The following is an 87,652-nucleotide window of genomic DNA, read 5'->3' as shown; positions in this document are numbered from 1 at the left end:
ACCATCCCATTAACAACGCCGAAACAACGCACAACGACCACATCAAAGCAGGATGATGGAGCCCCCCCTAAAACATATCAAGAAGGGTCTGAAATTAATATCGAAGAAAGCACATACCACTAAAGGTAGTATAAGCAAGACACCGGATTGAGGCCGGTGTCAAGTAATAACTAGCGCTGTACAATGTTAACGATATCACCACTTTCGAAGTAAAAAAGAAATCAAGCTATGACCGTTTACCAATGATTTATTATTTTATCAAAAATAGGATTTGTGATTCTACTGAGCATGTTTAATCTTACCTGCTCTAAAGTTATGAATCTACCGAGCTCCTCAATAGAGGTAAATTTATAAGGCTGGAGTGATTTTGGATAAAAGCTCTCGCCAAATATATCACTAAAAGAACATTCATTAGGATAAGTCAACCGCCTTTCGGCATCTAACCACAGCATCATTTCTAGATAAAGCCCAATATCTGAACGCCCTGATATCTCTATTGCATCATTCGTATGGTTTTTAATCCACTCATGAAACATGTAAGTAAAAATAAGCTGATTAAACTTATTACAGATAGGATGTTTACGCACATTCATAGAATTAAATGGGAAGTATAATTCAGGTGCCCCCTCGAATAAAACTGAAGACCTCTCTTGACAACCATTAATAAACCAACCCCGTAGCCTATCAGAGAGATACTCCATTGCTGAGTTTATATTCACCATGTTTATAGATATCGTTTCAAGTAAATCATCAAGACTTATTGGACTCATTAGTTCAACATTTACAACACCTGTAAGCAGGGATGTATTATGCTCTATATTGTAGAGCATTCCTTTACGCAAAACTGTATCCACGACAGTTTTGACACCAATATAATACACGCCTCCCGCGATAGTTTCATCGTAGTCATGAAATGCAATAATTGTTTTATCATTGAGACTTGCAGACCAAGCATTAAAATCACTCAACGTATCGATCAGTCTGTGACCACCATCTATAAGCAAAAAATCTATTGGAACATCCCATCCAGACGCTATAGAAGCAGATGTGCCGTTTAAAAAGCAAATATTCTTACCATGAAGTTTACTTTTTGTTTCCATAACATCTTGATTTATATCAATTGAGTATATTTTTGTAGAGCCATGCACGTTATTATAAATTAGATTGGCAGTCCCTCCCAAAAATGTACCAACCTCAACAACAGTACTATTTTCACTTAAATTACGACATATTTCAATTATTTTATTAACCTCATAATGAGAATGTAAGCTTGGTGCAGGCTCATATATCATGTAACAACCTCCATAGAGCGAAATACAATAAAAACATTAGATACTTAATAGGTAAGCATTTCTGATTAACTCCCACGCAGGAGAGTGAACATCATGCAATGGATATAAATTAAGAGATTTCATTTTACCAATAAGACTCTTTTGTATATCGGCACCAGAAAATTCCGCAGCAATTAGAACATCAACTTCATTCATTTCACACAAAACATCCGGGTGTATTACGTCCCACTTATCTTTTATTTTACAACCAGATATAGCCTTATCGACGAAAACAATATCATAATTACCATAATTCATGGCATTAGCATGCAAAAAATCTATGATTTTTCCAGCCAAAACACCACGGGCACCATAAATGAATAGTCTTTTACTTTTACAATGCAGAAGAGACAAACGAAAGAGATTAATTGATGAGTCAGAACAGAATATGGTTTCTTTAGCCGTTGGATTGTAAAGATTTCCTCCATATATTATTGCCTCTCTCTTTCCTATAATACCCAATGCATTATCAACAGCTGGTACAGCCCGCCATTCCAATATAGGTGAAAGTAAACTACTAAGCCATGAGTCCAAGATATCCAAACCACGGCATAATATCGCCACGCCAAATGGAACAAAATCCAAGCGATAAAATTTCCACCCTTCACAATAAAAATCACTCGCTAATTCTTCAACCGCAGAATACAGATCAAAAGTCCCTGCATCATGAAAATAGACTAACGAAGATTCATTAAGAAATTTTTTTATCCCTATAAAGTCCTTCTTTAACTGCTCTGGATTGTGAAGTCCATCAACGATACAACAATCATATCTTTGTTCTAAATCTCTGCGACAATGAGGAATATCTTCAGGAGAGAACCCTTTAAATAAACTCAATTTATTGAAATGCTTATCAGCAATTGCCTTGGTAATTAAAGACCCTATTTCATTCTCAGCGCCCTCAATTTCAGCATCAATTACATCTATAACAGACTCATCAAATATTGCAGCCATATTAAGAGCACTATAACCAAACGCATTACCAATAATATACATACTACTGGGGGTCCAGATACTCTTTAAAAAAACCCAAAATGAAATATCTTCTACACACATCCCCCCACCAACATCCAACACATTACCTTCAGCGTCTATGATCTTAGCAGAAAAACTCATATTATTTCCAATGTGGACTTTATATCCTAATTCATTGTATGCATTTACAACTTTAGGGTGCATAAAATTTATCTCCACAATTAATAAAGGTAAAGGCTAGATATCATTAACATAAATCATTAATATCATGTAATTCAGTAAAGTATTTTAACGATAAAATCACAAAGATAGAATATATTACGAAGATGAAATTATAGGTAGGGTGGCATCATTTTTGCCATACTTATTTATTACATGAAGAACATCAAATTGTATCTGCTCTCCTGGCATATACATACGAATTACGCTGATATCCGCCCTAATTTTAAAGTACTGTTCATATATTAAATGACCAGATGATTCTGCAGCTATACACACAATTTTCACAGAAGCCATATCAATAATAGAGTTATCGTAGATATAATGCTCACCAACATATCTTCCTGCCAACCTGTTATCAATAGGATAAATCACCACGTTGGGCAGATAGATAGATGAGAAGTTTAACAAAGAACGACCTAAGTCACCACCAACTCCATATATTGCAACTTTTTCTCCTTTATTTAACTTAGACAAGCCTCTTAAGTTATCAAATAGCCTTCTCCGTATTTGCATAGGTTTATTTACAAACACTCCATTTTTTTTTATCTTATATTCAATAGGATAATGTATAGAACAATCATTCATTATATCTGCCGATGATGAAATCATGAAATAATCATAATTTATGCCTCGAGGAAAAACTAGGCCATCAATAAAATATGAATTATTGTTTTTGTCAGTGAACATATATCGATGTAGTGGCATAGAAACATCACCTAATAAACCACTGGGAAAATCACCATAATTACTTACAAACTCACAGGCCAATTCTCCATTTCCATCAGAATAATGAAGTGGATTATCCTGAAATTCGGAAAAATCAAATAACACACCAAAATTATTTATCTTGTCAGGTTTAGCAGTCGCGCATATAAGCCCACTATCTATACATACGGTGGCTGAGTCTACCATTGAATTAACTGTTACAAAATCAACCGCAGGATTTTTATCAAAAAAGTTCTTAATATTTTCTAACAAAATCTTAAACGACCAATCAGATTGAACACATAAATTATAAACTCTATCTATATTTATGGCATCATTAGTCTGAAAGCCAATATTTACAAGAAACTGGTGTAGTCGATTTTGTACAGTGTGTTCCAAAAGTTTATTTTCTTTAATCTCATATTTATAATTATTCTTCTGGAGAAGATATAATAGTTTTTCCAAAAAATCATGTTTATTATTAAAATAAATAACAGTACTCTGTTCCCCAAGACATTGGTATAGTTCTGGATTATAATTCGTCAGTTGCCTACCACCTGTTCCAAATACCTCAAAATGGCGCAGCTTAACCTGAGGCTCTATACTCTCAGGAGCCCATCCTGGATTAAAAACAACCTTTGCATTACCATATACACTACTGAATTCATCTAGGTTTAATGGGCCACGAGAGAACATCCCTAATATAGGATGTTCAGTCCATCCATAGCCATATATTGCGAAATCAAGATTCTCTACTTTTGCCAATTCAGCACAAATACACAACAACTCATCCCTTAGAAGACCATCCTCACAGTTAGTCCCACTCTCTTTTGATAACTTATTTTTTCCAACAAAGACAATGTCGTGACCGCAATCAGGATTTGGCGGTGATATAAATTTCTCATTAAATCCCCATGGCATATAATAAATGTTTTCATATCCCTTGTTGATTCTAAACTGATAAGCCTTAGCTGAATGAGTATAAATGTTAGTGTAGTGATGATCGTAGTTGCTTATATTAAGATTCATCCATATGCCAGGCTCATCATCAGGGTAAAAGGCAGATACAGCCACTCTATTTTTAAGTTGAATCCAAAATGATTCAGAAAAGATATCTTTTATCCAATCATGATAAACATACACATGGCTTATTTTGCCATTCACAACAATATCTATAATGTATTTTTCTAATTCATAACGGCCTAAGTAGTAAGAAAGAGGCAATGCATTAAGAGTAATGCAAGAATCGCCTAATATATCTTTAAAAGGAGCCCTACAACTACTATGTATATACTCAATATTGAATGCGCCTATTACCAATATTATGCTCATATCAAATTACATTCCCATCAATGCTAAACATAATAGATGGCAATGAGCCAAGCGCCATTATTTTACGGACCTCATCATAACCAACCCCATCAGAGTTAGAGCAAGGGGCAATAATCATTGTGCTGTCGCTCAACAAGCGACAAAAAGAAGCATGAAGTTTCTCAAAGTCAAAATGTTTTACATTATTGAAAACTGAGATATGTTCACCATTCATCACTTCCAACAAATCCTCCATGAAACGCTCATGCGTAAATACTTTTACATTCCAACCAGAGCTATTTAGCTCTTTAATTAAATGCTTGGTGAAATATATGTTTGCACATTGTAGAACAATAATGTCTGAATCCTTGCTAATGTTTCTAGAAAGGAGTTCATTATTTAATTTTTTTCCATATGCACACTTACTAAATATTTTATTCTGCTTTGATATGTTAAATCTACGATAGGCTTCACTTATATAAAACTCTAGCTGTTCACCTGTAAAATTTTCTGTTCTAGATACAGCTTTTGTAGATCCGACATAATCCTCCCAATTTTCACTCTGCAACCATCCAGCCTCTTTATACATTTCGTACATACGAGTACCAGGGTAAGGTGTCGCAATGGAGAACTGTACAGTGTCACAAGGAAGTTCACATGCGAGATCAATTGTTTTCTCAATAGTCTCTATCGTGTCACCAGGTAAACCAAAGGTAAACGTCAAATGGACTTTGATACCACGATCTGCAGTCTTTTGAATACCGCTAATAACTTTATTGATATCTATATATTTTTCTGAGGCATCCAGAATTGATTGCTCAGCAGATTCAACACCGTACTTGATACTATAAAGCCCAGCATCTACGAGTGCATCTAATTGTTCATCATCAATTCTATCCGCGCGCCCCATGGTCGCCCATGGAATTGTATTTAACCCAGCTTCAGTGATCGCTTTAGCCAAAGCAATTACACTCGCTTTACTCATATTGAAGGTATCATCATCAATATAGAAGCTCTTGTACGGAATTTTTTGCAGATTTGCCTTAATTTCACCGACAACATCTTGTGGAGTACGCTTACGATACTTCCCGCTTTTATAGAACATTTGTGGCCAAACACAAAATATACATCCGTAAGGGCAACCACGCGTCGACATGAGTTGTAATTGTGGGCGGGGCAACCCACATACACCATCAAAATAGTTTAGTGCAGGTAATCCATCTTCTCTCTCTGCCCACGGCAATGAATCAAGACCTACCAATTCACCAAACTCAGTTTTAACAACACCAAGCAGCTCACTTCTGAAAAGAATACCTGGTATCTCACTCAGGAGACGGTCGCTAACACCATCACGGATAACCTCAAGCAGCTTCATCACACTGGCTTCATATTCGCCATACGCAATATAGTCAATAATTGGTGTACGTTCTAGAAATGACTTATCCTCTAATTCAATATGTAATCCGGTGAATACGATAATACACAATGGATGTGAGTTTTTAATTTTATTTGCTATCGCAATATCATGCTTCAGTGTAGCAGAGGCCGTTTCGATAACGATCACATCAGCATTATATGAATTCACAAAATCATAGAAATTATCATAAGTCTCACCCAGAGCAATCGAATCCCTGACATATGCTTCAAAACCTCTCTGCTTTGCAAGTGCACCAGCCGTTGCCAACCAGAATGGAAATGGCAGATAACCGCCGAGCAGACCAGGAAGAACGCCATCTTTTTCGCAGGCATTATCAACAGTAAAAGTGTGTGGCCAGCGTGAACCAGCTCTTACACCACGCCAGCCTTCACGACCATCTTCAGGAAGCTTATACCAAGGCATATTAAGGAAAAGTACACGCATTATGTTCACCTTCATCATTTATAGTTAATTTGATGACATCAAATGATATGAAAATCTGGATTGCTATCAGAAAACTTCATATCCAAACCATTAATCCAAACCACATCACTAATTGCAGTTATAGTATGTATTTCATTTTTTTCAATAATGAACTTTGCTCCTTCAGATAACTCTCCATCAAACAAAATCTCATTTTTCAGTGTAGTTACTTTTAAGTGTAATCGACCTGACAATACAATAAAAAATTCGTTTGTACTCTTGTGGTAATGATTACCCCTTGCATGGCCAGCTAAGGTTATAATCATATTTATTTCAGCAAGAGGAAATTCTCTAAATATACCAGTAACCTCACCCCTTGCATCTATACGATTCATATATGACTCAATGATCTTCATCCTATACTCCACATATCAAGAAGCGAACGGCTAAGTTGCGGCGTTGTCATACCCAATAAATTCCATGAGGCTGTCGAATCTAGAGAAAGATCGTAAATATCATTCGATGAAAGACTACATGAAACGTCAACTAAAGAAGGTGAAACACCTGCAACATTAGCTAGTTTCTGGGCAAATTCTACTCTCGAACATCGTTCACCACCAAGATGCACAGTACCTAAATGAACTTTGTCTATGATGGCAGCAAGTCCATCATAAAAACATGGAAGATATAACGGACTATAAAACACGTCACTAAAACAGCTTACAACTTTGTTGTCAGACCAAGCACTTAATAACATCGCAGGAAATGCTGCATATCGGTCAAATACCGCTGACGTTCTAACTATGGTTGCCTTTTTACTATATAGCCTCAGATATCGCTCTGCTAAATACTTACTTTTTCCATATATAGTATTAGGATTTGGTCGGTGACTCTCTCTGTAAAACCCTTGTACTCCATCAAAAACATGATCAGTGCTAATGAATATAAAATGAGCAAAAGGAACTAAACGACAAAGATTCACTACCATTTCAGCATTATCTGTTCGCGCCTGTTTTTTATTTGACTCTAACCACTTAACATTCTTATTCCCTGCACAATGTATAATAATGTCTGGGATACCATTGCTTGTAATTAATTGACATACAAAACTATTAGATGTTAAGTCCCCGGACCAATTAAGTTGGCTGGAGCGACCACCGATCGGTATAACATGAAAGCCTTTACTGTTAGAAAAAGCATCAACTAGATACCTACCAATATAACCAGAGGCACCAGTTACCCATATTGTTCTGCTCATTTAAATGAACCCCAAGCAGGGAAGAAAGGATCATAGAGAGGTAAGAGTTTCACACTTTTATCTAGTGATACACATTTTTCCATAATTTCTGGTCCAGAAATAGCTGCACAAATGAGTACAATCATGTCTTTTGTAGAGGAAATATCATCATGGCCATATATATCGCCTATCGGAAGACAACTTCCCCTAAGAGCATTATCAACAAGAATCAGCGAATCTATTCCTTTTGACGTTTTCAGATACGAAATTGCTGACTCAGCCAGATCACCTCTAACACCATACACAATTAGTTTCTTTTTTTCATATATGCAACGTTCTGATACACGATCAAGAAGCCAATATAAAGGATTGACTGTATTTACCCCAAATTCACCACACAACCATGAGTCAAACCTCATAATCAGCATCGTATTCAAGCTACTCCTATTACCTAAAGAAGCTAGCTTAATATTTAATGCATGAATACTGTCAGTATCACAGATACATTCCAACAATGTTTCGCGGTGAATCAAACTGGTATGGAGTGGCATTTTAAGTGACTGGCTTAATTCACCACCAATAATTCTCATTAAACCAGGAGTAATATTTCCTACAAACTCGCCTTTTGATACGTGGCAAGCATATATTTCTTCCCTGCGAGGCTGTACAGGATCTCGTAGCTTGCTATACCCATAGGAAAATAGCTCGCAGTCGACTATCTCTGGCCTCTCCACAACAGCGTGCGATGCCGGCACGTTGGGAATACGAACGTCAGTTCCTTTCGGACAGATATAAATATATTCAGCCGTTGATGCCTCAAGGTTCTCTGTTAAAAGCTCAATGTTTTCATTAAAAGCTATTTTTTCAATCTTGTTAACGTTATTATAGACTGGCGTGGTCACTTTACAGCTATTCATTAAATCACGAAGTCGACTATCAATTGTGTGTTGTTTAAAAGCTTTATTCTTAGCTAAATTTGCAAGACTGGCACACTTTTGCGGTTTATCTAACCAATATTTTATCTTTTCAACTAAGTCAGCAGCTTTATCATAGAATACTATTTCCTTATTCTCCTCAAAAAGAGTACCAAGCTCGGCATTCTCATTAGTCAGCTGTATTGCATATCCGTTAGCTGCAACTTCAAAATGGCGTAGTTTTACTTGAGGCTTTAATGACTGACCATCCCACGCATAACCAGGATTGAAGGCTATGCGTGACGATGCCAGTACTTTTTGATATTCATCATCCGAAATCTGGCGAGCATACCAAGGAGCCAAGGTTGGGTGGTTTTCCCACCCAAAGCCAAAAATCGCAAATCGCCATCCATGATGTTTAGCCGCATTGGCAATTGCCTGTAATAATTGGTCCCGGATTGCACCATCTTCTCTATATAAGCCGCTCCCTAGCGAATCTTTGTTACGGCCAATAAATATCACATCATAATTGTACTGATGCTTATCTTCGCTCATGTCATATTTTATGATGCGAGGATTAAATCCCCAAGGAAGATAATAGCATTCCTGTTCAGGAAACTGCTCCTTTCTTTTTTCGATAGCTGAAGCGGAATGCGTAGCTATATATGAATAATGATGATCAAAGCGAACATTCCTTTGAAACCATACTGGTGGCTCATCGTCGGCGTAGAATGTAATAACTTTAGTGGTTTCTTTTATTTCCGAAAAGAAACTATCACTCAGATCTGCAAAGATGAGATCATGATAGAAAAAAACATATCGCACTTCAAATTCTTTAATTATCTTCTTTAGATATTTTTCAACATCTTCTGTAGATAAAATAGAAAGCAATACGTTAACATCAACTGATATGAGATTTTCGTTAGATATTATACTTAATGGCTCAAGCCAATGATTATTTATGTAAGGATAGTCAAATGCGCCAACAACAAGTATTGGGTGGCTCACTTTATAAATTCTCCATCCAAATTTACACCTGCTATTATCTTCCCTGTTGCAACGAGAGCCATTTTCTCTACCTCAGCATAACCTGAACCGAACCGGTGACTATAGGGAATTAATGCACCACAAAAGTGACCACTAAGATTTTCACAGAGGTCTTTTAATTGTATAAAGTCAAAGTTGCTCGATTTAGAGAATGAATGTAACTGGCTATCCTTAATGAGAGCTCTAAATTCATCACAGAAGCGCTCATGGCATAATACATGTACATTGTGGCCAAGGTTTAACAAGGTAGTCAGAAGTGCTTTGGTAAATGACACACGAGCAGACTGAAATAATAATATGGGACGTCCATCATTACCAATAACCGCCAGGCGCTCTTTTAAATTAACAATAAATTTATCATCCGTCACTTTACGCCGTGCATCTGCCTCTGCGTAGAGTGACATTGCGAGCTTTTGATAATGCTCCAAATCCTCAGGTGTCAACGTATCCGTCTTACTAACCGCCTTGGTTGAACCTACATAGTCAGACCATTTGTCAGACACTAACCAGTCCTTATCCTTATATATGTCATACATACTGGTTCCTGGATAAGGTGTCGCTATGGAAAACTGTACTGACTCACAAGGTAGCGAACATGCAAGGTCAATTGTCTGATTTATTGTATCATGCGTGTCATTTGGAAGTCCGATGGTAAAAGTTAGATGAACCTTTATACCTGCATTATGAGTCAACTCAATGCCACGAATCACTTTATTAATATCAATGTGCTTACCAGAACTATTCAATACGGTTTGATCTGCTGATTCCACACCGTATTTTACACTATATAACCCGGCTTCCTTCAATGCGTCGACCTGGACTTGGTCAATCAAATCGGCCCGTCCCATCGCACCCCACGGATAATTATTCAACCCTCTCTTCTTGATTTCTTGGGAAAGCTCAATAACAAATCTGCTGTTTATATTGAATGTGTCATCATCCAGATAAAAGCTTGCATAGTGGCCCGTTTTCATGTTGTGCTCAATTTCATCGACCACATCTTCAACGGTACGTTTTCTATACTTACCGCTGCGATAGAACATCTGCGGCCAAATGCAAAATATACAACCATATGGACAACCACGGGTAGCCATGATCTGCAGTTGTGGCATTGGGAGGCCACTTGCGGTGTCATTATAGGCAAGGGCGACCACGGGATCCCGATAAGGCCAAGGGAAATCAGCCACTGATTTTCCTACGCTAAATGAATTTTTTATAACAGAACCATCATCATTTCGATATAATAAACCAGGAACGTCCGAAAGTGTTTTTTTATCTCTTAATGCCTCAAGAAGGCTAACTAATGATAGCTCATATTCACCATAAACGATGTAATCAATGCTTACGTGTTTTTTTAAAAAATCTGGAGAGTCCAGCTCAATATGCAAACCGGTCAAAACTACGGTTAAATCAGAGTTAAATTCCCTGAGCTGCGCGATGACCTCTAGGTCGTGATCCAATGTTGCTGATGCAGTCTCCAAGACAAGAATATCTGGATGAGATGCACAAAATGCATCATAGAATGCCGTGTAGCTTTCTGACAGAGCGATCGAGTCTCTTAATTCGACCTCAAAACCGGGTAGTTCATTCAACATACTGGTCGCTGTTGCCAACCAGAATGGAAATGGTTTGTAGCTATTTCGCAGTTCAGAAATAGTGCCGTTTTCATCTGTATGCGAATAGTACGGAAATGTATGAGGCCAACGAGAACCTGCGCGCACACCATGCCAACCAGGTGCTTCCGTAGTCGGTTTATGATACCAAGGAGGATTGCTCAGAAAGATTTTCATGATTTAGTCCAGTGTCGTTGTTTGCAAGAGTAGTGTCTGCTTAGCTTCAATGAGATCGTGCTCAATCATTTCATCCACCATCTCTTCAAAAGTTATTGATGGCTCCCAACCTAACTCTTTGCGAGCTTTTGATGCATCCCCCAACAATGTTTCAACTTCTGTCGGTCTAAAATAAAATGGGTCAACTTCTACAATGCACCGACCATTCTGATCATAACCTTTTTCATCAACACCTTGCCCACGCCATTCGATATTCATTCCGAGTTTTTTGGCGCAGCGTACAACAAACTCTCTGACACTGTGTTGCTGTCCTGTGGCTATTACATAGTCCTCTGGCTTGTCTTGCTGCAACATAAGCCATTGCATTTCGACATAATCTTTGGCATGTCCCCAGTCTCTTAGAGAATCAAGATTGCCAAGATATAATCTTTCATCCAATCCTACTTTAATTCGAGATAAACCACGGGTTATTTTTCTGGTTACGAAGGTTTCACCACGCCGACTAGATTCATGATTAAACAATATACCATTACATGCATAGATGCCATATGCCTCACGATAGTTTATCGTAATCCAGTATGCATATAGCTTTGCCACACCATAAGGAGACCGGGGATAAAAAGGTGTGTTCTCATTTTGCGGAATAGTTTGAACCAATCCATATAGTTCTGATGTGGAGGCTTGATAAAACCTTGTTTTATTCTGCAGCCCTAAAATTCGGATAGCCTCAAGAATACGCAAAGGCCCCAAGGCGTCGACATTCGCCGTATATTCAGGTTGTTCGAAAGACACCGCAACATGACTCTGAGCAGCCAAATTATAGATTTCATCCGGCTGAATTTGCTGGATCAAACGCAACATATTGCTGGAGTCGGTAATATCACCATGATGGAGATGAAACTGTCTGTCTCGAACATGGATATCCTGATACAGGTGTTCAATTCTTCCAGTGTTAAACATCGAGGTACGGCGTTTGACGCCATGAACAATATACCCCTTACCGATCAAAAACTCGGCAAGGTATGAGCCATCTTGACCAGTCACACCAATAATCAAAGCGGTCTTCATTTATTATCCTCTATCGAAAATCCTGAATTTTTCCAAACTATTAGTGACAATATCGTCCATATCAAAGTACTTGTATTCAGCTAATCTACCAAGGAGAAATAAATTTTTAATTTTCTCTAGGGTATCTTTATATAGTAGATATCGATTCACCGTGGAGTCTTGTAGCACGGGATAATAAGGCTCCAGACCATATTCAGAAAGATAATCACATGGATACTCAGTAACAATACTGGTATCTGGTTTCATCTGTCCAGTCAGATATTTAAACTCGGTAATACGCGTAAACAGCTCTTCATTGGGATAGTTGACCGTCGCCACCGGTTGGAATTGTGCTTGCTTAATATGCTGATGCTCAAAACGTAATGAGCGATATGGTAGTGGCTCGGGATTGTCCGGAATAAGTGCATCAATCATACCGGTATAAATGACTGGACCGTTAAAAACATGCCCATCCAACAAAATTACTTTCTTCTCCCAATCCAACGAGACACGCTGCGCCATGGGGGTCGACAGCCGCACGTCAATCAGCGGGTGTGCGAGCATGCGCTCAAACATGGAGGTATAACCTTCAGTCGGCACCGCCTGCCAGGGGTCGGTGAAGTAGCGATCATCCCGACTGACCACCACGGGAACCCGCGCCGTCACCTCGGGGGAGATCTGGTCAGGTGCAACTCCCCACTGTTTGCTGGTGTAGTTGACGAAAGCCTTCTGATAAATGAAATCCGCCAGTTCACCCAGCAGGGGATCCTGCTCCTTGCGCAGCTCCAGAATAGGTACTCTGGCACCATCCCCGAACCGGGTGCGCAGGGCATCGATCATGGCAGCGGCTTTGTCTGCTGGGAAACAACGCTCGATGCTGGTCAGGTTGAACGGTATGGGCACCAGTTGCCCATCGATACGTGACAGCACCCGATGCTCGTAAGGCAGCCACTCGGTGAACTGCGACAGGTAATCCCAGACCTCCTTGTTGTCGGTATGGAAGAGGTGCGGTCCATAGCGATGGATCAGCACTCCATGCTCGTCATACTCGTCGAAGCAGTTGCCCCCGATATGAGCGCGCTGTTCCAATACCAGCACCTTCCAGCCAAGCTGACTGGCCATGCGTTCAGCCATGACGGCGCCCGAAAGCCCAGCGCCAATGACGATTGCCTGATAACTCACACCGCGTCTCCAAACAGTTGTTGCATGACCCGGGCGGGATGGGCCCGCTGCTCCCACGCCAGTTGATGCCGCTCGTCGAAAAACCAACCAGGCGCCAGCTCTACTACCTCTGCCGCCGACTGCTCGATGAGCTGCGTGAAGCGTACGACATCATCCTGCCGCAAAAAATAGAGCGCAGCGGAGTAGTAGTGATGAGAACGACCTTGCGCAACTATCACGGGATCCGCGCCGAACACAGCGGCATTGTCACAGGCACGCAGCAGATCGTGCAGCGACTGTTCACGACGCTCTGCCGATTTGCGGGTTTGCCCGCCAAAGCTTTGGGTATGGAAGCGATAACGCCCCAGTAGCTCGGGGATAAAATCCAACGTCCCCGGATTGAGGGAGAGATTCAGGATATGCCATGGGTAATCGAGAATGATCTTGCACTCTTCATCGATGGCATTTGTCATCCCCTCATAACGGCGGAACATGATAGAGCTGGCATTGACGAATACCCCGAAGCGGATAAGCGCTTCTCGCGTCATCACGGCTTCGAGATGGCGAGCACTGTAATAATCGCGGGTGAAGAGTTTGATGCGCGCATCGGTCTCATCATCAAACATCTCCGCTTCGTGGTAGCAAAGGGTGCAACCGGGGTGCGCGTCCAGATAATCGGCCTGACGCTGCAGCTTGCCCGGCAGAGCAAGATCATCCCCGTCGACATAGGCGATATATTCGCCGTTCGCCTCTCTCAACAAGCGTTTCTGGGTTTTGGCCAGCCCCATATTTTGCGCGTTTTGTAGTGCCCGTAGCCGAGGCCACTGTGACACCAACCGCTGCATAATGGCCCAGGAGTCATCGCTCGAGCCGTCATCAATGGCGATCACCTCGAATTCGAAATCCGTTTTTTGTTCCAGCAGGCTAAGCAGGCAAGGTTCAATGAAGCGCCCGAGGTTGTATACCGGCACCAGTACGCTGATTTTCATAAGGAAACCCAGAGTTTGAGTAAAAAAGAAGCAAAACGGAGAAAATGGACAAGGCTACCGCACGGTCTCTGTCAACCCTTCCTGCCCTTCATCACAATAATTACTGCAAGAGCTGTGCCTGACCAAGCTAATTGATTGATATGACTTGATTTATGTGACCTGGAATCCACTATTCAATACGGGCAAGCCGACGGCTACAGGCGGCTAGCATATCGATACCGTCCCAGAGCCATTCGAATGCCAGCGCTTGTCCCGGACTTGCCACCCGATCAATACGACAACCTGGCGATACCAGGAGCGCATGCTCAAGCCGCGTTTTATCTGGGCCAACCCAGACACAGGTCTGCATATCCCAAGGCTGTAACAGCAACTCATCAAGGTTATCGGCAATAAACTCGGCGACTGTACCTCCTCCGATGTGTGCAAGTCGCAGAGAGGTGGTAGGAGTCAATAAAGCGACGCCAGTAAAGCTATCCAACTGGATTCCGTCATCATTAGCGGCATTTTGTTGACTATTGATAAATCGCTCCATCATCAGCGCAGGATCTTGGGCGAAGGGAGTGAAGATAGCTTCGAGCAAACTGCGCCGTACCGCTGCATCGGGCGTCCCCAGCCAACAGATGGTGGTAGGCGAGGCGCAGGCTTGCTGATTGAAGCGAGTAAAGTCCTGCTGCAAAGCCCCGACAGTTTGTAGCCATTTGGCAGCATCCAGGCTAGCCAACCATTGGCTGTCAAATACCGCCATGGAGCGGCGATCCGGAAACACCAACTCCTGGGCATGAGGAGAAAGCGGAATAGCCCGTACCCGACCGATGGTTTCATCCCCCCCCCAGATAATGCGAAGACGGCACCGGGCAGACAACCAAGCGGTAACGTGCTCGTCATGGTCATAGCGGATGAAGCGGGTACGCGAGGCGATCTCTTGCCACTCAGGCAGAGAGAAGAGGTCGTTGAGGATGGCCAGCATGGCCTCTTGCACCGGGTCGATGCGCGATGACAGCCTTACTACCGATGGATTGCCCATCAGCAGCGCCATGATCCAGGAGTAGAAGGCAACGGTCGGCACGTTGGAGGGTACCAGATGAAAAACCATTCCCAGAGGTGCACGCCCTGCCATACGAATTTTCTGCTGCCCAAGCTGACGTGGGCGCAACCAAAAACCAAATGCAGCCAGATCCGGGTTCTCTCGCCCCTCCTGCTGCAAACGAGCAGAAAGCACAGCAACAAAGTCACAGATGACGGGTGCAAAGCTGGGCAGCGAACAAGTGACAAAACCTTGCCAGCCGCTGACGGGAGCGACGAAAGCGACCTCGGGCCTCGCTTGCCACATGGCATCTTCTGAATCTGACCGGATCACTGGAAAGTGTCGCTGCATCCCCTCACCTCGGCGCCTTGCTGACGTCCTGATACATGAAAATAACGGCCACGACGACCGCAGGGACAATCATCCTCACCCAGTAGCACACCAAGATCTTCGCTGAGCAAACTGTGGCCGGGATAACTTTGGGGAATGGCCGAGATCACCTGCAACAGACCGGGCTGACCGATACCAAGCGGCTGATGGGTCAGCGGATCGCGCACCAGCAGATCGGCAAAGAGAGGCGCATGCAGATGGCCCTGTTCGCACTCGACAAACACCGACCCCACTTGCTCCACCATGCCATAGAAGTTGTGGACCCGACTCAGCCCCAGCTGTTCATGGCAGCGATGCTTGAAGGCAGGATTATCCACCGCGAGGTGTTGCAGCTTCTTCCAGCCACCGCTGTGAAAAAGCGTGCCCTGCGTCAGCGGCAGTTGCAGACCACGCTCACGCAGCGGTTCCAGCAAACATTGCCACACCATGAAGGTAAAGCCGAACAGCAGGACCGGCTGGCCCGCATATTTGTCACAAAACGCCTCGATGACCGGCCAGTTGGGCCGCATCTGTTCATCAAGAGCATAGGTATGGTCACGGCCAAGGAAGGAGAGCCCCAGCGCACCGGCTCCCCGAGCCGAAAAGCCGCTGCGGTTTTGAATAAGGGCGGGTTGCTCCACCAGCAGCATGGGCAGCCGTTGCTTACCGATAAACTCTTGCAGGATCTTCACCAGCACCTTGCTCTGCAACGCGGCCGTATCCCGATCCAGCACAATGCGTGACGGCGTTCCGGTAGTGCCAGAGGAGGTGAGCACCTTGAACACCTCCTCTGGCGGCACACTCTGCCATTGGGCCAATTTGAACAGGCGAGCGGCCAGATAGGGGAGCTCTTGATAGGTCGAGGCCTGACCCCAGCCAAACGCCGACAGAATATTGGCAAAGGCAGGGCAACCCTGTGCATGGCGCTGCGTCAATTCATTCAGGCGAGCAAGGAGCAGCCCACTTTTTTCATATTGGGGCAGCCCAAAAACCGGCGCATCAAACAGCCTGTTCATAGCTGCTCCAGCGCTGTTAACAGGGCCGGATAATCAACCTTCATATTGCTGCGCCGTGGCAAATGATGCAGGTAGATGCGCACACTTGATGGCGGCACCATCAGCCAGCGGGCCAGCTCTAGCTGTAGTGCGTCACAAGGGCACGCGTCTGCCTCGATGGCCACCAGCAGGCGATCATCGCGGCCGGTCGCGGCGCAGGAATAGCCCCGCGCCTGCAACCAGGTTTCCACTTCTGCCAAGCTCACCCGTTTGCCAAACAGCTTCAGGAAACGGTTGATCCGCCCGGTCAGATAGAAGCGGCCCGCCTCATCACAGCGAGCCAGATCACCGGTAAACAGCGCATCCATCTCACGCCCCCGAACCAAATCTTCAGTCTGCTCGGCATAACCAAACATCACATTGGGCCCTTCGTAGACCAACTCCCCTTCCCCATCGGGAAATCCGGGCTCATGACGCAGAGAGAGGCGACCACCCGGTACGGCACGGCCGATAGCATCCGGGGCAATCATCACTTCATCGTGCGCCAACCAGGCTATGCGCGGCGCCGCTTCGGTCTGACCATACATCACGAAAAAACGGCGTCCTAGTGCTGCTGCCTGCTCGGCAAACTGTTTGGCCAGTGCCGGCTCAAGCCGTCCTCCGGCCTGGGTCAGTGTCATCAGGCTGGGATAACGGGCCCAGTCAAAACGCAAGCGGTTAAGCATCTGAAAGGTAAACGGCACCCCCGCCACACTGGTGACCTGATGGCGATTTACCTCATCCCAGAAGTGGCGCTCAAGGGGACTGGCAGTGCATGAAACCAGCGAGGCGCCAACCAAAAGATGGCTGTTGAGCACCGACATGCCGAAGGAGTAAAAAAGTGGCAACGAGGTGATGGCTCGCTCGCCCCCATTCAGCACCAGATATTCGGCGATGGCCGCAGCATTGGCATCCAGATTGGCGCGCGACAATCGCACCCATTTGCACGACCCCGTGCTGCCCGACGTGGGTAGCAGCATGGCCAGCTCAGGGTGAAGCGAGGGCGCATCGCCAAGATGCGCAACTGCCCCATCTTCCAATACCCGCAGACTGACACCAAAGCGCTGGCACTGTTCACGGTGCAACTGGGCATCCTGTGCAGGATCGGCCAGCATGATGGCGTGGCCATCACGCAGGGCCAGCAAGTAGTGCAGCAGATGCCGGGTTGACGTCACAAATGGCAGGTAGACCAAATGGCGACCAGCAGGATAGGTAGTGGCCAACTGCGCCACACGCCGAGCCAGCTCACCATAACTGAGCCACCCCTCTTGCGGATCTCGCCAAGCGAGTTCGGTGTTGCCTTCAACCAGATGTGTCAACAAATCAGGCTGGCTCAAATCACCATCCCCCCATCGACCCCGATCACCTGACCGGTCACATAGCTCGACAAGTCGGATGCAAGAAACAGGGCTACTTTGGCCACTTCATCTGGTGTGCCAATCCGTCCCATGGCGATGCTGGCCACCCGCTCGGCAAACTTATCTTGCGTGATGGCATGCGCCATATCGGTATCGATAAAACCCGGGGCAATGGCATTGACCCGGATCTGGCTGGCGGCCAGCTCCTTGGCCAGTGACTGGGTAATGCCGATCACCGCAGCTTTGCTGCCAGCATAGCTGCTGAGCCCGGCAGCCCCCACTTGCCCCATCAGGGAGGCGAGATTGATGATGCTGCCGCCACCGCTGCGCTGCATCATGCGTGCGGCATACTGGCTGCAGTAGATCACGCTAAAGGTATTATTGCTGAATGTCTTTTGCAGATGGGTCTGGTTCGCCATCCCCAATAACGCCTCTTCCAGCATGCCGGCATTGTTGACCAGCACGTCCAGCGATCTGGTCTGGGCAAACAGCTGCTGAAAGGCCTGCTTGACCGCCGATGGCTCAGCCACATCAAAACAGAGGGGCTGGCAGGGCACGCCAAATTCTGAACCAATCGCGGTCGCCAGCTGGCTCATCGCCACCTCATCACGGCCGCCCAGCCAAAGCTCGGCGCCTTGGGCTGCAAACTGACGCGCAATAGCAAGGCCTATCCCCCGTCCGGCACCGGTGATCAGCACCCGTTTGCCTTGCAGCAACCCCGTCATCAGAACGCTATCCCGTACTTGGTCAGGATTTCTCTCGCCTTGGCGACCGAGCTCATGTCGATGATGTCATCGGTGTCGAGCAACACGCCGTAGTGATCCTCCAACTGGGCAATCAACCCCATATGAGCAACAGAGTCCCACTGAGGGATGCTGTTATACGCCAGGGCGTCATTGACCGAACCGACATCAATACCCAGCGCCTCGGCAAAAACCTGTTCCAACTTAGTTGTCATCTGAAAAATCTCCGTAGCCGCTCACGGGCTGCATAGTAGTCGGCAGGTTGTAACTCGAGAGCGAGAAAGCCGCCCTCGGTGCCATATTGGCGATATCCAAGCTGTTCATTCAAACGCAGTGCCGAGCGATTATCCTCTCGAACCAAGGTACGAATACAACCAAGATTGAAACGGTCAAATCCCTGATCCAGTTGTGAAAGTGCCGCAGCAATGGCCAACATGGGATGACGCACGGCAGAGTTACCCAGATAGAGACCGGCATCAGCAACCATCTGATTTTGCAGCGGTGCACTGCGTTCGCCTTTCAGATTGACATAACCGGCACGGATACCCCGGCAGCGCAGCACCCAATGCTGTTGATCTGCTCGCTCACAGAGCGAAACAAACCATTGCCGCTGCTGGCGAGGGGAGATCAGGGTTTGATCCACCATCTGCAACCGTATCTCGTCCTGATTGCGCCAACGCCTCAGCGTTGGTAAATCCCATGCCTGGATCGGGCACAGCTCGACACCATAACTCATCTCGAATACACCCACTGTCCATCACTTGCCCATGGTATCGACCGTCAGGGCTCAAGTCCGTAGTAAAAATTGATAATACAAGATGGAAAGTCAGTATAATATCAAAAATAATCAAAGAGTTGTCAGCACATACCCTGCCAACATCGCAACTGTTAGATTCCGTAGAGAGAGTCCGTCATGGCCATCGCCATCATCCCTGCCCGGGGTGGCAGCAAACGCATTCCCCGCAAGAATATCCGGCCATTTTGCGGTCAGCCCATGCTTGCCTACGCCATTCAAGCCGCCTTGAAAGCAGGCTGCTTTAGCCGGATTGTCGTCTCAACAGATGATCTAGAGGTGGCGGATATCGCACGCCAACTGGGTGCCGATGTGCCATTTTTGCGACAAACGACGCTGGCCGATGACCATACCGGCACCACGCCAGTCGTGATTGATGCCATCCAGCGACTCGAGGCACTAGGCATCGAGGCAGAACGCTATTGCTGCATCTATGCCACTGTTCCGCTTATCCAGGCCGATGACCTGAAAGCCGCCTATCAGCGGCTGCTCGCAAGCCAAGCCCCCTTTGTTTATACGGTGGCGGAATTTGACTTTCCCATCCAGCGCGCAGTCCGGATGGACGAACAGAGCCGAGTCACCCCCTTCTGGCCGGAACAGATGGCAAAACGTTCTCAGGATCTGGAACCTGCCTATCAGGATGCAGGCCAGTTCTATTGGGGGACGCGGGCCGCTTGGCTGGGCGGGATCAGCCCCGTCGGGGGGGAAGGGATCGGTCATATTCTGCCAAGACACAGAGTGGTCGATATCGATACACCGGAAGATTGGCATCTGGCCGAACTGCTTTATAAGGTACTGGCCCAAGATGGCGTTTAAGGTTGCCTTCCGACTCGATGCCGGAGCCGATATCGGCCTGGGTCATCTGATGCGCTGCCTGGCCATTGCCGATCGGCTGAAAACCGCTGGCGCCGAGTGCCACTTTCTCTGCCATGCGCTCCCCAAACAGCTACTTCCCATGTTACAGCGGCATCATCACCATTCGCTGTTGGCGCTGGATGATGAAGGCCCCCTCCCTGACCTGCAGCCTGACTGGCTGGTGTTTGACCACTATCAAATTGATCGGGAAATTGAAAAGAGACTGGCTGTTCACTGTGATCAGGTACTGGTCATCGACGATCTGGCCGATCGCCCCCACCACTGCCAACTACTGCTGGATCAAGGCCCGTTGCGTTCAACCAGTGATTACCAGAATCTGATCCCAAAAGATTGCCATCTGTTGCTTGGTACTGACTATGCGCTGTTGCGTCCAGCTTTTCGCCAATTAGCTCGCCAAGTGACGCTCCCATGGCTGCGGGGATTGATCTGTTTCGGGGGTGCAGATCCGGCAGGAGCTTGTCTCACCACTCTCAACAGCCTGAACCGGCTGCCATGGGCTCGCCCCATCCAATGGACCCTGGTGACCGGTGGTGCCAACGCGTTCTGGCCCGAGCTGCAACAATGGGTTGCCAAACACACCGATCTCCAAATTGTGCTCTTGCGCCAAAGCGACCAGATGGCGCAACTGATGCAACAACATGATTTCACTATCGGCGCCGCTGGCGGTATGACCTGGGAGCGAGCCTGCCTCGGTCTGCCGACGCTGGCAGTGCCCATCGTCGACAACCAGCAGTTCAACGACGAGGTGATCGCCCGCTTCCAATTGGCAGAGCGGCTGACCCTGCGCGAGCTGGCTGAGCCTGAGCGGCTACTGCAGGCCCTGCAGCGCCTTGAGCAACAAGCCGACGACTACCGCCGCCGCGGCCAACTGCAGGTGGATGGGCTGGGGCTGGATCGCCTCACCGCCTGGCTGTTGCCGCAGGCGGAGTACCGACTCTGTCCGGCAGATCAACACTGGCAGTTCCTGCATACCGAACGATTGCTGTTAACCCTGAACCTGAGCGGCCAGCGGCTGGACTGGCATGCAGATCAACTACTTGAACGACAAGATTGGCAAGAACTGGCGCGTAGCTTGCTTGCTATTTTCTCTCACTTCCCACTCTATCTTGCCGAACCACCGCAAATTGAACCTGTTGCCCCCTGGCAAGCTGTACCACAGGGCTGGCAACTGGACAAAGGAGCATAACCACAGATGCAGATCGCTGATCGCCCAATCAATCAGGAACAGAGCCCCTATGTGATTGCCGAACTGTCGGCCAACCACAACGGCAACCTGGAGCGTGCACTGGCCATCATGACCGCCGCCAAGGAGGCTGGGGCCAGTGCGGTCAAGCTGCAGACCTACCGGCCCGACACCATCACCCTCAACAGTGATCGGCCGGAATTTCAGATCCACGGCGGTTTGTGGGATGGCCACAACCTCTATGACCTTTATGAGTGGGCGCACACCCCGTGGGAGTGGCACCAAGCGCTGTTTGCCAAGGGTCGCGAGCTGGGGCTGACGGTCTTCAGCAGCCCGTTCGATTTCAGCGCGGTGGATCTGCTGGAATCCCTCGATTGCCCGGCCTACAAGATCGCCTCTTTCGAGTTGGTGGACCTTCCCCTCATTCGCTACGCCGCCCAGACCGGCAAGCCGCTGGTCATGTCCACCGGCATGGCCAATGAGGCTGAAATCAATGCCGCGGTCGAGATGGCGCTCAAGCACGGCAACAGCCAGCTGGCCCTGCTGCACTGCGTCAGCGGCTATCCGGCGCCCGCAGCCGAGTACAACCTGCGCACCATCCCCATGTTGCGCCAGCGCTTCGGGGTCGAGGTGGGGCTCTCCGATCACACTCTGGGATCGGCCACGGCCATCGCCGCCACTGCACTCGGGGCCACCCTCATCGAGAAGCACTTCACCCTGGCCCGCGCCGACGGCGGGCCGGATTGCGCCTTCTCCATGGAACCGGCCGAACTCACCGAGCTGGTAGCCTCGGTCAATACCGCCCATGCCGCCCTCGGGGTGGCTGACTACCAGCTCACCGCCAGTGAACAGGGTAACCGTGCGTTTCGCCGCTCCCTCTATCTGGTCAAGGGGATGGCAGCCGGCGAGGAGCTCACCGCAGCGCACATCAAATCGGTGCGCCCCGCCCTCGGCCTGCCTCCCGCCGATTACGATCGGCTCATCGGCAAACGGGTCAACCGTGATCTGGACGCCAATCAACCGCTGAGCTGGGAGTGGATAGATAACGATGAGTGATGATCTCTTCAACCAGCACGGCAGGCTCATCAGCCAGCGCTGGCCCGCCCTCTGGCCCCGCCTGCTGGCACAGGACGTGGAAAGCATCCAGACCGAGCTGACAGAAGGGCTCGGCTCCACCCTCAGCATCGATGGCATCCAGCTCACCAGCCGACACGATCGGGTGAAGGAGGCCGAGCTACAGGCCACCAGCCTGCCCGAGCAACCGGTGCTGCACCTCTACGGTACCGGGCTCGGCGATCTGCCGCGCGCCCTGCAGGGGCGCAGCAGCCTCAAACGGCTGGAAGTGAAGATCATGAATGGCGCCCTGTTTGCCCTGGTGCTGCGGCTGCTGGATCAGCAGGACTGGCTGACGGACCCCAGGGTCGAGCTGATGATGGCTGGCGACGAGGGGGAGATACGCCTGCCCTTCTTCGCCCTGCCGCCCGAGTTGCTGCTGGTGGAAGATGCCGCCGCCCGCATCCGCGACCGGCTGGTAAGTGAAATAGACTTGCCGTTCGCCCGGGCCAGGTTCGATGCCGAGCACCCCGACGTCACCCGACGGCTGGCCGAAAATCGCGATCTGCTGGCCAGCGACGGCGATGTGGCGTCCCTGTTCGGTCTGGCTCAGGGCAAGCAGGCCCTGATCGTGGCGAGCGGCCCGACCCTGCAGCACAACCTGGCCACCCTGCAGGCCCAGTTGCAGCGCCGTCGGCAGGACTACCTGCTGATCAGCGTCGATACCGCGCTGGCGTTTTTGCTTGGCCACGGCATCCAGCCCGACATCGTCGTCACCATAGATGACGCCATCGACGGCAACCGGCTGCCAGCCGCCCAGTCGGCTCAGACCACCCTGGTTTATTACCCTACGGTCCCTACGGCAGCCCTGCTGGCCTGGCAGGGGCCGCGCAAGACCGCCTACTCCCGCAGCCCCATGTATCAGCAGTTGCGGCAGACGCTCCCCAAGGGCGTGCTGCACTCGGGCGGCAGCGTCATCCATCCCGCCGTGGATCTCGCCGTGCAGATGGGTTGCCGCCAGGTCATCCTGCTGGGCACCGACTTCGCCTTTCCCGGCGAGCTCACCCACTCGGGCTGGGCCGACGGTGCCCTCGGCCCCAGCGCCGCGCTAGCACTCAGCTGGGCCCTTGACGGCCATGGCAGGCGGGTCAAGACCAATCCGAACTTTTCCGCCTACCGCACCGAGCTCGAGCGCTACATAGCGCGCCACCCCGAGGTGCAGTTCTGGAACTGCAGCCGGGAAGGCGCGGAGATCGCCGGCTGCCGCTATCACCCGGAGTACGTGCAATGAAAAACGGCCAGATCACCCGCATAACCGCCCTGGCGCACCAGTTTCGGCTGGGGCAGTCAGTCGCCGCCAGTCAGGCATTACCGGAACTGCTGCAAGAGGTGCTCACCGAACAGGGCAACCTGCCACCCGGACTGGTAGCCGCCCTGCTGCAGAGCCAGGAACGCCAGGACTGGCTGGGACTGGCCGACTACCTCGAATATGAAGTGGTGCACTGCCTGTCGACCCCGACCGACACCACCACAGGAAACCACTGATGATCAAGGCCATTTCCAACGCCTCCGATGAGGAGCTGTCTCGCCGTCAGACCTTCAGCGAGTTGCTGCACGCAAGCCCGCTGTCAAGCTGGTGATTCCAGCCTATCTGGTGATCGAGTAGTCTGGTTGCGGGCTGAGACGACGCAGCAGCCCGGCATCCAGCAACATCCGCGCCAGCGGCTCCACCCGCCAGAACGGCGCACCTATGGTCTCGGCGATCTCGAACAGGGTCAGCTTGCCGTCGCTGTAGGCCAGCAGATTCATCATCTCCCGCACCTGCCAACCCGAATAGCGGGTCGACAAATCCGGGTAGAGCCCCCGCTTGCCGAGCTGGGGCTCGCCCAGCACGGTGACCTCGCAGCGCTCGTCCAGCTCCAGACACTCGATGGCCCGGCGCAGCGCCATGAAGCCGCCGGCCAGCCCGGCCGGCGTCACCAGCGAGAGGTCATCGAGGGAGGTGTGGTACTCGGCATAACAACCGTATCGGCTGCGCATCATCGAGGTGACCGGCAGATCGATGCCGGGCGCGCACAGCTGCCGCTCGTTGGAGCCCCGCTCCAGAAAGCTGTAAGCCTGGTAGCCCGGTGCCAGATGACCCAGCACATGCCGACCGATGCGATCCGCCAGCGTGTTGCCCTGGCGGGAAGGCAGGAAGGAGTAGCCGCGGTCATCGCCAAGGCAGGTCAGATTGAACCCGGCCAGGGTGCGCTGCTTGAGCAGGTCCAGATGGCGGGAGAGATAGACGATGGCCCCCAGAGTTTCAGGCACCAGCATCAGCCGGTAGCTGTAGCGGCGTGTTGGCAGTGACGCCAGCCAGGCCATCAGGAAGACGCCGACGCAGGGGCCGGAGAGCTCGTTGTTGGCCATGGAGGGGTGGCAGGTGTAGCTCGACAGCAGGATCTCCTGCTCGCTCTCCCCCGGCAGCACCCAGTCGCCATAGGTGAGCGAACCCGGGGCCAGGGTGGCATCGATCACCACCTGATATTGCCCCTCCGGCAGCGCCTCACGCAGCCGATGGGGCAGACAGAAGCCCCAGCGACGTTTGTAGTAGGAGGTCACATAGGGAATGGCGTCCGGCAGCTCGGGCAGAGAGTGAAGATGGGGTTGCAGCTCGGCCAGCGAGAGGGTGCAGCGCACCGACTCCGAGTAGCCGACCAGATGCAGGTTGTGATCCTGGAAATCCACCACCCTGCGTCCATCCGGCCCAATTATGTAGGCCTCCCGCACGTTCCACTCGTCAGGCACGGTCCAGTCGAAACACTCGGTGCCGCTGGCCACTTCATGGATCTGCAGCTCGGGCAGGCAGTGTTCGCGCCACAGGGCCAGCGACTGCCTAACCCCATCCCCGGTCAAGCTGCGGTTGAGTGGAAACTGCAGGGTAAGCAACCGATACAGCTGTTCACCGATCTGTGCCTGGTCGTCCCAATCGGTGGGCAAATAGCCGCTCTTGGGTAGAAAACTCATGCTGTGGATACCTCAACCAACTCGACAATATGGCCAAGCGGGCTTAGGAAAAATTGAACCTGTGCGCCACCAAAGGCAACAGCTGGCAAGCTGGGGCCCAGTGGCAGGTGACGCTGAGAGCGTAGTTGCTCGGCTGCCTGAACCATATCCTCAACGCTGTAGGCCAGATGGTTAAGCAGGTTGTGCCGACTGCGCAATACCTGGCTGACGGGGCTGTCATCGGTCGCGGGAGCAATCAACTCGTAGCAAATCCCCTCATCATCATAAGCAAATCTGATATGTACTCGCTGCAAGGGGTCGTGGACTGGCTCACTGAACCGGGTTATGCCGAGCGTGTCGCGGCAGTAGACCAGCCCCATCTCCAAATCGGCCACCACCAGACCGATGTGATGCAGTTTCATGCCCCCTCCCGGATTAAGGCATATGGGTATGTGGCCAACAGGGTTGCCGCTACTGCAGCAAAATCGGCGCAGCGTACCGCCCAGACGGGCAGGCGACCAAGCAGCACCTCGTGCCACTTCCCCTGAACCTTGAGCTCGGCAACCAGACGAGTGAGATCAATCTCACTGGCCAAATCAAGTCGGCGCACATAATAGTCACAAAACCAAGGCTGTAGCTCGCCCATCTCCACCACTTGCCCCTCGAAACGCTTGAGAAAGCGATAACTCACTCCGAGTTGTTGCTCTACATAATGGGTAAAGGTGATGCGATCCGGATGGCAAGCTAGCCCGACTATCCAACCATCATGCTCCGCCAGCCAGGCGAAGGCACTGTCTGGACCAAAGCTGTTGTGGCAAGCCCGGGTAGTCAACGCATCACGCCCCTCTCCCCATACCGCTACGCTGAATATGGGATCACGGGTACGAGATACCTCTGGCAAGTTACGAAAAACCTCGCTCATCAAACCAACCTGGCTCGGTGTCTGTTCGCGATCAAAACACTCCTGCCGGGTAAGGCTGTAGCTAAAGGTCGGCACCAGCAAGGTACCATGGCGGCCTACATGTTCCTGAATGCCATACCAGAAAGAACGCATGCCCGAAACGTTGCCCTGCCCTGCGAACTGAGCAACCACCATCGCATCCGAGTGAACCATCAGTGCGCTACCACGTTCAATACCGAGCGCCGCAAGGGCAGATCCGATCTCGCTGATCACAGTACAACGCCACGGCGCGACAAGGCTTCCCGGATATCTTGTAACCGCTTCATGACAGCCAATTCATCAGGATCAAAACGCACTGAGAAGCTCTGCTCAACCAGCAGCAGAAAGTTGAAATGACCGAGGGAGTCCCACTCGGGGAATGCGCCGAGTCCCAGCTGATAGTCGCCATGGGAAATAGTTGCTGTGGGAAACTGCTGTGCCAGCAGGGTAAACAGATCAGTCATGGTGATAAAACTCCACAAAAGGCAAATTCAAAGCATTGAGCACCAGAGAATGGTAATGCTCATGAGAAAAACGCGCAGGATCGGGGTTGTCACAAGGAACAAGCGGCAACGTGGCCAACCATGCCAAGGCGGGCTCGTTACGTTCGCAACGAGTAGAGCCGATAATGAGATGCTGGATCCCCATTTTCTGCAACCTGGCAGAAACCTGTTGCAATAACCAATATTCCAACCCCCGCGATAATACTCTGCAACTCAGAGTCAACGTATCAATAAAGGCGGTGGTTGGATTCACAGACTGCACCAGCACAAACCCAACCAATCCATGATCAGCAAAACAATCCTGTAGAGAAACCAGCCAACCCCATCCATTTTCGGTTAGTTGACTGACCGTGTGCGCATCATGGCGCAGGCAGGAGAGATTAAACTGGTTGGTTTTTTTTACAAGTTGCTCGGCACGAGCGATGTTGTCGGGCGCCAATGGATGCAACCTCGCCTGCAAGAAAAGATGCTGCAAATATTCCGTTTCACTACCGGCTTGTTCACGCAACTGCGCACCTTGTGCCAAAGCACGATACGATGCTTGGCGTAAGCTATCATCCTTGGTCTGCACCTGGGCAAAACCGCGATATGTCAGGAGAGTATCAGGCCAGTCCCAGATTTCGACGGGGGGCTCAATAACCTCTACTTGTGGTAACGCCGAGCGAACTTCCGTTCGTTCCAAAGGAGAGTCATCCCACAACACCAAGGCATCCACCCCCAAATTGAGCGAGTGCGCAATTTGGCGTAAACCATCTGACTTACGTCCCCAACCAATTGCCGCTGCGGCGATATGCTCTCTTGATAGCCGCATGCCACCATGTTGCTCAAATACCATCCAGACATCCTCAGGACGGTTCTTGGAACAAATAGCCAATACCACCCCCCGATGGTACCAGTAGAGAACTGCGTCCTGAAAAGCAGGGTACAGTTTACCAATCCCATCCTGTCCCAACAGCAAGCCACTGAGTCCATCTTCTCCAATAACGCCGCCCCAGAGCGTGTTGTCACAATCAAGCACCAGTACTTTACGCTTTGGCTCATGCTCATTTAACCAACGCTCGGCAATCCACGTAGCAAGCGAACGGATACCGGGAGCAGACAGTGGACAAGAGAGTAAAAACTGGTTTCGCCGGTCAAAGCAGTGAAGAGCCCCCTCCCTCCTTAGCCAACGTGACAAATCCAGATTGAGGAAATTTAGCTCAGCCAGTTTCATGGCGAAACGCTCTTCAAGACTCCTCACCCAGGGATAGAGATCTCCACAAACAGCGGGCTGGGTAACAAAACAGGCTCCGATATAGACCTGTTGATTAGTATTTTTCTTCAGCGGAACGAACAGGAGATCCAGCAATGTGTCGATCTCTGCATCAAGCGATGCCCCATCCAGACTTGACCATCGAACACAAATATCTTTGTTCAATAGCTGTTCCCAAAACCAGATAACAATATGTGCATCACAGGATGCATCTATTTTCCACTGACCTTGTTGTTGAAAGTGGAGCCCTGCCAACCTTGTCAAAGGGGACCAAGAAACGTTACCAGGCAAGAGAAAAGCTGTTGATGCCAAAGAGAAGGAAGCCATGAAAGCACCTGATGAAATGAATATATTCACATCATACTGTCACCAAACAGGCGTGAACAGAGGCGCCTGTTTGGTGATTCATTTATTGTTTGAAGACATCAAGGCCAACGAAGTAGGTCGAATCATGTCGTTCAAACACATCGGCATAGATTATCTCGGCATCCGCAAAGAACTGGTCAAGGATGCCAATAGCGCACTCCAGTTGTGCAACAAAATAGTCCTCATCCTTTGCCATCAGCGCCATCATCAAGGTAATAATATTGGCATAAAAATAGTTTATGGAACCAATCAGCACTCTATATAAATGACCTTCCGAGCCCATCAGGAGATAAAGCAAATAATCATGATGACGCTGCATCATGGCCTGCACTGAATTGCGATCACGGCTAATTTCACGCCAATCTGTACGAAACTTATCGACCAACTGATTAAACAACCGCACATTGAGCGCCGATTGAAAATCTATGGATGTCAAATCAAACGGCTGGAAGCATTTATCCATAAGCCCATCAACTACACGAACCTTGTCTATTGCACACCAATTTGGATCAAGAGACTCGACATGACGAGGAATAGCGCCATCAATGTAAGCACCATCACTGCTATTGACACAATACAACCCTGTATTATCGTGCAGCACTCTGCTCATGTTGTGAATTGACAACCCAAACAGATGATTAATCAGCACATTACCACCAAAATTACCAGGTGCAGGGAATGTATCATTCAGGTCTTGATGATATTTTGCCTCCTGCTTGTCATTATAATAAAGACTAAGGCTGGAATGATGTTTATCGGCACTTTTATAACCATTGTCAATCCCGAAAAGATATACATCTTTGAAACCCAACAATGCTGCATAATTTAACCCGGTATTGCCAACAAATGGATTTGAATAGTCAATGGTGTCAAATTCGAATCGAGTACCCAAGTGATTAGCTAACAACTTATACATGGGTTCATTAGGCTTAAACGTAAGCCCTGTCTTGCGGAAAAAAACTTTACACTCTGGGTGAATAACATCCACGCTGAGAAATACGCAGTCTTTTAGGAAATCATTCGCGTTCAATATACGTAAAAAATCAGCAGAACTTTTAGTTCTCTCCACAGCGACATAAATATCAGGTTTTATCCCAGCTTTATAGAGCGCACTCACAGCAGTCCCACACGCAATGATAATCGCCTGATGCTGATGCGATTTAATAAAATCGATTGCTTGATCGAGTGAAGGACCATTACCAACAACAAATACCGGCACATCTGCGGATATCGCAGTATCCCTCTGACGCTTTAGAAAGACAGTCCCTTCTTGCAGATGAGTGTGACTGTGAGCCAGAGCATACACATTATCATCAAAAAAACCCCATCCAGTTCTGAGAAGATAAAATTCCTGTTCAACCCGTTCAATCAACCTTTCTATTTTTGGAGAATGGTAATGGTAGAATGAAAAATAAGATGCGGACCAAAATGCACCTTTCCGATGCAATGCCTCCATCATATCAGCTGCAAGTAACTGCTCATCGACCCCAATAAAAAGATGTAAGCTAAGCGACTCCTGATCCATATATTCGAATAATGAACCCCAATCGAAACAGAATAATGAAGCATAAAACATGTCCAGATCGGGTTCAAAAGCAAATAAATTTCTTATCTTACATCGTTCATAAAGATAACCTAACTGGTAACCAAGGCCAATGCCATACATCAGCGACAATGGGATATCCATATCAAGCATATTTTTCAGCAACAAACCTTCAGTATCTGAACGCTTTTTTAGATTGGATATTTCATTGTTGTATTTTATATGGATCTGACCATCAATATACCATTGTGATTCAAAATCAACACACTGCAGAACACTCTCATCAATCACACTATCAATCTGAGCTTGTGCTTCAGAATAAGGATCCTCACCATAAAGCGAAACCACATCATCAAGCCACAATATGTTAGGTATACCATTTTCATTGCAGAAAAAGCGAAATGGTCTAACCGGTTTGTATTCTTTAAAATAATCATGAATATCAGGCATTCGCTCAGCGAACGCCTTCATATTTAAATCATATCGAACAGGTAACACTTCCAGCATGGCAGCTTCCTGGATTTTTTGCTGCTCCAGGCGAGAAAGTTCACTTTCAACATTGGTAATTTTTTTATAGATATCCATCTACACCTAACCTGCATTCAGCTTGTAAAGATCAGAAACTCGACTGGCTTTAGAAAGTTGCCATAATTCACTTTCTGTCTCACATTTTGCATTCGCAACCCACTCATAGATAGTTTGAAATTGCTGCAATGCCCGCCGATGCTCAATGTCTAGTTCAGTTTCAGATGATATCAGCCGAAATACATCATCAAGTAAATTCAGGTAATGTTCGGCCAGTTTATCTGCGGTGCGCATGTCTCCTTTAGCCAGCAAGATCAATAACTGGCGACCGACTTCAACTAGGTCAGATAAATGGCTATCAGTCATTCTGCCCTACCTGTTTTTTGCTGGGCCAAGGCTTTATCACGCTCTTCGACTGGAATTGCATCCCAGCCGCTTTTTACGGTCAGCATCAGATTCATGACCTCATCGACTGCAGCAATATCCATATCACGGCTGGCGTCCATCAGCCGAGTTTTCATATAGTCATAAAGAGCAAAAAGATCTTCGGGAACTTTCCCATAAGAGAGATCAAGTGAATCTTGCAATCCGTTGATAATGGCCATCGTTTTGGAAATAGCCTGAGATTTTTGCTCGAAATCACGACGCTCAATCGCCCCGCGCGCCTGGGCAAGACGTTCAAGACATCCCTGCATCAGCAGTTGTATAACACGATAAGGATCAGCAACTGCCAGCTCGGATTGCAAATTTTGGGTGGTATAGGCTTTAATATTTTTCCGGTACATGTGAGGCACCACTCCTGACTACAGATTAATTATTTTTGGTGTTGAGGAGATTCAAATACGAGGCCGATTTATTCATCTTGGCCAACATGGCATCCAGACTCCCGTAGCGAGCACGCAAAGTCTCTTGATACTTGGTGAGTTGAGCTGCCACATCAGACTGCTTGCGGTTAACATCCCGTAAATCCGAATTCAGACTATCTTCTCGCTTGGCAAGCACACCACCCGTTTTGGAATAGGTTTCAAGTTGTCCAGCCAACTTACCTGCAACCCCATCCTTACCACCAAATACTGCAACGACTTGGTCGAAGTTCTTGTCAATTGCTTCACTAAACTTAGTATCATCAATGGACAACACACCCTTGTTATCCATCTTTACACCGAGTTGAAAAATCGTTGAATAGGTCGAGGAGTTACTAGATGGCTCAGTAATCGCACCATTCATCATATTGATCACAGATTTCGTCGTCGCATCACCGGCCAAGGCTCCACCATCATTCTGACTAACCCCTGCGACAATAGAGTTACGTTTGCCAAGCTCATTGCTCTTCTTCACCAAGGCGTTATAACCATCGATGAAACTCTTGACCATATCCTTGATGCCAGCTTTATCGGTAGTTACATCAACCTTATTGGATTTGTAAGTCTTAGTTCCATCTGTGGCTGTCGTACTGTCGGACTCTCTTAAAACGGTCATTTTTAGGCCGACAATCGTGCCATCAAATGTATTTGTTGGACTGGTAAGAGTGTTTCCATCAACCTTTATTTGAGCATCTTGTGCCGATTGGGTCTGTGTTAGCTTGGTCGTGAAATTATTGGTCAGCTCAGTGGTGTTGCCGGTGATCTGCAGATCCTTTCCGGAACCACTCACACCAGAGTCAATAACGAGTTTGGATTTACCGTCAGAGGTATTCATGATGTTGACGTTAAGGCCAAAATTATCACCATCATTATTGATACGTTTGCGAATTGACTGCAGAGAGTCCCCCGCCTTTACATCCACATCGAAGGTTTTGTCGCCAGCTTTGAACGTCAGGGTGCCATCTTGGGTGATCATGGGCGTAGTCGAAGAGTCAAAACTGCCTTCAAACTTGCTAGTTTTCGCCAATTTTTCGACGGTTATATCATATTGTCCATTTGAAGAGCCGGTTTTGCTCTCCACCTTCAGCACAGGATTGTCCTTGTCCTGAGTGATGTTTATGGCTCGTTTGTTAAACGCATCATCCTTGGACATTGCCTGGAGAGAGGTCACAAAAGAGGCAATTGCAGACTTAAGTTGTCCTACGCCGGAGAGAGTGATCTGGGTATTGGTCTTCTTGGTGGTGATAGGTTGCATCAGTTGTGCCTTTTTGGCATCAACACTGGCAGCTATAATCGACTCTAAATCCAGCCCCGAGCCCGCACCTGCAGATGTAATTGTGGCCATTATCTCTCTCCTCTGAACTTTACATACTTAGATCTCGTTATCGAGTAATAACCCAACTCGCGATCCACCACCTGTCGCATCAACCTCACGCAGATCCTTGATCCGTTTGCTGATGGCTAGCAACTCTTCACTAGGGATCTGCCGAATCATCGACTTGGTGTCAGCATCCATCACCTTTATCACAACCTGCTCGAGATCCTTTTCAACGCTGAAATTGACTGTCCATCCTTGCAACTTACTGAACTCTTGCAAGTTTTGGACCTCTTTTTCAAAATCAATCGAAGAAACATCAAGCTTACTGGCTTTTTCTTGGCCCTTATCCTCTTGCTGCTTTTTGACATCCTGCCCCGTCACCCGCTGCTCTTCAGTCATGCCAGATAGCACTTGAGCGGCCGATTGGCCGCTCTTGCTACTTGACGGAAGAGAAGAAGGAGTGACCGATGAGGTTATTCCAATTTCATTGGCCATATCGTCGCTCCTTTTTCTATCTCACTACGCCTGTTAGCCCAACAGGGACAGTGCAGACTGCGGTCTTTGGTTGGCTTGCGCCAGAATGCTGGAAGCCGCCTGTTGCAGAATATTCTGCTTGGTCAGGTTGGCTGTTTCAGTCGCAAAATCAGCATCACGGATACGAGAGCGTGCAGAACTCAGGTTCTCGGATACGTTTGACTGGTTGCGAATGGTTGAGTCAAAACGGTTTTGCACCGCACCCAACTCAGCCCGTTTGCTATCAACCGCCTTGATCATAAAATCAAGGTTTGCCATCGCCAATTGTGCAGAGCTGGCAGCTTTAATGCTACTGACACTGGTAGAGGTCACCGCAGTGGTGCCTTTAGTCACTGTATAGGGCTCACCAGTCGCGTTGGTTGCAACAGTTGCACTTCCCTTGGTCGATGACGCGATACCACTGATAGTAAAGGCTGATGTCATCTTGAAGGTAATGGTTTGGCTGGCATCCGCACCGACCTGGAAGGATCCCTTGTATTTACCATCCAGTAATTTTTGACCACCGAAAGTCGTATCACTAGAGATACGGTTGATCTCTGTGGTCAACTGGTCATATTCCTGCTGCAACGCAGTGCGGTCATCCGTGTTATTGGATCCATTGGATGACTGCTGAGCCAGTGTACGCATCCGTTGCAACATATTGGTGACTTCATCCATTGCACCTTCCGCGGTCTGCGCAACAGAGATGCCATCGTTGGCGTTACGGTTACCCTGATCAAGGCCATTGATCTGAGAGGTCAAACGGTTGGAGATCTGCAAACCTGCAGCATCATCCTTGGCAGTGTTGATACGAAGCCCTGATGCCAACCTGGTGTAGGAGGTATCCAAAGACTTGTTGGTATTCATCAGGTTACGCTGGGCGTTCAGTGATGAAATATTGGTGTTAATGTACATGGCCATAAAATATTCTCCCGAAGAACATGCGACTGCAGGTTGCGTCGTTTAGACCACACGACGTCCCACCGTTTGAAGAACAGGTTGAACATTCCTGTATCTTCTGGCGGGTGTCTGTTTGAACGGACAGCCACCCGCAGTAGTGCAAACGTTGGATTCCGAACACCCCTCGATTGCTTCATCTAGGTTAACGGCGGCGCAGAGACAAGCTTTAGGAAAATTGTTGCCTAAAGCGGCAAGTTTTCTCCGGTTGACGGCAAAACGTGGGTGTAGGGCGACTGCCGCAGGACGCGGACATCAGGCGCGGACGCATGTTACAAAAGGAAGTACTTTGGCATGGTTCATGCTTAAAGCAGATAGAGTGACGCCAATTTGGCGACACAATAAAAAGAGGCCGGTAAACCGGCCTAAAAGTGAGCATATGCTCAGGAGAATATGACCAAGCGTGACAGAACTGAACAACTGGACAACACTTGGCATTACTAGTAGAGAATTATATCTCTCCCGATAGAACAGAGTGCGACCCGAACACCCCTTTGTTCCATCTCTTGACCAGGGCGGCCTGAACAACCGCCCTGTTTTCTTTTATCAGCCCTGCAGCAGGGAGAGTGCTGACTGCGGACGCTGGTTTGCCTGAGACAGTATGGTCGAGGCTGCCTGTTGCAGAATGTTCTGCTTGGTCAGGTTGGCCGTTTCAGTTGCGAAGTCCGCGTCACGGATCCGTGAGCGAGCTGCGCTGACGTTTTCAGATACGTTGGCCTGGTTGCGAATGGTTGAATCGAAGCGGTTTTGTACCGCGCCCAATTCAGCCCGCTTACTGTCAACAACCTTAATCATGAAATCCAGGTTAGCCATCGCCAACTGTGCTGAGCTGGCAGCTTTGATACTGCTGACGCTGGCTGATGTAACCGCCGTCGTATTCTTGGTTACGGTATAGGGTTCACCAGTAGCGTTTGTGGCTACGGTTGCACTGCCTTTAGTTGCTGACGCCATTCCAGAGATGCTAAATGCGGTCGTCATTTTAAAGGTAATGGTCTGTGCTGCATCAGCACCCACCTGGAATGCCCCTGTATAGCCACCATTCAACAATTGCTGACCGCCGAATGTAGTATCTTTTGATACCCGGTTAATTTCAGTCATCAGTTGGTCGTATTCTTGTTGCAGAGCAGTACGGTCATCCGTGTTGTTGGAACCGTTGGCCGATTGTTGTGCCAAGGTACGCATCCGCTGCAGCATGGAGGTGACTTCATCCATTGCACCTTCAGCTGTTTGCGCCACTGAAATACCATCGTTGGCATTACGGTTACCTTGATCCAATCCGTTTACCTGAGAGGTCAAACGGTTGGCGATTTGCAAGCCAGCGGCATCATCTTTGGCGCTATTGATACGCAGGCCTGAGGCCAAACGGGTATAGGATGTATCCAGTGATTTGGTCGTATTCATCAGGTTACGCTGGGCGTTGAGTGATGAAACGTTTGTGTTGATATAAAGGCCCATGACTATTCTCCTAAGCTATTAAATTTACTCTTCTATTTGCTCAGGCTTTATTATTTTCTGTGCCCGATGCGTCTTATTTAACGGCTCGTTTTTCGATGTCTTTAGCATTTTTTTCAACGCTTCATCGCATTAACGCCGCTTACCTTATATATCGGCGGGTCAGGGGGAAACTTAAGGGAAAAATCGCTCGCAAAACCATGACTGGAGCACGCCACGGAAACCCGCCAACGGCGGGGGCTGGCGGGCACACACGAGGCTCTCCCGGTTCTTTCCGTTAGAAAAAATCAGTGCCGACTCTCAATTTTGTCGAGCACAGTTGGCGATTGAGCTCTTCAGCCCCTAAAATCGCGACCCCATCAACAATTTGGCGTGAGTTGTTCTCCATGCAGACACTGGTTGAGCAGATTGTTTACATCAGCGACATGTTTGGTACTGCGGTATTCGCGTTTTCAGGGGTATTGGTGGCAGGCCGACTCAGAATGGACGGGTTTGGCGTCATGGTTTTGGCTGCGGTCACGGCCATTGGCGGTGGAACCATCCGTGACATGATCCTGGGGGCTGCCCCCGTGTTCTGGGTACGTGACCCGCTCTATATCTGGGTTGTCATTGCAACGGCATTGATCGGTATGTGGATGGTCAAGCTGCCCCGCCGCATGCCTTGGTATGTGTTGCCTGTGGCGGATGCGTTCGGTCTTGCCCTCTTTACCGTGATCGGCGCCCAGAAAGCCCTGAACTTTGGCACGTCGGGTCTCATCGCTGTCCTCATGGGCACTATGACCGGCGTTGCGGGCGGTATGATCCGCGATGTGCTAGCACGAGAAGTCCCCATGGTGCTGCAAAAGGAGATCTATGCCACCGCCTGTATCCTGGGCGGGATCCTCTATACCTTGGCACTGGAGGCAAACATGGATCGGGTAACGGCCATGCTTATCTGTATGACCGCCGTGTTTGGTCTGCGGGTCGCCGCTATCTATTGGCACCTGTCACTGCCCACCTTCTCGCTGCAACGCAATTGAACAAGGACCCACAGCACCATCAGGTCGCTGTGGGTCCTGCGTTGAACCAAATTGGCTTTTCTGTTGTCATAGAAGAAGTCGTTGTTAGCCGGAACTTTTCATGCGCAAAATCGGTATGCTTACCACTCTCCTCCTGGCGAACGTGACAGTAGCCCACGCCGAAGCTCAGGTGGTGTTTGGACGACTGGCCTCGGCGCCAGTGCAGCAGTTCAACCAACAGATACGTCAAGCCAGTGATGAACAACAACGCTGGGTCAATGACTACCGTGAAGTAGCGCTGCGTTTTGTGGGGCATAGTGACGTACCCAACCGCATTCATGCCCAGCAGTTGGACAATGATCTGGTGCTCTCGGTCGCCCTTGATGGCAGCAAGAGCGACATGATCTACATCCTGACCCTCTATCGCAGCAACAACCTGTGGCAGATGCGGGAGGCGGAAATGGGCTGGCGTTGCCAGGGGCAAGACTCCTTCACACCGGTCCCCTGCCCCTGATCGCCATTACTGACATGTGAAATAAAAAAATCCGGCACATTGGCCGGATATTTTATTGGCAGTACCCCCTCCGATTACGGGCGGTACACCTTGACGTTGGCAAAGCCCTTCTCCTTCAGATAGAGGGCCTGCAGCTTGCTCATCACACCGCGATCGCAGTAGAGCAGGTAGGTCTTCTCCTTGGGCAGATCGCCAAAGGCGGTGGCCAGTTTGAAGAAAGGAATATGCAGCACTTCACGCCCTTCAACGACCAGCGGCTTGTCGTCATGCTCGTCCATGGAACGGATATCGAGGATCACTTCGTTGTCACCGCTTTCTGCGGTGGTCTCAACTTCCTGCACCTCGGCAGCAGTCTCTTCACCGATACGACGGATATCGAGGTAACGGGCCTCGGCCACGACCTTGTCCAGAATGGCGAAATCGAAGTTGCCCTCTTCCTCTTCAATGCGCGCCAGATCGGCCTTCACAGTCGGCTTCTTGGAGATGACACCGCAGTACTCCGGCATGGTCTCGGCGAACTCCAGGGTGCCGATGCGACGGGCTTCACTGATGATATCCGGCTTGTCCCAAGTGATGAGCGGACGCAGGATCACCTTGTCAGTCACCCGGTCGATGACGTTCAGGTTGGTCAGGGTCTGGCTGGAGACCTGGCCCACACACTCGCCGGTCACCAGAGCCGGGATCTGGAACTCGTCAGCCACTTTGGCGGCAGCACGCATCATCATGCGCTTGAGCACCACGCCCATCTGGCCGTTATCGATCTTCTCGAGGATTTCGGCCACCACCGGCTCGAAGTCCACCGCGGTGAAACGCACCCGGTGAGAAGAGCCGAAACGGCTCCACAGGTGGTAAGCCACCTGCTTGACACCGATCTCGTGAGCGGCGCCGCCCAGATTGAAGAAACAGTAGTGCACGCGGCAGCCACGCTTGATGAACTGAAACGAAGCAACACCGGAGTCAAAACCGCCAGAGAGGAGGCTCAGCACATCCTCCTGGGTGGCGATAGGCATACCGTTCAGGCCTTGATGGATAGCGCTGACGATGAAGAGCTCTTCGCCATCGATCTCGAGGTTAATCTTCACATCCGGGTTCTTGAGGCGCACACCGTTGCTTGCGCAGTGCTGGTTCAGACCACCGCCCACGTAGCGCTCGACTTCGAGGGAGGAGAATTCGTGCTTGCCGTGGCGCTTGGCACGCACGCAGAAGGTTTTCCCCTCGAGTTGGTCACCCCATACGGCTTTCACCTGCTCGAAGATATCGTGCAGGTCGGTAAACTTGCTGGCCTGTACCTCGAGGAACGCCTGAATGCCGGGAATGCAGGCCAGGGCTTCGATGGCCTGTTCACGGAACTGGTCATTACGGGAGCTCACGATCAGCTTGTCCCAATCCATCCGCACCCGGGCATCGTCGTCGAAGCGGCGCAGGACGTTGCGGATATTGCCCTGCAGGATCTTGATAAAGCGCTGGCGAACCGACTTGCTCTTGATGGTGATTTCCGGGAACAGCTTGATAATGAACTTCATGGTAATGACTCGGGTGACCTTGATTTAAGGGCGCGGATTATACCAGAACTTTATGGTCAACGCCTACTGGATGAGCATTTGCTCACATTCCCCCACGCAATGTTTGCCGCACCAAGGCAATGTTGCGTATATTCCCGAACCTGCGCCCGGCAACATTCCTGACCACAGACCCATTCGATGAAGACCTATATCTATTATCCCGGCATGGAGGTACGCGACGAGCTCTGGCTCAAGTTCGCCCTGCTCTATCTGGAGCGACTCGCCTTCGTCTTCACCGTCAGTGAGAAGAGCGGCCTCACCACCCTGCTGCACACGCTCGAGCAGGAGACCGATCTCTTGACCGAGCGGCCCGATGCCACTTTCTTTTCTGCCATCACGCCCCAATTGGAGAGCCAGATCAGCGGCCTTATTGCCCCTGACTTTGTCCGCCACAAGGTATTTGGCAACAAGGAGCTGATCACTCGCTGGCGCCAACGCGCCAACCACGACTGCTTCTGCCCGACCCAGGCAGGGCTGGAGCAGTTGCACAGCTTTTGTCTGACCCACGGCTTTGCCAGCCGGGACGAGGGAGGGATCAGGATGGCACGCCGCTTTGCCAATCTGCTCTCGATGCGTCTCGCCCGTGAGTGGGCGCTCGCCAATGAGGGGGCCCTTATCACCGATCACGACTATCTGGACCGGCTACTCCATCTGCTCGAATCCCGCTACCACAACCGGGGTGGCCAGGATTGTTTCCACCTCGAGATCCCGCTGCAAGTGCCCACTCACTTGGCCGACATCCCGTTTGCAGAGCTGATCGCCCTGCGCGCCCGCAGCGGCTTTCGCCAGCAGTTGGCCGAGTTTCATCAAGCCCTCGATGAACTGCTTGCCATGCTGGGCAGCGGCTACGCCGAGCCCGCCGCCCTGACCCGCTTTGAGCAGGCCCAGCAGGGGCTCAATCAGCTGCTAGGGCCACAAACCCAGAGCCTGCCACTCACCACCCTGGTGAGTACCGGGCTACCCGCTATGGCGATGATCCACCGCCTCAAGGCGAGCCATCCGGAGAGCAACCTCATCTTCCATCCCATCAAGAAGAGCCACTTCCACCAACGCAAAAGTCAGCACTTCTTCACCCGTCTGGGTCAAGTCAAGCCCTGAGGCCGTCGGTAACCACAGAGGGCGTTGACATATTGACGGTATCGCTGCTCCACCACCGTCAATATTCTGGCGAAAGCAGTGTGCAACGGCCCCTCGCTCAGGAGGGATTCTCCAAGCGAAACTCGATGCGATCGCTGTTGCCCGCCTCATCCACCACCACCAGCTGATAACGACCCGCCACACTCAGCACCTGATCGCCATCCCAACGCAGCCGCTGGCCGTTGAGAAACCAGGCCGGCTTGCCGACACCGCCGAGCACCTTGGGCTGCAGCCGATAGCGCTGGCTGCGGATAAGGTTGCCCTCCCCCAGCGCCACGATGCGAATGGGAGCCTGCAGCTCGGCGCTCTGCCCCTCCCCTGCACAACCGCTGGCCAGCAGCGCCTGCCGTCGCTCGCCGGGGGACCGCCACGGCTCCAGCGACAATGGCCAGAGGGCCCGAAAACCGGATTGCGCCGCATCGGGGCAACGGGTCAGAGTCGGCTTGCCCGCGGCAGTGAGCGCAACTTGACGCAGCGGCGAGGGCCAGTCCATGGGATCCGGCAAGGTGGGGGGATCGCGCTCTTCCAGCAACCAGGCGCTCTGACGCTGCAAGCAGGCCTCAGGCAGGGTCGAGCTCATTTTGCGCCCCAGCGGCCAGCAGATCTCGGCTTCGCTCACCGTATTGGGCTGTGCCGGCAGGGGGCTGTTGTCAGCCAGCCGCGAGTAGACAGAGAGCAGCAGCGGCACCGCCGCGCTCTGGCCGTAAAAACCAGGCATGGGGGTACCGTCGGGGCGCCCAAGCCAGACGCCGATGGTCCAGCGACCTGAGACCCCCATGGCCCAGCTGTCGCGATAGCCGTAGCTGGTACCGGTCTTCCAGGCCAGCCGGTTGACCCGGCCGGTCGCCTCGCTGGCAAAGGGTTGGTCCGCCCGTCCCTGCGCGCTCAATATTTGCCAGATGATCCAGGCCGCCCCCGGACTCAGCAAGGGGCGCGACACCGCCTGCTGCCCCGCCAGCCAGACCGGCATCGCCACCTGCCCCTCCCGGGTCAGCGCACTGTAGAGCGCCACCAGCTGCTCGAGCCGAATGCCCGCCGCCCCCAGCGCGATGGCCGGATTGGGTTTGTCGGAGAGCGCCAGTCTCACCCCGGCGTTGTCGAAGCGGCTGACCAGTTTGTCCGGCCCGAGCGCCTCCAGCACCTGCACCGCCGGCACGTTGAGGGATTGCTGCAGCGCCTGCGCAAGGGTCACCGGCCCCTGAAAGGCACCGGAAAAGTTGGAGGGGCGATAATCAGACCCCAGTCTCGGCGCATCGGAGAGCAGGGAGGCCGAGTGCACCAACCCTTCATCCATGGCCAGACCGTAGATGAAGGGCTTGAGGGTAGAGCCGGGGGAGCGGATCGCCTGCACCATGTCGAGGTAACCGTGGCGGCGCAAATTGCCATACTCGGCGCTGCCCACGTAGGCGCGCACCGCCATGGTTTTGTTATCTACCAAGAGCAACGCCGCTGAGGTCTGCTCGGGGAAGCGACGGATATAGCTGGCCACCCGCCCCTCCAGCCAACGCTGCAGATCGCCGTCGATGGTGGTGTGCACCAGCGCCCCGGCCTGATTGTCGGCGGCGAGACGGGCAAACAGCGGCGCCTCCATCGGCGTGAAGTGACCGCGAGCCAGCACCGGCTCGATGCGCCCCTCCAGCCATGCCTGTTCGGGCCAGACACCCTGTGCCACCAGCCGCTGCATCACCTTGTCGCGGGCGGTGCGGGCCCGCTCGGGGTGGCGATCCGGCCGGTTGCGGCTGGGAGCCTGCGGCAGCACCGCCAACAGCGCAGCCTCGGCATAAGTCAGCTTGGCGGCGCTCTTGCCAAGGTAGGCAAAACTTGCCGCCTGCACCCCCTCCAGATTGCCGCCAAACGGTGCCCGGTTGAGGTAGACGGTGAGCAGGGTGCGCTTGTCGTAGTGCCACTCCAGCTGCAGCGCGCGGGCCATCTGGCGCAGCTTGCCGGGCACGCTCCTGTGGTAGGGCTCGATGAGGCGCGCCACCTGCATGGTGAGAGTGGATCCGCCCGAGACGGCGCGCCCATAGCGCAGCCACTGCCAGACACCCCGCACCATGGCCACCGGATTGACCCCGGGATGACGCCAGAAGTAGCGGTCCTCGTAGCCCAGCAGCGCCTCGATATAGCGGGGGGAGACCTGCTCCAGGGTCACGGGGTAGCGCCACACGCCGCTGGTATCGGCAAAGGCGCGCAGCGGCCTCCCCTTCATGTCGAGCACCACCCGCGCGTAGGCAGGGTCGAGTGGCGGCGGCGGGAAGAGTCGATCCAGCGCCAGCAATAACAGGAGCAGTGCTACAACTCCCAGCACCGAGAAACGCAGCCAGCGTGGCAGGCGACCAAGCCAGCGCCAGCCAGCGCGGCCACTGCGACCTAATTTCAGCCAGCCACGCTGCCAAAAAGTGAGCGGGCGAACCCGCTCCAGGGAGGGAACGTTACTCAGAGATACGCACCTCGTGGATATCCTCACCCACAGCCCGCAGCTCGGGCCGGTACATATCCTCCACCTGGGTCGGCGGCACCTGATAGCGACCCGGCGTCACCGCCCGCATCAGGTAGACCAGCTGCTGGTTGCTCCCCTCGCTCAGATCCAGCGCCGCCGTGTAGCGGTCATCGCGAAACTCCTGATGCTTGAGATAGTCGTTCCATTCGCTCTGCCACGCCGGTTTCCCCTCGATGGAGAGCTCTTCGAGCTTGATGCTGTTGCCAAGGGCCGGGTTCTCCAGCTCGAAGCCGGCGGGCACCATCTCTACCAGCAGGGCATCGGGCACCGCCGATTCACTGCTGACGTTGAGCCGCACCACCACCAGATCGCCCACCTTCACCTTGGCGGGATCAAACGGCTGACCGTCGCTATTGAACCAGCTGCGGGTCACACTCATCCCCTTACTGACCCGTAACGGTGCCTGTTCGGGGTAGCCGACCAGAGTGCGCTGCACATAGAGGGATCCCTTGCCCTCGTTAGTAACGGTGCTCGCGGCCAGTGCCTCGGGGACGCCCTGCTGCAGCGGGGCCGAACCGCTCAGGGATCCACTGCCAAGAGAGGAAGTCACCTTGGCCTGCCAGTCGACGGCCGGATCGAAGCGGGCGAGTCGCAGCAGAGCGAGCCGCTCCTGAGTGCTGAGCCACTGACGGTGGGCCAGGGTATCGGCCACCTTGGCGCTGAGGGCTGGCCAGCGATCCATCGCCAGCTTGTGTTGGCGCAGCAAGGAGAGCTCGAGGGCTTCATCGCGTAGCGGCGAACCGTAATCCCCCAGATAGTCGTCACCACGCTCGGTCCCTAACGCCCGGCTGAGGGCCTTGGCGGCATTCTGCTCATCCCCCATGGCCGAGAGCGCCAAGGAGAGGTGGAGCAGCGGCAAACCGGATCTGGCGTGATCGGCCTGCTGCTCCCAGATAAGGCGCAGGGTAGCGAGCGGCGCCTTGCCCACCCGGGCCAGCACATAGGCGCTGTAGGCCTGATAGGCCAATCGGCTGTGCTCGGGGGCACTGCTCCAGCGCTCGCCGTACTGGCTGTCGGTGAGATAGCTTTGCAGCCGATTCAGCGCCTGATTGAGCATCGCCTCCGGCACGGCGTCGCCCGCCTCCTTGCGCGCCAGCAGGTAGTCGGCGGCATAGGCGGTGAGCCACTGCTCCTCGTCGGAGCGACCATCCCATAGACCAAAGCCGCCGCTTGGCAGTTGCAACCGCTGCAGCCGCTGCAGCAGGGCGCGTTGCACGTCCGCCTCGCTCGCCGCGTTCTTGCCCGCTGCGGGTTTGCTCCATGCGATGCGCTCATCCACCGTGGTCAGCAGATAGGGCCAGGCACGGGACAAGGTCTGCTCCAGACAGGCATAGGGGTAGTCGGCCAGCGCCTGCCACTGGGCTGCAGGATCCCAGGGCGGGGTGCCGGAGAGGCTGAGCAACCCGTGCAGGTTGGCACGCTCCAGCCCGGCCAGCTCAGCTGGCGCAAAGCTCATCTGCTGGCCGGGGGCCAGCATCTGATAGCGTTGACGAGTCTCGGCAGGCCAGGGGGAGCGCAGCGGCAGAGTCCAGTCGCGGCTGATGGCAAAATCCTTGCCGCTGGCCGCCAACTGCAGGCTCGCTACGCCGCTCGCCCCGGTCACGGTGAGCGGCAGGGTCAGCCACTGCTCTTCGCCGTTCTTGAGGGACAGCGTGCCGGGCAACTCGCCGTTTGCCTTTAGCCCACCATTGAGGGTCCAGGCAAGGGAGAGGGTCTGATCCTCGCCACTCATGTTGCGCAGTTGCACCAGCGCCCGGGTCTCATCCCCTCTGGCGCCAAAGCGCGGCCAGCCGATCTCGGCCACCAAGGGCGCCACCACCTTGACGGCGCGCTCGGCCTCACCGACTTGCTGTTCGTTCCAGGCCAGCGCCATCAGCGCCAGCTCGCCGTTGAAGTTGGGCAAATCGAGTGGGATCACCGCCTTGCCCTGCTCATCAAAACTCACCTCGCCACTCCAGAGCGCGGCGATCTCGACCCGGCTCTCCAGCGCACCGCCCTTTTTCAGCGGCGCCCGATCGCCCCCATAGTTGAGGCGGGCCAGCTTGCCATCCTGCGGCGGGATCACCTGGCCGTAGTTATCGAACAAATCTTGGGCGAAGCGCTTGCGACCAAAGAAGATCTCGAACGGGTCGAGGGGTTGATAATCGCTGATATTGAGCACGCCCCGATCCACCGCGGCCAGCACCACGCGGCCCTGACTGTTGGGGGTGGAGGTGGCTGTTACCTCCAGTCGGGTAAGCGGCACCGCTTTATCAGGCGCGCTCAGAGTGAGCGGCAGACGGCGCGCTTCCCGATCCAGGGTGAGCGGCACCAGACCGACCGAGCGCAGGCTCTGCCCCTGTTGCTTGCCGACCGGTTTGGAGGCACTGTCTGACCCGGCGATCTGGGCCGAGATATGCAGGTCATGACGCTGCCACTCGGGACTGACCGGGATCTCGAACTCGCCGCGGGCATCCTTGGCCTCGCCACCGCCCCCCTTGAGCTCGATACGCTGCCACCAGCGCAGGCCGTCGCCATCTTCCACCAGCAGCAACCCCTTGCCGGGGCGCGGCGCCACCAGCGTCACTTTGGCCTTGTCACCCGCCAGATAGGCGCGCTTATCGAGGGTGATGGCAATCTTGTCAGGCCGCGCCTGCTCGCCACCACCGCCCCAGGCGTAACTGCCTATTTCCACCCGCAGGCTGGATTGATGGCCCTGACTGTTCTCCACTTCCAATCGATACCAGCCCGCCGCCAGTTGTAGCGTGAGCGGGGTCGGCCCCTTGCCATCCAGCTGCAGGGTCTGCTCCTGCTCCAGATAGGGCTGGCTGTTGAATTCGTACTTCCACCCCTCGCCATCGGCGTAGTGCCAGTAGTAGTCGCGGTACTCGTTGATGAGGCGCACCTTCACCGCCCCCGCCACCGGCTGGCCCTTGTCATCGAGGTTGAGGATCTGGAAGGGCAGCGGCTTGCCCCCTTCCACCCGATCCGTCACGAAATCGGCCTTGAGCGCGGGCCACTGGCTACCCGCGGGCCAGCCATACTGGGTGCGGCTGCGATTGACGGCGCGGCCACCGGGCTCTGAGAGCGACACCCGATAGGCCACCTCCAGCGGCCCGAGAGCGCGCACTCCATCGAGCTCATCAGCAAGCGAAACAGTCCCCTGCCCCTGCGCATCGAGGGTGAGATTGAGGGGCTCGAGATCCTTGGCCTGCTCGGCGAGCAGCACGTCACCCAGAGTGAACTCCTGCCACTGAGTAAAAGGCATGGTAGCGCGGCTGATCTTTACCTCCGCCTTGGCCTTGGTGGCACTCGCCGGCGCGCCGTAGAGATAGTCCCCTTGCAGCGGCAAAGTCAGGGCGGCGTCCAGATCAGTCACTTCCCCATCCGGCCCCTTGCCAAGCTGCAGTTTCAACCGTTCCGGCAAAAACTCCTCCACCAAAAAGGGCCACTCGAAGCGGCTACCGGCGGCGGTCTTGAGGTTGATGGTCCAGCGCCCCAGCGGTGCATCGTCCGGCAGACGCAGGCCGTAGTGGGCGGCACCAAGATTATCCGGCAGCAGTCTTTTTTGTTCGAGCAGCTGACCATCCGGCTGTTTCACCTCCAGCTCAACCGCCATACCCGGCAGCAGTTGGCCATCTTGGCCCTTGAGCAGGATCTCGCTGTCGAGCCGCTCGCCGGGACGATAGAGATCGCGCCCGCTGAACAGATAAAGCTGCTGGGCCTGCCAGGGCTGGGTGCCGAGATCAAAGGTAGAGAGATCGAGCGCCGCCCCGTCGAGGCGCAGCACTGCCAGATGGTTGCCCTGCTCGGCCAATAGCAGGCGAGCACCCTGCACCTGATCGAAGCGGCGATGGCCCTGCGGATCGGTGTTTTGCACCTGCAGTCGGTTGCCCTTCTCATCGAGCAGGGAGAGCTGCACATCCTTGAGCGGGTCGGCGCTGGCCAGGGAGCTCACGAACACCTCCAGCTGATCGCGGTAACGGCGGGCACTGAGCCCCATGTCGCTCACCGCGAAATAGGTGGTCTCCTTGCGCCAGTCGTAGTTGCCAAGGGGCGACATCACCGCAAAGTAGACGCCAGCCTCCGCCAACTGCGGCTCCTTCACATTGATAAGGCGGGTCTCGCGCCGGTTGGCATCGAGTTCCAGCGCATAGCGGCCGCTGAATACCCGCTTGGCCCGCTTGGTGATCTGCTCAAGCTCCCAGTTGCCCATGCCGGAACCGGGGCGATACTCGGCCAGAAAACGGGGCAGGTATTCCGCATCGACCCGGAAGAAGTCGATATTGACCTCGTCCACATTGACCGCGCTGATGGGCAGGCGCAGCTCGTCGCGCAGCGGCAATACCATGCCGCTGGCGGTAAAGGAGGCTCCCGCCTCCAGCGGGCGGGTCTTGAGGGTCCAGCTCTGGGGGGATGGACCCAGCCCTGCTTTAAGACTCACCTCATAGCTTTTATCGGGCTGGACGTTCGGGAAATAGAGGGTGCGACCATCGTCGGCCAGGATCCACTCCCCCTGCACCTGCTTGCTCCCCTCACTGACCGAAAGCCAGCTCTGCCAATTGGCCTTGGGTGCCAATGGACCGGAGAAGACCAATGCCAGCGCCGGGGCATCACGATATTGACGGGTATTGGCTTGCACTACCGAGCTAGGCGCCCCCGCCTCCTGCTGCGCAGTGGATTCGGTGGTCGGTACTTGGCTGGCCGACTTGTCAGGGCCGCAACCAACCAGTAGCAAACCGGCCAAACAGGAGAGCAACAGGGCTGACCAGCGGCTACGAGTCAGGGTGACAGGCACATGAGCGGCACAACGGTGGGAAACCGGACGAGCGTGAAAGGGGCGCATAGATTCCATCCTGGATTGGATTCGCTGCCATCGCAGCGTGACAGGCAACAGGATAAGACATCTCGCTTGTTAGACACAAAGCGCATTATCTGAATGGCGGCAATTCATCGGCCAGATCCCCTGCCTCACCACAGAGATGTGGCAAGGGCTGTCGCCTAGTCGTGGGTGATCTCGCTTTTCGGCCCGCCTTTGAACCAGCGAACAAGGATCGCCATGACGGCCGCCAAAAACAGCACCAGCGAGGTGATCAGCAGGGCACGGGTCAACAGCTCACTGTGATGAGTAAAGAAGGGGGTAGACATCGCCACCTTGCCGAGCAAACTGACCGAGAGAGCCCACAAAAAAGCGCTGGCAAAACTGGCGACGCTCATACGTACCACACTCAGACGACCAATGCCCATCAGCATGGGGGTAAGCACCCGCACGAACGGAATGAAACGGGAGGAGAACATTGCGAGAAAACCATACTTTTGCAGCAAGCGGGTCGCTTTGGGCAGACTATCTGGCGGCAACATCCGCTCTATATGGTCCATAAAGCGGGTGCGCTGCAGCGCCCTTCCCTGCAAATAAGCGACCACCGAGCCAAGGCCCGCAGCCAGCGGTAGATAGATGAGGGTGACCTCCGGGCCAAACACTCCCATACCGACCAGCCCGCCAGCCAACAGCACCAGACTGTCCCCCGGCAGTGGCAGAAAGACAAATGCGGACTCCAGCAGCAGCACCAGCATCAGACAACAGACCAGCAGTGGTACCGCCTGCATCTGGATCAGGGCATCAAAGTCCTGATGCCAAATGGCCATCAACATATCCAGCATCTATTACTCCCTACCACAGCATTCATAGCGGATCAGGCAGGCGTTATAGCACTATCACCATGAACAAAACGTTAATTTTGTCCCGCAGGAAGAAAAAAGTGTGTCGAAATGTTGCTACGGTCGATGGGGCTGTCGTTCGATAACGACAGCCCCAGACAGGGTGCTCACTCAGAAGACAGGATGTGGCTCCTCGATAGCAGCCATAGTACTCCGTTGTCTGATCTCTCGTACCAACATGATAGAGATGATCGAACCAGCAAAAGCAAAACAAGCCATGATGCCAAACACGACCTGATAACCCAGCAGACCGCTGTATTTATCAAGCAAATTGCCATAAAGGCTGAAGCAGAACATGGCCGGAGCATAACCAATGAAGCTCCCCATCGCCATCGCAGAACCTATGTGCTCTTCCTTGATTTTTGCCTCCCCGATAGGGGCGAAAAAGACCGCTCGCTGGGTAAACACCACGGCACCAAAGCTCAGAGTACAAGCCATCCCCAGATAGACAGGCATCTGTTCGTGAGGCAACACGATCAGCAGAACCAAGACCAGCGTGCTGACGATAAAGCTGTAGCAGAGATAACGGCTGGGAGATTTCAACACTTTATCGGCAATGATCCCACCGATGGGTCCCCCAACCATCTTCAAGCAATATTGGTTGATGATGCCATAGGCCCCCACCAGCGCCACCGGCAGGGCATAGACCTTGCTCAAAAAGGGAATGAAGAAAGTAAGACCGCAATAGACGGAATAAACACAGAAGATGTTCAGCGCGATCAACCACACCAGCTTGTTCTTCAGCACTGAAGAGATCCCGGAGGTATTGTCCTTCACTTTGTTCTCGTCCCGGACCCGCTCCTCATCATTCATTAACAAGAAGATGCCGATACCAACCACAATCACCACGATGGAGTAGAACAGAATCCCGGCCCGAAAACCGGCCATAGTGCTGCCAAAATAGGTGAACACACCCAGAGCGCCAAAAGCGATGATGGTATCTACCAATCCGCGGCCAGTTTCAAAGAAACCGAACAACCTGCCCTGTTGGGTATTATCACCCAACGTGCTGACCGACTTGAGCAGAACAGGCCAGTTCAACATGTCACAGGTGACGCCGAACAATGCCCACACCAACAAAATACTCCAGTAACCAGGCATGGTCGATAAATACAAACCAAGCAGGCCAGTGGCCGTCAATGAAAATGACATGGTATATTTCTTTGGCAATTTATCAGCAAAATAAATAGAAAAGAAAAAGCCTATTGTCGCTACCATCGAGTTCACCGACATGGCATTACCAATTTGTCCATTGGTTAGATGGAAATATTCCTGCATTGGAATATAAAAAGCGTCTTTTAACGAAGGTAACTTATATATTGTGCCACCGCACAGTGTGAGCAGGCTAAAAATAGCCCATCTCTTTTTAGTGAGCATAATAGAATCTCTTGGCTGATGTTAAAACAACTGCAATGGGGTTTTTATTTACTAAGAATCTCTTTGGCCTGTGCAACCAGCTTGTTCAAAATGGCCCTGACATATTCAATCTGTTTGAGGGCATCCTGCTTTTCTTGTGCTAAACGCTGGGATAATTGTTCCGGTGCTGGCAAGGGAGTTTCACTCATCTCTCGCCATGGGATCCAGGGGTCATTACCCTCATCACTAAAACGGAAGGCTGGAGCATAATAATCTACCTCCTCCTCCATCCCATAGGCGACTACCTGTGGCTTCTCATCCCCCAGACAAATCTGCTGTTTTAGCATCTCCTCAAACGGCATGTCTCCGGAACCCGATGCACAGGCTATATGCCCCAATCCTGTCCCTTCCTGAACTATCTTGGCATCTTTGATGTGCACATGGGTGATCAGTGGGGCCATGATATCCAACGCCTCCAGCGGTTGCTCATTGGCATTGATCATGTTACCAAAGTCAAACAACAGGGAGAGAGATGCAATACCACTCTCCCTGACCAATTGCACCAGTTCACCAGACTTCAAGTCCTCGTGCTGTTCGATGGTGAAAGTCAGTTGACGATGGCCGTGCTGCTGACGAAGATGAGCCAAATCTTCCCGGATCCTCGCCAACACAACCGACAGATGCCCCTCATAACGGGGGTAGAAGCGCAACGAGGTGGCTCCTATTTTTTCCGCAACAGCCACTGCTTCATCGATCTCTGCAGGGGCTGAAGAGCTGATCTCCAGATTAATATCCAGCCCAAGTTGCTCAGCCTTGTGGCGAAACGCGGCCAACTCATCGTCACTCATCTGTTGCAGAGAACGGCTCTCCCCATCAAGAATATGTATTTTAACGCCGTGCAAGTGCTGCTGATGGGCAATATCCAGTAAATCAGCAGGTAATATCTGCTCCATGCGCATGTTCATATGATAAGAATAGGCATGTAGATAAAGTGGCAACCGCGCATGCCGTTCGATAATTTTTTTAGCCTGATTTATATTCATTTCAATCCCTCATAAATTAATCACAAAATCCACAGTCTCAAATCGCCAATATTCAATATCGATATGTACAACCACATCGTTCGCATTGGCTCGGTGTTTTTCCACGAGGATAGCGGGGGAGCCTGGCGCACATCCCAAATGTTTGCAAACATCACCATTCATTCTGATTGGACGAAATGTCAGATGCTTTGTTTTCACGTTTTGTGCAAAACGTGTCAACCATAATGATTGCAAAGACTCATTTCCAATGTATTCGATAAAATCAGGTGCATACGCTGGGTTGATATATGTTTCATGATAAAACACTTTATGATCATCCAGTGCCCCCCATCCGGTTATCTGATAAACAGCTTCGCTCTCACCGTTAAAAAAAATATCAGCAAGTCGCTCATCATATTCATAGAGTTGCGTCTTTGCCAAATAGCCCCAACTGGGCACCCGCCCCTGCTCCTCGGCTGAAATGCGAAAACTGGAAGAGGAGTTTGGGTTGTATATAAATCTGGCTGGAGTCATAAACCAGCCCCGACGATCTTTTCTAAAAATGCATGAGTCTGACTCAAGGCTCAATAAAGCCTGTCTCAGCGTCATTCTCTTTACCTTGAGCACATCACATAACTCGCGCTCGGATGGCAACTTGCATCCGGGTTTCAGCCTGTTTTCTGCAATCCACTTATCCAGGGCAACTTTGGCTGCCTCGACGGTGTGTATGGGGTCTGACATCGAGCCTTCTTTATTGGTTTAAACCAGATTGGAAAGCACCTTACTATCTCGCCCCCTTAACCAGCAACCGCAGACTGAACTCATGATGCCAAAGTGTGATTTCACTCCCAGAGAAAATGCATTTTTCGACGTACCGAGCAAAAAATTGCAACTTTAATTGAACGTGAGGAGATGTGTTAATGTGCAAAAAAAGGTGTGGATAATCTCAAGGCAGGCTTCTATCAACACCAGTAGACGTTCGATTGGCTATCCATCATGACAAGATAACATCCATCTAAATCGGGGCTTATGGACGTTATCGTCTCATTTCAACAGGCGGGGATTCATATCAGACAGGATTTAATATTGAGGCAATAAACCAGCCCTCACATAGCTAACCTTATGGAAGGGCTGGTAAAAAATGCAAAAAAAGTTACTCCAAGGTAGCCATCTGCCAGGTTTTAAAACCGCCGGAGAGGTTCTTCACTTTAAAGCCGTGCTGACTGAGCAAGCGGCAGGCAACATGACCACGCAGCCCGACCTGACAGCTGATGAGTAGCTCTTTATCCTTGGGTAACTCGTGCAGACGACCACGCAGCTCGTCGAGGGGAATATGGATGGCACCCGGAATGCGGCCCAGCTTGTCGAGCTCGGGGCCATTGCGCACATCCACCACCTGCTGATGGGGATTACGAGCCTGCACCTCGGCCACATGGCAGAGCAGAGTATCGCCTTTCAGGTGGTTGCTCGCCACGAACCCGGCCATGTTGATCACGTCCTTGGCCGAGCCAAAGGGCGGTGCATAGGTGAGCTCCAGATCCTGCAGATCAAACACGGTGAGACCGGCACGCTGGGCCACTGCCAGCACGTCGATGCGCTTGTCGATGCCATCTTTGCCGATGGCCTGCGCGCCGTAAATCTTGCCATCAGGGGCAAACAGCAGCTTGAGGCTGACCGGATGAGCGCCGGGGTAGTAACCGGCATGACTGCCCGGATGGACATAGACCTTCTCGAACGGCAGCCCCAGTTGCACCAGCCGCTTCTCGTTGAGGCCGGTGCTGGCCACTGCCAGATCGAACAGCTTGCAAATGGCGGTGCCCTGGGTCTTCTTGTAGGTCTCGCTGCGGCCCAGCATGTTGTCGGCGGCGATGCGTCCCTGCCGGTTGGCCGGGCCTGCTAACGGGATCAACACAGATTCGCCGGTGATAAAGTCAATCTCTTCGACCGCATCCCCCACTGCATAGATGAAGGGATCCGAGGTACGCATGCCAGCATCCACCTTGATGCCACCGCGCGGACCCAGCTCCAGCCCCGCCTTGGCGGCGAGCAGGGTTTCGGGCTTGACGCCGATGGCGAGGATCAAGAGACCAGTATCGAGGTGAGTGCCGTCATTAAGGGTCAGGCGCAAGCCACCGCTGTTGGCGGTAGCCACTGCGGCGGTTTTCTCGGCGGGCAGATCCAGACTCTCGATGGCGGAGAGGCCGGTGCGCAGGCGCAGGTCGATCCCCTCGTCACGAATGCGGGCATGGAGCATGTTGGCCATCTCCCTGTCCACCGGCGCCATCACCTGCTCGGATAGTTCCAGCAGGGTGACCTCCAGCTTGCGCTGGTGCAGCGCTTCCATCATCTCCAGCCCGATAAAGCCACCGCCTACCACGGTGACATGGCGCGGCTGATCGTGATGGAGAGAGGCCAGAATCCGGTCCATGTCGGGGATGTTGCGCAGGGTATGTACCCGGGGGCTATCGATACCGGGGAAAGGAGGGCGGATCGGCGCAGCCCCCGGGCTCAGCAGCAGCACATCGTAATGCTCGCGCTGCTCTTCACCGGTTTGCAGGTTGCGCACCAGCAATGTCTTGCCCGCCTTGTCTATCTCGATCACATCGTGGAAGACCCGCACATCTACGTTGAAGCGACGCTTGAAGCTCTGGGGAGTCTGCAGCAGCAAGGCATCCCGATTGGGGATATCGCCCCCGATGTGGTAGGGCAAACCGCAGTTGGCAAAGCTGACAAACTCGCCCCGCTCGAACATCACGATCTCGGCCTCTTCACTCAAACGACGAGCACGAGCCGCTGCCGATGCGCCTCCCGCAACCCCCCCGATAATCAGGATCCGTTTCATCCACAAGACTCCTTATACATGTTAATTGCCAATAAATTAGACCTTTCTAATTTAGACTTCAATGAAATTTTGTTTCACACCGTTTTGCAGTATTCTGGCAACCTCGACGGTTGCTTAACAGGATGTTGTTCGTTCATGTCGTCTACCGCACTCAGTCATCTTCCCCCTGCCCTCCAGACGCCGCTCTTTTTCCGTCTGGATCTGCGCAGCCAACGGCTGGTCGCCCTGACCGACGTGATGCAAACCCCGCTCTACTGGCTCGATGAGCCGCGCGCCCCCTGGCCTGCACAGCTCCCTGATGCCCTGCGTCAGCCCATCGAACAACTGGTGGCCAATGGCCATGGTGGCAAGATCACCGTGCGCTTTGCCAACCAGCTGTGGCATATCGCCATTGCCCACGAGCAAGATGACTTCTGGCTCATCTGCCTGCAGAACCTGCGGCAAGAGCCGGTTGCCGATCTGGCGTTGCAGTTGCCACGCCTTAGCCAGATGGCGAGCCAGCAACAGTATGCGCCCCTGCTTGAGGCGCTTAAAGAGAGTTTGGGGGCCGATCGGCTCATCCTTTGGCACTATCAGGCCAACGGTGAACTGGGTTACGAGCAACTCACCCCGGTGTTCACGCTGGGGGTCGAGGCGCTCTACCCCATTCGCGGTGATAGCCGCTATATCCGTGCCCTGCGCACCCGCAAATCTTTGAGCTTCTCGGAAGCGGCACACCAGCCGATGCTGAGCAACCATCTCTATCTGGCCAATGCTGGCGTCAATTCGCGTCTCGATGGCGCCTTGCTGGAGCAGGACAAGCTATTCGGGGTATTAAGCCTGGAGTATCTTGACCCCACCCCGCTCAGTGAGGAGATGCTGCAACTGGTGCGCAGCAGTGCCCAGCTGCTCGGCCACTGGCAACCCCAACCGGAGGAGGAGCGCGCTGAATTGACGCTCCCGGCAGAGCTGAACCGGCAAACCGGCATCGACTACTGCAAAACTCTGGTGCGCTGGGCCATGACGGCCAGTAACGCCCGCATTGGCTGGATCGGCGAATTCCAGCCCCGTGGTCAGGATCTCTGGATCATCCCCCGCTGCGTCATCAACGAGGAGACCTTCTCAACCCTTAAACCCATTCAGATGGGCGAAGGGCCGGGGCAAGAGCTGTTCCAGCATGGCCAAGCCATCTATGTGGAAGATCTGCCGATACGTTATCCCAAAGCCACCCGGCTGCTGGCCCTCAATGCCAGCGCCTACATCGGTATTCCGCTCCATGGTCCAAACAACACGCCCATGGGACAGATCACGTTGCTGCTCGATACCCCCCTTGAGGATCCCGAGCTGTTGCTGGATCTCTTGAGCAGCCAGCATGAGCGAGCCGCCATCGAGTTGCAGCGTCTGGCTGCCGACGATGCCCTGCGGCTGGCCGAAGTGGCTTTCAATACCCATGACGGTCTGCTGGTGATGGATCACAACGGCATCATCCTCAAGGTCAACAACTCCTTCAGCCGGATCACCGGATTTAGTGAAGTGGAGGTGATCGGCCACTCCATCCGCAAGCTGCGCCCTACCTACTACGGTGACCACCTCAAGGAGGATGTCAGCCGCACCGTCACCGAACAGGAGTTCTGGCTCGGCGAAGAGCGCTGCCTGCATCAGGATGGTCACCTCTTCCCGGTGCGCCTGATGGTGAGCGGCGTCAAGGATGAGCAGGGGGAGCTCAGCCACTTTATCTGCAGCTTCTACGACATTACCCAGGAAAAGGAAGCCGCCAAACACATTGAACAGCTCGCCTATTACGACGATCTCTGTGGCCTGTTCAACCGGCGCAGCCTTAACGATATTTTGCAGAAAACCCTGAGCGAACCTAATGGTCAATGGGGGGCCCTGCTGCTGGTCGATCTCGATAACTTCAAGTCGATCAACGACTCCCTCGGCCACGCCTGCGGCGATCAGCTGTTGCAAGCGGTGGTGCGCCGCTTCAAGGAACTCCCGCAAGACAATCTGGTGCAGGCGCGCATCTCGGGGGATGAGTTTGCCCTGCTCTTTACCCAGCTCGGGCAGGGCGAGGTGACAGCCAAAATTCTGGCAGAACACTTCGCCCGCGAGCTGATGGGGCTGTTTCGCACCCCGTTCGAGATTGGCGATCACAAGCTGCACTGTAGCGCCTCGGTGGGGATCAGCCTCTTCTCCAGCAGCGAGATGGATCACCTGACGCTGATGCAGCAGGCCGATACCGCGACCCACATGGCCAAACGGATGGGTCAGGGCAACTACATCTTTTTCACCGAGACCATGGCTCACCACGAGAAGAGCCGACTCACCCTCACCAACCGATTGCGCGATGCCCTGCGTCACCACGAATTGCAACTGCACTATCAACCGCAGTACCGGGTCGACAATGGTTGCCTGTCCGGCATCGAAGCACTGCTGCGCTGGCAGCGCAGCGATGGCACCATGGTGCCCCCCGGTGAGTTCATCCCCATCGCCGAAGAGACCAGCCTCATTCTGGAGATCGGCTACTGGGTGATGAAGACCGCCTGCGCCCAATACAGCTTCTGGCTCAACCGGGGTCTGCCGATCCCCCATCTGTCGGTCAACGTCAGCGCCCGCCAGTTCCACACCCAGGGTTTCGTGCAGCAGGTGGAGTACATCCTGCGCGACACTGGCGTGCCGCCCTCGCGTCTGCTGCTGGAGGTCACCGAGTCCGTGGTACTGGAGAACCGCACCGAAAGCATCGCCCGGATGCACCAGCTCAAGGAGCTCGGCATCCTTATCTCCATCGACGACTTTGGTACCGGTTACTCGTCACTGGCCTATCTGCGGGATCTGCCCGCCGATGAGGTGAAACTCGACAGAAGCTTCATCCAGACCCTGGTTCACAGTGAACAGGACCGCGCCATCGTCAAAGCGATCCTCGATCTGGCCCAGGTATTCCGCTTTACCGTTACCGCCGAAGGGGTGGAAGAGGAGGCTCAACTCGCCATTTTGAAAGAGCTGGGATGCCAGCATTATCAAGGGTTCCTCACCAGCCGCCCCCTCACCATCAAAGCCCTGGAGCAACTGTTCACCAGCGAGGCGGCGGACTAAAGGTGTAGGATCAATAGGGGTTTGTGTAATAAAATAACGGCCTGCTCGAATCGTTGGAGTTGTCTATGACTGTCATTAACCGGATCCCTGCCGTTGAAATCAGCCAACAGGCCGAATCTCACGGCACCATTGGCCGGATCCATTCCGTTGAAACCTGCGGTACTGTCGATGGTCCGGGGATACGCTTTATCGTATTCATGCAAGGATGCCTGATGCGCTGCAAGTACTGCCACAACCGCGATACCTGGGATACCCATGGTGGCCGTGAAGTGACAGTGCCGGAGTTGATGAAGGACATTACCAGCTATCGTCACTTCATGAATGCCTCCGGGGGTGGTGTGACCGCCTCGGGTGGTGAAGCCATGCTGCAGCCCGCCTTCATTACCGAGTTGTTTACCGCCTGTAAAGAGAAAGGAATCCACACCTGCCTCGATACCAACGGCTTCGTTCGTCATCTCGACGAACAGGTAGACAAGCTGCTCGACCAGACCGATCTGGTACTGCTCGACATCAAACAGATCAATGACGACAAACACATTCCGCTGACCCACGTCAGCAACAAGTACACCCTGGAATTTGCCCGTCACCTGGCCGCCCGGGGCAAGACCATGTGGATCCGTTACGTGGTCGTGCCGACCTGGAGCGACGATGACGAAAGCTCCGAGGGGCTGGGCCAGTTCATCGCCGAGCTGGGCGAGAGCGTCGAGAAGGTGGAGCTGCTCCCCTATCACGAACTCGGCAAGCACAAGTGGGACGTTCTGGGCGATCCTTACGAGCTGAGCGGGATCAAGCCGCCCAGCAAGGAGACCATGGAGCGGGTCAAGGGGATCCTTGGCAAGTACCACAACAACGTGAAATATTGATGTGCAAGCAGGCTGACTCGTCAGCCTGCTCTGTTATTAGGGGGTCAGGAAGACCACCCGAACCTACCCGCGCGGCATGACACGCTGCATGAATGGACAACAAGATGAGTGAAGGACAACTCGCCGCCCTCCTGATCTGGCTGCTGCTACTGACCTTCAGCCTGCGCCGCACTGTGTGGCAACTGCTCCATGACAACCCCCTCTATCAGCATCTGCTGCTGGGCAGCGCCATCGCGCTGGTACCGCTCTGGTATCTAAGGGCCGGTCTGCACGATGGACTGGAGGTGCATTTTCTCGGGCTCACCACCCTCACCCTGCTGCTGGGCTGGCGGCTGGCCCTGCTCGCCCCCTGCCTGACTCTGCTGGTACTCGACTACTTCGGCGTTACCAATCTGGCCGATTTTGGCTGGCAGGCGCTGGTCGGCATTGCCCTGCCGGTCGCCAGCAGCTGGTTGCTGTTTCTGGCCAGCTGGGCCTGGCTGCCGCGCCATCTCTTTGTCTACCTCTTCGTTGCCGCCTTTCTTGGCGGTGCCCTCGCCATCTCGGTCAAGGCGGCAGCCAGCGCCCTGCTGATGGGAATAAGCGGCAACTACCCCTGGCATACCATCACGGCGGACTACCTCTCCATCTGGCCGCTGCTGCTCTTCCCCGAGGCGCTGCTCAACGGCATGGCGATGACCATGCTGGCCATCTACCGCCCCCACTGGGTCAACACCTTCTTCGATCGCACCTATCTGGGCCGCTGAACCGCGCGGCAACGCGCCATAAAAAAAGGAGAGGCCATCGCCTCTCCTTTTGGTATTCAAAATGGTGCCAAATCCCGGCTTAGTGCAGCTTCAGGGTCGGGCGCAGTACCCGGTTGATACGACCTACCAGCATGATGAGGCCAGTCTTGATGTAGCCATGCAGAGCGATCTGGTGCATCCGGTAGAGGGAGATGTACACCAGACGGGCAATGTAGCCCTCGACCATCATGGAGCCGCGCATCAGGTTGCCCATCAGGCTGCCCACGGTGGAGAAGCGGCTGAGGGATACCAGCGAACCGTGGTCGTGGTAGAGGTAGGGCTTCATCTCGCCACCGTTCATCTTGGCCAGGATGTTCTTGAATGCCTGGCTGGCCATCTGGTGGGCAGACTGGGCGCGCGGCGGTACAAACTTGCCATCCGGCTGCGGGCAGGCAGCGCAGTCACCAATGACGAAGATGTTCTCGTCACGGGTGGTCTGCAGGGTCTCTTTCACCACCAGCTGGTTGATGCGGTTGGTCTCAAGACCGGCGATATCCTTCATGAAGTCCGGCGCCTTGATACCGGCCGCCCACACCATCAGGTCAGCTTCAATCAGCTCGCCATCCTTGGTATGCAGACCTTCGGCGGTCGCTTCGGTGATCATGGTGGCGGTACGCACGTCCACCCCCAGCTTGACCAGCTCCTGATGGGCTGCGCCACTGATGCGCTCCGGCAGGGCTGGCAGGATGCGGGGACCCGCTTCCACCAGCGTCACCTTCAGGCTGTCGGTGGTGAGGTTCTTGAAGCCGTAGGCGTAAAGCTGCTCGACCGCGTTGTAGAGCTCGGCAGAGAGCTCAACGCCGGTAGCGCCACCACCGACGATGGCAATCTTCACCTTGTCGCCCGGCTGGTATTCGGTGGCGAACTGCAGGAAGCGGTTCATCATGCTGTTGTGGAAGCGGTGCGCCTGAGAGGGGCTATCGAGGAAGATGCAGTGATCCTTGATACCCTTGGTGTTGAAGTCATTGGACACAGAGCCGATGGCCATCACCAGATAGTCGTAAGGCAGTTCGCGCTCGTTGACCACGATATCGCCATTGTCGTCGTGGATCGGAGCCAGCACGATGCGTTTCTCATCGCGTTTGATGTCAGTCAGGGAGCCGAGCTGGAAGTCAAAACCGTGGTTTTTGGCATGAGACTGGTAGCTCAGGGCATCGATGCCTGCATCCATGGAACCGGTGGCAACTTCGTGCAACAGGGGCTTCCACAGGTGGGTACGATTGCGATCGACCAGAGTGATCTTGGCCTTGTTTTTCTTGCCAAGCTTGCGACCCAGACTGGTGGCCAGCTCCAGACCACCGGCGCCGCCGCCTACAACGACAATATTCATCATGATGATTTTTCCTTGGTTCCTCAAAACGAAAGGGAGCCATTGGCTCCCTAAAACGAAATCGTTCGACGTGATGGTTCAGGCTTCTTTGAAGGCCTTCATCCGCTGCAGATGATGCGAGATATTTTTGAACTTATGAGTCTCGCGCTCATCCCACACGATGTCGTAATAGTTCTTCAATTCACGTTCAGTGTCCCGATTATCGCGCACTTCATCCTGAACGGAAAGGATGCACAGGCAGTTTCCTGAATTTTTCTTACGAAATTCAGTTACACACTTGGTGCCAATATCGTCATATTCTTCCGGCCGGTCGATCTTGCCCTGCATGTTCTCTTCGGGATGGAGGTTGGGGTTGAAGAGCACCTGACGAATGCCGCACAGAAAGCCGATCCGCTCACTCCAGTAGCCACCCAATCCGACACCGCAGATTAGGGGCTTGGGATCGGTGCTCATGTCGAGCTGTTTCTTCACTTCCTTGAGCAGGTGGCTCATATCATGACGGGGGTGAACCGTGCTGTAGTGCACGAAACGCACATCATCATCAATAAACTGCAACTGCAGCACTTTCTCGTGATTGCCGGGGCTGGTGGCATCAAAGCCATGCAGGTAGATGATCATGGATTAAGACCTCAGGATCTGTGTCGGTTTTATCGAAACTACCCCAGCGGCAGCCTCACGCGCCACCAAAACATCCAACTTTCTTGCTTTGGATCACGCCCCTGCGCCTGATTGCCACAATGGCAGGCATGCACCATCCCCTCTCGCCAGGTCCGACGCTATCAAAGTGAGAGTCACGGACCAATTATGATAAACCCCTTACCAATCTGAGATACCTCAACCGACTCCCACCATCCCGCTCGGACCACTTTACAGACAGGGATGTGACTCGCCCCACAAAAACAATACGTTACTGCCAAACGTTTGCCGCGATGAGCACTGTTGTGCATGTTTTGTGCACCAGCACGACCAAAAACCGGATCCCTCCCCTCGCGTGTCAATAAATGGATCTGGCACCACATCAATGACCGGGAAAGCTTCGGCTTTCACTATCTTGCCTGTGTCTGTTGCGCGGGCTTAAAGGAGTGAAGTGTTCATGAACGAAACCAAACCGCTATCCACCCAGAGTACCCCCTCCCCCGCCACGACGAAGAAAAGAAGCAGACGCCCTGACACCGCGGGCATCAACCGCATCCCCCCCATAAGCCAGCTGTTTGTCCTTGGCCTGCAGCACGTCTTGGTGATGTATGCCGGTGCCGTTGCGGTACCACTGGTACTCGGTCCCAGTCTGGGGCTCCCCAAAGACCAAGTGGCCTATCTCATCAGCGCAGACCTTTTTTGCTGTGGCATCGTCACCTTGATGCAATCCTTTGGTATTGGCCGCTATCTCGGGATCCGGTTGCCGGTGATCATGTCGGTCTCCTTTGCCGCCGTTACCCCCATGGTGGCGATCGGTGCCTTACCGGATGTCGGTTTGACCGGCATTTTCGGTGCGACCATCGCCTCCGGCCTCATCGCGTTATTAGCTGTACCTCTGATTGGCAAACTCATGCCGCTCTTCCCCACCGTGGTCACCGGTGTGGTCATTACCTCTATCGGGATCAGCATCTCGCAGGTGGGCGTCAACTGGATTGCGGGAGGAGTGGGCAATCCCCAGTACGGCAGCCTGCACTATATCGGCATCAGCTTTCTTGTCCTGCTGTTCATCCTGGTGCTAACCCGCTATTCCAAAGGCTTTATCAGCAGCATATCGGTGCTGCTCGGGATCATCTTCGGTTTCGTGGTGGCGGCACTCTGCGGAGACGTCAGCATGGCAGGTCTGGAGGAAGCCGAGTGGTTTGCCCTCATTTTGCCATTCCACTTCGGCTTGCCCACCTTTGAACCCGTCTCTATCGCCACCCTGACGGTGGTCATGCTAATCACCTTTATCGAATCGATGGGCATGTTTCTGGCCCTTGGCGAAATGGTCGAGCGTCCAGCCACCAAGCGCGATATCACCCGTGGCCTGCGCGTCGACGCTATCGGCACCATTTTCGGCGGCATATTCAACTGCTTTCCCCACACCTCCTTCTCCCAAAATATCGGGCTGGTCGGCGTCACCGGGGTATCAAGCCGTTGGGTCTGCGTGATGGCGGGCGCCATCATGATCGTCTTGGGTCTGTTTCCCAAGCTGTCGATTGTTGTTGCCTCTGTTCCCCCCTTCGTTCTGGGTGGTGCAGGCATAGTGATGTTCGGTATGGTGCTCTCCACCGGTATTCGCATCCTGTCGCGTGCCGATTACACCAACCGCTTCAACCTGTTTATTATCGCGGTCAGCCTGAGCATTGGCATGATCCCTGTGTGTGGTGGGCCGAGTTTTTTCCAACATTTTCCGGCAGAGCTGCAACCTGTGCTGCATAGCGGCATTCTGCTCTCCACCATCAGCGCAGTGATTCTGAACCTCTGCTTCAACGGCTATCAATCTGATGTGATCCAGAAAACCAAACCACTGATCACCAAGGTACCCACACCGGAAGAGAACAAGGCATAAACCAACAGGCCACCGGACAGCGTGACTGTCCGGTGGCCTGCAACCCAGATCACTCTACGCCAGATCAGACCGATAGCTGCTCGAAACGATCCACTGCCGCCGCCACCAACGCCAGACTCCCCTGCCAGAAAGCAGCTTCACCAATATTTTGTCCCAAATGTTTTGCCACCAGCGCTTCGGCACTCATGCGACCGGTATCGCGCAGTAAATCACGATAAGCCTGTGCCACATTCTCCTCGCCCGCCGCCTGACGGCTCATCAGCTGTTGATAGACACCGAGGCTGAAGAGATAACCAAACAGATAGGGGTAGTTGTAAAAGCCGAATCCGGCGATAGAGAAGTGCGCCTTGGCCGCCCAGAACATGGGGTGATAGCGGGTGAGGCGCCCCTCATACCAACGCCCCCACACCTCATCGGTCATCTCCTTGAGCCGCTCTGCCGGTACATAGCCCTGCGCCCGTTCCACCACCAGCGCCCGCTCAAAGTCGAAACGAGCTGGGATATTGACCAGGAAAGTGGCAGCACCATCGGCCTCGGCCCAGGCAATCGCCAGTTTTTGTTCTGATGTTTGTGCCTGTTCAAACAGGGCGCTGCGCACCAGCGTTTCGGCAAAAATGGACGCGGTCTCCGCCAGCGTCATGGGGTAACGGCGCTGACTCATCGGCAGATCGCGGATCAGCCAGTTATGCCAGGCGTGACCCAGCTCATGAGCCAGAGTAATGACGTTATCCATGGTGCCGGCATAGGTGACAAAGACCCGCGGCTCTACTGGCGCGGCAAACTTGGTGCAGTAGGCTCCGGTGCGGCGGTTGGGCGTGGGAGCGGCATCGATCCAGCCCTTTTCAGCCATCATGCGGGCAAACTCACCCATCTCGGGATCGAAACGGGTAAAAGCCTCAGCGATGATCTCGATCGCCTCCTCGAACGGGATCTCACAACTGCTGGCGGCCGGGGGCGGCGCAAAGAGATCCTCCGGCCCCAGCTCATCGAGTCCGAGCCGCTCGGCCATCAGCCCCAGAGCACGCTGCCCCAGCCCACGGGCCCGGTATGTTTCACTCATCAGGGCATCGAGGGTGGTGCGCTCGATGTGACTCTGATGGCAAGAGAGATCCAGCGCATCGAGCAAGCGGGTTTTGCCGCGCTGACGGGCCAGCTCCAGTCGCCAGCCATTGAGGGCATTGATGATGGCGGCGACCGTCTCCTGCTCGCCCTCCCAACCAGCGCTGATGGCATCGAATGCCTCCCGGCGCAGAGCACGAAGCGGGCTGGAGAGCAGGTTGCTCGCCTCGGCCAGCCCCATCTCGCGGCCATCAATGACCAACCTGATCTTGCCCAACAGATCGTTGTAGAGGTTGCCCCAGCCGTGCAGTCCGTCAGTCCCCAGACCAATGACCAGTTGCTCCGCTTCAACCGGCAGACGCTGATCCTGCATTCTGCGCTCGTGGCGCAGCCGATAGGCCTCCTCGCCCAGCAGGGGATCGACCATAAGCTGCTCAAACTCGGGCTCGGGCAGCGCCAGCATCAGGTCTTCCACCGGCGCCAGAGTCTTGAACAGATCGGCGTTGAGGGCACGAGCACGGGACGCCAGTTGTTTGGCCTGCACATCCCGCGCATCCTGACTACCGCGACAGGCGGCCAGAATCGCCACGTTCCAGCCAATGTTGTGAATGTCCCGGCTCCGCAGCCGCACTTCACGCAGGAAGTCTTGCAGTGCAGCACCATCGCCACGCACCCCGTCTAGACCCGCCATAAAGCTGGCGAGTTCATCCAGCGCGTGGCGAGCGGCGCTCATGTCCGCTTCCAGCTCGGGGCTGTCGAGTCCCGGGTAGATATGGTCGTTATTCCACTGTTGTTGATACATAGCGTCTCGCAAATGCCTTCATCGGGAGGGTAAATCTCCCGCAGGCAGAAAAAGGAAGAGAGGGAAAAAAGAGAAAGTGGCCAGCAGGCTCACTTACCCCTTGGCCGGAGCAAGACGGCCCACTAGCGTCATCACGGCGACCAGCAACAGACCCGCCACCACACCGGCTACAGCGTTAAGCAAAGTCGGCGTCACTGCCGCCAGTACGCCGCCAGCGGTAGGCAGAGTGGCTACGGCAGCCGCCGCACTGTCAATGAGATGGTGCACAATCGGCAAACCGTGCACCAGAATGCCGCCCCCCACCATAAACATGGCGATGGTGCCAACCAGTGCCAGCAGATGCATCAGACGGGGCGCCGTCACCAGCAGCCCCTGCCCCACTGCGCGGCGCAGGGCGCTGCCATCGGGCTTTTGCAGCAGATGCAGACCGATGTCATCGAGTTTGACGATGAGCCCCACCAGTCCGTAGACCCCTATCGTCATCAGCAGGGCGATGCCTGCCACCACCGAGAGTTGCAAGGCAAGGCTTGCCCCCTGCACCGTGCCAAGGGCGATAACGATGATTTCGGCGGAGAGAATAAAATCGGTACGAATGGCCCCCTTCACTTTCTGCTGCTCAAAAGCGACCAAATCATCGGGAATGGGGGCGGCGTGATGTTCGCCCTCCTCCTGATGAGGCAAAAACTTGTGCGCCAGCTTCTCGGCACCTTCAAAGCAGAGGTAAGCGCCCCCCAGCATCAAGAGCGGGGTGATGAGCCAGGGCACCAGCGCACTGATGGCGATGGCGGCAGGCACAAGGATCAACTTGTTGCGAAATGAGCCCTTGGCCACCGCCCACACCACCGGCAGCTCCCGCTCGGCGCGCACCCCGGAGACCTGCTCCGCATTGAGGGCGAGATCGTCCCCCAGCACTCCCGCGGTCTTCTTGGCAGCCATCTTGGTCATCATCGCCACGTCATCGAGCACACTGGCGATATCATCGAGCAGAGCCAACAAACTGGTTCCAGCCATATCAGACATTCCTTATATCAATGGAAGAGCCCCCGGGCGCGGCCACATGCAGCCTGAGCCTGCTTATGACGGGTCATCAGGGCAACGTCATGGCAGATGCTAACCGTCATCACCGACAGAGCCCGTCAACTGGCCACGGCCATCGGGGTTACTTATTTCGGGCAAAAGATGGCACAGTGTAACGAGAAGCCGCCGTTTCGGCAGCACCCCTGAGCCATTTGATCTTGGTTCCCTCTGAATCACCTCAAGGAGTTCCCATGCAACCCTGGCAACCTCTGCTCGATCTCTGGTTCGGCGATGATGCCGACGACGCCACCCGCGCCAAACGGCAAGCCCCCCTCTGGTGGGGCAAAAATCACGAGACCGATCTGCTGCTCGCCCAACGCTTTGGCGCGCTGGCAGAGGCGGCGGCCAACGGAGAGCTGGCCGACTGGGCCGACGTGCCCCAAGGCAGACTGGCACTGATCCTGCTGCTCGATCAGTTGCCCCGCCATATCCATCGCGGCACGCCAGCAGCGTTTGCCCAGGATCCGCTGGCACGGGATGTCTGCCTGAAGGGGCTGTCCATCGGGGCAGACAACGCCCTCTCGCCGCTGGAGCGGGTCTTCTTCTATCTGCCGCTGGAACACGCCGAATCCCGTGAACAGCAGGCCAGAAGCGTAGCCCTGTTCGAGGCACTGGCAGTGGATCAGAGCAGCTCACCGGCGCAAGCGACCTTCGCCGGTTTTGCCGACTTTGCCCGCCGCCATCAGGTGATCATCGAGCGCTTTGGCCGCTTCCCTCACCGCAACGTCACCCTTGGTCGCCCCTCGACGCCAGAAGAGGCAGCGTTTTTGCAGCAACCAGGCTCCGGCTTCTGAGCCACACCCGATAAAAAAATCCCCGCCAGATGGCTGGCGGGGAGAGCGGATAGATAACAGTTGTCGGCGTTACTGGATGCGGTAGCGGGATATCTGCTGGTGGATGCTCTCGGTGGTGACATTGAGCTCCTCGGCCGCGGCTGAGGTCTCTTCCGCTGTGCTGCTGGTCTGCTGCACAACTTGAGCTATCTGCTCCACCTGATGAGCAATCGACTCGGCAGCAGCGCTTTGCTCGCGAATAGCGTTGGTGATCTCGCCCACCTGATCCATCACCCGGTGCGATGCACTCCGGATTTCGGAAATAATGGCGCCACTTTCCGTCGCCATAGCGACCCCCTGGCTCACCTTCTCCTCTACCAAATTCATCCGGGAGACCGTATTGTTGGACTCCAGCTGAATAGCCTCAACTGTGGCCGATATCTCCTGAGTAGATTGCGCCGTCCGTTCCGCCAGTTTGCGCACCTCATCCGCCACCACCGCAAAGCCACGACCGGACTCCCCGGCCCTCGCCGCTTCAATGGCCGCGTTCAAGGCCAGCAAGTTGGTCTGCCCCGCGACATCGCGGATCACATTGACCACCCCGCCAATGCGCGAAATACCCTCACCCAGCGCAATCACCTCGGCCGAAGCCTGTCGGATAGAATCGGCAATCTCGTTGATGGCATGCACGGTACGATCGATCGTCCTGCCCCCTTCGGTCGCCAACTGTCCTGACTCGTTGGTAATACGGCTCGTCTCTTGGGTACGCTGTGAGATATCGGTAATGCTGACCGTCATCTCTTCAACACCGGCGGCAATCAGACTGGTGGCATCATTGGCCTGGCTGGCCGAGCTGGCCAGGTGTTGCGCCGCCTGGGAGAGGGATTCGGCGGTGCTCTTGATCTGCAAACTGCCGACGGAAAACTCGGTGAATGTCTGTTGCAGCGTATCGAGCAACCGGTTGACCGCATTGAGGGTCAAGCCAATCTCATCCTGCTGTCTGACATCCGCTCTGAGGGTAAAGTTGAGGTCACGCTGGATCCGGGTCAGGGTATCCATGGCGGTGCGAAGCGGGTTGGCCACCTGATTGAACAACCAGACAAACAGCCCCATCGTCAGCACAGTGGCACCACCGGCGATAAACAGCAGGGTCTGCAGACTACTCTCGTAGTTTTCCTGTCCCTGCTTCTTGAGCGCCAGTCCCAAATCCATATTGAAGGTAACGTGAAGCTCGATCGCCTTGGCAAACTGCTCAAACAGCCTGGATGCCTCCGCCGCCAGCATATCTCTGGCCTCATCATTCTTGTTTTGTCTGGAGAGCTGCAGAACCTTGTCTATCTCCTGATAATATTGCGCGATAATACGTTGATCATCATCGGTCAGGCGCCGATCTTCATCGTTGGAGAGCATCTCGGCCTTATATTTGTCCAGCAGTGAATTGATCTGCTTGCGATGCTCGGCAATGTCCGTTTCGATCTGCTGCATCTTGCTGTTGTCGGTGTTGAGGATATGGGTTTGTACCCGCGAGTGAAGTGCATAGAAATCGGCCTGCACCTCCTTGATAAGCGCAATACTCGGCACCGTATTATCTGTCACATAGACTAAATCCCGATTGGCCGAATCGAGGCGGTTAATACTGAACCAGCTGAGGAAAATGAGCGCCATCATCACCAGCAGCGCAATCAGTTGAAGCCGACGAGCAATGTTCATAACCGTACACTCCAGATAGAAACTATCTAGCAGTGTAGACAACCCATAAACAGCAACGGCCCGCTTTGGCGGGCCGTTGCTGTTTATTTCTCATGGCGTAGTGATTAGGCCTTGGCGGGTTCACTCTCACCCAGCTCGACGGTTTCGCCCAGACTGTCTTCGGTCTTGGCAACCACGCTGGCGGCGATGGCGTTGCCCAGCACGTTGGTGGCAGAGCGGCCCATGTCGAGGAAGTGGTCGATACCCAGCAGCAGCAGAATGCCGGCTTCCGGAATATGGAACTGGTTGAGGGTTGCGGCAATCACCACCAGAGAAGCGCGCGGAACACCAGCCATCCCTTTGGAGGTGACCATCAGCAGCAACAGCATGGTGATCTGCTGGGCCATGGAGAGCTCGATACCATAAGCCTGAGCGATGAACATCACCGCAAAGGTGCAGTACATCATGGAGCCATCGAGGTTGAAGGAGTAACCCATCGGCAGCACGAAGCTGGCGATGCGCTTGTCACACCCGAACTTCTCCAGACGATCCAGCGTCTTGGGGTAGGCAGCCTCAGAACTGGCAGTGGAGAACGCCAGCAGAATAGGCTCGCGGATCATCGCCAGCAGCTTGATGACGCGGCCACGCAGAAAGACGCTACCCATGGCGACCAGCAGCAGCCAGAGGCAAGCCAGCGCGATGTAGAACTGGGCCATAAAGCTGCCGTAGGTAACCAGAATACCCAGCCCCTCTTTGGCGACCATGGCGGCAATCGCGCCAAACACTGCGAACGGCGCAAAGTTCATCACGTAACCGGTCACTTTCAGCATGATCTCGGCGGCGCTGGCCATGGTGACAACCACCGGCTTGGCCAAATCGCCCAAAGCCGCGGCGGCCAGACCGAAGAACAGGGAGAAGACCACGATCTGCAGGATCTCGTTGGTGGCCATCGCCTCGACCACGCTTTTCGGAATGGCGTGAGTCACAAAATCTTTCAGGGTAATGGCACCGGCGGCAATTCCTGAGCTGGCAGTGTCATTAGGCAGGGAGAGGGAGAGACCCACACCCGGTTGCATCAAGGTCACCATCACCAGACCCAGGCTCAAGGACATCAAGGATGCCAGCATGAACCAGCCCAGAGTTTTGGCACCGATACGACCCACAGTGCGGGTATCGCCCATCTTGGCGATACCGACCACCAGGGTGGTAAAGACCAATGGCGCGATGATCATCTTGATCAGTCGCAGGAAGATATCGGTCAAAATCGTGATGTTGTTTGCGAAATCCGCCGCCTGATCGGCAGCAAACATGCGATAGCCCTGGCCGGTAAGGATGCCAAACAACATCGAAATGAGGATGGCGACCGTCAGTTTATTCATTTTCATGGGGGAGTCCGGTTTTGATTGGTGCAAGCCGTTAACGGTGGCATGGGAGCCACTACAGTCCGTTTTTGTGATCCGAGCCGTTGATTCCTAGCGGCTGGTATGCTGGGAGAATGCCTAAAAGCAGGGGGTAAATCTAGAGGCTAAATTCAGAATTTTATGCTGCAATTAGATGTATGTGATATGGATCTTGCAAACAATCGATATTAATCACCGCTTGTTTTTATATCAGCAAGATATTTAGCGGCAAAGGTGTGTTCATCAATTGCCCGTGGCAACAGACGGAAAGTGAGCAGTGCCGAGATGGTGTGTTGCACCTGCATCTGCGCCATGAAGGGGTCTGGTTCATCGTCATCAAAACCGAACACAGGATATGAGGGGGTCACTCTGATGGCATCGCGGGTAATGGTCAACTCATCGACCTTGAGCCAGGAATAGCCCTCTGCCAGAGCCAGCTCCCCTGCCCGCTTGAGCACATATTTGCGGGCGGTTTCCCTGTCTACCAGATCGTTGCCGACAAACTCCAGCTGCCACTTGTCCGGGCCAAGCCGGGTCTGGGAGAAACCGGTCTGGCCGTTCCAGAACGACTTTTCACTTTCATAAGGAGTGGCGCAACCCACTAGCAGCAGAGTGAGCATCAACAGACAACAGGGTTTAGATACGGATGCAGGCATGAGGGGCCTCGACAGGCAAATGAGCAACAGAGTTGTTACTACACCACAAAGCGCGGTGACTGCACAGTCCGCTCGCGTCAGCAGCGGCCAGCATGCACCACCACTGGCTTCACGCCTGAACGGCAAATCGCAGGCAAAAGAAAAGGCCTTGTCATTTGACAAGGCCTTTACCGGGGAATTTGGTCGGTGTGAGAGGATTCGAACCTCCGACCCTCTACACCCCATGCAGATGCGCTACCTGGCTGCGCTACACACCGACGGAGTCAGCTCGGCTGACGGGGGCAGAGTTTATGGAGATGACCCTGCCCTGTCAACAGGGAAACACCGTCAATATCCCATCCATGGTGCGTTCGCTTGCTTTGCGCACAATCAGCGGTTAAAGGTCAGCCGCTTGCCCAAAATACCGTCACTGACCTGACCGTTCTGCCAGGCTATCTGGCCGTTCACCAGCGTCATCTCCACCGTGCTATGGAAACGGTAGCCGTTGAAGGGCGACCAGCCGCAGTGATAGAGGATGTTGTCATCGTTGACCACATAGGGCTTGCCCAGATCGAGCAGCACCAGATCGGCGTAGTAACCCTCGCGGATATAACCGCGATCCTGCACCTGGAAGCGCTCGGCCACCGCGTGGGAGGTTTTCTTGACGATGGTCTCCAGAGTGAAGACGCCGTTGTGGTAAAGCTCCAGCAGCGCCTGCAGGGAGTGCTGTACCAGCGGCACACCGGACGGCGCCTTGAAGTAGCTGTTCTGCTTCTCCTCCCAGGTGTGGGGGGCGTGGTCAGTGGCAATGATGTCGAGCACATCATTGCGCACCGCATCGAGCAGGGCGTGCTGATCGGCGGCACTCTTTACTGCCGGGTTGCACTTGATCTGGCTGCCGAGGGTGTCGTAATCGGCCTCGTTGAAGAACAGATGGTGAACACACACCTCGGCGGTGATGTTCTTGTCCTTCAGCTCGCGCAGATCCGGAGTCGCGGTAAAGAGCGACAGCTCCTTGGCCGAGGTGAGATGCAGCACGTGCAGCTTAGCGCCGTACTGCTTGGCCAGCGCCACCGCCATGCTGGAGGATTTGTAGCACGCCTCGTCACTGCGGATGCGGCCATGCTCACCCATCGGCACATTCTCGCCCCACTTGGCCCGCGCCACCTCTTCGGCTTTGGCGATGGTCGGGGTGTCTTCGCAGTGGGTGACGATCATCACCGGACTCTCGCGGAAGATGGCCGCCAGGGTATCCTGATTGTCCACCAGCATGTTGCCGGTCGAGGAGCCCATGAACACCTTGACCCCGCACGACTGCTTGGGATCGAGGCGCTTGATCTCTTCCAGGTTGTCGTTGGTGGCACCGAGATAGAAGCTGTAGTTGGCAACGGAGGAGTTGGCGGCGATCTGGTATTTGGCTTCGAGGGCGTCGAGGGTGGTGGTCTGGGGATTAACGTTGGGCATTTCCATGAAACTGGTGGTACCACCGGCGACGGCGGCCCGGGATTCACTGGCGATGGTTCCCTTATGGGTCAGGCCCGGCTCCCGGAAGTGGACCTGATCATCGATCATTCCGGGGATGAGGTGGCGACCTGCCGCATCGATGACCACCGCATCGTGCACGTCGATATCGGGTGCGATGCGGGCAATCCGTTCCCCCTCGATCAACACGTCGGAGGCATAGATACAGCCTTCGTTGACCAGGGTGGCATTTTTGATAAGCAGTTTGTTCATGGGGGGTTCCAGTTCCTTTGCCGATAATCGCGGGTCATAATAGCGCAAAACTGCCCCTTCTCTGTAGCAAGGCCTGACTGATGAAGTTATTTGTAAGAGATTTAACCGTGATCGACTCCAGCTACCTGTGCGAACGCCGCGGCATGGTGGGCGAGAGCTGGCTGGTAGATATCGAAATGAGCGGCGAGCTCAACGAGATGAGCATGTTGCTGGACTTTGGCCGGGTAAAAAAGCTGATCAAGTCGATCATCGATGACGAGGTGGATCACAAGCTGCTGGTGCCGACCGAGTGCTCCCTGATCCACGTCGAAACGCTGGAAGATGGCGAGAGCTGTGTCGATCTGCTGCGCCCCGGTCGCTCCATCCACCTGCGCTGCCCGACCCAGGGCTTTGCCTTTATCCCTGCCCCGCAGGTCGATAAAGAGTCAGTCACCCGCTACCTGCTGGCGGTGCTGGCCAAGCGGCTGCCGGGCAACATCAAGGATCTGTCGCTGACCCTGCGTCAGGAAGCTATCGACGGCCCCTTCTATCACTACAGCCACGGCCTGAAGAAGCACGATGGCAACTGTCAGCGCATCGCTCACGGTCACCGCTCTCCCATCGAGATCCACATCGATGGGGAGCGCGATGGAGAGCTCGAACAGCAGTGGGCCGAACGCTGGGCCGATATCTATCTCGGCACCGATGAGGATAAAGTCGCCCTCACCGAACTGGCCCTCAGTGCCCGCGCCAACGTGCAGTTGGGTGAACACCACACCGGCTTCAAATATGTGGCGCCGCAGGGGCTGTTCCAGCTGGCCATCCCCACCGCCGAGGTGGAGATGATCGACACCGACACCACGGTCGAACTGCTGGCCTGCTATATCGCCCGCGAAGTGAAGAAGATGGTGGGCGACAAGTTCGTCAAGATTGTCGCCTATGAAGGGGTCGGCAAGGGCGCTATCGCCTACACCTGATCCCCTTATCTCTGGCGCAATAAACAAGGCCCCGCAACTGCGGGGCCTTGTTGTTTCAGCCTATTGCCATCAGGCACTCAAGCGGAAGCGCTTGACCAAACTCTCCTGCTGCTCGGCAAGGGAATCGAGCTGCTGGCTGGTCTGGGCTACCCGCTCGATCCCCTGATAGTTGAGATCCGAGATATCGGAGATGCGGTTGAGATTGGTGGCGATGTCGGCGCTGGTCGCCTGCTGCTGCTCGGCGGCAGAGGCAATCTGGCTCGACATGTCGCTGATCAGCACCACGATCCCCTGCACCTCTTCCATGGCGTTGTTGGCGTGAGAACTCTGATCCATGCAGCTGTCCATCTCGCGGGAGCACTCCTGCATCACGGTCACTGCTCTGGCGACCCCCTGCTGCAGGTTCTCGATCATGGTCTGGATCTCGCTGGTGGATTGCGCGGTGCGACCCGCCAGACTGCGCACCTCGTCGGCTACCACCGCAAATCCGCGCCCCTGCTCGCCAGCACGCGCAGCCTCGATGGCCGCATTGAGGGCCAGCAGGTTGGTCTGCTCGGCGATGCCACGAATGACATCGAGGATGTTGCCGATCTGGCTGCTCATGGCGCTCACATCGCCAATCACCTTACCGGTCTGCTGCAGCTTGCCCGCCAGCTGATGGGTGGTAGTGATATTGCCTGCCATCACCTTGCGCCCCATCTCGGAGGCCTTCTCCACATCCTGCACCCGCTCCAGGGTCTGGTTCGCAGCCTGCGCCACCTCCCGTACCGAGGCTTCCATCTGGGTCATGGCGGCGGCAACCGAGGCGGTCTCCTGCCGCTGTTTCTCCAGATCGGCCCGCACCGATTCGGTGGTGTGGCGGTTGCCATGAGCTGCATCGTTGAGCTGGGCAGATGCGTTGGAGAGCTGGACCAGCACCTCTCCCATCTGCGCGATTAGCAGGTTGAGCTGGCTGCCCAGTTGGCCAAATTCGTTCTTGCTCTGAAAACCGATACGTTGGGTCATGTCACCGCGAGTTACCTCGGAGAGCACCTGCAGCAACTCCCTCAGCGGACGGCGGATCGCCTTGCCGAGGGTATAAGCCACCAGCATGGCGATCAGGATGGCGACCACGATGCTGGCCCCCTGAGTCAGGCTGCTCTGGCGCTGCACCGCTTTGGCGTGCTGGATGCTGCCGTTCATGAGCTGCTGGCTGCTCGCCGTCATCCGCTCCAGCCGGTTCTGAATATCGACGATGAGGGCGCTGGCCTGCTTGCTCTGCTCCCGCATCTGCTCCTGCTGTTTCATCAGCGCCAGATACTGGGCGAGCACCCCCTCACTGCCGGTAGTGTCGCGCACAAAACCGTGGACATAATGGCCCATGTCGTTGTCGAAGTTCTTGAGCTCACCCTGCAGATCCTTGATGGTGCTGTTGAATCCCTCAATCTGCATCTTGTTGCGCTTGAGCGCCCCTTCGATGGGCGCCGGGATGGTCTGGTTAAGGGCATCCATGGTGGAGAGTTCGATGGCGGAGAGCTTGGTGGTCAGGGTCTCGGAGAGCATCTTGATGAAGCTGTCGTCGACGGTGAGCATCATGTCACCCAGGTTCTTCTTGAACTGGGGCAGGCTGACCTGAAACTGCCCCTTGGCCAGATTGACCTTGTGCAGCCGGGTAAGCAGCGCCTCATGTTCGCCGGGCAGAGTATCGGTCAACTGCAAGTAACGCGTTAACTGCTCACCGAGGGCCGCCATCTCGCCCTGCAGATCTGGATGCTCGACCACCTGCTGACGCAAGGCGGCCAGGGTTTTATCTACCTGCTCCTTGGCCTGTTTCAGCTCGGCCACATCGGCAGGCAGCTGTTTGGGGTCCTGCTCGGCCAGCACATCACCGAGCCATTTGTTGGCGCTGAGCAAACTGATCTGGGTCTGGCTGCTGGCGATCACCAGCGGCATCGACTGCTGGGTCACCTGTTCCAGCGCCCCGCCGAGGGTCTGCTGACTACGAAATGTGAGCAGTGAGCTGGCCACCATCACGGCCACCAGAATAGCGAAGCCGAGATAGACCCGCTGCAAGATGGAGAGATCCGACATTAATTGTTTCATTATTATCCCGCTGTAGATGCAAAAGTCCCTTGCCTGAGTACCCCGTCCTTTTGATACCCTGCAGACCACCCTGAACAGGCGCTACAGATGACGTCCCTCCGGCTATCGGTATTTTTAACAATAACTGAAGGGAATGGGACATCAGCTGTGCCAAATGTCGGCTTGTGTCACACTTGCTGCGCAGCTCGTCCAGACTCTGGAGCCGCTTGGGATCCAAATTCGATTTTCTTTTTCTCATAAGGGAGTTAGCCATGGCGCAAGAAACCATTTTCAGCAAAATCATCCGTAAAGAGATCCCCGCCGACATCCTTTATCAGGACGATCTGGTGACCGCATTCCGGGATATCCAGCCCAAGGCCAAGACCCACGTACTGATCATCCCCAATGTGCTGATCCCCACCGTCAACGACGTGGAGCCGGAGCACGAGCTGGCCCTTGGCCGGATGTTCACCGTGGCTCGCAAGCTCGCCGCCGAAGCGGGTATCGCCGAGGATGGCTACCGCCTCATCATGAACTGCAACCGCCACGGCGGGCAGGAGGTCTACCACATTCACATGCATCTGGTCGGTGGCCAGCCGCTGGGGCCGCTGCTCAGCCTGTAATGACTCGCCACATCACAACCTGCCGCAGCGCCCTGTTGCTCTGCGGCGCTCTGCTGTTGCTGGGGGGCTGCGCCTCCCGCTGGCAGGATATGTTCGTCTCCTACTCCGATCAGATGGTGCCGCTGCGCAACCAGCTGCTGCTGGGCCATGCCGCCGAGGCGCTGCCCGAAGTGCGCGACTCCACCCTCGGCGATGACACCTTTGTCCTCGATCGCCTGGAAGAGGGACGCATCGCCTGGCTCGCCGGTCAGGATGCGGGCAGCAAGCAGGCATTTTCTGCCGCCGACAGCCGCCTTCAGTGGGAAGACAATCAGGCCGAATACCGGCTGAGCCACGGTCTGGATCAGGTGGGCAGCCTGCTCACCAACGACCAGTCGATGGCCTACCTCACCCCCGATTACGAACGCACCATGCTGCACCACTATCTGGCCCTCAACTACCTGCAACGGGGTGATGCCGATGGCGCCTTGGTGGAGGTACGCCGGGCCAATCAGGTGCAGGAGCAGGCCCTGAAACGGCGGGCTGATGAGGTGCGCAAGGCAAAGGATGAGAGCGAAGAGGCCGAGACCGAGGGGGAGATGCGCCAGCTGATGTCGCGCGGCGCACCCGAGCTGGACCGATTGATCGGCAAGGTCAAAAACGGTTTCCAGAACGCCTATACCTTCTACTTCTCCGCCGTGCTCTATGAGGCGGCGGGGGATCTCAACGACGCCTGGGTCGATTACCAGCGCGGCTACCAGATTGCACCGGACAACCGCAGCCTGCAGGATGCCTTGCTGCGCCTGGCGCGGCTTCGCGGCTCGCCGGACGAGATCCGCGCGACCGAGAAAAAGGTGGGCCGCAAAGCCCCCCCCCTCGCTAAAAATCAGGGCCAACTGGTGGTGCTGTTTGAAGATGGCCTGATCCCGGCGCGGCGCGAACTGTTCCTGCCGCTCCCTGTCTCCACCTCCAGCGGTGATTTTCGCACCTTTACCGTGGCTATTCCCTATTACGATAATCGGGCCAGCGACACGGGGCCGCTTACGGTCTCACTGGGCAAGCAGGTCGAGCAGACCAGCGAGCTGGTTCGGCTGGAAGCGCTGGCCGCCAAGGATCTGCAGGAGCGGCTGCCCGGCATGCTGACCCGGCAGGCGCTGCGGCTGGTGACCAAGGAGCAGATGCGCCGCACCGCCGCCAAAGAGGGGGGCGATGTAGGCAATATTCTGGTGGGGATCTTCAATACCCTCTCGGAACGGGCTGATACCCGCAGCTGGCTCACGCTACCGGCACAGGCATCTAGCTGGCAGGGAATGGTACCTGCAGGTGAGGTAAATCTCACCTTGGGAGCAGGTGCCGCCCAGCGTCAGTTGCCGCTAACCATTCACGGCGGCCGCACCACTCTGGTCTGGGTTCAGCGCCTCGGCGCAGGTCTGACGACCAGGGTGATGCCGCTCTGAGCAAACGGCTGATAGAGATGAACAAAACGATTCACGGGCAGGCTCACGCACTGCCCCACTCACCCCAATCAAGGAGAGCAAGATGAAAGCACACGGGTTGGCCCTCGGGCTTGCGCTGCTGCTGACCGGCTGCGCCACCAACACCTCCGGCATTGCCCTCTATGGCCCGGCGGATGCCGCACCAAAGATTGAACAACACCAGAACGTCAATGTCACCCTGACCGAACTGAGCCGCCGCGAACAGAATGGCCTGCTGCAGGTCAATGTGGCTGCCGCCAGCACCCAGCGTGGCGACAACAAGCTGCAATATATGTTCTATTGGTATGATGAGGCCGGTCAGGAGGTCGCCAGCGACGGTCGTGGCTGGACACAGCTCAAGCTGCACGGCTATCAGACCCGCACCCTGTCAGCCTTGGCCCCGACCCCGACCGCCCGCGGTTACCGGATTTATGTACGTGAAGTGATTGAGGAATCCTACTGATGAAAATGAATCATGCCCTGCTGATCCTGACCGGCGCTTTGCTGCTGGGCGGTTGCTCCAGCACCACGGTCAGCTATGGTGATCCAACCGAAACCGAAACGGTCACCGTCGATTACGGCTCAAGCGATCTGCAGGCCATCGCCGACAAGATGGCGGATTCCATGCTAGCGTCGCCGGCCACCAGCGAGATCACCGCTGGCGGTCGTCCGGTGATGTTCATGGACTCCATCCGCAACAAGACCTCCGAGCACATTGACACTGAAGCCATCACCGACACCATCCGCACCAAGTTGCTGCGGGCCGGCAAGTTCCGCTTCGTCGACATGAGCAAGGTCGCCGCCGTCAAGCAGCAGCTCGAGTACCAGCAGAGCAGCGGCATGGTAGACCCCGCCTCCATGGTACGTCTGGGCAAGCAGACCGGTGCCCGCTACATGGTCTATGGCAACCTCGCCAGCATCGTCAAGGACAACGGCAAGGTAAAGGATGTCTACTACCAGATGACCATGAACCTGATGGATCTGCAAAACGGCGAGCTGCTCTGGGCTGACCAGAAAGAGATCCGCAAGCAGGCGAAGAAATCCACCTTTGGCTGGTAACGCTCGCCCGGTGATGCTCGCCCCCGCAGCCCTGCTCGCCACGCTGCCCGCCCCTTGGGGCGACGGAAGTCTCGAGCCGCTCGAGGTGGGCCTCACCAACCGCAACTATCGACTGCGCCTCTCCTCGGGGCGCAGTTACTTTTTGCGCCAGGGCCACCCGGACCCGGTACGCCTTGGCATCGACCGGGCCACCGAGTGGCAGCTCTATCAGGGGGCCATGAGGTCAGGTCTGACCCTCCCCTGTCACTACCAGGATCCCGCCAGCGGCCTGATGCTGCTGGAGTGGTGCGATGAGCCCAACTGGCTTGAAGCTGCGCCCCCCGTCGCTGAGCAGCCCCGCTTGCTGGCAGATGTGCTGCGCAAGCTGCATCGCCTCCCCCTTCCCTCTGTGGTGATGGCGGTACGGGCCCACGCCGCCGGTTATCGCGCCCGGCTGGCTCAGGTACCGACCTGGCTACCCGCACTGGAACGGGGCCTGCTCGCCAGTCGCGAACCCGACGATTGCTGGCGCCCTTGCCACCATGATCTCAATCCGGCTAACTTGTTGGGAGCGAAACCCTGGGTTGTCGACTGGGAGTACGGCGCGGCGGGTCATCCCGGCTTTGAAGTGGCCAGCATCCAGCGCACCCACGACTGGCCTGCAGAGCGGCGCCGGGCGTTGGAGGAGCACTATCTGCACGCACTCCCGCGCCATGAGTGGCCAGATTTTCAGAGCGAGGCGTTCCTCCCCTGGGTCGACTATATCGGTCTGCTCTGGGCCCTGCTGATGGCCGAACAACACGCTTCACCCGACTATGACGCACTGATTGCCCTCAACCGGCAACGACTGGAGTGACAGATGAGCAACAAGGTGTGCTGGTACAAGCCGAAAACCTGGGGTCTGCTACTGCTCGGCCTGCTGCTGACCGGCTGCTCGACCCGGATCATCTACTACTGGCTTGATACCGCCATCATCTGGCAGCTGGACGACTATTTCGTCCTCACCTCCCCCCAGAAGGATCTGCTGAGCCTGGAGGTAAAGGGATTGATGGCCTGGCACCGCCAGCATGAGCTGCCCCGCTACGCCAATGATCTCGATACCCTCGCCAAAGCGGTGGCCAGCCCCATGACGCCGGAGCAGATCTCGACCAACCTCGATGCGGTGCAGCAGAGCCTCACCCGCACCCTGCAAAACGCCATTCCCCGCACCGTCAGGATCGCACGGACCCTAAGCGATGAGCAGGTCGCCCGCTTTATGACCGATCGCCTCAAACGCCAGCAAGAGCGCCAGCAGGAGTTTGCGAGCGAGCCCAAAGAGCAGATGCTGGCAGAGTTTCGCGACAAGATGAACCAGCGCCTCGAGTACTGGATTGGCGAGGTCAAACCGGCACAAGCACCGTTGGTAGCCCAGTGGGCCGAGTGGCAGTATGAGCTCATCCCCCCTGGATTGAGTTTCAGACCTCTTGGACCAAAGAGCTGGACAGGCTGATGCGACAGCGCCAGAGCCCCGATTTCACCCGCGAGCTGACTGATCTGCTGGCTCAGGGTGATGGCCTGATGGATGGCCGTTTCACCGGTTACACCGAGCAATCGCGCCAGCGCACCGTTAACTGGCTCTGCGCCATGAGCCAGTCGCTGGATCTGGCCCAGCGGGCCCATCTCTACTCCCTGCTCAAGAGTTATGCCCGCGATTTCCAGCAGATGACCGGGAGCTGACCAAGGGGCGTCAGAATAATCCTAATTGGGCGGCAAGGGTTGTCCCACCTGCGCCCCCTGTGGTAGTTTGCCCGTTCCATTTATCGGGAATACCCTTTTGCGCCTTATCGACAAAGTCAAACTGGGGCTGATGGCACTCGTTGTCTCGCTCACTCTGCTTTGTTCCATCACCCAGATGGAAGGCCCACGGCTACCCGAACAGCAACAGACCCAAAGCGTCTCGCAAGCCAGCGACAGCGACGATGGCGTCATCAAGTTTGTCGCGACTCACCAGAATCACCTGCTGCGTCTCGAACAGTCCATGCGCAGTGACAACCAGCCCGACAAAGTGGTCTACGAGCTGATCCAGAGCTGGTCTGCCCAGGCGATCCTGCTGGTGCTGCTTGGCTGGCTGATCCTTACTGCCCAGCTTTACCACAAGCAGAGCTTTCGCGATCGCTTCGGTGCGATCCATCGGCGCCGCCTACAGCGTCAACACCTGCAGTACCGCTTCACCCAGAGTTATCTGAGCGCCTGACCCTGAGGGGTTGGCAGATCCACGGTTTGCTCATCTCCTCCTTCTGACGGATCCCGCTTCAGCCTGATCCGCACCTGATGCATCCATTTTTCTGCGCCTTGCCAAACCCATGCATGGGTGATGGCCTGCGCACCATTCTCCTGACAGAGGCTATTTGCCATGAGAAAAACCAATCGCACACTGCTCAACCGCATGAGCAAGTGGCAGTACGCACTGCTGCTGTTGATGCTGCTGACCTTTACCTTTTATTCGCTGCCCACCTTTTTCGGTGAGCAGCCCTCCCTCGGTCTGCACGGCCAGCAGAGTCTGACCGTCCAGCAGCAGTTACTGCTGACCGACAACCAGCTGACCCCGACCAAAATTATCGAGCAGCCGGAGCGGGTCGAACTGGTCTTCGCCAGCCAGAGTGAACAGCAACGGGCCAAGCAGTTGCTGGAGCAGCAGGGTCTCGACAGTGCGGCACTGACACTGGAGTTTCACTCCAATGCCCCGAGCTGGATCACCCGCCTCGGCGCCGACCCCATCAAGCTCGGGCTAGACCTGCGCGGTGGCTCCCAGCTGCTGATCGGGGTGGATGTCGATTTCGTCATCGACACCCAGACCAAGAATCTGGTGGATACCCTTCGCACCCGCTTCCGTGAAGCCAACTTGCGCGGTGCTGGCGTAGTCCGGGCTGATCTGGGCAGCGTCAATGTCACCCTGCCGGAGGCAACTGATCAGAGCAACTGGCTCGCCATCATCAAGGAAAGCGCAGGCACCCGCCAGGATCAGTGGAAAATGACCCGCAGCGGCAATGAGCTAAAACTGGTGCTGAGCGAGGCCGAACGCACCCTGCTGGTCAACAACGCCGTGACCCAGAACCTGTCGATCCTCAAGAAGCGAATTAATGAACTCGGCATCGTCGAGGCCTCGGTGGTACGGCAGGGGCAAGATGGCATCCGTATCGAACTGCCCGGAGTGCACAACCCCAAGCAGGCGAAAGAGGTGATCGGGGCCACTGCATCGCTGGCATTCTATGAGGCCAAAGCCGACAGCCACTTCTATATTGCCGATCGCAACGGTCAGGCCGTTGGCATGGCACGCAAGCCGGTACTGACCGGCGAACACATTGTCGATGCCCGCGCCAACATGGGCGAGATGGGTCAACCCCAGGTCAACATCGTGCTCGACACCCTGGGTGGCAGCAAGATGAACCAGTTCAGCCGCCAGCATGTGGGCAAGCCGATGGCGACCGTCTTCACCGAGTACAAGACCAATGCCCAGGGTAAATTGCGCGCCCAGAGCGAGGTGATCAACGTCGCCACCATCCAGACTGCACTGGGTAACCAGTTCCGTATCACCGGTATTGGCAGTCTGCCGGAGGCGCAGGAGCTGGCCATGCTGCTACGCGCTGGCGCCCTCACCGCCCCGCTCAAGATCCTGGAAGAGCGCTCCATTGGCCCGACCCTGGGGATGCAGAATATCGAGGCGGGCTTCACCGCGCTGGCCTTCGGCATGGCGGGCATGATGCTGTTCATGATGGCTTGGTATCGCAAGTTCGGCTGGGTCGCCATCACGGCGCTGGTCGCCAACCTGTTGATGCAGGTCGGGATGCTGGCGGTGCTGCCAGGGGCCGTGCTGACCTTGCCGGGGATCGCCGGTCTGGTGCTGACGGTGGGGATGGCGGTGGATACCCATGTGCTGATTTTCGAGCGGATCAAGGACCGTCTGCGAGAAGGCGGCTCACTGGCTAACGCCATCGACTTTGGCTATCGCTCGGCCTTCCACACCATCTTCGATGCCAACATCACTACGCTAATCTGCGCCGTGGTGCTCTATTCCATCGGCTCCGGACCGCTGCAAGGCTTCTCCATCACCCTCATTCTGGGGCTGCTCTCCAGCATGATCACCGGGATCTGGGGCACGCGCGCCATCATCAACCCCCTGTGGGGCCGCAGCAGCGAGCGCACGTTGAAGGTGTAAGGGGCTTGCTTGCCCCGACATGATCCAGAACTGTCTGGCCAGCCACAGGTGTGGCTTACAGAGCGTGCCAGCCAGAAATTTTTCCTCGTGCTGCCAGTGGCATCACGTGACGAGCGACCTCTCGTGATATGAGAGCGTGGCTGAGGATAGAACTATGTTGAGAATGATTGTTGCAATGGGCCTGACCCGTTGGCGTTATATCGGCCTGTGGGCTTCCATCCTGCTGACAGTGGCCAGTGTGGCCATCTTGCTGATAAATGGCCTCACTCTGGGGCTCGATTTTACCGGCGGGATCCTGCTGGAGTTTCATATCCAAACCCTGAAAGAGGCCCATGAACTCAATGCCATGCTGGTCTCTCCGCTGGCAGGTGCGGCGGAGCTCAGCTCGGCCGGGATACCCGGTGAGTGGCTGATCAAGCTGCCCCCCCACGAACTGCCCTGGCAAGCTACCGAGCTCGCCACCATGCTGACCCAGCAACTGGGCATGCCGGTCGAACTGCTGCGCACCACCATCGTCGGCCCCCAGGTGGGTGCCGAGCTGTTCCAGCAGGGGATGCTGGCGGTGCTGGTGGCTTCGCTGGCGATGTCGGCTTATCTGGCATTTCGCTTCGAATGGCGCCAGGCTATCGGCATCCTGCTCTCGGTGGTCCATGACGCCATCGTGGCGCTGGGGCTGCTCTCCCTGTGCCAGATCGAGTTTGACCTCAACATCATCGCCGGTCTGATGGCGGTGATCGGTTACTCCCTCAACGACAGCATCGTCATCTCGGACAGGCTGCGGGATCTGCTTAGCTCGCGCACCCAGATGGGGATCCACGACTGCTCAGATGTTGCCATCAAGGCAACCTTCAGCCGCACCATGATCACCTCGGGCACTACCCTGTTTACCGTGGGCGCCCTGCTGCTGTTTGGCGGTGACGCCCTCTACGGTTTCTCCTTCACCCTGTTTGCCGGGATCCTGGTGGGCACGGTCTCCTCCATTACGGTGGCCTCGACCGTACAAGAGTTGCTGGGCCTCACCCCGCAGGCATACCAGAAAAAAGGTGAAGAACCACTCGCCAACGCAGCCTGATCCCAATCCCCCCTGCCAGCTCCTGGCAGGGGGATTTCCCTCCCCTCTCTGAGCCATTCTGCTGGCCCTACCGACTCGTCTCAATTGACAACTGAGCAGATTGCCAGCGAATCCTGATCTACCCGTCATTTTTAATAACAAATGAGTCATTTTGTTACGAAACCAACCCTCAAATTGTGACTGAAAGCACTTTCTTAAGGGCTCAAAAGAGGCAACATTGTGGTGATTTATCTACAAAGGGATACAAGATGTTGTTACAACCTGCCAATACAGCAAAATCCAGACAGTTGCTGAACGAGACCATGGCTTTGGTTCTCGCTGGAGGGCGGGGTAGTCGCCTCAAACAGTTAACCGACAACCGTGCCAAGCCTGCAGTTCATTTTGGCGGTAAATTCCGCATCATCGATTTTGTGCTTTCCAATTGCATCAACTCCGGCATTCGTCGCGTTGGCGTCGTTACCCAGTACAAATCCCACAGCCTGTTACGCCACCTGCAATCTGGCTGGTCCTTTTTGCGCTACCAGATGAACGAGTTCATCGACCTGCTGCCTGCACAACAGCGCGTGGACGAGGTCAACTGGTATCGCGGTACCGCCGATGCGGTCTACCAGAATCTGGATATCATCCGCGATCACGCCCCCAAATATGTGGTAGTGCTGGCCGGGGATCACATCTACAAGATGGACTACGCCGCCATGCTGCTGGACCACGTCAATATGGGGGCCAAAGTAACCGTCGCCTGTATTGAAGTTCCGCGTAGCGAGGCAAGTGCCTTCGGGGTGATGGCAGTGGACGATGATCGCAAGATCAACGCCTTCGTCGAAAAACCGGCCAATCCGCCTGCCATGCCGGGCAAGGCCGATACCGCACTGGCCTCCATGGGTGTCTATATCTTCGATGCTGACTACCTCTATCAACTACTGGATGAGGACATCGCCAACGAGCAATCCCACCACGATTTCGGCATGGATGTGATCCCGAGAGTGGTTAAAGAGGGCACTGCATTCGCCCATCCGTTCGGCATGTCTTGCGTCGGTTGCAGCGAAGGTCAGCGCCCCTACTGGCGTGATGTGGGGACAGTGGACTCCTTCTGGGAAGCCAACATGGATCTGGCCTCCGTCACTCCGGAGCTGGATATCTATGATCAGGAGTGGCCCATCTGGACCAGCCAGAATATGACGCCGCCCGCCAAGTTCGTGCAGGACCGCAACGGCCAGCATGGTATGACCATCAACTCAATGTTTGCCGGGGGCACCATCGTCAGCGGCTCCTTCATCCTGAGTTCGGTACTCTTTACCAACGTGCGGGTCGACTCCTTCTGTACTCTGGATCAGGCGATAGTCTTCCCGGGTGTAGAAATTGGTGCTGGCTGCCGACTGCGCCGGGTAGTGATCGACAAGGGCTGCAAGCTGCCAGAAGGGACGGTGATCGGTGAAAATGCCGATGAAGATGCTCGCCGTTTCTACCGCTCCGAGCAGGGCATTGTACTGGTCAACCAGGAGATGCTAACCCGCCTCAATAAAGAGATGCTGATGAAACAGAAGCGGTAAACCGGCAGATGACGCCATCAGTCCAGACCAGAGGGAGCCATCACGGCTCCCTCTTTCCATGGCTTGCCAAACAGGCCCCGCAAACAATCATCGCCATCGCGCCACAGTAACACCACTCCTCAGCGGGAGAAAAAATCTGGACGGCGAGCCCTGCCCTGTTTCCCTTACCCCAACCGTAAACTTAAGATTACACAAAGACCACTTAGCCTCCGAAACATGATCCTTATTATTCCTGTTAGCGCTATACAGATACTCCTTTATCTGGTTTTTTAGCAGTCACCCCGCTAGTTTCACTTGATTGTTTGTTTTTCCTTGGTAAGGTGAGGGCGGTTGCGTAACAAAGCCGGTACCAACGTAAACATATAGGTACGGTTGCTTTTGGCTTAATACAGTAGAGAGAATGAAATCATGCACAGAGACCCCCTGAACAACATCCATATCCAGTCCGAACAAGTGATGATCACGCCTGCCCAGCTCAAGGAGAAGTTACCCATCTCCGACAAGGCGCTGGCATTCGTGCAAGGGGCCCGCAATACCATCGCCGACATCATTCACCGCCGCGATCACCGGCTGTTGGTGATCTGTGGTCCCTGCTCCATCCACGATATGGACGCCGCCAAAGAGTACGCAACCAGACTCAAAGCGCTGCATGATGCCTACCAGGACTCTCTCTACATTGTCATGCGGGTCTACTTTGAGAAGCCTCGCACCACAGTCGGCTGGAAAGGCTTTATCAACGACCCCAATCTGGATGGCACCTTCGATGTGGAGCTGGGGCTTCATCGTGCCCGCGAGCTGCTCTGCTGGCTGGCGGAGCTGGAGTTGCCGCTGGCCACCGAAGCGCTCGACCCCATCAGCCCGCAATACCTGGCCGAGCTCTTCTCCTGGTCAGCCATCGGCGCCCGCACCACCGAATCCCAGACCCACAGGGAGATGGCCTCCGGCCTCTCCATGCCGGTCGGCTTCAAGAACGGCACCGACGGCAACCTGGGGACTGCCATCAATGCGTTGCAAGCGGCCTCCTCCCCTCACGCCTTTATGGGGATCAACCAGCAGGGCCAGGTTGCGCTGCTGCAGACCCAGGGCAACCCGGATGGCCACGTGATCCTGCGCGGCGGCAAACATCCCAACTACGACTCGGTCAACGTGTCACTGGCGGAAGAGGCGCTGGAGAAAGCGGGCCTGCTGCCGAGCCTTGTGGTGGATTGCAGCCACGGCAACTCCAGCAAGGATCACCGTTTGCAGCCCAAGGTGGCCGACAACGTCATCCACCAGATCCAGGAGGGCAACCGCTCCATCATCGGGGTGATGCTCGAATCCAACCTGTTCGAGGGAAACCAGTCCAGCGAGCAGCCCAAGGAGCAGATGCGCTACGGGGTATCCATCACCGATGCCTGCATCGACTGGGACACCACCGCCACCCTGCTGGCCCGCTGCCACAACCAGCTGGCTGACCCCCTCAAGGGCAGAACTGCACGGTAAGCCGTGGTATCTTGTCGTAACCTATTGAACAATCGAGGTATCACTAGTGGTGGCATCAAACCGCTCATGCCGTGATACCTTGTTGCATCTTGATTTTCAGGGCGCCGCCGCTGCGGCGCCAGCAGGGACTGGATATGGCTGAAGAGTTGAATGTACTCAGGGACAAGATAGATGCGGTGGACAAGCAGCTGATCGATCTGCTGGCCGCCCGTCTGGCCCTGGTGGGAGAAGTGGGTGAGGTAAAGAGCCGCCACGGCCTGCCCATCTATGCACCGGATCGGGAAGCGAGCATGCTGGCCCGCCGCCGTGCCGAGGCTGAGCAGTTGGGGGTGCCCGGCGATCTCATCGAAGACGTGCTGCGCCGGGTGATGCGTGAATCTTATGCCAGCGAGAAAGATACCGGCTTCAAATGCATAAAGCCGGATCTTGGCAAGGTGGTCATCATCGGCGGTCAGGGCCAGCTTGGTCGGCTGTTCGGTCATATGTTTAGCCTCTCAGGCTATCGGGTCGAGACGCTGGAACAAGCCGACTGGCCGCGCGCTGACGAGATCCTCGCCGGAGCCGGTCTGGTGATGGTGGCGGTGCCCATCGATATCACCTGCCAGATCATCGACCGCCTCGGCAACCTGCCCGCCCACTGCCTGCTGGTCGATGTCACCAGCGTGAAAGCGGCGCCGCTCGAACATATGCTGACGGTGCACCAAGGGCCGGTACTGGGACTGCACCCCATGTTCGGGCCGGATGTGGCAAGCCTCGCCAAGCAGGTGATCGTCTGCTGTCAGGGTCGTGACCCCGCAGCCAGCCAATGGCTGCTGGATCAGATGACCATCTGGGGCGCCCGCTTGCAGCAGGTGGAAGCCAAGGCCCACGATGAGGCGATGACCCTCATTCAGGCACTGCGTCACTTCGCCACCTTTGCCTATGGCTGGCACCTCTCCCGGGAGCAAGCCAATCTGGATCGCTTGCTGAGTTTGAGCTCCCCCATCTACCGGCTGGAGCTGGCCATGGTCGGACGGCTATTTGCCCAGGATCCCCACCTCTATGCCGACATCATTTTGTCGTCACCGCACAACCTGGCGATGATCCGCCGTTACTACCAGAACTTTGGTGAAGCGCTGGGGCTGCTGGAGCGGGGGGACAGGGCAGGCTTTATCGACGCGTTCTCACAGGTCTCCGGTTTCTTTGGTGAACACGCCGATCAATTCTTGCGTGAAAGCCGCATGTTGCTTGCGCAGGCCAACGACCGCCGCCATCACGGCTAATCCTGCAAAGAGCATCAACCACTCATATCACTAAAAAGGGAAGATGCCTGAGCATCTTCCCTTTTTCGCTGTTCGATATTCAGAAACCTGTGGCGCACAGGATCGGCTATGCCCCTGACAAGGCTGGCCGTCACCCTCCAGGGTTGATAAGTAGGCCGACTCAGCCACTATAAATTTTATTTATGGCTTTTCGTTTGATACCCCAATTTTAACTTATGCATAGCCAGCACTTGCCAAGAACCCCATCACCGGGCCGCCACCCGGCATTACGAGCCAACGCCCGATCTCGGGCCTATTGCACACGGTCTGGTCACGCAGGCTTGGCTAGCCGGAGGGATAGCACGCAGGAAGCAGGAAGCAGGA

The 87,652-nt window shown here is 54.5% G+C and carries 71 protein-coding genes, 1 tRNA gene and 1 pseudogene; 26 read left to right on the top strand and 47 right to left on the bottom strand.

The window, feature by feature from the left end; genetic code table 11:
* Window positions 1-236: 236 nt before the first annotated feature.
* From ACE1BR_RS21720 to ACE1BR_RS21640, 17 genes are all read right to left on the bottom strand, one after another.
* A complete protein-coding gene (locus tag ACE1BR_RS21720) occupies window positions 237-1,292 on the bottom strand; it encodes a class I SAM-dependent methyltransferase (protein ID WP_374873953.1) in 1,056 nt (351 codons plus the stop codon).
* Between the two features lie 36 nt (window positions 1,293-1,328).
* Window positions 1,329-2,510 carry a class I SAM-dependent methyltransferase gene (locus ACE1BR_RS21715; RefSeq protein ID WP_374873951.1) on the bottom strand — a complete coding sequence of 394 codons (1,182 nt, stop codon included), beginning with the start codon at window positions 2,508-2,510 and terminating at the stop codon, window positions 1,329-1,331.
* 114 nt (window positions 2,511-2,624) lie between these two features.
* Window positions 2,625-4,565, bottom strand: coding sequence for a glycosyltransferase (locus ACE1BR_RS21710; RefSeq protein ID WP_374873949.1), 1,941 nt, complete (start codon window positions 4,563-4,565; stop codon window positions 2,625-2,627).
* A gap of 1 nt (window position 4,566) precedes the next feature.
* Window positions 4,567-6,405, bottom strand: a complete 1,839-nt coding sequence (locus ACE1BR_RS21705; protein ID WP_374873947.1) for a B12-binding domain-containing radical SAM protein — start codon at window positions 6,403-6,405, stop codon at window positions 4,567-4,569.
* A gap of 38 nt (window positions 6,406-6,443) precedes the next feature.
* On the bottom strand, window positions 6,444-6,800 hold the full coding sequence (locus ACE1BR_RS21700; RefSeq protein ID WP_374873945.1) for a cupin domain-containing protein: 357 nt from the start codon (window positions 6,798-6,800) through the stop codon (window positions 6,444-6,446).
* Window positions 6,797-7,642: an SDR family oxidoreductase gene (locus tag ACE1BR_RS21695; RefSeq protein WP_374873943.1), complete on the bottom strand. Its 846-nt coding sequence runs from the start codon at window positions 7,640-7,642 to the stop codon at window positions 6,797-6,799. Before ACE1BR_RS21695 ends, ACE1BR_RS21700 begins: the two co-directional genes overlap by 4 nt.
* Entirely contained in the window at window positions 7,639-9,543 is a 1,905-nt protein-coding gene (locus ACE1BR_RS21690; RefSeq protein ID WP_374873941.1) for a glycosyltransferase, read from the bottom strand. Before ACE1BR_RS21690 ends, ACE1BR_RS21695 begins: the two co-directional genes overlap by 4 nt.
* Window positions 9,540-11,372: a B12-binding domain-containing radical SAM protein gene (locus ACE1BR_RS21685; protein WP_374873939.1), complete on the bottom strand. Its 1,833-nt coding sequence runs from the start codon at window positions 11,370-11,372 to the stop codon at window positions 9,540-9,542. Before ACE1BR_RS21685 ends, ACE1BR_RS21690 begins: the two co-directional genes overlap by 4 nt.
* Window positions 11,373-11,375: 3 nt before the next feature.
* Complete coding sequence (gene gmd / locus ACE1BR_RS21680; protein WP_374873937.1) at window positions 11,376-12,440, bottom strand: GDP-mannose 4,6-dehydratase; 1,065 nt, start codon at window positions 12,438-12,440, stop codon at window positions 11,376-11,378.
* Window positions 12,441-12,443: 3 nt separating this feature from the next.
* Window positions 12,444-13,601: a UDP-galactopyranose mutase gene (glf, locus tag ACE1BR_RS21675; protein WP_374873935.1), complete on the bottom strand. Its 1,158-nt coding sequence runs from the start codon at window positions 13,599-13,601 to the stop codon at window positions 12,444-12,446.
* Entirely contained in the window at window positions 13,598-14,569 is a 972-nt protein-coding gene (locus ACE1BR_RS21670; RefSeq protein WP_374873933.1) for a glycosyltransferase family 2 protein, read from the bottom strand. The genes glf and ACE1BR_RS21670 overlap by 4 nt, the downstream gene beginning before the upstream one ends.
* A 169-nt stretch (window positions 14,570-14,738) precedes the next feature.
* Window positions 14,739-15,944, bottom strand: coding sequence for an acyl-CoA reductase (locus ACE1BR_RS21665; RefSeq protein WP_374873931.1), 1,206 nt, complete (start codon window positions 15,942-15,944; stop codon window positions 14,739-14,741).
* Window positions 15,923-16,978 (bottom strand): acyl-protein synthetase, encoded by a 1,056-nt coding sequence (locus ACE1BR_RS21660; protein WP_374873929.1) that lies wholly within the window; start codon window positions 16,976-16,978, stop codon window positions 15,923-15,925. Before ACE1BR_RS21660 ends, ACE1BR_RS21665 begins: the two co-directional genes overlap by 22 nt.
* Complete coding sequence (locus tag ACE1BR_RS21655; RefSeq protein ID WP_374873927.1) at window positions 16,975-18,333, bottom strand: AMP-binding protein; 1,359 nt, start codon at window positions 18,331-18,333, stop codon at window positions 16,975-16,977. The genes ACE1BR_RS21660 and ACE1BR_RS21655 overlap by 4 nt, the downstream gene beginning before the upstream one ends.
* Window positions 18,330-19,079 carry an SDR family NAD(P)-dependent oxidoreductase gene (locus ACE1BR_RS21650; protein ID WP_374873925.1) on the bottom strand — a complete coding sequence of 250 codons (750 nt, stop codon included), beginning with the start codon at window positions 19,077-19,079 and terminating at the stop codon, window positions 18,330-18,332. Before ACE1BR_RS21650 ends, ACE1BR_RS21655 begins: the two co-directional genes overlap by 4 nt.
* Window positions 19,079-19,312 carry an acyl carrier protein gene (locus ACE1BR_RS21645; RefSeq protein WP_374873923.1) on the bottom strand — a complete coding sequence of 78 codons (234 nt, stop codon included), beginning with the start codon at window positions 19,310-19,312 and terminating at the stop codon, window positions 19,079-19,081. The genes ACE1BR_RS21650 and ACE1BR_RS21645 overlap by 1 nt, the downstream gene beginning before the upstream one ends.
* Window positions 19,309-19,833 (bottom strand): GNAT family N-acetyltransferase, encoded by a 525-nt coding sequence (locus tag ACE1BR_RS21640; RefSeq protein WP_374873921.1) that lies wholly within the window; start codon window positions 19,831-19,833, stop codon window positions 19,309-19,311. Before ACE1BR_RS21640 ends, ACE1BR_RS21645 begins: the two co-directional genes overlap by 4 nt.
* Window positions 19,834-20,010: 177 nt before the next feature.
* Here ACE1BR_RS21640 and pseF point away from each other — a divergent pair, with 177 nt between their 5' ends.
* From pseF to ACE1BR_RS21615, 5 genes are read left to right on the top strand one after another with little or no spacing between them, the layout of a single operon-like run.
* Window positions 20,011-20,706, top strand: coding sequence for a pseudaminic acid cytidylyltransferase (gene pseF, locus ACE1BR_RS21635; RefSeq protein ID WP_374873919.1), 696 nt, complete (start codon window positions 20,011-20,013; stop codon window positions 20,704-20,706).
* On the top strand, window positions 20,696-21,952 hold the full coding sequence (gene pseG / locus ACE1BR_RS21630) for a UDP-2,4-diacetamido-2,4,6-trideoxy-beta-L-altropyranose hydrolase (RefSeq protein WP_374873917.1): 1,257 nt from the start codon (window positions 20,696-20,698) through the stop codon (window positions 21,950-21,952). The genes pseF and pseG overlap by 11 nt, the downstream gene beginning before the upstream one ends.
* Before the next feature lie 6 nt (window positions 21,953-21,958).
* Window positions 21,959-23,005: a pseudaminic acid synthase gene (gene pseI / locus ACE1BR_RS21625; RefSeq protein ID WP_374873915.1), complete on the top strand. Its 1,047-nt coding sequence runs from the start codon at window positions 21,959-21,961 to the stop codon at window positions 23,003-23,005.
* Entirely contained in the window at window positions 22,998-24,293 is a 1,296-nt protein-coding gene (locus ACE1BR_RS21620) for a motility associated factor glycosyltransferase family protein (RefSeq protein ID WP_374873913.1), read from the top strand. The genes pseI and ACE1BR_RS21620 overlap by 8 nt, the downstream gene beginning before the upstream one ends.
* Window positions 24,290-24,547 carry a hypothetical protein gene (locus ACE1BR_RS21615; RefSeq protein ID WP_374873911.1) on the top strand — a complete coding sequence of 86 codons (258 nt, stop codon included), beginning with the start codon at window positions 24,290-24,292 and terminating at the stop codon, window positions 24,545-24,547. Before ACE1BR_RS21620 ends, ACE1BR_RS21615 begins: the two co-directional genes overlap by 4 nt.
* 102 nt (window positions 24,548-24,649) lie before the next feature.
* Here the strand turns inward: ACE1BR_RS21615 and ACE1BR_RS21610 are convergent, their stop codons facing one another.
* The 12 genes from ACE1BR_RS21610 to flaB (ACE1BR_RS21555) all read right to left on the bottom strand — a co-directional run bounded on the left by ACE1BR_RS21610 (window position 24,650) and on the right by flaB (ACE1BR_RS21555) (window position 36,225).
* Window positions 24,650-26,011 (bottom strand): DUF4910 domain-containing protein, encoded by a 1,362-nt coding sequence (locus ACE1BR_RS21610; protein WP_374873909.1) that lies wholly within the window; start codon window positions 26,009-26,011, stop codon window positions 24,650-24,652.
* Window positions 26,008-26,412 carry a VOC family protein gene (locus tag ACE1BR_RS21605; protein ID WP_374873907.1) on the bottom strand — a complete coding sequence of 135 codons (405 nt, stop codon included), beginning with the start codon at window positions 26,410-26,412 and terminating at the stop codon, window positions 26,008-26,010. The genes ACE1BR_RS21610 and ACE1BR_RS21605 overlap by 4 nt, the downstream gene beginning before the upstream one ends.
* Window positions 26,409-27,164 carry an AAC(3) family N-acetyltransferase gene (locus ACE1BR_RS21600; protein ID WP_374873905.1) on the bottom strand — a complete coding sequence of 252 codons (756 nt, stop codon included), beginning with the start codon at window positions 27,162-27,164 and terminating at the stop codon, window positions 26,409-26,411. Before ACE1BR_RS21600 ends, ACE1BR_RS21605 begins: the two co-directional genes overlap by 4 nt.
* Window positions 27,161-27,394, bottom strand: a complete 234-nt coding sequence (locus ACE1BR_RS21595) for an acyl carrier protein (RefSeq protein WP_374873903.1) — start codon at window positions 27,392-27,394, stop codon at window positions 27,161-27,163. Before ACE1BR_RS21595 ends, ACE1BR_RS21600 begins: the two co-directional genes overlap by 4 nt.
* Window positions 27,387-29,012: an HAD-IIIC family phosphatase gene (locus ACE1BR_RS21590; RefSeq protein ID WP_374873901.1), complete on the bottom strand. Its 1,626-nt coding sequence runs from the start codon at window positions 29,010-29,012 to the stop codon at window positions 27,387-27,389. Before ACE1BR_RS21590 ends, ACE1BR_RS21595 begins: the two co-directional genes overlap by 8 nt.
* An 82-nt stretch (window positions 29,013-29,094) precedes the next feature.
* On the bottom strand, window positions 29,095-31,179 hold the full coding sequence (locus ACE1BR_RS21585) for a 6-hydroxymethylpterin diphosphokinase MptE-like protein (RefSeq protein WP_374873899.1): 2,085 nt from the start codon (window positions 31,177-31,179) through the stop codon (window positions 29,095-29,097).
* 6 nt (window positions 31,180-31,185) lie between these two features.
* Entirely contained in the window at window positions 31,186-31,485 is a 300-nt protein-coding gene (locus ACE1BR_RS21580; protein WP_374873897.1) for a hypothetical protein, read from the bottom strand.
* Window positions 31,482-31,904 carry a flagellar export chaperone FliS gene (gene fliS / locus ACE1BR_RS21575; RefSeq protein ID WP_374873895.1) on the bottom strand — a complete coding sequence of 141 codons (423 nt, stop codon included), beginning with the start codon at window positions 31,902-31,904 and terminating at the stop codon, window positions 31,482-31,484. Before fliS ends, ACE1BR_RS21580 begins: the two co-directional genes overlap by 4 nt.
* Before the next feature lie 25 nt (window positions 31,905-31,929).
* Window positions 31,930-33,327: a flagellar filament capping protein FliD gene (gene fliD, locus ACE1BR_RS21570; RefSeq protein WP_374873893.1), complete on the bottom strand. Its 1,398-nt coding sequence runs from the start codon at window positions 33,325-33,327 to the stop codon at window positions 31,930-31,932.
* Window positions 33,328-33,354: 27 nt separating this feature from the next.
* Window positions 33,355-33,795, bottom strand: a complete 441-nt coding sequence (locus tag ACE1BR_RS21565; RefSeq protein WP_374873891.1) for a flagellar protein FlaG — start codon at window positions 33,793-33,795, stop codon at window positions 33,355-33,357.
* 33 nt (window positions 33,796-33,828) lie between these two features.
* Complete coding sequence (flaB, locus tag ACE1BR_RS21560) at window positions 33,829-34,734, bottom strand: flagellin B (RefSeq protein WP_374873889.1); 906 nt, start codon at window positions 34,732-34,734, stop codon at window positions 33,829-33,831.
* 582 nt (window positions 34,735-35,316) lie between these two features.
* On the bottom strand, window positions 35,317-36,225 hold the full coding sequence (flaB, locus tag ACE1BR_RS21555; RefSeq protein ID WP_374873887.1) for a flagellin B: 909 nt from the start codon (window positions 36,223-36,225) through the stop codon (window positions 35,317-35,319).
* Between the two features lie 383 nt (window positions 36,226-36,608).
* Here flaB (ACE1BR_RS21555) and ACE1BR_RS21550 point away from each other — a divergent pair, with 383 nt between their 5' ends.
* Window positions 36,609-37,241: a trimeric intracellular cation channel family protein gene (locus ACE1BR_RS21550; RefSeq protein ID WP_374873885.1), complete on the top strand. Its 633-nt coding sequence runs from the start codon at window positions 36,609-36,611 to the stop codon at window positions 37,239-37,241.
* Window positions 37,242-37,341: 100 nt separating this feature from the next.
* Window positions 37,342-37,734, top strand: a complete 393-nt coding sequence (locus tag ACE1BR_RS21545; protein ID WP_374873883.1) for a hypothetical protein — start codon at window positions 37,342-37,344, stop codon at window positions 37,732-37,734.
* 74 nt (window positions 37,735-37,808) lie between these two features.
* On the opposite strand, the gene thiI is transcribed toward ACE1BR_RS21545, so the two are convergent.
* On the bottom strand, window positions 37,809-39,257 hold the full coding sequence (gene thiI / locus ACE1BR_RS21540; protein ID WP_374873881.1) for a tRNA uracil 4-sulfurtransferase ThiI: 1,449 nt from the start codon (window positions 39,255-39,257) through the stop codon (window positions 37,809-37,811).
* Between the two features lie 177 nt (window positions 39,258-39,434).
* On the opposite strand from thiI, the gene ACE1BR_RS21535 reads away from it, so the two are divergent.
* Window positions 39,435-40,394, top strand: coding sequence for a hypothetical protein (locus ACE1BR_RS21535; protein ID WP_374873880.1), 960 nt, complete (start codon window positions 39,435-39,437; stop codon window positions 40,392-40,394).
* Window positions 40,395-40,491: 97 nt separating this feature from the next.
* On the opposite strand, the gene pbpC is transcribed toward ACE1BR_RS21535, so the two are convergent.
* The 7 genes from pbpC to ACE1BR_RS21500 all read right to left on the bottom strand — a co-directional run bounded on the left by pbpC (window position 40,492) and on the right by ACE1BR_RS21500 (window position 53,850).
* The gene (pbpC, locus tag ACE1BR_RS21530; protein ID WP_374873878.1) at window positions 40,492-42,900 is read right to left on the bottom strand and encodes a penicillin-binding protein 1C; all 2,409 of its coding nucleotides are present in this window, start codon (window positions 42,898-42,900) and stop codon (window positions 40,492-40,494) included.
* The gene (locus ACE1BR_RS21525; protein WP_374873876.1) at window positions 42,866-47,758 is read right to left on the bottom strand and encodes an alpha-2-macroglobulin; all 4,893 of its coding nucleotides are present in this window, start codon (window positions 47,756-47,758) and stop codon (window positions 42,866-42,868) included. Before ACE1BR_RS21525 ends, pbpC begins: the two co-directional genes overlap by 35 nt.
* Window positions 47,759-47,913: 155 nt before the next feature.
* Window positions 47,914-48,573, bottom strand: a complete 660-nt coding sequence (locus ACE1BR_RS21520; RefSeq protein WP_374873874.1) for a DedA family protein — start codon at window positions 48,571-48,573, stop codon at window positions 47,914-47,916.
* Window positions 48,574-48,741: 168 nt separating this feature from the next.
* On the bottom strand, window positions 48,742-50,007 hold the full coding sequence (locus tag ACE1BR_RS21515; protein ID WP_374873872.1) for an MFS transporter: 1,266 nt from the start codon (window positions 50,005-50,007) through the stop codon (window positions 48,742-48,744).
* Between the two features lie 44 nt (window positions 50,008-50,051).
* Window positions 50,052-51,029, bottom strand: coding sequence for a sugar phosphate isomerase/epimerase family protein (locus ACE1BR_RS21510; protein ID WP_374873870.1), 978 nt, complete (start codon window positions 51,027-51,029; stop codon window positions 50,052-50,054).
* A 9-nt stretch (window positions 51,030-51,038) separates the two neighbouring features.
* Entirely contained in the window at window positions 51,039-51,749 is a 711-nt protein-coding gene (locus ACE1BR_RS21505) for a UTRA domain-containing protein (RefSeq protein ID WP_374873868.1), read from the bottom strand.
* 412 nt (window positions 51,750-52,161) lie between these two features.
* Window positions 52,162-53,850, bottom strand: a complete 1,689-nt coding sequence (locus tag ACE1BR_RS21500) for an FAD-dependent oxidoreductase (protein ID WP_374873866.1) — start codon at window positions 53,848-53,850, stop codon at window positions 52,162-52,164.
* Window positions 53,851-53,985: 135 nt separating this feature from the next.
* Here ACE1BR_RS21500 and ACE1BR_RS21495 point away from each other — a divergent pair, with 135 nt between their 5' ends.
* From ACE1BR_RS21495 to ACE1BR_RS21485, 3 genes are all read left to right on the top strand, one after another.
* The gene (locus tag ACE1BR_RS21495) at window positions 53,986-56,922 is read left to right on the top strand and encodes an EAL domain-containing protein (RefSeq protein ID WP_374873864.1); all 2,937 of its coding nucleotides are present in this window, start codon (window positions 53,986-53,988) and stop codon (window positions 56,920-56,922) included.
* A 65-nt stretch (window positions 56,923-56,987) separates the two neighbouring features.
* Window positions 56,988-57,785, top strand: a complete 798-nt coding sequence (gene pflA, locus ACE1BR_RS21490) for a pyruvate formate lyase 1-activating protein (RefSeq protein WP_374873862.1) — start codon at window positions 56,988-56,990, stop codon at window positions 57,783-57,785.
* 104 nt (window positions 57,786-57,889) lie between these two features.
* On the top strand, window positions 57,890-58,531 hold the full coding sequence (locus ACE1BR_RS21485) for an energy-coupling factor ABC transporter permease (RefSeq protein ID WP_374873860.1): 642 nt from the start codon (window positions 57,890-57,892) through the stop codon (window positions 58,529-58,531).
* A 79-nt stretch (window positions 58,532-58,610) separates the two neighbouring features.
* Here the strand turns inward: ACE1BR_RS21485 and ACE1BR_RS21480 are convergent, their stop codons facing one another.
* Together ACE1BR_RS21480 and ycfP are read right to left on the bottom strand one after the other, a co-directional pair.
* Window positions 58,611-59,903 carry an NAD(P)/FAD-dependent oxidoreductase gene (locus ACE1BR_RS21480; protein ID WP_374873858.1) on the bottom strand — a complete coding sequence of 431 codons (1,293 nt, stop codon included), beginning with the start codon at window positions 59,901-59,903 and terminating at the stop codon, window positions 58,611-58,613.
* A 75-nt stretch (window positions 59,904-59,978) separates the two neighbouring features.
* Window positions 59,979-60,518, bottom strand: coding sequence for an alpha/beta hydrolase YcfP (ycfP, locus tag ACE1BR_RS21475; protein ID WP_322864663.1), 540 nt, complete (start codon window positions 60,516-60,518; stop codon window positions 59,979-59,981).
* A 475-nt stretch (window positions 60,519-60,993) separates the two neighbouring features.
* Between ycfP and ACE1BR_RS21470 the strand changes: the two genes are divergently transcribed.
* Window positions 60,994-62,427 (top strand): nucleobase:cation symporter-2 family protein, encoded by a 1,434-nt coding sequence (locus tag ACE1BR_RS21470; RefSeq protein ID WP_374873856.1) that lies wholly within the window; start codon window positions 60,994-60,996, stop codon window positions 62,425-62,427.
* Window positions 62,428-62,491: 64 nt separating this feature from the next.
* Here the strand turns inward: ACE1BR_RS21470 and ACE1BR_RS21465 are convergent, their stop codons facing one another.
* Window positions 62,492-64,288, bottom strand: a complete 1,797-nt coding sequence (locus tag ACE1BR_RS21465; protein WP_374873854.1) for a M3 family oligoendopeptidase — start codon at window positions 64,286-64,288, stop codon at window positions 62,492-62,494.
* 93 nt (window positions 64,289-64,381) lie between these two features.
* Window positions 64,382-65,299 carry a DUF808 domain-containing protein gene (locus ACE1BR_RS21460; protein WP_374873852.1) on the bottom strand — a complete coding sequence of 306 codons (918 nt, stop codon included), beginning with the start codon at window positions 65,297-65,299 and terminating at the stop codon, window positions 64,382-64,384.
* 257 nt (window positions 65,300-65,556) lie between these two features.
* Here ACE1BR_RS21460 and ACE1BR_RS21455 point away from each other — a divergent pair, with 257 nt between their 5' ends.
* Window positions 65,557-66,159, top strand: coding sequence for a DUF924 family protein (locus ACE1BR_RS21455; protein WP_374873850.1), 603 nt, complete (start codon window positions 65,557-65,559; stop codon window positions 66,157-66,159).
* Window positions 66,160-66,228: 69 nt separating this feature from the next.
* Here the strand turns inward: ACE1BR_RS21455 and ACE1BR_RS21450 are convergent, their stop codons facing one another.
* From ACE1BR_RS21450 to ACE1BR_RS21430, 5 genes are all read right to left on the bottom strand, one after another.
* Window positions 66,229-67,848, bottom strand: a complete 1,620-nt coding sequence (locus ACE1BR_RS21450) for a methyl-accepting chemotaxis protein (protein WP_374873848.1) — start codon at window positions 67,846-67,848, stop codon at window positions 66,229-66,231.
* 104 nt (window positions 67,849-67,952) lie between these two features.
* Window positions 67,953-69,212 (bottom strand): dicarboxylate/amino acid:cation symporter, encoded by a 1,260-nt coding sequence (locus ACE1BR_RS21445; RefSeq protein WP_374873846.1) that lies wholly within the window; start codon window positions 69,210-69,212, stop codon window positions 67,953-67,955.
* 203 nt (window positions 69,213-69,415) lie between these two features.
* Window positions 69,416-69,883, bottom strand: a complete 468-nt coding sequence (locus ACE1BR_RS21440; protein WP_374873844.1) for a hypothetical protein — start codon at window positions 69,881-69,883, stop codon at window positions 69,416-69,418.
* Between the two features lie 180 nt (window positions 69,884-70,063).
* Window positions 70,064-70,140: transfer RNA gene (locus ACE1BR_RS21435), tRNA-Pro, on the bottom strand.
* 112 nt (window positions 70,141-70,252) lie between these two features.
* The gene (locus ACE1BR_RS21430) at window positions 70,253-71,596 is read right to left on the bottom strand and encodes a dihydroorotase (RefSeq protein ID WP_374873842.1); all 1,344 of its coding nucleotides are present in this window, start codon (window positions 71,594-71,596) and stop codon (window positions 70,253-70,255) included.
* Between the two features lie 80 nt (window positions 71,597-71,676).
* Between ACE1BR_RS21430 and ACE1BR_RS21425 the strand changes: the two genes are divergently transcribed.
* On the top strand, window positions 71,677-72,552 hold the full coding sequence (locus tag ACE1BR_RS21425; RefSeq protein ID WP_374873840.1) for a 6-pyruvoyl tetrahydropterin synthase family protein: 876 nt from the start codon (window positions 71,677-71,679) through the stop codon (window positions 72,550-72,552).
* A 69-nt stretch (window positions 72,553-72,621) separates the two neighbouring features.
* Here ACE1BR_RS21425 and ACE1BR_RS21420 read toward each other — a convergent pair whose 3' ends face one another.
* Window positions 72,622-74,634 (bottom strand): methyl-accepting chemotaxis protein, encoded by a 2,013-nt coding sequence (locus tag ACE1BR_RS21420; protein WP_374873838.1) that lies wholly within the window; start codon window positions 74,632-74,634, stop codon window positions 72,622-72,624.
* 251 nt (window positions 74,635-74,885) lie between these two features.
* On the opposite strand from ACE1BR_RS21420, the gene hinT reads away from it, so the two are divergent.
* From hinT to tyrA, 12 genes and pseudogenes are all read left to right on the top strand, one after another.
* Window positions 74,886-75,236 carry a purine nucleoside phosphoramidase gene (gene hinT / locus ACE1BR_RS21415; RefSeq protein WP_033113383.1) on the top strand — a complete coding sequence of 117 codons (351 nt, stop codon included), beginning with the start codon at window positions 74,886-74,888 and terminating at the stop codon, window positions 75,234-75,236.
* Window positions 75,236-76,672, top strand: coding sequence for a COG3014 family protein (locus ACE1BR_RS21410; protein ID WP_374873836.1), 1,437 nt, complete (start codon window positions 75,236-75,238; stop codon window positions 76,670-76,672). Before hinT ends, ACE1BR_RS21410 begins: the two co-directional genes overlap by 1 nt.
* A gap of 82 nt (window positions 76,673-76,754) precedes the next feature.
* The gene (locus ACE1BR_RS21405; RefSeq protein WP_374873834.1) at window positions 76,755-77,153 is read left to right on the top strand and encodes a YcfL family protein; all 399 of its coding nucleotides are present in this window, start codon (window positions 76,755-76,757) and stop codon (window positions 77,151-77,153) included.
* Window positions 77,153-77,749 (top strand): penicillin-binding protein activator LpoB, encoded by a 597-nt coding sequence (gene lpoB, locus ACE1BR_RS21400; protein ID WP_005302153.1) that lies wholly within the window; start codon window positions 77,153-77,155, stop codon window positions 77,747-77,749. The genes ACE1BR_RS21405 and lpoB overlap by 1 nt, the downstream gene beginning before the upstream one ends.
* 13 nt (window positions 77,750-77,762) lie before the next feature.
* Window positions 77,763-78,584 (top strand): hypothetical protein, encoded by an 822-nt coding sequence (locus tag ACE1BR_RS21395; RefSeq protein ID WP_374873963.1) that lies wholly within the window; start codon window positions 77,763-77,765, stop codon window positions 78,582-78,584.
* 3 nt (window positions 78,585-78,587) lie between these two features.
* A pseudogene (locus tag ACE1BR_RS21390) lies at window positions 78,588-79,444 on the top strand (DUF6279 family lipoprotein).
* Window positions 79,445-79,541: 97 nt separating this feature from the next.
* Window positions 79,542-79,961, top strand: coding sequence for a hypothetical protein (locus ACE1BR_RS21385; RefSeq protein ID WP_374873832.1), 420 nt, complete (start codon window positions 79,542-79,544; stop codon window positions 79,959-79,961).
* 159 nt (window positions 79,962-80,120) lie between these two features.
* On the top strand, window positions 80,121-81,923 hold the full coding sequence (secD, locus tag ACE1BR_RS21380) for a protein translocase subunit SecD (protein WP_374873830.1): 1,803 nt from the start codon (window positions 80,121-80,123) through the stop codon (window positions 81,921-81,923).
* A 154-nt stretch (window positions 81,924-82,077) separates the two neighbouring features.
* On the top strand, window positions 82,078-82,995 hold the full coding sequence (gene secF, locus ACE1BR_RS21375; protein ID WP_374873828.1) for a protein translocase subunit SecF: 918 nt from the start codon (window positions 82,078-82,080) through the stop codon (window positions 82,993-82,995).
* Window positions 82,996-83,243: 248 nt separating this feature from the next.
* Window positions 83,244-84,545 (top strand): glucose-1-phosphate adenylyltransferase, encoded by a 1,302-nt coding sequence (gene glgC / locus ACE1BR_RS21370; protein WP_374873826.1) that lies wholly within the window; start codon window positions 83,244-83,246, stop codon window positions 84,543-84,545.
* Between the two features lie 408 nt (window positions 84,546-84,953).
* Window positions 84,954-86,027, top strand: a complete 1,074-nt coding sequence (locus tag ACE1BR_RS21365; protein ID WP_374873824.1) for a 3-deoxy-7-phosphoheptulonate synthase — start codon at window positions 84,954-84,956, stop codon at window positions 86,025-86,027.
* Between the two features lie 134 nt (window positions 86,028-86,161).
* Entirely contained in the window at window positions 86,162-87,289 is a 1,128-nt protein-coding gene (gene tyrA, locus ACE1BR_RS21360) for a bifunctional chorismate mutase/prephenate dehydrogenase (protein ID WP_374873822.1), read from the top strand.
* Window positions 87,290-87,652: the final 363 nt, after the last annotated feature.

Origin of the sequence: Aeromonas sp. MdU4, assembly GCF_041929505.1 — a bacterium.
Taxonomy (GTDB): Bacteria; Pseudomonadota; Gammaproteobacteria; order Enterobacterales; family Aeromonadaceae; genus Aeromonas.
The sequence above is the reverse complement of the archived record's forward strand: the minus strand, read 5'-3'. Positions and strand labels throughout refer to the sequence as shown.

Excerpts from the sequence above, each read along its gene's own strand:
- ACE1BR_RS21610 (WP_374873909.1), bottom strand. The coding sequence starts at position 26,011 with ATGAGTTTTCTACCCAAGAGCGGCTATTTGCCCACCGATTGGGACGAC.
- ACE1BR_RS21485 (WP_374873860.1), top strand. The coding sequence starts at position 57,890 with ATGAGTGAAGGACAACTCGCCGCCCTCCTGATCTGGCTGCTGCTACTG.
- ACE1BR_RS21405 (WP_374873834.1), top strand. The coding sequence starts at position 76,755 with ATGAAAGCACACGGGTTGGCCCTCGGGCTTGCGCTGCTGCTGACCGGC.
- secF (WP_374873828.1), top strand. The coding sequence starts at position 82,078 with ATGTTGAGAATGATTGTTGCAATGGGCCTGACCCGTTGGCGTTATATC.
- ACE1BR_RS21495 (WP_374873864.1), top strand. The coding sequence starts at position 53,986 with ATGTCGTCTACCGCACTCAGTCATCTTCCCCCTGCCCTCCAGACGCCG.
- lpoB (WP_005302153.1), top strand. The coding sequence starts at position 77,153 with ATGAAAATGAATCATGCCCTGCTGATCCTGACCGGCGCTTTGCTGCTG.
- ACE1BR_RS21615 (WP_374873911.1), top strand. The coding sequence starts at position 24,290 with ATGAAAAACGGCCAGATCACCCGCATAACCGCCCTGGCGCACCAGTTT.
- ACE1BR_RS21550 (WP_374873885.1), top strand. The coding sequence starts at position 36,609 with ATGCAGACACTGGTTGAGCAGATTGTTTACATCAGCGACATGTTTGGT.
- ACE1BR_RS21585 (WP_374873899.1), bottom strand. The coding sequence starts at position 31,179 with ATGGATATCTATAAAAAAATTACCAATGTTGAAAGTGAACTTTCTCGC.
- ACE1BR_RS21445 (WP_374873846.1), bottom strand. The coding sequence starts at position 69,212 with ATGAAAATGAATAAACTGACGGTCGCCATCCTCATTTCGATGTTGTTT.
- hinT (WP_033113383.1), top strand. The coding sequence starts at position 74,886 with ATGGCGCAAGAAACCATTTTCAGCAAAATCATCCGTAAAGAGATCCCC.
- pseI (WP_374873915.1), top strand. The coding sequence starts at position 21,959 with ATGCAGATCGCTGATCGCCCAATCAATCAGGAACAGAGCCCCTATGTG.
- ACE1BR_RS21695 (WP_374873943.1), bottom strand. The coding sequence starts at position 7,642 with ATGAGCAGAACAATATGGGTAACTGGTGCCTCTGGTTATATTGGTAGG.
- ACE1BR_RS21645 (WP_374873923.1), bottom strand. The coding sequence starts at position 19,312 with ATGACAACTAAGTTGGAACAGGTTTTTGCCGAGGCGCTGGGTATTGAT.
- pseG (WP_374873917.1), top strand. The coding sequence starts at position 20,696 with ATGGCGTTTAAGGTTGCCTTCCGACTCGATGCCGGAGCCGATATCGGC.
- fliS (WP_374873895.1), bottom strand. The coding sequence starts at position 31,904 with ATGTACCGGAAAAATATTAAAGCCTATACCACCCAAAATTTGCAATCC.
- gmd (WP_374873937.1), bottom strand. The coding sequence starts at position 12,440 with ATGAAGACCGCTTTGATTATTGGTGTGACTGGTCAAGATGGCTCATAC.
- ACE1BR_RS21715 (WP_374873951.1), bottom strand. The coding sequence starts at position 2,510 with ATGCACCCTAAAGTTGTAAATGCATACAATGAATTAGGATATAAAGTC.
- ACE1BR_RS21535 (WP_374873880.1), top strand. The coding sequence starts at position 39,435 with ATGAAGACCTATATCTATTATCCCGGCATGGAGGTACGCGACGAGCTC.
- ACE1BR_RS21670 (WP_374873933.1), bottom strand. The coding sequence starts at position 14,569 with ATGAAAATCAGCGTACTGGTGCCGGTATACAACCTCGGGCGCTTCATT.
- glgC (WP_374873826.1), top strand. The coding sequence starts at position 83,244 with ATGTTGTTACAACCTGCCAATACAGCAAAATCCAGACAGTTGCTGAAC.
- ACE1BR_RS21710 (WP_374873949.1), bottom strand. The coding sequence starts at position 4,565 with ATGAGCATAATATTGGTAATAGGCGCATTCAATATTGAGTATATACAT.
- flaB (WP_374873887.1), bottom strand. The coding sequence starts at position 36,225 with ATGGGCCTTTATATCAACACAAACGTTTCATCACTCAACGCCCAGCGT.
- ACE1BR_RS21480 (WP_374873858.1), bottom strand. The coding sequence starts at position 59,903 with ATGATGAATATTGTCGTTGTAGGCGGCGGCGCCGGTGGTCTGGAGCTG.
- thiI (WP_374873881.1), bottom strand. The coding sequence starts at position 39,257 with ATGAAGTTCATTATCAAGCTGTTCCCGGAAATCACCATCAAGAGCAAG.
- tyrA (WP_374873822.1), top strand. The coding sequence starts at position 86,162 with ATGGCTGAAGAGTTGAATGTACTCAGGGACAAGATAGATGCGGTGGAC.
- ACE1BR_RS21620 (WP_374873913.1), top strand. The coding sequence starts at position 22,998 with ATGAGTGATGATCTCTTCAACCAGCACGGCAGGCTCATCAGCCAGCGC.
- ACE1BR_RS21660 (WP_374873929.1), bottom strand. The coding sequence starts at position 16,978 with ATGAACAGGCTGTTTGATGCGCCGGTTTTTGGGCTGCCCCAATATGAA.
- ACE1BR_RS21430 (WP_374873842.1), bottom strand. The coding sequence starts at position 71,596 with ATGAACAAACTGCTTATCAAAAATGCCACCCTGGTCAACGAAGGCTGT.
- ACE1BR_RS21640 (WP_374873921.1), bottom strand. The coding sequence starts at position 19,833 with ATGAGTTATGGTGTCGAGCTGTGCCCGATCCAGGCATGGGATTTACCA.
- ACE1BR_RS21455 (WP_374873850.1), top strand. The coding sequence starts at position 65,557 with ATGCAACCCTGGCAACCTCTGCTCGATCTCTGGTTCGGCGATGATGCC.
- ACE1BR_RS21590 (WP_374873901.1), bottom strand. The coding sequence starts at position 29,012 with ATGGCTTCCTTCTCTTTGGCATCAACAGCTTTTCTCTTGCCTGGTAAC.
- ACE1BR_RS21365 (WP_374873824.1), top strand. The coding sequence starts at position 84,954 with ATGCACAGAGACCCCCTGAACAACATCCATATCCAGTCCGAACAAGTG.
- ACE1BR_RS21565 (WP_374873891.1), bottom strand. The coding sequence starts at position 33,795 with ATGGCCAATGAAATTGGAATAACCTCATCGGTCACTCCTTCTTCTCTT.
- ACE1BR_RS21470 (WP_374873856.1), top strand. The coding sequence starts at position 60,994 with ATGAACGAAACCAAACCGCTATCCACCCAGAGTACCCCCTCCCCCGCC.
- ACE1BR_RS21515 (WP_374873872.1), bottom strand. The coding sequence starts at position 50,007 with ATGCTCACTAAAAAGAGATGGGCTATTTTTAGCCTGCTCACACTGTGC.
- ACE1BR_RS21505 (WP_374873868.1), bottom strand. The coding sequence starts at position 51,749 with ATGTCAGACCCCATACACACCGTCGAGGCAGCCAAAGTTGCCCTGGAT.
- ACE1BR_RS21650 (WP_374873925.1), bottom strand. The coding sequence starts at position 19,079 with ATGACGGGGTTGCTGCAAGGCAAACGGGTGCTGATCACCGGTGCCGGA.
- ycfP (WP_322864663.1), bottom strand. The coding sequence starts at position 60,518 with ATGATCATCTACCTGCATGGCTTTGATGCCACCAGCCCCGGCAATCAC.
- flaB (WP_374873889.1), bottom strand. The coding sequence starts at position 34,734 with ATGGCCATGTACATTAACACCAATATTTCATCACTGAACGCCCAGCGT.
- ACE1BR_RS21720 (WP_374873953.1), bottom strand. The coding sequence starts at position 1,292 with ATGATATATGAGCCTGCACCAAGCTTACATTCTCATTATGAGGTTAAT.
- ACE1BR_RS21545 (WP_374873883.1), top strand. The coding sequence starts at position 37,342 with ATGCGCAAAATCGGTATGCTTACCACTCTCCTCCTGGCGAACGTGACA.
- secD (WP_374873830.1), top strand. The coding sequence starts at position 80,121 with ATGAGAAAAACCAATCGCACACTGCTCAACCGCATGAGCAAGTGGCAG.
- fliD (WP_374873893.1), bottom strand. The coding sequence starts at position 33,327 with ATGGCCACAATTACATCTGCAGGTGCGGGCTCGGGGCTGGATTTAGAG.
- ACE1BR_RS21700 (WP_374873945.1), bottom strand. The coding sequence starts at position 6,800 with ATGAAGATCATTGAGTCATATATGAATCGTATAGATGCAAGGGGTGAG.
- ACE1BR_RS21510 (WP_374873870.1), bottom strand. The coding sequence starts at position 51,029 with ATGAATATAAATCAGGCTAAAAAAATTATCGAACGGCATGCGCGGTTG.
- pflA (WP_374873862.1), top strand. The coding sequence starts at position 56,988 with ATGACTGTCATTAACCGGATCCCTGCCGTTGAAATCAGCCAACAGGCC.
- ACE1BR_RS21440 (WP_374873844.1), bottom strand. The coding sequence starts at position 69,883 with ATGCCTGCATCCGTATCTAAACCCTGTTGTCTGTTGATGCTCACTCTG.
- ACE1BR_RS21425 (WP_374873840.1), top strand. The coding sequence starts at position 71,677 with ATGAAGTTATTTGTAAGAGATTTAACCGTGATCGACTCCAGCTACCTG.
- ACE1BR_RS21580 (WP_374873897.1), bottom strand. The coding sequence starts at position 31,485 with ATGACTGATAGCCATTTATCTGACCTAGTTGAAGTCGGTCGCCAGTTA.
- ACE1BR_RS21465 (WP_374873854.1), bottom strand. The coding sequence starts at position 64,288 with ATGTATCAACAACAGTGGAATAACGACCATATCTACCCGGGACTCGAC.
- ACE1BR_RS21605 (WP_374873907.1), bottom strand. The coding sequence starts at position 26,412 with ATGAAACTGCATCACATCGGTCTGGTGGTGGCCGATTTGGAGATGGGG.
- ACE1BR_RS21685 (WP_374873939.1), bottom strand. The coding sequence starts at position 11,372 with ATGAAAATCTTTCTGAGCAATCCTCCTTGGTATCATAAACCGACTACG.
- ACE1BR_RS21520 (WP_374873874.1), bottom strand. The coding sequence starts at position 48,573 with ATGCTGGATATGTTGATGGCCATTTGGCATCAGGACTTTGATGCCCTG.
- ACE1BR_RS21595 (WP_374873903.1), bottom strand. The coding sequence starts at position 27,394 with ATGACTGATCTGTTTACCCTGCTGGCACAGCAGTTTCCCACAGCAACT.
- ACE1BR_RS21420 (WP_374873838.1), bottom strand. The coding sequence starts at position 74,634 with ATGAAACAATTAATGTCGGATCTCTCCATCTTGCAGCGGGTCTATCTC.
- ACE1BR_RS21450 (WP_374873848.1), bottom strand. The coding sequence starts at position 67,848 with ATGAACATTGCTCGTCGGCTTCAACTGATTGCGCTGCTGGTGATGATG.
- ACE1BR_RS21500 (WP_374873866.1), bottom strand. The coding sequence starts at position 53,850 with ATGAAACGGATCCTGATTATCGGGGGGGTTGCGGGAGGCGCATCGGCA.
- ACE1BR_RS21525 (WP_374873876.1), bottom strand. The coding sequence starts at position 47,758 with ATGCGCCCCTTTCACGCTCGTCCGGTTTCCCACCGTTGTGCCGCTCAT.
- ACE1BR_RS21705 (WP_374873947.1), bottom strand. The coding sequence starts at position 6,405 with ATGCGTGTACTTTTCCTTAATATGCCTTGGTATAAGCTTCCTGAAGAT.
- ACE1BR_RS21410 (WP_374873836.1), top strand. The coding sequence starts at position 75,236 with ATGACTCGCCACATCACAACCTGCCGCAGCGCCCTGTTGCTCTGCGGC.
- ACE1BR_RS21665 (WP_374873931.1), bottom strand. The coding sequence starts at position 15,944 with ATGCAGCGACACTTTCCAGTGATCCGGTCAGATTCAGAAGATGCCATG.
- pseF (WP_374873919.1), top strand. The coding sequence starts at position 20,011 with ATGGCCATCGCCATCATCCCTGCCCGGGGTGGCAGCAAACGCATTCCC.
- ACE1BR_RS21395 (WP_374873963.1), top strand. The coding sequence starts at position 77,763 with ATGCTCGCCCCCGCAGCCCTGCTCGCCACGCTGCCCGCCCCTTGGGGC.
- ACE1BR_RS21460 (WP_374873852.1), bottom strand. The coding sequence starts at position 65,299 with ATGGCTGGAACCAGTTTGTTGGCTCTGCTCGATGATATCGCCAGTGTG.